Genomic DNA, 107,991 nt, shown 5'->3' with positions numbered 1-107,991 from the left:
GGAGGCCGCACGGTGCTGTACTTCGGCCGGCCGGTCGCCTGGCCCCGGCGCGTCGAGCTGGCCTGCGCCGGCCACTATCCCCACGTCCTGCGCTCCCACCTCGACCGCACGCCCGCGCTCGTGGCCGATGGCTGACGACGGCGCGCACCGCGAGGTGCTGTCGAAGCTGACCGGCGCCTGGCTCACCCAGGCGGTGGCCGCCATGGCCGAGCTGGGGCTCGCCGACCGGCTCGACGAGCGCCCGCTGACCTGCGGCGAGCTGGCCCGCGCGTGCGGCGTGCACGCGGGCGCGCTGTTCCGGCTGCTGCGCCTGCTGGAGAGCCACGACCTGGTCGAGCAGGGCACGGGCGGCGCGTACGCGCTCACGCCCACCGGCGCGCTGCTGTCCAGCCGCCACCCCGACTCGCTGGCCGACCTCGCCCTGTTCTACGCGGGCCCGTTCTACGCCTCGTGGGGCGCGCTGCCGTACGCGGTCAGGACCGGCAGGCAGGGCTTCGAGCACGTCTACGGCAAGCCGTTCTTCGACTACACCGCCGAGCACCCGGAGATGGGCGCCGGCTTCGACCGGGCCATGGCCTGCGGGTCGTCGTTCTTCACCCAGCTTCCGAAGGTCTACGACTTCACCCGGCACCGCCACGTCGTCGACGTCGGCGGCGGGCGCGGCGCGCTGCTCGCGGTCGTGCTGGCGCAGGCCGAGGAGGTGCGCGGCACGCTGTTCGACGGCCCAGGAGCCGTCGAGCGGGGCCGCGCGGCGCTCACCGAGGCGGGCCTGGCCGATCGGTGCGACTTCGCGGCCGGCGACTTCTTCGAGCAGGTGCCGTCCGGCGGCGACGTCTACCTGCTCTCGCGGATCCTGCACGACTGGGACGACGAGCCCTGCGCGCGGCTGCTGGCCAACTGCCGGGCCGCGATGCCCGCGGGCGGGCGGCTGCTCGTCCTGGAGCGGCTCGTCCCCGAGCGGCCGCACGACGCGCCGGGCGCGCTCGCCATCGCGTGGGACGTGCACATGCTGGTCAACAACGGCGCGGGCCGTGAGCGCACCTACCTCGAGTACGAGCGGCTGCTGGCCGGCGCCGGGTTCACGCTGGAGGACGTACGCGGGCTGCCCCTCGACGTCGACGTGCTCGTCGCCCGCGCCTGACCTGGCAGGCTGGGCGCCATGGAAGTGACGCTCGTCCAAGGCGACATCACCGAGCAGCGGGTCGACGCGATCGTCAACGCCGCCAACTCCTCCCTCATGGGCGGCGGCGGCGTGGACGGCGCCATCCACCGGCATGGCGGCCCCGAGATCCTCCAGGAGTGCAGGAAGCTCAGGGCCGGCCACTACGGCAAGGGCCTGCCGACCGGCATGGCCGTGGCGACCACGGCCGGGCGGCTGCCCGCGCGCTGGGTCATCCACACCGTCGGGCCCGTCCACTCACGCTCCGACGACCGCTCCGAGCTGCTCGCCTCCTGCCACGTCGAGTCGCTGCGGGTGGCCGACGAGCTTGGCGCCGCCACGGTGGCCTTCCCCGCGATCTCGACCGGCATCTACGGCTGGCCGGTCGACGACGCCGCCCGCATCGCGCTCGACGCCGTGCGCGGGGCCCGGACGTCGGTGCGCGAGGTGCGGTTCGTGCTGTTCGACGCGGTCGCGTACGCGGCCTTCGAGACCCTGCTCTAGGGCGCCCACGGGGGCGCGACCGCCCACGAGTGCGTGTTGCGCGACTCGAAGGATTGACTCGCTCCCCGGGCTGAAGCCCGAGCATTCTGCCCCCGCCAGACAGGTGGCGTCCAGCTTGAGCCCGTCGGCGCTCGCCCGCGAACCGACCGATGCTCGCATGGCCCATGAGCGTGGGTTGCGGTTCCTATGAGCGTGGATCGACCGCTTTCGAGCGCTCTAGCGGGGATCGACCGCCGACCACGGCAGCGTCAGCTCGCCGAGCCGCCACCGGGCGACGCTCCCGAGCGGCGGGTGCGCCGGCACGGGCCAGGTGCGCGACAGCTCCCCGATGGCCGCCAGCCACCGCTGCCGCCGCCCGTGCGCGCCGTAGGGCGCGCTGACCGCCCATGCCCGGTCGAAGTCGCTCAGAAAGGCGTGGATCCGCTCACCCGGCACGTTCCGGTGGATGAGCGTCTTGGGCAGCCGGTCGGCGAGGTCGGACGGCCGCTCGAAGGCGTCGAACCGGGCGGAGAAGGTGATGGTCTCCGGCCCCTCGGCCGACAGCCCCACCCAGACCGCCCGCCGCCCGTTCTCCGACGAGGTGCCCTCCACCAGCACGCCGCCGGGCGCGAGGCCCGCCCGCAGCACCTCCCAGTAGTGCCACGCCTCGTCCTCGCCGTACTGGCGCAGCACGTTGAAGGCGCGGACGAGGGCCGGCGGGCGCGGCACCGGCAGCTCGAAGCCGCCCAGCCGGAAGCTCAGCCCCTCCCGCTCGTACGGCCTGGCCAGCGCCACCCGCGCGGGATCGATCTCCAGCCCCACCACCTCGACCCCCGGCGCGACCTTGCGCAACCGGGTGAACAGCTCAAGCGTCGTGGCGTGCGAGGCGCCGTAGCCGAGATCCACCACCAGGGGCCGCTCGGCGGCGCGCAGCAGCCGGCCGTGCACGGCGGCGATCCAGCGGTCGCCGCGCCGCAGCCGGTTGTGGCCCGTCGTGCCCCTGGTGATGGTCCCGACCGGTTTAGCCACCGACGCGGTGCACCTTGTGCTGCGCCGCCTGGGCGCGCGGCCTGATGACCAGGCGGTCGATGTTGACGTGGGCCGGGCGGGTGACGCACCAGGCGATGGCGTCGGCGACGTCGTCGGAGGTCAGCGGGTCGGGCACACCCTGGTAGACGCGGGCCGCGGCCGACTCGTCGCCCCTGAACCTGGTGACCGCGAAGCCCTCGGTCTTGACCATGCCGGGCGCGATCTCGACGATCCGCACCGGCTGCCCGACCAGCTCCAGGCGCAGGGTCTCGGCCATCGAGCGCTGGGCGTGCTTGGCCGCGACATAGCCGCCGCCGCCCTCGTACGCGACGTGTCCCGCCGTCGAGGTGAGCATGACCAGCACGCCGTCGCCCGACGCGACGAGTTTGGGGATCAGCGCCTGGGACATGCGAAGGGAGCCGAGCACGTTCACGTCGTACATGCGCTGCCAGTCGTCCACCCGGCCCTCGGCCACCGGCTCCATGCCGTGCGCGCCGCCCGCGTTGTTGACCAGCACGTCGCACCGCTCCAGGCCGGCCACCAGCGCGTCAACAGAGTCCTGTGAGGTCACATCGAGCGTCACCGGCCTGATGGAGGGCACCTCGGCGGCCAGCTTGTCCAGCCGGTGGCGGCGTCGCGCGCCCGCCACCACGTCATAACCTTCGGCGGCGAGCCGCCGCGCGGTCGCCTCGCCGATCCCGCTGCTCGCACCCGTCACCACAGCCGTTTTCCGCATGGTCCCCATCCTGCCAGGAGCCCTGGGGACGACTTTGTACCCCCACAAATGACCAGTTGTCGGGAATGTCAGAAATGTTGGGACAGTTGTACTCGGTCTGGAGGTGGTGTCGAGTGAGGCGACGACGGGTCAACCGGGTCGCGACCATCAGCATGCACACGTCGCCGCTGGACCAGCCCGGCACGGGCGACGCCGGTGGCATGAACGTGTACATCGTCGAATGCGCCAAGCGACTGGCCCGGCTCGGGGTGGAGGTGGAGATCTTCACCCGCGCCACCGCCCGCGACCTGCCGCCCGTGGCGGAACTCGCTCCCGGCGTCCTCGTCAGGCACCTCACGGCCGGCCCGTACGAGGAGATGGACCGCGCAGAGCTGCCCGGCCAGCTCTGCGCCTTCCTGTCCGAGGTGCTGCGCACCGAGGCCATGTACGACCCGGGCCGCTACGACGTCATCCACTCCCACTACTGGCTGTCCGGCCAGGTCGGCTGGCTGGCCAAGGAACGCTGGGGCGTCCCGCTCGTCCACACCATGCACACCATGGCCAAGGTCAAGAACCTCCTGCTCGCCCGCGGCGACAAGCCGGAGCCCGCCGCCCGCGTGATCGGCGAGCAGCAGGTCGTGGACGTCGCCGACCGCCTGGTCGCCAACACCGCCGACGAGGCAGGCGAGCTGATCGACCTGTACGGCGCCGACCCCGCCCGCGTCGCCGTCGTGAACCCCGGCGTCAACCTCAACGTCTTCACCCCCGCCTCCCAGGGCGTCGCCAGGCACCGGCTCGGCCTGCCGCAGGACGCCCACGTGCTGCTGTTCGTCGGCCGCATCCAGCCACTCAAGGCCCCCGACGTGCTGCTGCGCGCCGCCTCCAGGATGCTCATCGACGAGCCCGCACTGCGCGAGCGCCTGGTGATCGCCTGCGTCGGCGGCCCGTCGGGCAACGGCCTGGCCAGGCCCTCGTTCCTCACCGAACTCGCCACCGAGCTGGGCATCGCCGACGTCGTCCGGCTCGTGCCGCCGGCGCCCCAGGAGGAGCTGGCCGACTGGTACCGGGCCGCCACGGTCACCGTCGTGCCGTCGTACAGCGAGTCGTTCGGCCTGGTCGCCCTTGAGTCGCAGGCGTGCGGCACCCCGGTGGCCGCCGCGGCCGTCGGCGGGCTGCGCACGGCCGTCCGCGACGGCGTCTCCGGCCTGCTCGTGGACGGCCACGACCCCGCCGACTGGGCCATCGCGCTGCGCCGCCTGCTGTCCGCGCCGCGCAGGCGCGAGCGGCTGTCGGCCGGCGCGCGCGAGCACGCCGCCGCCTTCGGCTGGCAGGCCACCGCCGCCCGCCTCATGGAGGTCTACGCCGGCGCCATCGCCCATCTGCACCAGGTGCCGGTCGCGCTGCCGGGGAACTGACCGTACTTTGTTCTGCCGCCTCATAAGGTGAAGGGCATGCGCGAAGTCGTCGAAGCAGCACTCAAAGCCGCGGACGTCACCTACGACGAGCCCCGCCCAGGAGCGTTCCTGGCCAGGCTCCCCGGCCAGCACAAGCTCGCCACCATGACCTGGCTCATCATCGGCGAGCGGGTGCTGCACGTCGAGGCGTTCTTCTGCCGGCAGCCCGACGAGAACCACGCCGAGTTCTACCGCTGGCTGCTCGGCAAGAACGGCTCCATGTACGGCGTGCACTTCTCCCTCGACCCCGTCGGCGACGTCTACCTCGTCGGCAGGGTCCCGCTGGCCGCCGTCACCGAGGACGAGGTGGACCGGCTGCTCGGGTGCGTGCTGACGTACTCGGACGACTGGTTCGACCGGGCACTCGAGCTCGGCTTCGCCTCCTCGATCAGGCGCGAGTGGGAGTGGCGGGCCAAGCGCGGCGAGTCCCTGGCCAACCTCCAGGCGTTCGCCCGCTTCGCCGACCCCGACCGGTAGAACCATAGGATTGCCGCATGGCGACTTTGGTGCTGCTTAGGCATGGCGAGAGTGACTGGAACGCGAAGGGCCTGTTCACCGGCTGGGTGGACGTCAGCCTGTCCGCCAAGGGCGAGGACGAGGCCCGCCGCGGCGGCAAGCTACTCCAGGAGGCCGGGCTGCGCCCGGACGTCGTCCACACCAGCCTTCTGACCAGGGCCATCCAGACGGCCCAGCTCGCGCTGGCGGAGGCCGACCTGCTCTGGCTGCCGGTCAAGCGCAGCTGGCGGCTCAACGAGCGCCACTACGGCGCCCTCCAGGGCAAGAACAAGGCCCAGACCCGCGAGGAGTTCGGCGACGAGCAGTTCATGCTGTGGCGCCGCTCCTACGACGTGCCCCCGCCCCCCATCGCGGACGACGACGAATACTCCCAGGCCGGCGACCCCCGCTACGCCCTGCTGCCGCCGGAGCTCATGCCCCGCACGGAGTGCCTGAAGGACGTCGTGGGCCGCATGCTGCCCTACTGGTACGACGAGATCGTCCCCGACCTCGCGGCCGGCCGCACGGTGCTGGTCGCCGCCCACGGCAACTCGCTGCGCGCGCTGGTCAAGCACCTCGACGGCATCGGCGACGACGATATCGCCGGGCTCAACATCCCGACCGGCATCCCGCTGCTCTACGAGCTCGACGCCGACTACCGCCCGACCGTGCGCGGCGGCCGCTACCTCGACCCCGACGCCGCGAAGGCCGCCATCGAGGCCGTCGCCAACCAGGGCCGCTGACATCAGGGGGTGCGAGAGCACCCCCCTTTTTTTTTCCGTCGTACGCGTCAGCCGGTCCGCGACCCGGTGACCAGGTAGACGACGGCCTGCGCCACCCGCACCGCGTGGTCGGCGTACCGCTCGTAATAGCGCCCCACCAGCGTGATGTCGATCGCCGGCTCCACCCCGTGCGCCCAGTCCTTGGCCAGGATCTTCGAGAACAGGCGGCGGTGCAGCCGGTCCATCGCGTCGTCGTCCTGCTCGAGCTCCAGGGCCGAGTCCACGTCGCGCGACGCCACGCAGCTGCCGGCCTTCGTGACGAGGTTCTCGGCGATCTGCCCCATTTCCAGAAATGTCGGGCGCAGCCCCGGCGGAATGGCCGAGTCGGGGTGCCGCAGCCGCGCCACCTTGGCCACGTGGACGGCGAGGTCGCCCATGCGTTCGAGGTCGGTGCCCATGCGCAGCGCCGTGATGACCATGCGAAGGTCCACCGCGACCGGCTGCTGCCTGGCCATCAGCTCGAAGATCGACGCCTCGAGGTCCGCGAAGGTGGCGTTCACCTCCTGGTCGCGGGAGATCACGCTCTCGGCGAGCTGCAGGTCGGCGTCAAGGAGGGCCGTGGTGGCACGGGAGATGGCCGACCTGGTCAGCCGGGTCATCTCCACCAGCTTGTCGGTCAGCGAATCGAGTTCTTCGTGGTACGCGTCGCGCATGCCGTCACCGTACGGCGGGGCCGATGAACGAACTCCGACCGCCAGATGAACTTTCCGGGAAAGAGGCGTTCATCCCCTGATGAGGGGGTCTGTCCCTGCGGAAACGCCACCTACCATCGGAGGCATGAGTGAGATGGCCATGAGCTTCGCGGCCCTGGCCGGGTTCGTGGTGGGCGCGCTGGCGGTCCTCTTCTACCGCAACCAGATCGAGGCCCCCAGCCGCACCACCACCGACGGCGTCGAGACCGGCGCGGCGCTGCCCCAGGGCGTCGCGTCCGTGCTGGCCGTGCTGCCCTCGTCCGCCGTCGTCCTCGACGCGCACGACCGGGTGCTGCGGGCCAGCTCGGCCGCACGCGCGTTCGGGCTGGTCAAGGGCGACCGGCTGATGGCCGCCGAGCTGCTCGCCCTGGCCCGCCAAGTGCGCCGCGACGGCGAGATCCGCGAGAGCGAGATCGACGTGGCGGGACACAAGTTCGGCCAGGAGACCACCAACTTCGCCGTACGCGTGGCGCCGCTCGGCTCCTACGGCCAGGTGCTCGTGCTCGCCGAGGACCAGACCGAGCGGCGCAGGGTCGAGGCCGTGCGCCGCGACTTCGTCGCCAACGTCAGCCACGAGCTGAAGACCCCGGTCGGCGCGCTCAGCCTGCTGGCCGAGACCATCCAGGACGCCGCCGACGACCCCGAGGCGGTCAGCCGCTTCGCCGGGCGCATGCAGCACGAGGCCGCCCGGCTCAACTACCTCATCCAGGACCTGATCACGCTCAGCCGGATCCAGGGCGCCGAGCCCATCCCCACGCCGGGCCAGGTCTCCATCGACGAGGCCGTCAACGACGCCATCGACCACTGCAACACCAGAGCCGTCGCCAAGGACATCACGCTGGTCTCCGGCGGCACCGAGGGCCTGCGCATCTGGGGCGACGCCGAGCTGCTCGCCACCGCCCTGCGCAACCTCATCGACAACGCCATCGTCTACAGCCCCGAGCACACCCGGGTCGTGGTCAGCGTGCGCCCGGCCGGCGACTCCGTCGAGATCAGCGTCAGCGACCAGGGCATCGGCATCCCCGAGGAGGCGCTGGAGCGCATCTTCGAGCGGTTCTTCCGCGTCGACGCCGCCCGCTCCCGCGTCACCGGCGGCACCGGGCTCGGCCTGGCCATCGTCAAACACGTCGCCGCGGCCCACGCCGGCGAGGTGTCCGTCTGGAGCAAGGAAGGGTCCGGCTCCACCTTCACCCTGCGCCTGCCCGCCTTCGGCGGCACGGCGCTGGCAGTACCACCCTCGATCCCCATGGAGGCAGCCTCGTGACCGCACGAAGCGAAACCACCGTCGGACGCGCCGGCCGCGTCATGAGGCCCGCAGGAGCACGCGCATGACCCGCGTCCTCGTCGTGGAGGACGAGGAGTCGTTCTCCGACGCCCTGTCCTACATGCTGCGCAAGGAGGGCTTCGAGGTGTCGGTCGCGGCGACCGGCCCCGAGGCGCTCGACACCTTCGACCGCAACGGCGCCGACCTGGTGCTGCTCGACCTGATGCTGCCCGGCCTGCCCGGCACCGAGGTCTGCCGTTCACTGCGGCAGCGCTCGAAGGTCCCGGTCATCATGCTGACCGCCAAGGACAGCGAGATCGACAAGGTCGTCGGCCTTGAGCTGGGCGCCGACGACTACGTCACCAAGCCGTTCTCCTCGCGCGAGCTGGTCGCCCGCATCCGCGCCGTGCTGCGCCGCCAGGGCGACCTCACCGAGGAGCTGGAGAGCGCCGTGCTGGCCGTCGGGCCCGTGCGCATGGACGTCGACCGCCACATCGTCGCCGTCCGCGGCGAGCCCGTGCAGCTGCCGCTGAAGGAGTTCGAGCTGCTGGAGGTGCTGCTGCGCAACGCCGGCCGGGTGCTCACCAGGGGCCAGCTCATCGACCGCGTATGGGGCGCCGACTACGTGGGCGACACCAAGACGCTCGACGTGCACGTCAAGCGGCTGCGGGCGAAGATCGAGTCCGACCCGTCCAACCCGCGCTGCATCCTCACCGTGCGCGGGCTCGGCTACAAGTTCGACGCCGTGGAGGAATGACAGACCCCGGTACCGATCGTGCGGGTACCGGGGTCTTCTCATGCCCTCCGGAGGCTCTAGTGCGCCTCCTCCTCAGCCTCTCCCGTCGGCGACGGCGTGGGCGTCGGGGTGGCCGCGGGGGTCGCGCCCGGAGCCGGGGGGTACGACGCGTATTCGCGGCTGCGCGTGACCACAGGGACGTTCATGGACACGACGCCGGCGTTGGCGAACTGGAGGTCCAGCTTGATGCTCTCGCCGCCCCTGAGGCTCTTGGGGATCGCCTCGAGGATCAGCTGAGGGGCCGGCTTGCCGGTGTTGACGAGCTGGTTGCTCGGAAGCTGAATGGGGGCGGTGATCTTGACCGTGCCCATCTCGCCGGCGTTGACGGCCTGGAGGGTGTCGGGGGTGCCCGAGGTGTTGAGGATGTTCAGGTAGATCGGGGCGGAGCCGCGCCAGGCGAGCTGGGCTCCCGAGTCGGGGCCGAGGATGAACGCCTGAGGGATGTGAATGCCGCTCTTAGCGCCGTACTGACCGTTCTCGATCAACACCTGGGCCTCGTTCGGCGCGTACGGCATGTTGGTGGTGGCGTCGAATCCTGCCCCGCAGCCCGCGAGCACGGGGGCTGCCAAGAACGCGGCGGCTACGACAATCCAGCGACGGCTGGTCACGGGCGGGTTCTCCTTGGTTCTGCGCAGGTGTCGCGCGTGCGTGATGTGCAGCGCCCACCATATCCACCCCAATGCAAGGTCATATCCGCACCCCCGCAGGTCATTCGCTATGTCCAGAAATGCGATTCATAGAGTTGAGCGGTTGTCAACCCCCAATATGCGGCTTTGACCTGCAGTTATGAGGATTTCACTGTTCCGAGAGGCTGTGGATGCGTGGTACCCTGGAGTACAGCGGAAGGGGTACTTGTCACATGACTTTCCAGGTCGGCGACACTGTCGTCTACCCCCACCATGGGGCTGCTCGGATCGAAGCAATCACGACGCGATCCATCAAGGGTGAGGAAAAGACCTACCTGGTGCTCAAGGTCGACAAGGGCGACCTTACCGTCCAGGTGCCAGCTGAAAACGCAGAACTCGTCGGTGTGCGCGACGTTGTCGGTCAGGAAGGCCTTGAGCGGGTTTTCGACGTCCTTCGCATGCCGCACACGGAAGAGCCGACCAACTGGTCTCGTCGCTACAAGGCCAACCTCGAGAAGCTCGCGTCCGGCGATGTGAACAAGGTTGCCGAGGTGGTTCGGGACCTGTGGCGGAGAGACCGCGAGCGTGGCCTGTCCGCCGGCGAGAAGCGCATGCTCGCCAAGGCGCGCCAGATCCTGGTCAGTGAGCTTGCCCTGGCCGAGAAGACCAATGAGGACAAGGCAGAGGCCCTTCTCGACGAGGTTCTCAACTCCTGAACACGAATCTTCCACGGGTGGGCGTCGGTGTCGACGTCCACCCGTTCGCATCACCGGGCTCAGGACGCGAGCTCAACCTCGCCGGTCTGCACTGGCCGGGTGAGCTCGGCGTCGAGGGCCACTCCGACGGCGACGTCGCCGCCCACGCGGCCTGCGACGCGCTGCTGTCCGCGGCCGGTCTCGGCGACCTCGGCAAACTGTTCGGCACCGCCGACCCGCGGTGGGCGGGCGCCTCTGGCACGGTGCTCCTCGAAGAGACCGCTCGCCAGGTGCGGGCGGCCGGCTTCGAGATCGGCAACGTGGCCGTCCAGGTGATCGGTAACCGGCCGAAGCTCGCGCCCCGGCGACTGGAGGCCGAGAAGGCGCTCAGCGCCGCTCTGGGGGCGCCTGTGAGCGTCTCCGCCACCACGACCGACGGCCTGGGGCTGACGGGGCGTGGCGAGGGTGTGGCGGCCGTGGCGACCGCTCTGGTGATCGCGCTCTGATCGGGCTTCGCGATCGTCGGTTCTCGTGGTCGCGACGCTCTTGTCGCGGCCGTCAGGCTCTTTCACAGCCGTGAGGGTTTTTCGCGGTCGTGAGGCTCTTTTCACGGTCGTGACGGTCTTTCGCGGTCGCGTGGCTCATTCGCGGCCGTGAGGCCGTTCGCGTGAACCGATCCCGTGTCCGGCGCGTCCTCTTTGTGGGATACGTGAGGGTGTCCCGGCGGGTCGTCGCCAGCCCGCCGAAAATGCGGAGGCGGCGGTTCGTCACTGGCGCGGTACGGACCGCCGTCTTCCCTCATGGGTAATTCGCCAGTTCAGGGGGTATGTGTCCCGCCAAGACATGTGAACGTCTTCGGGGGGAGCTCCACATGATCGGCGCGATCGTTAGCGCAGTAGTCATCGGCGCCATCGTCGGTGCGCTGGCCAGACTCCTGGTGCCGGGCAGGCAGAACATGTCCATCGGCCTGACCCTCATCGTCGGCATCGTGGCCGCCCTGATCGGCACCCTGATCGCCCAGGCGTTCGGCTGGGCCGACACCAGAGGCATCGACTGGATCGAACACATCCTGCAACTCGTCCTGGCCGTGGCCGGTGTGCTCCTCGTGACCCGGATGGGCATGGGGCGCGGCGGCCGAGGCGGCCGAACAACTACCTGACCTGCACTTTTGCAAAGCGGGCGCATAATTGCCGTAGATCGGGTAGCGACCATCCCGTGAGGGTGAACCGCTCAGCCTCACGGGGAGGTTTCATGTCATGACCATCGAATCCATCCTTGGCGCCATCGTGATCGGCGCCGTGATCGGCGCAATCGGTCGTCTGCTGCTTCCCGGCAGGCAGGCCATCGGGTGGATCCTCACCATCGTCGTCGGCATCGTCGCCGCCCTCCTGGGCACGCTGCTCGCGCAGGTGCTCGGCGTGGAGACCACGCCGGGCATCGACTGGATCGAGCTGGTGATGCAGGTGGTGCTCGCGGTCGTCGGTGTGGGCCTGGTGGCTGGACTACGCCGCGGTAGCGGCAGAAGCGTCTGATCCACGCCGTACGCAACTGGCGGGATAGAAGGGCCCGTCCGGGAACGTGTTCCCGGACGGGCCCTCTTTCGTGCTTCTTCGTCAGTCCTCGGGCGGGCGGGGGGTGCTGCGGAGGCGTTCGGCCGGGGCCGGGGAGTCGTCGACGATCACCCGGTGCGGGGCGGTGTCCTCCATCCCCTCACGCGTCTCCTCACGCAGCTCCTCACGCGTCTCCTTGCCGCGCCGCTCCTGCTCGTCGGCCAGCTCGGGGCCGTGGCGCGGGTCGGGGGCGTCGTCGTCGAAGACGGGGTGGGGCTGGGTGTCGGCGTCCTTGTCGGTGGACTCGGGCGAGGGACGCGGGTGGACGAGCACGTCGGCCGGCTTGACCCGGTCGCCCCAGCGGACGGGGCGGGTCAGCGGTTCCTCATCGGGCTCGCTCGCCGCCTCTTCCCGCACGTCTTCCTGTACGTCGTTCCGCGGCTCTTCCCGCGGCTCTTCGCGCGGCTCTTCCTGGGCCTTTTCTTCGGTCTTTTCCTGAGCTGTGGCCTCGGGCTCTGGCCGGGTCCGTAGGGGGCGGGTCACGGGCTCAGGCTCGGGTGCGGGGCGGCTCAGGGGCTTGTCGGCCGGCTGGGGCTCCGGCTCTTCCTCGTTCTGGACCGGCCACTCGGTCACGCGGCCCGACACAGGAGGCGTCTCGGGGGCGGCGGTGGGGCCCACGACCGGCGTGGGCTCGGACAGGGGCTCAGGCAGGGGCGCGGGCGTCTCCGTCGCGAGCGGGGGCGGCTCATCGGCCCTCGACCCCTGGAACGGCACCAGGTCCTGCTCCTCTGCCTCCCGGTACGCCGGCGCGCGATGCGCCTGCACGTGCTTGATCAGGAGTAACCACAGCCACAGCGCCAGGGCCAGCATCACCCAGGGCGCGAGCGCCACGCCGATGGCCGTCTGCCTGACGTCGAAGGTGACGCGCACCGCCGTGGCCACGTTCGCCGCCGCGGCCGCCGCGATCAGCAGGACCAGCACGAACGCCGCCTGCACGCGTACGAGCATCTTGGCCGAGCGCAGCAGCAGGACGCCGACCAGCGCGACCACCAGCAGCGCGTCGAACGCCGCCGGGTAGAGGAAGGCGAGGTCCTGCCTGGCCTCGCCGGTGACGGCCAGCGCGCGCAGGTCGTCGAAGGAGAGCGCGCACGCGGCACCGGTCAGGGCGGCGACGGCGAGCCCGGCCAGGGCGAGGCCCAGGCGGCGGAGCAAAGAGGGGGGAGTCACGTCCATGGCGTCTTCGAGACTACAGAAGAATGGGGATCACGACCGATCAAGGGAGGCCGCATGACCAAGTTGTCGGAAGATGTCCGCAAACTTTTGGACGCGCCGAATTATGCGACGGTGACCAGTCTCAACGCCGACGGCGGGCCGCAGTCGTCCGTGGTGTGGGTGCGTACGGACGGCGACGACGTGCTCTTCTCCACCGTGAAAGGCCGCGTCAAACCGCGCAACTTCGAGCGCGATCCGCGCGCGAGCCTGCTGGTCATCGATCCCGACAACCCCTACAGGTACGTCGAGGTGCGCGGCCGGGTCACGATGACGCCCGACCCGGAGGGCGCGCTGATCCAGGAGCTGTCGCAGAAGTACCAAGGACGCCCATGGGAGGACAAGCCGGGCACCGAACGGCTCATCGTCCGCATCTCGCCCGACAGGGTGCACCTGCGGGGCTGATTTATCGGCCTGACGACGCCGCCGAGGCGTTAGCCTTTCTTTCGTGAGCCTGCACATCTACGACACCAGCACGCGCGCCATCCGTGAATTCGTTCCGGTCGAAGCCGGCCGGGCGTCGATTTACCTGTGTGGGGCCACCGTGCAGGCTCCTCCGCATATCGGGCACATCCGCTCGGGCGTCAATTTCGACGTGCTCAGGCGTTGGATGGCGCGTTCCGGCTACGAGGTGACGTTCTGCCGCAACGTCACCGACATCGACGACAAGATCATCAGGGTGTCCGCCGAGGAGAGCGTGCCCTGGTTCGTCGTGGCCGAGCGCAACCAGCGGGCCTTCGCCTGGGCCTACGACACGCTCGGATGCCTGCCGCCGACCGTCGAGCCGCGCGCCACCGGCCACGTGCCGGAGATGATCACGCTGATGGAGCGGCTCATCGAGCGCGGCCACGCCTACGCCTCCGGCGGCGACGTCTACTTCGACGTACGCTCCTACGAGGAGCGCTACGGCTCGCTGTCCAACCAGAAGCTCGACAACATGCGGCCCGCGGCCGACACCGACGACGAGTCGTGCAAGCGCGACCCGCGCGACTTCGCGCTGTGGAAGGGCGCCAAGCCCGGCGAGCCCACCTGGCCCACCCCGTGGGGCCCCGGCCGGCCCGGCTGGCACCTCGAGTGCTCCGCGATGGCGACGAAATACCTCGGCCCGACGTTCGACATCCACGGCGGCGGCATCGACCTGATCTTCCCGCACCACGAGAACGAGATCGCCCAGTCCCAGGCCGCCGGCGACGGGTTCGCCCACTACTGGATGCACAACGGCATGCTGAAGATCGGCGCCGAGAAGATGAGCAAGTCGCTCGGCAACTCGCTGCTGATCCCCGACATGGTGCAGAAGGTGCGTCCCGTCGAGCTGCGCTACTACCTCGCGGCGCCCCACTACCGCTCCTCGATCGACTACTCCGAGGAGGCGCTGCTCGAGGCGGCGGCGGCGTACCAGCGGATCGAGGGGTTCGTGACGCGGGCCGCCGAGGTGATCCACGACGTCGACGCCCACGCGCCGCTGCCGCAGGCGTTCGCCGACGCGCTCGACGACGACCTCGGCACGCCGCAGGCGCTCGCCGTCGTGCACGAGGTGGTGCGCGAGGGCAACGTGGCGCTGGCCCGCGGCGACAAGGAGGCCGTGGCGCGGCTGCTCGCCGAGACCCAGAACATGCTCGACGTGCTCGGCCTCGACCCGCGCTCGCCGCAGTGGCGCGGCACGGGCTCCGATCTGTCGCCCGTCGTCGACGCGCTCGTCGCGGTGGCGCTCGAGCAGCGCAAGGCGGCGCGCGAGCGTAAGGACTACGCGGCCGCCGACGCGATCAGGGACCAGCTCGCGGCGGCCGGCATCACCGTCGAGGACACCCCGCACGGGCCCCGGTGGGAGCTGAGCCGCTGATCAGGCCGCGGTCTCGTCCAAGGCGGTCGCGATCCACGTGAACAGCGCGGGATCCTGCTCGTAGGTGGGGAGCGGGGTCCCGTTGATCCGGCCCACCAGCGCGACATACCTGCCATAGGTGGCGTCGTACTCCGGGTCCTCCGGCAAGTCCTGCACCATGAGGAAGGTCGCCGCCAGACGCTGCCTGGAGCCGCTGCCGGCGAGCTCCGCGAGGCGTACCACCAGCTCTTCGACGCGCGGATCGTGCGGCGGCAGGCCCTGGTGGTACGCCGTCACCAGGTCATCGCCGATCTTCGCCCCCTCCTCATGGATGAAGTCCCACGTCGCCGGGGCGGCCAGTTCGCTGCCGGGGAACGTACCGTAGACGTCCTGGAGATGGGCGCGGACCGCGGCCCTGAACTCCTCGTCCTGCAGCAGGTCGGCCAGCTCGATCCAGGCTTCGAGCTGCTCGGCGGACGGGTCGTCGGGCAGGCACGGGCGCAGCTCGCGCAGCCGGTCCACGATGCCGGACGGCAGGTCGAGCGACCCGCCCACCCCGGACCAGAAGTCGTCGATGAGGCGCTCGCGTTCGTCGTCCCGCATCGAGACGAGGCGGTGCATCAGGGCCGCCTGGGCGGCCGTGCCGCGCTGCCTGACGAGCGTACGCAGCACCGCCCGCCTGGCCCGCAGGTCGCGCTCCTGCCGCTCCACCAGCTCCAGGTGGGCGGCGAGGAGATCGTGCAGCGACGTCTCGCCCGCGAGCAACTGGCGGATGTCGAGCAGGCCCGCGTCGAGCTCCCTGAGCGTGCGGATCAGCTCCAGGCGGGCGATGGCGCGGACGTCGTACAGGCGGTAGCCCGCCTCGGTCAGCCGGGTGGGGGCGACGATGCCGGCGTCGGAGTAGTACCGGATGGCGCTGACGCTCAGGCCGGTGCGGCGCGCGACGTCCCCGATGGGGTAGAGGTCGTTGTCGTCCATGTCCGTCACTATGGAGTCTCAAGCGGATCGAGACTCAAGCCCTTTCCCGCCCTTTTTGGCTACGTCCTGAGAAGGGCGGCGGCCCGAGTACCCTTGAACGCATGGCAGCAGGCGGTAGGGCATCAGGCAGGCCCGCGAAGAAGAAGGGCCCGGCCAAGGGCACCGGTGGGCAGCGCCGCCGTTCGCTCGAAGGCAAGGGCGCGACGCCGCCTGCCGAGATGCGGCACTGGTACAAGGAGAAGGCGCGCGCCGAGCGCATCGCGCGGGAGGAGCGCGGGAGCGGTCGCCGTCCCGGCGCGGCTCGCCCGCAGCGGCGCTCAGAAGACGCGCCCGAATACATCGGCGGGCGCAACCCGGTCCTGGAGGCGCTGCAGGCCGGGGTGCCGTGCAACGCGCTCTACGTGGCGCAGCGCATCGACAACGACGACCGCGTACGCGACTCCATCAAGATCGCGGCCGAGCGCGGCATCGCCCTGCTCGAGGCCACCCGCGACAAGCTCGACCGCCTCACCGAGGGCGGCGTGCACCAGGGCATCGCGCTGCAGATCCCGGCCTACGACTACGCGCACCCGTCAGAGCTGATCGAGATCGCCCACGAGGCCGGCGAGGCGCCGCTGATCGTCGCCCTCGACTCCGTCACCGACCCGCGCAACCTCGGCGCCATCGCCCGCTCCGCCACCGCCTTCGGCGCCCACGGCCTGCTCGTGCCGTCCCGCCGCTCGGCCGGCGTCACGGGCGGCGCCTGGAAGACGTCCGCGGGCACCCTGGCCACCCTGCGCGTCGCCCGCGCCGCCAACCTGACCGCCGCGCTACGCGAATACCGCGACGCCGGCCTCTTCGTCGTCGGCCTCGACGGCACGGGCTCGACCGAACTCGCCGACGTCGACCTGCTCGGCGAGCCCCTGGTCATCGTCGTCGGCTCGGAGGGCAAGGGGCTGTCCCGGCTGGTCAGGGAGCAGTGCGACGTCCTCACCCGCATCCCGATGCGCGCCGCCGCCGAGTCGCTGAACGCGGGGGTGGCGGCGGGGGTGGCGCTGTACGAAGTCGCTCGTCACAGGCGTCCCTAGCGTCTACACTGGTAGGCCGTGCCGACGTAGCTCAATCGGCAGAGCATCTGTCTTGTAAACAGAAGGTCAGGGGTTCGATTCCCCTCGTCGGCTCTGCAAGATGAAGCCCCTGAACTGGTGTTTCCGGTTCAGGGGCTTCGTGTTTGTCAGGACCATGTGGCGATCTTGCTAACACCCTTGCTAACAGGAGGCCACCGCCTGGGCGAAGATGTCGGCGGCGGTGGCGGCCTGCTCGCGGATGACATGGGCGTACACGCGGAGGGTGATCGCCGGGTCGGCGTGGCCGAGGCGGGCCGCGACCACATGCACGGGGGTGCCGGCCATCAGGAGCGTCGTCGCGTGGATGTGGCGCAGGTCGTGGAGGCGGGCGTGGGGGAGCGGTGATCGTGGGTTCTGCTTGTTGTGGGCGGCGATGAGCTTGGGCATGAGGGAGCTTGGGGTGTCCGGGAAGACGGGCTCTCCCCAGCCTGTCGTGAAGACGTAGGCATGGCCGCCCTTCCAGGACTCGCCGAGCTTGAGCCGCTCCTCGTCCTGGCGGGCGCGGTGGGCTTTGAGGACCTTGACCGTTCCGGCGTCGAGGGAGACGACACGGGAACGGCCGCTCTTCGTGGTGCCTTCGACGCGCTGGCGGTCGAGGACTGCGGCCGTGCCCGTGATGTGGATCTGGGGCTTGTCGAGGTCCACGTCGGTCCAGCGGAGGTTGAGCAGTTCGCCTCTACGGGCTCCCGTGTAAGCGGCCAGGTGAAAGAAGGCGTACAGCCGGTGCTCCTGAGCTGTTGCTAGAAAGGCTCGGAGTTGGGCCGGGGTCCAGATCATGCCTGGTTCGGTTGCCTGGGTGCGTGGGAGCTTGGCGCGTTCGGCGGGGTTGTTGGGGAGCAGCTCGTCTACGAGCACGGCGTCCGTGAGTGCCTTGCGGAGGACCGTGTGGACGTGCTTGACGGTGTTCGCCGCGAGCGGGCCGCCCTTGCGCCCGCCGTGTGTCAGCAGGTCGCGGTAGAACTTCGTGATCGCCGCAGGCCGGAGGGCTTGCAGACGGACGTTGCCGATTCGAGGGCCGATGTAGAGACGGATCATGTCGCGGTAGCCCTTGAGCGTGTGTGGCTTGATCTCGACGGCGTGACCCTCGATCCACTCGGCCAGGTACTCGGCGACGGTGACAGTGTTCCTGTCGATGTACTCGCCGCGTCGAGCTTTGACCCTGGCCTCGTCGCGGGCTGCCTTCGCGTCGTCTTCCGTGGCGAAGCCGCCTACCCACTTCGGCTTGCTCTCGCCTGTTTCGGGGTCGCGGACCCTGATCACGTAGGACCAGGTGGTGCCGCGCTTCATGACACCGTCGCGCAGCTTGGGTGCCTTCGTCTTACGCGGCTGCTTGTCCGGCGCGCCGGCGAGGGCCTCGGTCATATGGCGACCTCCTTCCTGGTCAGGTGGGTGATGTAGTCGGTGAGGGCGGTGACGGGGATGCGGCGGGAGCCGTCGATGCGGATGGAGGAGACCGCGCCCGTGGCGAGTAGTTGGTAGAGCTTGCTGCGGGAGATGGCCAGGGCTTCGGCGGCTTCTGGGACCGTGAGGAGGAGCCGGGTCATGGGCGGCTCCCGTCGAGGTGTTGTGGCGTCGGCGATGGGGTGCCGGTGATGGCGGCGGCGAGGAGGGCGTCTCCTGCGGAGTGGCCCTTGCCGGCGTACTGCCATTCGCTGATGACGAGAACGGTGTCTTCGTCGAACAGGGGCAGGCGGCCGGTAGTGATGTCTTCGGCTCGTGCGTGGTGTTCGCGGTCGGCTCGGATGTCGCCGAGGGTGGTGGAGTAGTGGCGGCTCCTGGTGGAGAAGTGGCCGCGGAAGCCGAGCATGTGGGCCCAGTCTGCGAGGCGCAGGTCGGCGAGGTCCGGTTCTTTGCCGAGGTCTAGGCAGGTGGTGATGAGGCGGCGGGCGTGGGTGCGGAGGTTGTATGCCTCCAGGTTGTCCAATGGGTTGATGCGGCGGTCTAGGGTGCCGACGCATTCGGCGGCCTTGGTGGCGTACTTGGCGATGTAGCCGGCTACTGCTTGGTCCGTGAGGTCGCCGTTCATGGTGATGGGGCGGATGTCGAGTTGGTCGCCCCAGCGCAGGATGCGTTCTGGCTGGCCGGCGTAGGCCGGGGCTTTGGCCGTCACGGCTCCAGCTGCGTGCTGGATGGCTTGGGTGAGTGCGTCGGCGGTCGCCCAGGGTGGGGGTGGGGCTTCGGGGCCGCCGGGGCCGTCGAGGCGGATGACGGCGTGGAAGTGGACGACGCCGCGCCGTTGGTATTCGGCGACTTTGGCGAAGGAGAGGGTGAGGTGGTGGCGGAAGTCCTTGAGGAGGAGGCCGCCTTGTTTGGCGAGGTGGCGGCGTACGGAGTCGGCGAAGCGCTTCCACAGCAGTGGGGCCAGGGCGTTGAACAGGACGGTGCCGGTGTAGTCGTAGCAGTCGGGGCAGAGTGGTTCGCCGAGGCGGGGGTCCTCTTTGCTGTGGCGGGTGGTGCAGGACATAGTGCGGCCGTGTGGGCAGGTGGGTGCGTTGCGGCGGGCATGGCAGGGCTGGGTCTTGCCGTTCTTCTCGTGGCGGGTGTGGACCGTTCCGAAGCTGGGTGCGGTGAGGGTGATGAACAGGGTCGGGTGGCTTGTGACGGTGTCCGGGACGCCCTTGCCGCCGACGAGGCCGGCGCGGATGAGGTGGTAGGTGTCGGCGCGGTAGGTCTCGGCGCAGGTGGGGCAGCGGGAGGCGCGGCGGGTCTTGCATGGAACGCGTAGGACGCCGTCTGGCTCGTGTTTGGTGGTGTAGCGGTGCAGGAGTTGGCCAGTCGCCTTGTCGTAGTGGTCGATCTTGCCGCGTAGGTGGATGGGCTGGCGGCAGCCTCCGGTGGCGCGGATCTGGGTTGCCCAGCGGTCGTAGTCGGGGTGGTTGAGTCGGGCGATCATGCCTGCTTTGGCGTGCGCGGTGGCGTGAGTTGTGGGCAAGATGGTGTTCTCCTTTCGCTCGTTCGGGTGAAGGGATGGCCCTCGACCTGGCAGTCGTCTTGGCGGATGTGCGGCCAGGCCGGGGGCGCTGCGCTTTTCAGGCGCCGTGGTTGTCGATGCCGGTGCCGTCGCAGTCGAGGCAGCGGGCGTTGTCGGGGTCGATGCCGGTGCCGTTGCAGGTGCAACAGCGGTAGTGGATTACCTCCTCACTCATGTGGGTGGCTTTCTGCTGGTGGTGAGGTAGATGCGCCAGTGGTGGGGGCGGGCGCGGTCGGGGTAGGCGCGTGAGACGCCGATGACGGCGAAGTGCAGGCGTAGGCGGAACAGGGCGTCGACGATCTCGGCTCGGGTGCCGTCGATGCGGATGCGCATGATCGGTGCTCCTGGTCAGGCGGTGGGTACGGGGTCGGGCTGGATGCAGCCGTGGTAGCTGGTTTCGGCTTCGTGGCGGGCGCGGGCGGCGGCCAGGACGGCGACGGCGCGGTACTCGATCGGGCCGAACATGCGTGAGGTGGCGTAGTGGCCGCGCGAGGCGCCCTCCTGGTTGATGTCCGAGCCGAGGACGGGGGCGATCTGGTCGATCTCGGCGCTCTGGGCGGCGTCGCTGTCTTGGTTGGGGAAGTAGTAGACGGTGATGTAGGGCGGGACGGGCAGGTCAGGGTGGGCTTCGAAGAAGGCGGCCAGGTCGAGCAGGCCGTTGATGACAGCGGTGCGGTCGTCGTACTCCATGGGTTGGTTCTCCTTTCAGGCGGTTCGCAGGGTGCGCATCAGGTCGGTGGCGAGTTGGCTTGAGACGCCCAGGTGGGCGCGTAGGGCGTCGTCGGTGATGGGTTTGCCGTGCTTGGTCTCGTGGTCGTCGGCTACGCGGCGGGCGTAGTCCACGAGTGCGGGAGCCAGGGCCTTGGTCGGTTCGTCTTCGACTTGGGGTTGTTGCGGGACGAGTTCTGGGGCCTCTGCGGTGGTGGTGGGGTGAGCCGCGCGGCGTTCCAGCATGGAGATGGCGATGAGGAACGCGGCGGCCGGAGTGGCGGCGGTGATCCAGCCCCAGACGGTTGGGTCGGCTTGGGCGAGGTTGGCGGCCAGCGAGAGGGCGATGCCGCCGGTCAGGACGAGGACGGGCCAGGAGATCGGGCCGCGCCGGGTTCGGCTGGTCTTCTTGTCGCGTTGGCGTTCGCGGGCGGCCATGACGCAGGTCAGGTCGATGCAGACGGCGACGGCCCAGGACATCCAGCCGGTTTGGCCGTGCTGGCTGGCGGTGTCGCGGATGTGGGTGAACGATCCGGCACCCGCGATGGCGGCCAGGATGAGGACCGGGCCGGTGTCGAGCAGTCGGCAGGCGTAGCGTCGCATCGTTCCTCCCTTCGTGGTTCAGGCGTTGATGGGCTGAGGTAGGTGGGTGGTGATCTCGTCCCAGGCGGGTGTGAGGTGGGCGTGGGTACGGGCGGCGCGTTCGGCGGTTTGCTCGGTGACGTAGAAGGAGCGGGCGCGGTACCACTGGCCGTCCTGGCTGGCGACGATGGCGACGCCGGGTGTATCGGCGGCGATGGCGCGGGCGGAGATCAGGGCGGCGGGGTCGAGGTCGCCGAGGGTCATGGTGGCGGTCTCTGGGTCGTTGACGCGGTGGCAGATGCGGCCCGAGCACTGGGCGCGCAGGGCGGTGACTCCGGGGCCGAGGTCGGAGCCGATCCTTTGGCCGCAGCAGAACAGGTAGATGCCGAAGGCGCGGCCGAGCTGGGCGACCCGGAGCAGGGCGGTCGAGGTTTTGGCGATCTCGTCTTTCTCCGACTTGTCGGCCATCAGGTACAGCTCGGCCAGCTCGTCCACCAGGACCACGATCGGGACGGGGCGCAGGGCGGGCGGGACTTGCCAGATGTTGCGGGCGCCGGCCTGGCGGCACAGGCCCATGCGGTCGATCATCAGGGCGACGAGGTCGGTGAGCAGGCCGACCGATTCGGCGCGGGAGGTGGCCAGGGCCGACAGGCGGGGTGCGTACGGGGTGAACTCCACGCCGCCCTTGAGGTCGAAGCCGACCAGAGCCACCGGTTGCGGCGCGAGCCCGACGATCAAGGCGTTGGCAAGGTTCGACTTGCCGGACTGGGTCGCCCCCGCGTTGATCCAGTGCGGCACCGTACGGAAGTCGATGATCCAGGGCTTGCCGGTCTCCAGCCGTCCCACCACCACCTTGAGCAGGTCGGGCGAGGGCGGGAGGTCGTCCACTTTGACCAGCGGGTCGCGCATGGTGGCCATGAGGACGACGCGGCCGGGCCGGGGTGAGGAGACACGTATCGCGTGGACGCCCCAGGAGTGGGCGAGCCGTTCGGCGGCGTCGGCGTAGTCGCCGGGTGTCTGGCCTTCCAGGGTATGGAGGGTGACGCGCCAGCCGTGCCGGGTGGGCAGCGGGAGCCACATGAACGGTTTGGTGTCCACGGCGACGCGTTGCCACCGGCGGCGTACGCGGACGATGCCGGTGGAGGCGATCGCGCCGGGGACGGTGGTGAACCACCAGCGCTGCCGCTTCTTGGTCAGGCCGCAGCCGAGCGCCACTCGCCGCCATGAGGCTCGGACGGTCAGGGCGATCAGCGGGAAGCCGCACACGAGCCAGAAGGATGGGCGGTGGTAGCGGCGCCAGGCCCACAGTCCGGCCGCCGCAGCGGCCAGGACTGTGAGCACATAGAGCGCGTCACGCATCGGCGGCCTCCCGGACGGGGAGCAGGGCGTTCGCGCGGTAGGCGATGCCCCAGCGGCCGGCGATCTCCCAGACGTAGCCGAGCAGGCCGATGGCGTTGACTTGGTCGCCGACGCTGATGGGTGGTTCGCCGGTGATGCCGATCTTGACGAGTTCGATGCGGCCGAACTCGTCCTCGACCGAGACGGTGACCTCGTAGACGGTGTTGCCGTTCTTGTCGGTCTTGATCTCGCCGGTGTCGCGGTTGAGCACCCGGGGACGCGGGGCCTTGACGCAGGTGATGGCGAGCTTGCTGACATCGACAGGGATCGGGACCGAACGCATGGGCTGTGACCTCCTCTTTCGTCGTGAGCAACATAGTTAACCTAGTTAGCTCGGTTGTCAATGTTCCCTCGGTTGGCCAGGTCGAACATTCGTGGTGAGATAGATGGGCGATGGTCAGACACACCGGGCAGCCCGCCTACCTCCAGATCGCCGACGACCTGCGCGCGCAGATCCGCGGCGGGTCTCTCGCGCCTGGCACTCCGCTGCCGTCCACGGCCAAGCTGGCCGAGCAGTACGACGCGTCCCTGTCGGTGGTGAAACTCGCCGTGGGAGTGCTGCGTACCGAGGGCTTGGTGATCGGGCAGCAGGGCAAGGGCGTGTTCGTTCGCGATGCCGCGTCGGCTCCCCGGGACGAGGTCGCCGAGTTGCGCGCCACCGTCGAGGATTTGTCGAGGCGGCTGGCGAAGGTTGAGGAGCAGTTGGCTACGTCCACGACACGCCGTTCCGGACGTAGCAGCCGGTGACCTTGCGCGCCAGCGACGCCGAGGCTCCGGCCGGGGCCTGACGGAGGCTGAGCCGTTTGTCCTCGCGGCGGATGCCGACCAGGACGGTGACGTACCCGGCCACGAGCGCGACGCCGAGCAGTCCGGCGATGATCAGCGGGATCGTGGTCATGCCCACACCGCCCCCGCCTGCGCCGGGCCGCGCGGGGGACGGCGGGTCTCCGAGCGGCGGTTGCGGCGGTTCCTGGCCCGCTCCTTGCGCGCCCAGCGGTCCCGCGCCAGGCACTTGCGGCAGCGGGTCTGCCCGTGGGTGAGGGCGTTGCCGCACTCGCAGGCGGGCGTCTCGCCCGGGATGGTGATCTCGATGTTCATGGGTGCATCTCCTCCTTCGGTTGGTGCCGTTGTGGCGTTGTGCAACCGAGGATGCGACTCAGCGTTAGGACGAGATCACTACACGACGGGACATGTTCAAGACGTCCGGCCTACGATGGCCAGGTCCCGGGACGTCCCCTTGGAGCAGGTGAGATGGCGAACGAACGGCTACGCGCGGCGCTGTTGCAGAAGGGCGTGAGCGTCGCGGATCTGGCCGAGGCGATCGAGGTCGATCCCAAGACCGTCGAGCGGTGGATCACCAAGGGCCGCGAGCCGTACCGTAAGCACCGGTTTGCCACGGCTTCTTACCTGGGTGTGGACGAGACGTACCTGTGGCCGCAGGCCCTGTCCCGCGAACAAGTCGTGGCCGCGTCCGAGAGCGAAGTCCTCGCGGTCTATCCGCACCGGTGGGCCGTGCCCCGGGACGCGTGGGGACGTCTGTTCAGCGGGGCGTCCGAGGAGATCGGCGTGCTTGTCTACAGCGGGCTCTTTCTCGCCGATGATGCCGCGATGGTGCGCCAGCTCGGGGACAAGGCGCGGGCCGGCGTACGGGTGCGCATCCTGCTCGGAGACCCCGACTGCGCTGAGGTGGCCCAGCGGGGAGCGGACGAAGGAGTGGGGGACGGGCTGGCGGCGCAGATTCGTACCGCACTGGTGCTGTATCGGCCGTTGTTCGGGCTGAGCAACTTCGAGCTGCGACTGCATCGCACGATCCTGTACAACTCGATCTACCGCGCCGATGGCGACTTGCTGATCAACATGCACGTGTACGGCAACCGCGCCGCCAACGCCCCCGTCCTGCACCTGCGCAGGGTGGCCGGCGGGGAGATGGCCACCACGTACGGCGAGAGCTTCGAAAGAGTCTGGGACGGGGCCGTCCCCGTAGAGTCCTGATCATGGCCAAGCGCATCGACTACTACGACGACCCCGCAGCGCCCGCGCCGAACAGCCTGGTGCCGTCCGTGAACGTCATCGTCACCAACGCCGCCGGCGACCTGTTGATGATCCACCGCACGGACAATGACAACTGGGCCGTCCCCGGCGGCGCGATCGATCTGGGCGAGTCCATCCCTACGGCGGCCGTGCGAGAGACGGTCGAGGAGACCGGCATCACCTGCGAGATCACCGGCCTGGTCGGCACCTACAGCGACCCCCGGCATGTGATCCTCTACACCAGCAACGGTGAGGCCCGCCAAGAGTTCTCCATCGTCCTGACTGGCCGTCTCGTAGCGGGCGAGCCGACCCCGAGCGACGAGTCCCGTGAAGTCCGCTGGGTGCCCCAAAACGAGGTCCTGTCCCTGCCGATGGACCGGTCGATGCGGATGCGGATCGACCATTACCTAGCCGGCGTCGGCCTGCCGTACATCGGCTAGCGCCGCTTCCACCGACCGCACCGACGACACGATGCACGGCGTCGCATCCGTGATCGACCGGCTCACCACATGCTCCGGCCCGTACCGCGAGTGAATCTCCGCCAGCCGATCCAGCACGTCCAGGTGCCGGCCATCCGGCCCGGTCGTCATGTCGCAGTACGTCAACGCTCGCGCCAGATCCGTCCGCTCCTGCTCGAACTCCTTGACCATCACATCGAGCAGGTCCCGCTGCCGCGCCTCGTTGTCCGCACACGAGTGGTAGGCGACCAACCGGCACAGCTGTTCATCCGCCTTGGCCACGTCCCGCAGGTATCGGGCACCGTCGAGCTGATGCATGCCGGTGCTGACGAGGTCCGGGGCGTAGCCGATGTCATGCAGCAGACACGCCGCGATCAACGTATCGGTCTCCGCCCCGAGAACCCCGGCCAGCGACTCAGCCTGCTCCGCAACGCCCTGTGTGTGCGCCCACCGCCGAGGCAGCGTCGTCTCCAACAGGTCCTTGGCCAGGCCGTATGCCCATTCGCTATGTCCCACGCGGCCCACGATAGGCACCACATACGGCCCGAATCACCGCGAGAAGGTTAGACGTCCTGGGACGTCCTCCTGTCCCATATCAGGACGAACCGCCCCCGCCCATGCGCCGCCGCCACCAGCCCTTCCCTTTCCAGCACGGCAAGCGCTTGACGTACCGTGGTCCGCGACGCCGTGAACCGCCGCCGCAACACGGCCTCACTCGGCACCTGAGCACCTGGAGGAAGGTCACCGGCCTTGATCGCCTCTCGCAACCACGCCGCGATCACCTCATACCGGTAGGAGATCGGCGTGCCCTCCGCAGCCACTCTGCGCCCCTTGGACGGAACGGTAACCAGCAACCCCTCTTCCTGTAGGACCGCCAGCCCCCGCCGCACGGTGTTCCGCGCGACCCCGAACTCCCTGCACAGCTCCGCCTCAGAGGGCAGCGCCTGACCAGGGGCGAACTCACCCGACCGGATCCGCTCCCGCACCCGATCAGCGATCTGAACGTAAACCCGCCCCCCGGTCAGCCACCCCCTCGAAGTCATCGACTCAGCCGCGGTAAGCATCGAGCAGCTTGCTCAGCTCAACGCGCAGGTCCCCTTGCTCACCCTCCGCCCACCCCGCCTGAGCGGCCTCCTCGATCCGATCCACCGCAGTGGCCATCTGCAGGAACGACACCCGCTCGTCCTGCTGATCCCCCCAGTAGAACCAGCAGAACGGCAGATGCACGAACACCCGCCGCACCCGCCCCCGGCAGTCGGTCACATCCAGCGTCGGCCGCCCCTCCTGCGTGACGACGAACACCCGCGTGACGCCCCGCTCGCCGAGCTGCTCCGCCAGCGCGAGCAACAGCCGTTCCGCGTACGCCCGCTGCTGCTCCTCGATGCTCTGACTCTTACGCACCCTTGCCCTCCCTGATGTCCGATGCGGTTCCGTGCGTCGAGCTTGGCTCCGCACCCCGGGGCAGGAACACCGCAACTAGGGGACGTCTAGGGACGTCTGATGCTAACGTCGCAGCACAGGGTCGTACTGCGAGAGGAGCAGGCCGGTCATGAACAACAACCTCCGCTACGCACTGGCCGCAGCCCGCCTCACCACCACCGACGTAGCCGCCGCCCTGGCCGTAGACCCCAAAACCGTCAGCAGATGGCTCAACGGCCGCACCCCCTACCCCCGCCACCGCTGGGCCATCGCCGACCTCCTCAACATCGACGAGGCCGACCTATGGCCAGAAGCCACCCCCAGGCGCCAGCCACTCGCCAACGGCATCCACACCATCTACCCCCACCGCTGGGCCATCCCTCAGACCGTCTGGCGCACCCACTTCAACAGCGCCACCGAAGAGATCGACATCCTCGCCTACAGCGCCCTCTTCCTCGCCGAAGACCCAGCCATCCACCGCATCCTCACCCAGAGGGCGAACGCCGGCGTCCGAATCCGCCTCCTTCTCGGTGACCCCGAAGGCTGGGAGGTCGCCGCAAGGGGAGAAGACGAAGGCATCGGCGCCGAGGTCATGGCAGCCCGCGTGAGGAACACCTTGGCGCTGTACCGCCCCCTACTCCACGTGCAAGGAGTCGAACTCCGACTCCACCGCACCGTCCTCTACAACTCCCTCTACCGCGCAGACTCCCAACTCCTGATCAACACCCACGCCTACGGCACCCCAGCCGCCAACGCCCCCGTTCTGCACCTCAGCCGCGGGGAGGAGCAGGGACCAGCAAGCGCCTACCTCACCGGATTCAAGCGTATCTGGACCGCAGCCCAGCCCTACAAGCAGTAACGCAAGCCCCAGCAGCCACAACTACGGTCGGGCCAGAAAGCAACTTCTCTCCACGTCATCAAGGGCGGCCCGCTGCGCGGCCCGCCGGGCACCAGTCGGTCTGCGTGCCCGGCTGCGGCTCTTCGGCCGGTCCGGGCACGCACCGCCCGCGCCCGAGAAGCCAGCAGAAGTTGCTAGTTAAGGCCGTGACGATCGCCCACTTCGGTTCTCCTCATACGTGGTCAGGGCGATCGGCTGCCGCGGGACGACTTCGTCGTCCCTTGCCACCGGCTAGGAGCGCCGGCCGATGTGCCCCGATCGGCCAAGATCCTGCTGATGATCACTCATTAGGGCCAAGAGCTCGCTCATCGACCGGCTGATCTAGCTGCTGTTGGCGGCGCCGCTGTTCGTTCCGGAAGCCTTCGACGCGTTCAACTAGCAAAGAAAGAGCGCCGGGAGTGTCCAAGCCCTTGTAGTCGTGAACGCGCAACGTCATGGCATTCACCTCTTGCTCAATGACATCCGCCGTCTGCTGCAGGTAGAAGCTGCGCTCGCGAAACTTGAAATATCCCATGAATCCTGCAGCCATGCCTACAAGAAAGCTCAGACCCACGGTGATCCAACGGTGCCCAGGAAGCGCTGCCTCTAGTGCGGCGGCAGTCGTAGTACTCAGAGAGCCCACGATGATGAGTGATTGAAGGCGATTGTGGATTTTTCGGTACTTATCACTCTCGGCTTGATACTGGGCGATTATAGTAGGGATATCCGCTTTGTATAGCAACTGATGTACCGACGTCTCAACAACGTTCCCCGCCTCTAGCCAGCGGACTTCCTCTCTTACCTTGTCGACATCCTTTTCGAGCTCTACGCGAGTGGGGAGACCTGTTCTGCGCACCCACAGGCGCACTGCTGCCGCAGCAGCTAGTAGGGCTATCAGCGCTAGAAGACAGAGCCCGATCAGCTGTCTCGCAACAGCGCTGTCGCCACCGAGAATGACCGCGGACCCTGCCGTTAGGGCGATCGTGCTTGTGAGACCTAAGCAAAGCCAGTAGAACCTGTTCACGCGTCGACGGCGATCGAGTTTGGTCTCGAACTCATGTAGCGCGGTCCTACGAGACCTCGCGAACTGCCTTCTCGTGCCATCTTCCTCGGGCGTCATAACGCTTCCTCGCCAACTCCAGTGGCCCAGCCAGGACAGGGGCATCTCCAGAGAAGACGCCCGTGATCAGGCGATGCACTGTAACAACCATTACAAGCGGACAGCTTCCCTAAAGGCGCTAATGATCCCACAGACCTGACGGACGGAGAGCCCGTGCCCGAGAGCCCAAGGCCTCGCCCATCAAGCCTAGCGGGATGCACCATAGACACCTCACTACCAGGGAAGACATCAGCGACAGAGCCTGCATGAGGTTGCGTGCCAGATATTCTCTCGCGTTGACTTCAACGTAGAGCTACGCCGAACTATAGTCATCTCAGCACTCCTCAGCATGAAGATGGTACAGCCGCAGCAACCCTCCTAGGAGTCCCACAACATGAGCTACACGGCAGAGATTAGTCGCGCAAATCCAGCCTGTCTTGTATTCCTAGTAGACCAGTCCGCATCCATGGCAGAGCCACTGCAGGGAGGAACGCGCCAGAGTAAAGCTTACGCAGTAGCCGACGCAATCAACCGGCTTCTGACTGAACTGACTATCAAGTGCACAAAAGAGGATGGGGTCCGAGACTACTTCCATGTTGCTGTCATAGGTTATGGACAAGTAGTAGCTTCGATACTTACCGGTGCGCTCGCGCAACGAGACCTTGTTCCGATCTCATTGATAGCCGATAACCCTATACGCCTTGATCAGCGAACAAGGATGGCGCCGGATGGAGCAGGTGGGCTGATGGAGGTGCCACTCAGCGTTCCTATATGGATCGAACCGACGTCTGACGGCCCCACGCCAATGAGTCGCGCCTTGGCCTATGCGGAGAACCTAGTAGCAGTTTGGACAGAGAAGTACCCGGCAGGGTTTCCTCCAATCGTACTCAATCTATCCGACGGGGCATCTACAGACGGTGATCCAACTTCAGCAGGAGCGGCGATTACTGGCCACTCCACAGCGGATGGGACCGCGCTGCTGTTCAATCTTCACGTGTCAAGCTCGGGAGGCGAGCCTATATCGTACTCCGACACGGATAGAAACTTGCCAGACGAATTTTCGCGTTTGCTTTTTAGCATGTCTAGTGTCCTGCCAAGCCATATGCGCTCATTTGCAGCGGCTCATGGGTATAGAGTAAGTGACGCAAGTCGAGGATTCGTGTATAACGCAGATATCTCTGCTGTTGCTCGATTTCTAGACATAGGTACGCGCACGGCGGATCCCAAATGACATCTGAGAGGACTGGATGGGTTAGCGTCAGAGGTGCAAAGCTGACCAAGGGGGGCAACAGCGAAGTTGAATGTGAGGATCACTTCTCCATTCAACCACCATCAGAATCTTCCGCTGCGCACTATCGCGGTTCAGTTGCCATTGCCGTGTCGGATGGCGCCTCGGAAAGCTTTCATGCCGGCCGCTGGGCTCAGCTGGTTGCAAGCCGAGCAGCAAACACAGTGCTGAAGGCACCGCAGCTGCTCTCTAGTGAAAGTAGCTTCGAGAGGCTGCTGCTGACTCTCCAGGAGGAATGGCGCACTTGGGAAAGTGAATATCTGGACTGGCGACAGCGAGACGGGCGGCCAATACGGTGGTATGAGGAGCACAAACTAGCGGAGGGTGCATATGCAACGCTTCTAGCGATGTGGCTTGAGGAGCTTGATGAGGATGATATAAGGTCAGGCGCTCAAAATCCGTCTGCATATGTCGGCCGATGGCAGGCTGTCGCAATTGGGGACTCGTGCCTATTTCAGCTGCGTGACTCTTCCATCGTGACGCTCTTTCCGCTTACATCATCGTCCGAGTTCCACAGCTATCCAGTGCTAGTGGGAAGTCGGGAACACTCTCTCTGTTCCGGACTAAATGGGGCAGTGTTTATATCAAGCGGGTATAAGCATTGTGACGACTTTTTTCTTATGACGGATGCGATGGCAGCATGGCTTATGGATCGATCGGAGCGAGCCACTAGCCGTGAGTTCGCCGCAGCAGTGGAGGAGCTGAAAAACGTCATCGGCAGCGACGACAGGAATAAGTTTGAGGCTTGGGTGGCCGACCAGCGTCGAGTGGGCGGTCTTCGGAACGATGATGTAGCTGTAGTACATATTCATATCCAAGGATAGAAGTATGTCTCCTGACCCGAAGGATGGTGAGCCCCAACCCGCGGTAAGCATGCCCAGTGGCAGAGAATATGCCGAGGCTATGCAGAACCCTAGTCTCTGCTTTAACAGACCCAGTCTGCAGACTGCGTCTTTCGAGTCGACACCTATTGGAGTTCCTAAGCTTATATCCGGCAACAATGCGGTTGTCTTTTCGTTGACGAGGGCTGACGGTCACCGGGTAGCAGTGAAGTGCTTTACGCGGCATATCGAAGATCTCGATCGACGCTACGTCGGAATTGACGCTCATCTATCGACAATCTCTGAGAACCGTCTTTCGCAGCCGTGGAAAATGGGCTTTGAATACCTTCGAGATGGAATCCTAGTAAACGGGACGCGACGTCCGATCCTTATCATGGAGTGGGCCGACGGCATAGACCTAATCTCCTGGATAAATGCTAATGTCGAGAATATTGACGCCGTTACTGCCGTGGCTCGACGATTCGCTGACCTTGCTGACGACCTGCAGACAATGGGTATCGCCCATGGAGACCTTCAGCACGGAAATATCATCGTCGCTCCAGATCTAAGCCTTCGTTTAGTGGATTACGATGGCTTGTATGTACCTTCACTTGCTGGGTACGATGCTGTAGAAGTAGGACATCGGAATTATCAGTCTCCGCTACGACGGATTAGTCACTTTGGACCACACCTAGATCGTTTCTCAAACTGGCTCATTTACTCATCGCTTGTGTGTTTGACCGTGGACCCAAGGCTATGGGGCCAGTTGCATGAACCGGATGGGGAGTACCTTCTGTTGGCCAGCGAAGACCTCCGTGATCCGGCGAATTCTCCCAGGTTTCCCGCCTTATTGCAGCATCCTGATGAACGTATCAGGATCATCGCTCAGGCTGTTACAAGCTTGACTGGTATGCCCATCGAAGCCATCCCGTCGTTGGAACGATCTGCACTGCTGAAGCCGATGGCGCGCAGCCTGGATTTAAAGTTGGTCAGCTCCGGTGAGGCTGTACAGTCAAGCGGGAGCAGGCCTCAATGGCTCGATGGACATATGTCAAGTGATCGCGACAATGTCTTTTTGCATATCGCTAACTTCGATGGCAGGCGACGCCACGAGGTGCTGGCCACACTAGGCGCACTGCTTCTTCTGATATTGCTAGTGGTGTCGGCGTTCATCGATCTAAGTGTCATGCTTTTGGTGGCTGTGGCTACGATTCTGGTTGCCTTTCATATTCGTCGCTTGCATACGCGACGCCCAGAGCTCCTGAAGATCCGTATGGAGAGATTAAGCTTCAATAAGCTAATCGCTGCCAGTGGGGTCACGGAGGCTGATCTTGACGCTGTCGAGAGTGAGTTCAAGAAACAGGCTCTGTTTGATAAGAAGTTCCGCGAACGTGTGCGCGTAGATCACCACAAGTTGACAGATGAGCTTAATCATGAGCTGGCTCGGATTGAGAAGGAATTTCACGAAAAAAAGAATCTCATCGATCAAGATGCCACATCGTTGTCCGCTAGGCAAGCAGACGCTTTGGCTGAATCCTTCTGGCCGCTCCAGAAGGCATGGGTGCTGCAGCACCTTGCATTTTATCGCATCAAAGGAGCCTATATTCGCCATTTGAACAGTGCCAACGTCGATGCCTTGGCGAAGCGTAAGATTCGCACCGCCGCTGACTTTGTGGGCGTGCAAATCGTTGGCAGGAGCGACCCGAAAGTTTCCATTGTGAATCGCGCGGGCGACCTCGTGAGGATCAGAGGAATCGGACCGCAGAAGGCGAGGGCGCTTGAAGAATGGCGTCAGCAATGCGAATCCAGGGCGCGATCAATTTGTCCTATAGCTGTGCCAGAAGATCTGCATCGGGAGGTTGGTGAGCGTTTCCATGCTCAGTGGGAGGCGCTAAGGGAGCGGCGGGCAATTCTGGAGGACGAGCTGCAGGAGGCGCGGACTCGAGCTCGAGATGCCGTAGCAGCCAAGCGCGCATCGTTTTCAGGTGAGGTTCAGGTAGTGCTGGACGATTCGCAGCAGAAGCTAGCAGAGTTGGCCCGAAGAGAGACGGAACTGCGAGGGATGATTGCGGATCGCGTCACTGTGCAGAGATGGGCTGCTGCTCTCAATCGACGGGAGAAGAGCTTGGATCTTTGGCATTATGTGTATTTTTCACTCTTCGGAAGATGAGGCAAACGGCGTGTGGGCGTCGGCGTATGACCGGTGATCCAGTGGTTTTGGTGCGACGCTGTCGTCATGCCGATACCAGGCGCGCTTGTGCTCAGCGATCACTGAGTCCAAGACCAATCGTGTTCTCGCTAACGCGGCTGCTAACAGCACCTCTGTACCCAGGTGGACGCCCATGGATGTCGATCAAGCTGCGCAGGTCTCTGTGAGCAGGCCCGTGTACTGTGACGGACATCTGTGGATAGTTTCGAAGTTTCTTGTAAACAGAAGGTCAGGGGTTCGATTCCCCTCGTCGGCTCTGCTAGCGAAAGGCCCCTGAACAGGCGTTACGCCGTCAGGGGCCTTTCGCTTTATGACCTTCAACCGGTGTCTTCGGTGTCTTCGGGAGCCACCTTGGGAGCCACCCGGGGCTGTTTCCCCAGGAGAGCGCTGGAGATGGCTTCGGTCGCCGCGCGCCGGTCACCCTCCAGGAGGTGGCCGTAGACGTCCTTTGTGATCGCGATGCTGACGTGGCCGAGGACTTCGGACACGACGTGGAGGGGAGTGCCCTGGGTGAGCATGAGCGACGCGCCGGAGTGGCGAACCTCGTGCGGGTGCCAGTGGCCGAGGTCCGCCTTCTTGGCCAGGCGGGAGAACAGGTGAGAGAAGGTGTCCGGGTCGGACGGATTGCCGAAAGCAGTGGGGAACATCAGGCCGTGCTCCGTCCAGTCCTCGCCTGCCTTGAGACGCTCCTTGTTGTGGGCGGCCTTGTGGCGCTTGACTGCCTCGAGCAACTCGGGAGTCAGACAGAGGACGCGGCGTGAGCGCCTGGTCTTGAGCTCGCTGATCACGATGCGGGTGTTGGCGGCGGTGGAGCCCAGGTCACGGTTCTTGAGTCGCTTGACGGAGTGGGTGACGCGCAGGGTGCGGGCGTCCAGGTCGAAGGCGTTCCACATGAGCCCGAGAGCTTCGCCACGACGCAGACCGAACACGAGGGCTAGGAGGACGAGAACGCCCATGCGATGGTCGGCGACGGTGCCGAGGAGTCGCTTCCCCTCTTTCACCGTGAGCGTCCGGCCCTCCTCCACGGGTACGCGCCGTGGCATCGACAACGCCGCGACGTTCCGCATGACCAAGCCCTCCCGTTCTGCCTGGCCAAGGGCCTTCCGAAGCACGGCCCGCATGTTGCGGACGCTGTTCGCCTTGTAGCCGGCCTCGGGCTTTGCCTGCCAGAGTGCATCGACCTGCGCCACGGTGAGCTTGGTCAGTTTGTGACGGCCGAGCCCCGGCTTCAGGTGCAGCCGTACCGTGTCCTCGTAGTCGTCCAAGGTCCCATCGGAGATGTGACCCGGCAGGTGCAGCAGCCAGCGGTCGAGGAACGCACCGACCGGCAGCCGGGTCATCCGGGACGGGAGCGCCCTTGGCGAGGGTCTCCTTGAGCTTGCGGACCTTCTCGACGACTTCGGCCCGGGTCTTGCCGGAGACCTTCTTGCGGATGCGCTTGCCGTCCGGGCCGTAGCCGAGGGAGACCGCCCCGCGCCAGCGGCCGCCGTCCTTGTAGATCGAGTCCTCGTTCTGGCCGCGCTTCTTGGTGCTCATGCGGGCTCCTGTTCAAGCTGGGCGACGAAGTCGGTGAGTGCGGTCGCGGGAACGCGACGCAGGGTGCCGATGCGAACGGATCGAAGCGAGCCTGAGCGGATCAGCTCGTAGACCTTGGTCCGGCCGATGCCGAGGTAGTCGGCAGCCTCTTCGGGTCGAAGGAGGAGAGGGGCGATGCTCACTGTCATGCGGCCCTCCCAGGGTGCTCAGTTGCCGAAGATCTTGGCCGTCTGCTCGGGCCTGGAGCTCGGCCATGTGGGCGCGCCAGCGTTGGCGCTCGCGAACGGATCTCAGGAGCCGCATGGTCAGCGGTGGCACGTTGGCGTCTCCGGCCGGGACGGGGCGCCAGATGTAACGATGGGGGTCGGTAGGTTCGTCGGCCCTGCCGAGGGCTTCCAGGACCCAGGTGCGGCGGTCCTGCTTGTGTTCGGCGAGGGTCTTGTTGGACCACTTGCGGGAGACCAGGACGCGGCGTCCGGCGTAGCCGAGGTGTTCGGGCTTGTGGGCCTTGCCCCGGCACCGGCCAGGATCCATCCCGGCTTTGGCGTTCTTGGGGTGGATGCCGTACCGCAGCCAGTTCGGGCAGGTCGGCGAGCACGGTTCGTAGCGCAGGGCGTCGACGAAACGGGCCGCGTGGGCGCGTTGGGCCTGGCTGTCGAGTCCTTCGCCGAGGCTTTGGTGAGGTACTTGGACAGGTAGCGGATGCACTGGCCGGAGTCCTTCGTGCCAGCGAGCACGCCTTTGACGTCCACCTGGTCGCCGAAGCGGATCACATGCAAAGGTTCGGCTTCCTCGTCGGCGTCGAGCTGGTCGAGAGCTTCGTCCCAGGTGGGCAGGACCTCGCCTGTGTCGGGGTCGAGGTAGCCGGCCTCTTCTTCCCAGACGGGCAGGTGGTCGCCGTCGAAGACGACCTGATCGGCGGATGGCCACCACACCTGGTGGTAGGTGGCCGCCGCGATCTGCTTGATCTCCGCGCGTGGGAGCGTTCCGCGGATGGCCATGTGCAGGTGCGGGGCGAGCCGCTTCTGCGGCTCCACGGAGGCGAAGTACTGGACGTCGAAGCCGGCGACGCGGCGAAGGTTCTGCACGAACCGATCGACCAGCTTGGAGAAGTGCAGCGCGTCACGAGCGGCCCGCGCGTAGTCGTAGGTGTCGGGGTCGACGGGTGCGCCGTCTTTGACCTTGCCGTAGCTCGGAAGAGTGAGCGTGACGAACAGCGACGGCCGGTAGGTCTTGCCGTCCGGGGCCTGGAAGGTCCGGCCGAGCGTGGTGTGCGCCGTCTTCCGCTTGGGCAGGTCTGGCGCGTCCTGCCGCCGCCGGGTCGAGCGGGAGCGCTTGGATGCTGTCCGGCCGAGGACGTTGCCCCGCATGCCCGCCGCGTTGATCTCTTCGTCCAGGCCCTCGATGACTGCGTCCAAGTCGGTCGTGTCGCCGCCGTGGCGTTCGGCCTCGTTGCGTTGGGCCTGAATGTCGGCGCGGAACTCGACCAGCCAGCGCTGTTCGTCGGTCGGCTCGTCCGGAGCGATCGCCGGTTCCGCTTTCAGGTGCCAGCCCTCGCGGCACTGGGCCTTGCGGAGCTGCTTGTTGCGCTTGGCACACGGCGGACACTTGCTCTCCATGGGAGAGCCGCACGGGACATCGACGATCTCCCATTGGCCGGTGTGGGTGTCGAGCGGCTTGAGCGGGACGGGCCGGATGCAGACGCCGTGAAGCTTGGCGACCTCTGCCAAGTAGCTTCATTACGCAGCATGCTCACTTGGATAGTCAAGCAAACCAAGCATGTTGTGTTTCAGGAAGCTGGAACTCCAGCGGGAGATAGTAGGGGGTACCTGCGCAGGCACCGTCTCACCAGGTCAACCACGCCCGTACCGGTCTTCAGCTCTCCAGAACCCAGAGTCGAGCAGCATTGCGAATATCACCCAAAGCTAGGCATGTACTGCCCACCATCCAACCGCTGATAACCACCCGCGCTACCAGGCACAATGACCTTTCACAACAGTATTGGCAAGGCCATCGCTGTAAGGCTCAGCGGCTGTTACAAAGATACTATCTCAAGCTCCCAGACCCCCTGCTCTTCTCGGTGGATAAATCTGATCCCAAATAGCTGAGAGCCTACCTCTTTAGCGAGCTCTGCACCGCAAACACCCGGATTGCATTCCGGCAATTCCATAGGATTAGTACTCCATCCATGCGACTCAAATATAGAAAAAATCTCCTCCTTGGACATTGTATCTTCAATTTCAGCATCGAGCCATGCGCCGTTATCGGCCGAATCGCATCCGTTCATTTCATAGATAGACACTTCCCCCATCTTGTCGTCTCGAAGCGCCGGGCTGACGGCGGCCTGCATGGCAGCATTTTCTCGCTTGGCTGTATCCAGACATTTATCAGCGCTGACACCATTGCTAGTGCTGACGCATGATGTGCTCGCGAGGGCCAGGATTAGAGACGCAGCAGCGAATGGCACTCTAGATCGATTCCACATTATTGTTGTCATATTATCTCGATTGTTGATGCTTTTGGGTACTCACTCGTGATCTCATCATACTTTACTGCTCGAGCATCCATCAGTGAGCGCGCATATCAGCCAAACCCATGGCGGAGGATGGCGCCGACACCGAGTCGATCACCGTCAGCAAGTGGAGAGTCTTATGATTCGGCCGTCCTCGCGAAGGTCTGGCCGAGCAGGATGGGGCGGTCTCGTGGTCGAACATGCGCAGCAGGTCATAGGCGTGGACCTGGTTGGGGCCGGGACCGTCAGGATGGGAATACCTTGGTCTGTTCGATGAAGCGAAACGATCACTAAAGCGTCAGGATATCTCGCCCGCCCTTGTGTTTCTTTCAGTAGCCTTGCCCCTTCCCCGTGGGGATAGAGAGTGACGTCACTAGCCACTTCAAGGGAGAGAAGATGACTCGGCCACTGAGTCGATTCCATCTGCACACCTGAGGGTTGCAGACGTGCAACAACCTTCCAGCCCCTCGACTTCAGGGCCTGCGAAAAATCGTCCAACGCCTTGCGTCCATCGGGAGTCTGCCGGTCGAGTATAAAAGACTCCGTCATAACAATTACGTTTGACTCTGCGAATCCAGATCGACCTTGCGCCGCCACGTAGCCAAGGCCCGGCGCGATAACGGACGGACTCTTCGGCGCCGATGTTGTCGCGGAGCCGGACAACCTGTTAGTGATCTTCCGCTGGCGGCGGGATCCGAACGTCTACGCCGTCGAGGTCAGGTTCCCGACCGCACCCAGAAGTCCGTGGACTGGCCTACCGGTGACCTCGGCGGACGAATGGGCCGCGGAGGTCCTGTCCAGCCTCGCGGAGGAACTCGCGACCGGCTTGGTGAGCCGTAGCCGCCGGAAGATCCGCGACGGTTACGTCGTGCTGGACGCCCACGACGCCCCGGACGTCTCTCCCGCCGGGTTCCACCTCAGCCCGGTCCCCCTCATAGGTGTGCCGTCCCTCCGACGGCGGCTGCGCCGGCGTGGGACCCACGTCACCTGGGGAGCTCCAGAGGCACTGGTCCCCCTGCCCGCGTCCGAGACCGGGTCCTGGCTGGCCAAGGCGGGCATAGACGTGAGCGTTCCCCGCCGGCTGATCGCCGAGGACAGGCTCCTCTGCTGGTTGCAGGCGTACGTGGACAACGCTCGCGGGCACCCTTACGTCGGCCATGCGGTTGCGTCCTGGGAGGACACGCGGCACACCATCGCACGTCTCGACGCGGTCCATACCCAGCCCGGCGTCCCGACGGAGGTACGCGGCGCACTGGTGCGTCTCGCGGTCCGCATGGTGACCGAGGATGGCGCTCTGCGCGTGGTCACCGCGATCGACATTCCCGAACTCCACGAACTGGGCTTCCGGCCCGCGAACGAGGGTGGGCTCACATCCGACACCATCGACACCGAACCACCGCCGGACCCCGATGCCGGAGCCTGACCCCGCCCGGCCGCGTCGGGACATCACGAGTAGTCGGCGGAGTCGTCCACCCCGGCACGGCCCACTGAAAACCGAGGTCAAGCATGCATTCGGCGACCCGGGACACACCAGTTGGGGGCTGCCGGTGGTGATTGTGCGGTGCTGGGGACGTTCCGGGAGGATCCTGTGGATGGGCCCGGGGTGGTGGTGCTGAAGTTCGTGGCCGAGCAGCTCGAGGCAAGCGGTGCGGTAGCGCCCCGCCAGGACTGAAGGAGGAGCCGAGTAGGCACCGTGCGCGACCGCTTTCGCCCTGTCCAGCCTTCGATGAGCGTCAACGGCCCAGGCCGATCAGCGGCGGCTGTCGGTCGACTCCGGCTGCCGGGCAATCCTGACGCGTTCGGCGTCGAGGCCGTCCAACGCCGGCCAGCCGGATTCGAGAAGGTCGAAGATGGCGTTCAGCGCGGCCAAGGGGTCGGGTTCCGTGCCCGCGAGTTCGGGGATCTCCAGGACGTAGCGGGCTAGAGCGCGGACGGTCATGTCGGAGGGGTCGCGGCCGCTCTCGGCGGCGATCGCCTCGGCCAGGGCTCCCTCGCTGGCTATCCAGAGCTTGCGTGAGTACTCCCGCAGCGCCGGCGTGCTGACGATCAGGTCCCGCTTGCGCCGCAGTTCGGGCGGGAGATCGTTGGTGAAGGGTCCGCGGGCTGCCATGCAGCGGCGCAGCGCTTCCAGCACCGACTGGCCGGAGGGCCGGTCGCGGACCGCGGCGACCAGCCAGACGCGTCGTTCGGCGCCGTCGTCGAAGATCAGCGCTTCCTTGCCGTCCGGCACGTGCGCGAACAGGGTGGCGATGGAGACGTCCGCCTCGTCGGCGATCTGAGCGACGGTGACGCCGTCGTACCCGTGCTCGGAGAACAGCCGCAACGCCGCCTCCGACAACGCCCGGCGGGTCTGTGCCTTCTTGCGCTCGCGGCGCCCCATCGTCGTCGGCATGTCCCCATCGTACCGAATCTGGAACTCCTCTGAATCTATAGTGGCTATAGTTTCAGAGTCAGTCTAGTTTCGTTCCATTGGAGAGATGTCCATGACAATGTCCGCTACGGTCGGCCCGCCGGCCACCGCGTCCAGCCGGCGCATGTGGGCGATCTTGGGGTTGGTCCTGCTCGCCGACGCCCTCGACATGATCGACGCCACGGTCACCAACATCGCCGCGCCCACGATCACCGCCGAACTGCACGGTGGCGAGGGCCTGATCAAGTGGCTCGGATCGGCCTACATGCTCGCGATGGGCGTCCTGCTCGTGGTCGGCGGGCGACTGGGCGACAAGTACGGCCAGCGCAGGCTGTTTCTCATCGGCATAAGCGGCTTCACGATCGCCTCGGCCATGGCGGGACTCTCGCCCAACCCCACCCTGCTGATTCTCGCCCGCGGCGCACAGGGAGCGTTCGGCGCGCTCTTGATCCCGCAAGGTATGGCGATCATGACAAAGACGTTCTCGCGTGACATGCTCACCAGGGCGTTCGCGTTGTTCGGGCCCCTGCTGGGGGCCGCCTCGGTCGGCGGCCCGATCCTGGCCGGGTTCGTCATCGACGCCGACATCGCCGGGCTGTCGTGGCGCCCGATCTTCCTGGTCAACCTGGTGCTCGGCGGCCTCGGCCTGGTCCTGGCCGTTCGGCTGCTGCCGCACGACGACGGCGACGCGTCCACCGGCGTGGACGGGGTGGGCTCAGGGCTGCTCGCCGCCACCATGTTCGGCCTGCTCCTGGGGCTGGTCGAGGGGTCGAGCAACGGCTGGACCACCATCCCGATCCTCTCGATCATCGCCGGCCTGGCGTTCCTAGCAGCCTTTGCCCGCCGCCAGAGCACCGCCACCGACCCGCTGCTCAAGCCATCCCTGCTACGCAACCGCGGCTTCAGCTCCGGACTGCTAACCGGACTGATCGTCTTCGCCGCCACCACCGGGCTGGTCTACGTCCTGTCCCTGTTCATGCAGCAAGGGCTGCACGCCTCGGCGCGCGACGCCTCCCTGGGTCTCCTGCCGATGACCGTCGGCATCATCGTGGCCGCGGGGGCATGCATGGCGCTGATCAAGAAGCTGGGCCGCACTCTCATCTTCCTCGGCCTGGCCATCATCCTGATCGGCTGCGGCTGGCTGCTCGTCCTGGTCACAGGCTCCGGCACGGACCTGAGCCTCTGGACCCTAGCGCCAGCAGTCTTCCTCACCGGCCTGGGGATGGGCGCCTGCTACGGCACCATCTTCGACATCGCGATCGGCGACATCGATCCCGACGAGGCCGGCAGCGCCAGCGGCTCCCTGTCGGCGATCCAGCAACTCGCGGCCGGCATCGGCTCGGCCACCGTCACCTCGGTCTTCTTCCAGTCGACCGCCTCCGGCCTCGGCCACGCCATGACGACCAGCCTCATCGTCGTCGTGGCCCTCACCGCCATCACCGTCCCGGCCGTGATCCTCATGCCCAGGCGAGCACCGGAAGAGCTCCAGCACTGACGCAGGCACGACCACCCATCACCGAAAGGAGCCGAACATGTCCTCCCTCCACAGGCCAGGCCCCTGGGACGTGCGGCGCCTGCCGCGCGCCGAGGGCAAGAACTTCCTCGTCACCGGCGGCAACGCGGGCATCGGATACTTCGTCGCCGAACAACTGGCCGGCACCGGCGCCGCCGTTATCCTCGCCTGCCGTGACACCGTCAAGGCCGAAGCTGCGCGGGTCTCGATCCGCGCCCGCGTCCCTGGTGCCCGCGTACGTCACATCCGTTTGGATCTCGCCGACCTCTCCTCGCTCCAAGCCTCCGCGGACGCCCTGGAACTGGAGAGACTGGACGCGGTCGTCTGCAACGCCGGAGTGCTGCTCGACGAGCCGCCACGGCGCGAGACCAGGGACGGCAGCGAGCTGATGTTCGCCACTAACCATCTGGGACACTTCGCGCTGATCTGGTGGCTCGCACCCCTGCTGACGGCCACACCCGCGAGCCGCGTCGTCACCACCGGCAGCTTCACGGCAAAGTCCGAATGCCTGGACCTTGACGATCTCCAGAGCACGCGCGACTACCGGCCGAAGCGCACCTACGCACGATCCAAACTCGCCCAGATGCTCTTCGGCTTCGAACTCGACCGCCGCCTGCGCGCCGCCGGCAGCACGACGCTGAGCGTGATCGTCCACCCCGGCGGCGCACTCGACTCCCTCACCCCCTCACGCCCGCCGGTCCACGTCCGAACCAGTGGCGAACGACTGCGCGGCCTGCCCGCCGCCCTCCTCTTGCAGAGCAAGGAGGCCGGCGCCTGGCCCGCTGTCCGGGCCGTCCTCGACCCGTCCGTGCGCGGTGGCCAGCTTTGGGGACCCCGGGTGTTCGGGATCCGCGGCCTGCCCGCCCTCGAACCCGTCCGAGGTCACCTGGCCGACACCGTACTCGCGGCGCGCCTGTGGGCTGCCACCGCCAGTCTGACCGGCCTCGACCCAAGCTCGAACCTCAGGTGAGCCAACGGTCGATCTCGATCGTCTATGAGGCCACAGTGCCGTAGATCGTCGTAGGCCAGCGGCACCGTCGTTGGAAACTCCGTCAGTCCAGGACTGCCACTAGCCAAGCCCCGATCGACTTCGACCCCGCCGGAATCTCCTCAACGTCCAAGGACGCGGATCTCATGAACGCCAGGAACGGTCCGCCGAACCTCTGCCGATCTTCCGATCGGTTCTCAGAGGGCAGTCCGGGGGCAAGCCGTACGCGAGCGACTTATCCGATGAGCGGTGGGCCTTGATCGAGCCGGTGGTCACGGCGTGGAAAGCCGCGCACCCCTCGGTCAGCGGCCCTCAGGGCAGATACGAGATGCGGGAGATCGTTAACGCGATCCTGTTTCAGAGCCGGACCGGCTGCCAGTGGAGCTTGCTGCCCCATGGCCTGCCACCTCGCAGCGCCGTCATGTACTACTACACCGCCTGGCGTAAGGACGGCACCGACAAGGCCACGACCGGACGGGATGCGGCCAAGAAGGTGCCGGGTCGCACGCGAGGGCTGGCCGTGGACGTGCTGGGCCTAGTCATCGCGGTGGTGGTAAGCGGCAGCTTCGATCCACGACAACGCCATCGGTAACGCTCTGCTGGACCGGAGCGCCGCCGCTACTGCGCCCGGCGTTCGGCTCCCCTGAAAGCGCGTCGACGAAGGCCTCAGCTTCTGGCTGGCTCATGTCCTCGGTGCTTCGCGCAAGAAAGACAGCCTGCTTCCGGTGGCCGGCCTCGATCAGCTTGCGGATCCGGGTGGGCAGGTCATCCTCATCGAACACCGGGAAGCCCGGCAGCACCCCGCCGGCACGTAGGACCTTCGCGACTTCCAATGCGGTCGGCCCGGATACCTGGGACTCTTTGCGGATCAGGTCCACAGCGTCGTGAAACCGTCCCGCCTCGATCAGGTCGTGCGCCCGGACCTGCACATCGACAGGAGTCATGAGGTCCAGGCCGACGTAGATGCGCGATGCCTTGCGTTGTCCCATCCATCGGCTGATTCCGAGCCCGAGGATCACCAGCAGCAGGACAAGGAGAATCGACTCCAACGCGTCCAAGCCAAACATGCGGTGATCGTAGTGAGAGAGACCGACAGTTCCGGGTTCATCGCGGCATGCTGAAGGCCGGGTCATGGGGCTGATCGTCGGACTGCGCTGTGAGACGATCCGGGTGGGCGCCGTACGGGCGGTGCTCATGAGAGCCGAGGAGTCCGGCGTGTTGCTCGCGATGATCCTCTGGTACTCGATACCAGTCGTTGTTGTTGGTGTATCGCTCTTTGTGCGGTCCCGTAGCCTGCGGCGCAAGGTCGTCTACTTGTCGCTTGCTCTTGTCGCCTTGGTCCTTGCGCTCGTGGTCGCCTGGGCGATGGATCGAGAGGAGTGGGGAGTCTGGCTCTTCTTCCTCCTCCCCGCAGTGCTGGTTACGGGGGTTCGGTTGATCGTCGCAGGGGTGCTGGCGCGGGCTCCGGCGGGTCGGTAGGAAGTCCGGCAGCAGTGCAATGTGGGAGCCACCTTGGGAGCCACTCAGACGGACGACCTTGAACGTCGGTGAACGGAGACGGACGTACGACGAGGGTGCCGTCAGACGAGGTAGCGAACGCCCACGGACAATGGTGGAGATCGTTTGGGGACCTTGTGAACAGAAGGTCAGGGGTTTGATTCCCCTCGTCGGCTCTGCGTGATGAGGCCCCTGGACTGGTGTCCCGGTTCAGGGGCTTCGTGTTTGTCGTGGCAATATTTCGATCTTGCTAACAGGAGGCCACACCTGGGCGAAGGTGCCGGCGGCTGTGGCGGCCTGCTCGACCGGCGAGACCTGCTCAGGACGAAGTGCGGCGGTGTCGTCCGGCGGTGATGTTCGCCGCGATGAGGAGTCCGGCAGGGACGGCGGTGAGGAGGAAACCGCTCGGTCCGATCAGGCTGACGGCCAGCGCTCCCCAGGCGAGGATCACCCAGCCGACATAGCCGGGGACGTGTTGTCCCTGCCGTCCCGCCCGTGCCACCAGTAGCCCTAGCAGCACCAGCACTACGACGAATCCGCCGGGCAGCGCCCAGAACGTTGCCACCGAGTCGCTGTCCGCGGCACGGTTGCGGAGATCCCCGGCGAGCCAGCTGGACAAGGGAACGAGAGGGGCGAACACGGCGGTGTGCGCCACAGCGATGAAGATCATCGTTCGGCCGGCCCAGATGGTGAGCCGACTCGGGGGCGCGGACACTGCAGGTGGGCGGACCGCGGGTGCATTGCTCATGGTTGCCAGCTTCTCTGGCCACGGTCCGGTGTGATTCCCCCTGCGGTGGGATGTCGCTCCCTCGCTCCGGGGAGCGGCACAGGACCGCCGAAGGCGGAGCGACCACAGCTCAGTGCCTGAACGCCATGGGATCAGGGTTCGCCGATTCGCGGTAAGCGCCGGACCGGATGACGACCGCCCACTGTGGCGGAGCGCATGCACCGGCTCTTGCCCTCGGGTACGTCATTGAGGCGCGCGTACTCTGGCGAAGATTCTTTTCAGGGCCGAGATTGCACCGAGGTGGCCTGTCTCATGGATCTTGCGACTCTGACGGACAAGCGTCTGTTCGGAGTGGTGGCTGCCCAGTTCGGGCATGGAGCTGGCGCCCCTGAGGTCATCGAGGTGTGGCTTCGCTTGGAGGCAGTGGTCATTGGCATCGGAGTCGCTTCCGATTGGTCGTTTCAGATCGAGCCAGGCGAGCCAGGGCAAAGCTACGTGATGGAGGAGTGGGGCAGTCGCGTCGATGTGGTCTCCGCCCCGGACAGCGTCCCCTTCGTACGGCACATCGGCGAACGGCTCGTCCGCGTGGTCGAGCGATTCGGTGGGGGTGTGGACGGCACCGAGTTGATGGGAGCGGAGTTCGTGTTCGAGTCGGGGAGTGTGGCCGCAGATAGTTGGGGCGGCGACCTGCGGCTGGCAGGGTGAGGGTGCCACTTGTGTTTATGCGGCTCGCCCGCCCTACGGTCGGCGCTAAAGACGTTTCTCTCCTGCTGTACAGCAATATGTATGGCAACGCCGTCTCACCCCACCGCATGCCGAACGGCGGCCCGGGCTCGGTCCGCGCCCCCAAGAGGCGCTGCGGATGATTCGGGCTGCGGTGACCGCGCCGTCCTGCAAGCCTCGGTCGGCGAGCGTGTCTGCGGCGTGCCTGGGAGTGCCGGAGTTTGATTCATTCAATCGGGCTCTAGGGTGGCTTATCAAACTTCGGCTGTGCTGCCTATGCAGGGGCTTCAGCGGCTGGGCAGTTCGTACGTCCAGCCGGGTTGCCATGCAAAGGGGCGGTCCACCAAATCGATGAGGGGTACGCCGGTCAAAAGGTGTTGGAGGGCCCAGCGGTTGGCTGAATGGGCGATCACCAGCGCCTTTTTGCCGTCCCAGTTCTCGGCCAGGTCGATGAGGAAGTCTTTCGTCAATTCGACCACGTCCTGATAGCTCTGGCCGCCGGGCCACGGGTGGTCGATGTGCCGGGCGCGGTTTCCCTCCAACCGGCTTACCGGCATGCCGTCGAGTTCGCCGTAATGGCATTCGCGGAGGCGGGGGTCCTGGAGGAGAGGGATGTCCGAGCCCTCGAAGGCGATCTGGGCGGTCTGTACGGCGCGGCGCAGGTTGGAGCTGAAGACCACGTCGAGGCCGTCGTGGCGGCGGCGTTCGCCCAGTTCGGCGGCCAGGGTCTTGCCGCGCTCCGATAGCTCGCCGGGCAGCCAGCCGCTCGCGATGCCCGCCTCGTTGTGGGTGCTGATCGAGTGCGTCTCATAGATGAGGGTGACCGCCATCGATGCTCCCTGGACGTAGGCGTGGTGTTCAGACGGGCGGGCGGGTCCAGCCGATGTACCAGTCGAGGAACGGGATCGGGGTGGTCCAGCCGCAGTGGACGTACCCCCAACGGTGGTCGTGGATCCACGGGGCGGACGGCCACCAGTACGTCTCTCCCCACCTCTGGTCCGTCATCCACACCGTGCCGGCGAGGTCGCCGTTCAGCGCCAGGATGCTGACCAGCGAGGAGCCGTGGTCGCGGAGGAGCATCGTCCCGGGCGTCGGCCTGGGGGAGGTGAGGATCGGGGGAGCGAGGCGGGGGAGGCGGGCGGCGTCGGCCTCAGTGATGGGGAAGGGGTCCGAGGCGGAGACGGCGAGCCACGGCGCGCCCTCGCAGGCTTGTCGCTCCCGTAACGTCCACTCGGTGATCCACTCCAGGTCGATCACCAGGCCGGGGTGCGCGCCGAGGCCGAAGCGCAGCAGGAACGAGCGGAACTCACCGGGCAGCGACGCCTGGACGAGGTCCTCGAGCCCCCGCACCTCCTCCTCCGACAAGGGGGCGGCGCTCGACGGGTGCAGGTCCTCGGACAGCTCGTCCAGACTGGTGGTCGATCGCATGCCGTCCATTCTGCGACGTTGTGAGATGGCTGGTCAGGCGATGTCTCTTACTTCACGGCTAAACGGATAACACCGCCACCGGCGCCACGTTCGTCCCGGTCGAACCCGACGGGCCGCGGCGCATGGTCGAGCGGGTGCTCGACATGGATCCGCGTCTCGACGTCCTCGTGAACAACGCGGGCGGCGGCAGCGCGCCCCGGAGGTGCTCGAAGATCCCTCCGGCGCCGATCTGGCGGCGTACCTACGGCCCGGCCAGGACGCGTTCCTGGAGAGGCTGCCCCAGCAGCCCGGCATGGTGACCGACGCGTTGATCGACCCCGCGGGGATCGCCCGTGCGGTGCTGCTCCTGGCGTCTCCCACGATGCCCGGTGCGGTCGGCGCCAACTGGCTGGTGGGCGGGGGTGCGCTCAAGACTCCGTGAGCAGGTCCGCCCTGAGCTGGTCGAACCACTCCGCGCCGAGCCGCCGCCCGTCCGGGAGCTGGTCGTCGCGGTCCCAGCGCCACGTGATGATCATCGCCAGGACCAGGAGGCGGCACTGGCGCAGCACCTCCCGATCGGCCCCCGGGTAATGCCCATGGACGTCCACGGGGGCGTGGGCGAGGTCGAACTCCACGGGACCCCGGCAGCACGTCTCGAAGTCGATGAAGACCAGGCCGTTCTTCGTGGTGAGCACGTTGCCGGGGTGCGGTTCGCCGTGCAGGAGCTGGTCGGGGCGGCCGCGTTCGAGGATCGTGCGGGTCGTGCTCGCCAGCGTGCGGATGAGGAGCTCGCGGTCGGCGTCGGGGAGCTCGGGGGTGAGCTCGCGGTCGGCGAGGAGCCGACGGGCCTGCTCGGCCCGGTCGGTGAAGTGCTGGGCCGGTACGTCGAGCACGCGCAGGCCCGCGTGCAGCCGGTGAAGCGCCTCGGCGTAGGCGGCCGGTGAGGGCTCCTCGGCCACCGGCTCGTAGTAGGTCCACAACGTGACCACGTAGTCGTCGTGTTCATAGGCGCGCGGCTCCACTCTGGGGTCGAGCGCGGCCACGGGGGAGCCGGTCAGCCGCCGGGCGAGGTCGACTTCGAGGTCGGCCACCTGCTGGGTCACGGGGGCCACGCGGGCCAGCACGTCGCAGGGCAGCAGGCGCAGGATGAGCTTGTTCGAGTTCTGCAGGATGATCGCGTCGTCGCCGGCGGCCAGGCCGAGCGATGAGGCGATCGCTCTGGCCGCGGCGGTCGCCCGCCGTACCTCTGCTTCCTGCATCCGTGCCTTCTCTCTTCCGTACGGGCTGAGCACCGTACCAGCGGCGTTGATATTCGCTCGCGTGATTTTTCGCCCATGAAACAGTTGTTCGCATGATCAACCGGGGTCCCGCCTTGGCGGCTGCCCCCGCGCGGGACCCCGCAGCTAGCGGACGTAGGCGATGGGGCCGCCGGCGTTTGACGGGAGGCGGGTGCCGAGGAGGAGCTTGGCGAGGGTCTGGTCCTCCGGCGGGCCTGTCTCGATCATGTTCGTCGGTGCGTCCAGGTCGGTGAGGTAGCCGGCGAGTCTGGCGTCGAAGCGGTGACGGATGCGGGGGCCGAAGATGCGTCGGCTCTCCCAATCGTCCAGGCCCGTCAGTACGGCGACGACGAAGCCGCCGAGGGTGATCGGGAGGATGCCGGCTCGCGAGATGTTCTGCGGGTCGCCCGTCCACCAGCCGCGTAGGGCCTCTAACAGGTGCTCGGGTGGGAGGTCGGCGTGGAAGCCGATGTAGGGGCGGTCCTGGTCCTTGACCGGTTGTGCCACGCCGACGCGCAGGACGGGCATCGTGTCCTCGTCCTTCGGCAGGACCTCGTGGAGCGGGGCGGTGGGGCGGGTGCTCAGGCGTTCGGCCGCGTCCCGAGGGATGAGGCGGGTGCGGCCTTGCCGGCGGGAGGCGGGGAGGAGGCCGGCGGCGGTGATCTTCTTCAGGGCGTCGTGGGAGAGGCCGTAGTGGGTGGCGGCTTCGGTCAGGGTGATGAGGGACATGTCGGGCCTTCGGGGTCGCTGCTTGAGGGACGTGCGCAGTTGATCAAAAGCCGGTGACGGTTGTCCAGGGTGGCGGCCTGGGAGGCAGACTGGGGCGCGTACGGAAAAGTCATGAAAAATCCGGTGAAGAGGAATTGTCATGCCCCTGTCCACGGCTCGCATCACCACCTCCGACCCCGACCGTCACCTCGCCCGTATCGTCGAGCGGCTCAAGCCGGACGCTCAGATGACCGGTCCCGGGCGGGCGAAGGTGACGCTGGCGGGGGGCGGCTGTTCGGTGCTGGCGGCGGGGGATGAGGTGCTGGTGATCGCGGCCGCGGCGGACGCCGGTGGGTTGGCGAGCGTTCAGGAGGAGGTCGGGCGGCAGCTTCTCGCGGCGAGAGACGTACAGGCGGGTGACGTACAGGCGGGTGACGTGCGGGCGAGAGACGTGCAGGCGGGTGACGTACACGCGGGTGACGTGCGGGCGGGAGATGGTGAGCGGGTGGTGTGGGCGGAGGCCGTCTCCGGGGAGCAGGTCGAGCTGGTTTCGCCCGTCGTTGAGGATTATCTGCTTGCCCACTGCACCCCGGCCGACGAGGTGCTGCGTGAGCTGGCGGCCACCACGCGGGCGGTGACCGGGCGGTCGGCGGGGATGCAGGTGTCGGCCGATGAGGGCGCGCTGCTCGGCATGCTGGCCCGGATGGTGGGGGCGCGGCGGGCGATCGAGGTCGGCGTGTTCACGGGGTACTCGTCGCTGTGCATCGCCCGCGCGCTCCCGGCCGACGGAAAGCTGATCGCCTGTGACGTGAGCACCGAGTGGACGGACATCGCCAAGCCGTTCTGGGAGCGGGCGGGCGTGGCCGATCGCATCGAGCTCAGGATCGGGCCCGCCGTGGACACGTTGCGCGCGCTGCCCGACGAGCCCGCCTTCGACTTCGCCTTCGTGGACGCCGACAAACCCGGCTACCCGGCCTACTACGAGGAGATCGTCCCGAGGCTGCGGCCGGGCGGGCTGCTGGTGCTGGACAACGTGTTCCTCGGCGGCCGGGTGCTGGATCCGGCGTTCCAGGGGGCGGCGCAGGTGGCGATGCGCCAGGTCAACGATGCGCTCGCCCGTGACGAGCGGCTCGACTCCGTGATGTTGCCGGTGCGGGACGGCGTCACCCTGGCCCGCAAACGCTGACCCGGCGGCGGGTGAGGGCGCGGGCCGCCTCCATCGTGAGCCGCTCGAAGCTCGGCATGAACTCGTGGTGACGTGAGCCGCCCGCGGCGTGCAGGGAATCGCTAGCCCCGTACGGCACACAGCAGCCGGTTGTTGCCCCGCTGCCACAACGTGCCGACCTCGGTGAACCCGGCTTCGCGCAGCGCTCCCACGTGCTGCGACAGCAGGCGGGACTCCGAGCCGTGGTGGTCGGCGCCGGCGGTGGTGCGCTCGCGGTTGAGCTCGGCGAGGTCGGGGTCGGCGGCGATGGCGTCCCACCAGCTGCGCCAGTCCTCGGGGCGGTCGGCACCGAACGTGCGCTCGGTCTCGAGGTCGTGCACCGCGTGCTCAAGGCGGGAGAGCGCGGGCGTAGCGTCGTCGGTGTCGAGGTGGTCGCCGTTGAGCAGCAGCCCGCCGGGCCGCAGCACGGTCGCCAGCTCCGCGTAGACGCCCTTGAGGTCGGACTCGGAGATCCAGTGCAGCGCGGTGGTGCTGACCGCCGCGTCGGCGGGGCCGTCGAGGCCGAGCAGGCCGGTCCACCCGCTCGTCCGCAGATCCGCGGAAACGAACGTGAGCTGCGGGTACGCGGCCCGCCCCAGCCCGATGAGCAGCGGGTCGGCGTCCACGGAGATCACCCTGGCCCGGGGCAGCCGTTCGAGCAGCCGGACGGACAGGGAGCCGGGGCCGCAGCCGAGGTCGATGACCACGGGGTCGGGCCGGCCGAGCGCCTGCACGGCGTCGATCAGCGCGGTGAAGCGCTCCTCGCGGTCGGGCAGGTAGCCCTCCTGCTGGCGATCCCAGCGCGCGAGCCAACGGAGTGCGGCATCGTGAGTCAGCACGAACGTTCTCCCTGTAACTGTCGTCTATGCTTTGGACAGTCACAACGTACGGCACGAAGGTGTAACCGGTCAATTGGATTACAACAGTCACACAGATGCGGTGGTCAGGGTGGCGGTGACCCTCGTCAACGCGCTGACCCCGGGCGAGCAGCGCGGCCGCCCCTTCCCGGTGCCGCGCGACCTGGGCGCCGCCGCCACCGGCGCCCTGCGTGCGTTGCGTCCCTCCTACCGCGAGGTCACCCAGGCGGAGGGCGCCCAACTGGCCGAGGTCGCGCGGCGCCTGCGTACCGTCTTCACCGCCGTCGCGGACGGCGACCTCGACCGCGCGGCCGAACAGGTGAACGTGCTGCTCGCCGAGACCGACGCGAGGCCCCGCCTCGAACGGCACGACGGCGAGCCCTGGCACCTCCACTTCCACGGCCTCGGCGGCACCATGGCCGGCGACTGGGCGGCCGGCTGCGCGACGGGCCTCGCGGTGGTGCTGGGCAGCGAGTTCAGCGACCGGCTCGGCGTCTGTACGGCCCCGCACTGCGACCGCGTCTACGTGGACGTCTCCCGCAACGGCACCCGCCGCTTCTGCTCGACCGCCTGCCAGAATCGGGTGAAGACGGCCGCCTTCCGAGCCCGTACGAGAGGCTGACATGCGAGTTCGCCAAGCCGTCACAGAAGACGCCGAGCGCGTCGCCGAGATCCACGTACGGTCCTGGCAGCGGGCCTACCACGGGCTGCTGCCACAGCCGCTGCTCGACGGGTTACGGCCGGCGCAACGCGTCCCGCAGTGGCAGCGGCTCATCCAGCAGGCCGACTGGCCGCGCCGGGCCACGCTGGTCGCGGAGGACGAAGGGGACGTGGTCGGCTTCACCGGTCTCTGCCCCACCCGGGACGACGACGATGACCCCGAGCAGGTGGGGGAGGTGGCCGCGATCTACGCCCTGCCGGCCGTCTGGGGGCGCGGGATAGGACGCGGGCTGATGGCGGAGTCGATGCGAACGCTCAGGGAGGCGGGCTTCTCGTCCGCCGGCCTGTGGGTGCTGGAGGGGAACGCCCGGGCGATCCGGTTCTACGAGCGGATGGGGTGGCAGCAGGACGGCGCCGTCAAGGACGCGGTCATCGGCGGCCTCGAGGTTCGTGAGCTGCGGTATCGGTGCGTGTTCAGGTGAGCTGCCTGATGGGGGTGCCGTCGAGGAAGGCGTCGATGTCCTCGACGGCCTCCCTGAAGTAGGTGCCGTAGTTGAGCTCGGTCACATAGCCCAGGTGCGGGGTCGCCAGCACGTTCGGCAGCGTACGGAACTCGTGCCCCTCCGGCAGCGGCTCCACGTCGTACACGTCGAGCCCGGCCCCGGCGATGCGCCCTTCGCGCAGGGCGGCGGCCAGCGCGTCCTGGTCGACGATCGCCGCCCGCGAGGTGTTGATGAGGTGGGCGGTCGGCTTCATCAGGTCCAGCTCGCGCGCCCCGAGCAGCCCCCTGGTGCGGTCGGAGAGCACGAGGTGGAGGGAGACGACGTCGGAGGCGGCCAGCAGCGCGTCGAGGTCGGGCGCCAGGCGGGCGCCGCACTCGGCGGCGCGCTCCTTGGTGAGGTTGCGGCTCCAGGCCACGACGTCCATGCCGAACGCCTGCCCGACGGCGGCCACCCGCGACCCGATGCGGCCGAGCCCGAGCAGCCCGAGCGTGCGGCCGTGCAGGTCGGCGCCGACGGTCTGCTGCCAGGGGCCGCCGGTGCGCAGGGCGGTGGCCTCGGGCAGCAGATGGCGGGCGAGGCCGAGGATCAGCGCCCAGGTCAGCTCGACGGTGGGGGTGGAGCCGGCGCCGGTGCCGCAGACGGTGACGCCGTTGTCGCGGGCGGCGGCGAGGTCGATGGAGGCGTTGCGCATGCCGGTGGTGACGAGCAGGCGCAGGTTGGGCAGCCGGGCGAACACGTCAGCGGGGAACGGCGTGCGCTCGCGCATCGCGACGATGATCTCGCAGTCGTGGACGGCGGTGACGAGGTCGTCGAGGCCGGTGAAGTGGTCGCGGTAGCTCCTGGCCGACACCCGTGACCAGTCGGCCAGCCCGAGTGCGACGTCCTGGTAGTCGTCGAGTACGGCACAGCGCAGCATGACCAGAAATGTTACGCCCCCTGCTCCAGCTCCCCGGGGGGCGGCCCCGGGGAGCTGGAGCCCGTTCTAGTCGGCGGCCAGCCGCTCCGCCTCTTCGTGCAGCGCCAGGATCAGGAGCAGCTCAAGCTGGAGCCGCTGTAAGTCGGGCGCCGCGAGACCGTCCAAGGCGTGCATTTCGGGCCTCCTTGACTATGAGACGCCCCAAACGCCACAACGGTTCACCCCGATTCATCGATTTCTCGCTGGTTTCTCCCGCCCGCTCCTGAAACATGAGTGGGTGGCGGTGGCGAGCGGGTGCCTGCGCGTAAATCTCAGGCCACGCCCGACAATCCAGACATGCGGTCGCGTTCGACCTGAACGCGCAGGATGTCCTGGCGTTCCTCGTTGATTCTGCGGCAGAGCACCAGGTATGCCTTCAGCACCTGGCGGTATCGGGCGTGCGCCTGTTCGAGCTGGTCCTCCAGGAGGAGGGCGCGCTCGGTGTCGCCGTGCTGCCGCGCCTCGGCCACCAGGGCGCGTGCCTCGTCCACGATTTCCTCCGCGCGCACCCGCGTACGCCGCAGCAGGACGGCGCATTCGTACAGTTCCGTCAGCCGTGCCGAGGAAACGATGAACTCCGCCGTGTGGACGGCCGAGCCGTTCGCGGTGTCGCCGCGCAGATCCGATCCCATTACCCGCCACCTCCGAGTCAAGGTTGCCTAACTGTAGACGCGCGACGCACGGTCGCGGATCACCCGCGGCCCGCGGTGGTGGCGGAATGCACCCGGCGGGGGAGGGATTCTTCTCCCGGGAGGGAAAACCACACCCCTGAAACTCATTCGGTGCTGCATGAATGAACTATTTGGCCAGTGTGCGCGGGCTTATTGGCCGAATGCCGTGATTCTCCGTTCTTAGCAAAAGCAGGGGATGGAGAACACGCGATCGGCCCGCGCGGACGCCCGCACTCGTCACATACTGAAGCGGGATGACGACGCGACGTGAACTCTTGGAGTGGTGGCGATGCCGGGGACAGGCAGCGATGACGACGCCCTCGACGTCAGCGTCGTCATCCCCGTGCACAACTGCCGGCCCTACCTCGACCGCTGCCTGACCTCCGCGCTCGTCCAGCGGGTGAAGAAGGAGATCGTGGTGGTGGACGACGGCTCCACCGACGGCAGCGGCGAACTGCTCGACCTCTACGCCTCCTACCACCCCGGCGTCGTCAAGGTGATCCACATCGAGGGCAGCGGCGGCGCGGGCCGCCCGCGCAACGTCGGCATCGAGCACGCCGCGGGCCGCTACGTCTTCTTCTGCGACGCCGACGACTACCTCGGCCCCGAGGCGCTGGAACGCATGGTCTCGGTGGCCGACGCCAACGGCTCCGACATCGTGCTCGGCCGCATCGTCGGCCACGGCAGGCGGGCGCCGGTGTCGATGTTCCAGCAGAACGCCGACCGGGTGAGCCTCGGCGACAGCCCGGTCTACAACAGCCTGAGCTGCTTCAAGCTGTTCAGGAGAGAGCTGCTCGAACGCCACCGCATCAGGTTCGGCGAGGGCATGCTCGTGGGCGAGGACATCCTCTTCAGCGTGCACGCCTACTGCCACGCGGGGCCGATCTCCATCGTGGCCGACTACGACTGCTACCACCTGGTCTCGCGGCCCGACGGCAGCAGCATCATGCAGCAGTCGGGCAGCAGGGACCCGCTCGCCTGGCTGGCGATGATCAAAGAGCCGATCCGGCTCATGGCCAGGCACGTCGAGCCGGGCCCGCTGCGCGACCACCTGCTGCGCCGGCACTTCAGGCTCGACGTGTTCACCCAGCTCGGGACCGTGTTCCTGGAGAGCGACGACGTACGGCGCAAGGAGATCGCGCGCGAGGTCGCCGCGCTGTGCGACGAGTGGTACACCCCCGGCGTCCACGAGCGGCTCAACACCATCGATCGGCAGCGCGCCGACGCGCTCGGCGACATCGACCGCCTCGTACGCCTGGCCCGCATCGAGAGCGCCACCGTGCGCCGCAGGCTGACCGGGCTGCGCTGGGAGGGCGACCGCCTGGTGGTGACCGGCGCGGCCAGGCTGGACGGCATCACCAGGGACGACGGCCTGACCGTGGTGCTGCGCGCCCGCCACGACCCCGGCACCGAGCTGGTGCTGCCGGTCGAGCGCAAGGGCGGCGAGTTCACCGTACGGCTCGACGTGGGCGCGCTCGGCTCGGGCGTCTGGGACCTGCGGGTGGCGGTCGAGATCGAGGGCGTGATCCGGCTGGGGCGGCTCGGCGCCGACCGCGAGAGCGACCTCGCCAGGCCGCGGCCCCGGCTGGTCGGCGGCGTCGTGGTGCTGCCCTACTTCACCAGGGACAACGGCAACCTGAGCATCGACGTGGGCGGCCACGTGGTGGCGGTGCCCGGCGCGGCCACGCTCATCAGGACGCGCTGGGCGCTCGGCCACCGGCTGCTGATCGACGGCGAGGTCACGGTGGCGGGCACCGCGCCGCAGGCGGCGGCCATCAGGCGGATCGTGTGGCGGGAGCGGCGCAGCGGGTGCGAGCGGGCCGAGCGGGTGGTGCCGCTGCCCGGTGGCGGGTTCGCGGCCCGTCCTGCGGTGGGGCGGCTGGCGCCGGGGACCTGGGACGCGTACCTGGAGCTCGATCTGGGCGGGCCGCCCGCACGGTTCAGGATCGAGACGGGCGCCACCGCCGTGGCGGCTCCGCGCCGGTGGTGGGGCGCGGCGCTGATGCGGAGTGTGCGGCCGTACGCGACGTCGGGGAAGGGGCGGCTGAGCGCGGTCGTCAAGCGTCTGACTGCGGAAACTCTCGTGAAGAGACTCCTGCGCTAATTGCCATCTATGTGCAGGTGCAAGACGATGTCCTAAAGTAGGAACGTTTGTCCGACCTGCTCAGTGGAGGCAGCCGTGCACGTACCCGATGGCTTCTTCAACGCGGTGACGTCCGTGTCCGCCGGCGTCGTGGCCGCCGCCGGGGTCGCGGTGTGCCTGCGTGGCGCGCGGCGCGAGCTCGACGACCGGACCGCGCCCATGGCCGGGCTGGTCGCGGCGTTCATCTTCGCCGTGCAGATGCTCAACTTCCCGGTCGCCGCGGGCACCAGTGGTCACCTGATGGGCGGCGCGCTGGCGGCGATACTCGTGGGGCCGTACACAGGGGTGTTGTGCATGGCCGTGGTGCTGCTGGTGCAGGGGGTGTTCTTCGCCGACGGCGGGCTGACGGCGCTCGGCGTCAACGTCACCATCATGGGCCTGGTCACCGTGCTCGTCGGCTGGGGCGTCTTCCGGCTGGTCGCGGGGCTGACCAGGGGCAAGGTGGTGGTGGCGGCGTTCCTGGGCGCGCTGATCTCGGTGCCGGCCGCGGCGCTCGTCTTCACGCTGCTGTTCGCGATCGGCGGGACCGCGCCGATCGAGGTCGGCGCGGTCGCCGCCGCGATGGGCGGCGTGCACGTGCTGATCGGCGTCGGCGAGGCGGTGATCACGGCCCTGACCGTCGGCGCCGTGCTGGCCGTCCGGCCCGACCTCGTGTACGGCGCCCGCGGCCTGTCCAAGCCGCTGGTCCTGCGTGGCGCGGAGGGCGAGACCACGGCGGGCGAGACCACGGCGGGCGAGCCGCAGCCGGTGGCCGCCGGGCGCGGCGCGTTCAAGCCGTTCCTGCTCGGCGGCGTCGGCGTGACGCTGGTGCTGGCCGGGGTGGTCTCGTTCTTCGCCTCGGGTGACCCGGACGGGCTTGAGGCGGTGGCCGAGAACAAGGGCTTCGGCGACCAGGCCGCCGACCACCTGTTCGGGACGTGGGCGCTGGCCGACTACGGTGACGTCGGCGGGATTCCCGTCGGCGTGGCCGGGATCATCGGCGTGGGCCTGGTGCTGCTGATCGCCGGCGCCGTCGGCTACGCGGCGCGCGGCCGCGGCAAGTCCTCCGACCAGATCAAGGTGTGAGACGTGAGCGCGGGGCACCACCACCAGCTCTACCTGCCGGGCGGCTCGGTCGTGCACCGGCTGCCGCCGCAGTGCAAGCTGCTGGCGGTCTTCGCCTTCGCCCTCGTGGTGGTGGCCACCCCGCGTGAGCATTTCTGGGCCTTCGCCGCGTACGCCGTGCTGCTCGCCGGTGTGGCGGCGGTGGCCGGGGTGCCGGCGCCGTACGTGTTGCGGCGGATGGCGATCGAGGTGCCTTTCGTGCTGTTCGCCTTCCTCATCCCGGTGATCGGGCTGGGGGAGCGCACCACGGTGGTGGGGCTCTCGCTGAGCGTGCCCGGCCTGTGGGCGGCCTGGAACATCCTGGCCAAGGCCACGCTCGGAGTGGTCGCGTCGATCCTGCTGGCGGCCACGACGGAGCCGCGGACGATCCTCCTGGGGGCGCAGCGGCTGCGGCTGCCCGGCCTGCTGGTGCAGATCGCCATGTTCATGCTCAGATACCTCGACGTGATCATGGACGAGATGCGGCGGATGCGGGTGGCCAGGGAGTCGCGGGGGTTCGAGGCGCGGAACTTCCGGCAGATCCCGGTGCTCGCGCGGACGGCCGGCGCGCTGTTCATCCGCTCGTACGAGCGGGGCGAGCGGGTGCATCTGGCCATGCTGAGCAGGGGCTATGCGGGCAGTATGCCGATAATTCAAGACATGACGGCATCCGTACGCCAATGGGGCATCGCGCTGGCCCTGCCCGCCACCGCCCTCGCAGTGTTGGGACTCACCTGGTGAACTCTCTCGAAGTCCGGCAGCTCGCCTACGCCTACCCCGACGGCACGCAGGCGCTGTTCGGCGTGGACCTGACGATCGCCCGCGGCGAGCGGGTGGCCCTGCTCGGCCCCAACGGCGCCGGCAAGACCACGCTCGTCATGCACCTCAACGGCATACTCACCGCCGGGCACGGCACGGTCACCGTGGCGGGCACCCCGGTGCGCAAGGACACGCTCAAGGAGGTCAGGCAGCGCGTCGGCCTGGTCTTCCAGGACCCCGACGACCAGCTCTTCATGCCGACCGTACGCGACGACGTGGCCTTCGGCCCGGCCAACGCGGGCCTGCGCGGCGAGGAGCTGGACCGGGTGGTCAAGGACGCGCTGGAGCGGGTCGGCATGCTGGAGTTCGCCGACCGGCCGCCGCACCACCTGTCGTTCGGCCAGCGCCGCAGGGTGGCGGTGGCCACGGTGCTGGCGATGGCGCCGGAGATCCTGGTGCTCGACGAGCCCTCCTCCAACCTCGACCCGGCCGCGCGCAGGGAGCTGGCGGAGATCCTGCGCTCCCTCGACGTGACGGTGCTCATGGTCACCCACGACCTGCCGTACGCGCTGGAGCTGTGCGAGCGCTCGCTCATCCTCTCGGGCGGCGTGATCGCCGCCGACGGGCCCACGCGCAAGCTGCTGGCCGACACGGACCTGCTGGCCGGGCACCGTCTGGAGCTTCCGTACGGGTTCGCGATCCCCGCCTTCTGAGCTTCAGGTTGGAGCACCGGTTGGAGCAACCGTCCCTAGATGGGTAAAAACCCTGGGCATGGTTCTTGACGGGGCGTTTGGTACGCGTTTCTGCCCGCCTTGTCCCCCCGTACCCGACTTTTCGTGGTTTGTGCATGCCCGCTATCCGGGGATGTCGAAGTACAGTGGCTCATCGAGGAGGGGCCCAATGAAGCTGCGGCTTGCGCGACACGCCCTGGGTGACGCCGTGGTGGTGGCCGTCGAGGGAGAGCTTGACCTGTTCACCGCACCGTTCCTGCGTGACGAGGTGCGCGACGCCATCAAACAGGACGGCGCGCGGCTCGTGCTCGATCTGCAGCAGCTGTCGTTCATGGACTCCAGCGGCCTGTCCGTGCTCATCGAGGCCTGGCGGCTGGCCACGGGCGAGGGCGGCGGAGTGTCCCTGGCCGCGCCCCAGGCGCCGGTGGCCCGCATCCTGCGCACCACCGGCCTCGACCGCCGCATCAAGGTCTATTCCGACGTCGACACGGCCGTGGGCGAGATTTAGCCGCCCCCGAGTAGAACTTCATTCGGTCTGCGGTTAAGGTCCACGTTATGGACGTGAACGGATCTGCAGCAATCATTTCCGGCGGCGCCAGCGGCCTCGGTGAGGCCACCGCCCGCGAGCTGGCCCGCGCCGGCGCCACCGTGGTCGTCGCCGACCTCAACGAGGAGCGCGGCAAGGCCGTCGCCGACGAGATCGGCGGGGTCTTCGCCAGGACGGACGTCTCCGACGACGAGCAGGTGCAGGCGGCCGTCGACGCCGCCGTGGCCACCGGCAAGCCGCTGCGCGTGGTCGTCAACAGCGCCGGCATCGGCTGGGCCGAGCGCACGGTCAACCGCGACGGCAACCCGCACAACCCGGCCTCCTACCGCAAGGTCATCGAGGTCAACCTGATCGGCACGTTCAACCTCATGCGCATCGGCGCCGCGGCGATCGCCAAGACCGAGCCGGCCGACGCCGACGGGCAGCGCGGTGTGGTGATCAACACCGCGTCCGTGGCGGCGCTCGAAGGCCAGACCGGGCAGCTCGCGTACTCGGCCTCCAAGGGCGGCATCGTGGGCATGACCGTGCCGGCCGCACGCGACCTCGCCGCCATCGGCGTACGGGTGAACACGATCTGCCCCGGCATCATCGACACCCCGATCTACGGCTTCTCGCCCAACGCCGACGAGTTCAAGGCCAAGCTGGTCGCGCCGGTCGTCTTCCCCAAGCGCATGGGCCGCGCCGACGAGTTCGCGCACCTGGTCAGGTCGCTCATCGAGAACGACTACATGAACGCCGAGGTCGTCCGCTTCGACGGCGGCATCCGCTTCCAGCCCAAGTGAGGTCTCGTGTCTGACGAAGTGCTCGTCGAAGAGTCCGGCAATGTTGCCATTCTCACCATCAACCGCCCCAAGTCGCGGAACGCGATCAACGGGGCGGTCGCGCGAGGCATGGCCGAGGCGCTGGACGCGCTGGACGCACGTCCCGACATCTCCGCGTACGTCCTGACAGGGGCCAGCGGCACGTTCTCCGCCGGCATGGACCTCAAGGGCTTCCTGACCGGCGACATGCCCGTCGTCGAGGGCCGCGGGTTCGGCGGCATCACGGAGGCACCGCCGAAGAAGCCGCTGGTGGCCGCCGTCGAGGGCTACGCGCTGGCGGGCGGGTTCGAGCTGGCGCTGTCCTGTGACGTCATCGTGGCCTCGTCGGAGGCCAAGTTCGGGCTGCCCGAGCCCAAGCGGGGGCTCGTGGCGGGCGCGGGCGGCATCATGCGGCTGCCGCGGCGCATCCCGTACCACGTGGCCATGGAGATCGCGCTGACCGGCGACCACTACCCGGCGGCCCGCCTGTACGAGCTGGGCCTGGTCAACCGCATCACCGAGCCGGGCGCCGCGCTCGAAGGCGCGCTCGAGCTGGCCAGGAAGATCGCCGCGAACGCCCCGCTCGCGCTCATGGCGACCAAGAAGGTCGTCATCGAGTCGCAGGACTGGTCGCTGGACGAGATGTTCAAGAAGCAGTCGGCCATAGTCAACCCGGTCTTCGGGTCGAAGGACGCGATGGAGGGCGCGGCGGCCTTCGCCGAGAAGCGCGCGCCCCAGTGGAAGGGCGAATGACCACAGCCCCTCTCGCTTCCCCATGAAACGGGAGGGGCTCGCCTTAGCGCAGACATAGCTCGGCCTGGTTACGGTAAAGAAAGAGGAGACGACTCACCGGGAGAGCGCATGAGCGACTATTCGGGTTCCGCTTTCGAGTCCGCCAAGCGCGGCGCCGGGGCCCTGCTGTCCGGTGCCCTGAGCGCGCTCATCGTCATGGTGGCCATGCTGGCGGTCATGTGGTTCGTCGAGGGCGTCGACTTCTTCCTTCTGGACGGCAGCCTCGACTACGAGTACGGCATCATCGGCTGGGAGCCGGAAGGGCTGACCGGCATCATCTTCGCGCCGTTCCTGCACATCGGGTTCGGCCACCTGATCGCCAACTCGCTGCCGCTGCTCGTGCTGGGCTTCTTCGCGGGTCTGCGCGACATCCGCAAGTTCCTCTGGGCCACCGTGCTGATCATCTTCATCGGCGGCATCGGCACGTGGCTCACCAGCCCCGACATCGCCACCGTCGGGGCCAGCGGCCTGGTGTTCGGCTACTTCGGCTTCATCCTGGCCCGCGGCCTGTTCGACCGCAGGCTGCTCGACATCGTGATCGCCATCGGCGTCGGCGTGGCCTACTGGGGGATCCTCGCGGGCCTGCTGCCCAACCAGCCGGGCATCTCCTGGCAGGGGCACCTGTTCGGGCTCATCGGCGGCGTGGTGGCCGGCTGGGTGCTGCGGCGCAAGCGTGAGCTGCCGCCCGCCACGACGTACCCGTACCTGAGCTAGAGGTGCGAGGCCGTGTGCTCGGCGGGTGAGGACGACAGCAGACGGTCGATGTAGGCGAGGCCGACGGCCGAGACCACGAACGCCAGGTGGATGATCGTCTGCCACATGATCTTGTCGTTGGGGATCTCGCCGGCCCTGATGAACGTCTGCAGCAGGTGCACCGACGAGATGCCGATGATGGCGGTGGCCAGCTTGACCTTCAGCACGTTCGCGTTGACGTGGGAGAGCCACTCCGGCTCGTCGGGGTGGCCGTTGAGGTTGATGCGCGAGACGAACGTCTCGTAGCCGCCGATGATCACCATGATGAGCAGGTTCGAGATCATCACCACGTCGATCAGCGCCAGCACGGTGAGCATGACGACGGCCTCAGGGGAGGTGCCGTCGGCGGGCGGTGCGCCGTGCAGGAAGACGCCGTCGATGAGGTGCCACAGCTCCAGCGCGAACTGCCAGACGTAGACGGCCTGGGCCACGATGAGGCCGACATAGAGCGGGACCTGAAGCCAGCGGCTGGCGAACATGAGGTAGCCGAGGCTCTTCGGCCGTGCGGGTCCCGGGCCGAAGGTGGGGGTGGCGGTCAAGAACGTTCCTCGTCGTGAGTCGGGCATGAGAAGGCCAGCACCGGATCGCCGGTGCTGGCCGATGGGGTCGGTGCGGAGCGCCGCTAGAGGCGCTCGACCACGTAGTCGACGCAGGTCGTGAGCGCCTCGATGTCGGCCGGGTCGATGGCCGGGAACATCGCGATGCGCAGCTGGTTGCGGCCCAGCTTGCGGTAGGGCTCGGTGTCGACGATGCCGTTGGCGCGCAGCACCTTGGCCACCGCCGCGGCGTCGACGTCGTCGCTGAAGTCGATGGTGCCGACCACCTGCGAGCGGAACTCCGGCGCGGCGAACGGCGTGGCGAAGGACGCCTTCTCGGCCCAGGTGTAGAGGCGCGAGGCGGAGTCGGCGGTGCGGGCGGTGGTCCAGGCCAGGCCGCCGTTGCCGTTCATCCAGTCGAGCTGGTCGGCCAGCAGGAACAGCGTGGCGACCGCCGGGGTGTTGTAGGTCTGGTCCTTCGCGGAGTTGTCGATCGCGACCGGCAGGCTGAAGAACTCGGGCACGTAGCGGCCGCTCGCGGCGATCTCCTCGACCCTGGCCAGGGCGCGCGGCGACATGATCGCGATCCACAGGCCGCCGTCGGAGGCGAAGCTCTTCTGGGGCGCGAAGTAGTAGACGTCGGTCTCGTTGAGGTCGACGGGCAGCCCGCCGGCGCCGGAGGTGGCGTCGACCAGCACCAGCGCGTCGTCGCCGCCGACCCGCTTGATCGGCATGGCGACGCCGGTCGAGGTCTCGTTGTGGGTGAGCGCGTAGGCGTCGACGCCGTCCTCGGCGACCGCCTCGGGGTGGGTGCCGACCTCCGCCTTGATCACGCTCGGCTCGCCCAGCCAGGGCGCCTTCTTGGTGACCGCGGCGAACTTCGAGGAGAACTCGCCGAACGACAGGTGCTGGGACCTGTCGCGGACGAGCCCAAAGGCCGCGATGTCCCAGAACGCGGTGGTGCCGCCGTTGCCCAGCACGACCTGGTAGCCCTCCGGCAGGGAGAACAGGTCGGCGAGGCCCGAGCGCACGCGGCCGACCAGGTTCTTGACCGGCTTCTGGCGGTGGGAGGTGCCCATGAGGCTCGCGCCGGAGGCGGCGAGCGCGGCCAGTTGCTCCGTGCGAACCTTCGAGGGCCCGCAGCCGAAGCGGCCGTCGGCGGGCTTGATGTCAGCGGGAATCACGATGTCAGCCACGTAACGGAGCCTACCGACCTGCGTGGACTGGCTCGTACCGGGTCCGGATTCTGAGACCACCGGCGCGTCGCGCGTCCCGGAGAACCAGAACGGCTACCGCAGGGCCGTGAGGGCCGCGCGGTAGCCGTGGCGGGGGTTCGTACGTGTCAGTACTTGCCGGCGACCTCGTCGGCGCCCGGGACCTCGTTCAGGGGGCGAGAGGCCGGGCCGGTGTAGTTGGCGCTGGGGCGGACCAGCCTGCCCGTGCGCTTCTGCTCCAGGATGTGCGCGGCCCAGCCGGCCGTGCGGGCGCAGGTGAACATCGAGGTGAACATGTGGGACGGCACCTCGGCGAAGTCGAGGACCACGGCGGCCCAGTACTCCACGTTGGTGGCCAGCACCCGGTCGGGCTTGCGGGCGTGCAGCTCCTCCAGCGCGGCCTGCTCAAGGGCGGCGGCGACCTCGTAGCGAGGCGCGTCGAGCTCCTTGGCGGTGCGCCGCAGGACGCGGGCACGCGGGTCCTCCGCGCGGTAGACGCGGTGGCCGAAGCCCATGAGACGGTTGCCCTTGTCGAGCTCGCTCTGGACGTACTTCTTGGCGTCGCCGAGCTGCTCGACGCCCTCGATCATGTGCAGGACGCGAGCCGGTGCGCCGCCGTGCAGCGGGCCCGACATGGCGCCCACCGCGCCGGACAGCGCGGCCGCCACGTCGGCCCCGGTGGAGGCGATGACGCGGGCGGTGAACGTCGAGGCGTTCATGCCGTGCTCGGCGGCGGAGGTCCAGTAGGCGTCGATGGCCTTGACGTGCTTGGGGTCGGGCTCACCGCGCCAGCGGATCATGAAGCGTTCGACGATGGTCTTGGCCTCGTCGACCCGGCTCTGCGGCACCATCGGCAGGCCGAGGCCGCGCGCGGACTGCGCGACGAAGGACAGGGCCATCACCGAGGCGCGCGCGAGCTGGTCGCGGGCCTCCTCGTCGCTGATGTCGAGCAGCGGCTTGAAGCCGTAGGCCGGAGCCAGCATGGCCAGCGCGCTCTGCACGTCGACGCGGATGTCTCCGGAGTGGACAGGGATGGGGTAGGGCTCCGCCGGGGGCAGGCCCGGCTGGAACGCGTTGTCGACCAGCAGGCCCCAAACGTGCCCGAACGGGACACGGCCGACCAGCTCTTCGATGTCGACGCCCCGGTATCGAAGGGCGCCCCCTTCTTTGTCCGGTTCCGCGATCTCGGTCTCGAAAGCTACGACGCCTTCGAGCCCGGGTTTGAAGTCGGACATTCTCGGCCGCCTCCCTTTCTTGCCATGTTTCGGCAACGCGATGCTGTGCCTTGTCGCGGCCGCCACAGGGGTCTCACAGTCGTTCTCCCCTCGTGCGGGTCCGCTATGTTGATGTCGAGATACCGGCGGGTCAATTTAACCCCCTCCCAGGTCATGGTCGGTCTCGGGACCCGCCGTTCGGGCAAACCCGCTGGTCGAAGGCTGGACCGGACTTTGGGGCCGGACACTGGGGGCGACCCGCTGGCATGCGGCCCCACCATGTGATCCGCCGCATGAGCGCGCAAGAATACCGTCTCGTGGATGCCACCCCGCGCCCGCCCATGCTGGCGGGGCTTCGCCGTACGTACGAGGGCGAGCCGCTGCTCGAGTCGGACCTCGCGGCCGACCCGGTCGATCAGTTCACCACCTGGTTCCAGGAGGCGCTCGACGCCGGCCTGCCCGAACCCAACGCGATGGTCCTCGCCACCGCCTCCGCGGGCGGCCGGCCGAGCGCCAGGACGGTCCTGCTCAAGGGCTACGACGAACGCGGATTCGTCTTCTACACCAACTACGAGTCCCGCAAGGGCCGCGACCTGGCGGAGAACCCGCGCGCGTCCCTGCTCTTCCCCTGGCACCCCGTACGCCGCCAGGTCCGCGTCGAGGGCACCGTGACGCGGCTGTCGCACGAGGAGTCGGCCGAATACTTCTCCTCCCGCCCGTACGGCTCGCGCATCGGCGCGTGGGCCTCGCGGCAGTCGGCCGTGGTGCGGTCGAGGGAGGAGCTGGACGCCCGCTACGAGGAGCTGGCGGCGCGCTGGCCGGAGGATCCGCCGGTGCCCGACTTCTGGGGCGGTTTCCGTGTCCACCCGATCGAGGTGGAGTTCTGGCAGGGACAGCTCGACCGGATGCACGACAGGCTCCGGTACCGGCGGACCAGACCCGGGTGGGTAATAGAACGACTTGCCCCTTAATGTCTTCCGCGTGGCATTCGGGGACCTGGTCAAACGTCATTTCGTCGACACCCGCCCGCTGGGCGTACCGGCCTACCGGCGGATCTGGCTCGGCCAGGCGGTCTCCAACATCGGCGTCCACGTCACCGTCATCGCGGTGGGCCAGCAGGTCTTCGAGCTGACGCGGTCCTCGTTCCACGTGGGCCTGATCGGCATGGCCAACCTGATCCCGCTGATCGTCTTCGGCCTGTGGGGCGGGGCCATCGCCGACGCGGTCGACCGGCGCAGGCTGCTCATCGCCGGCTCGCTGGTGGCCTGGGCGGCCACGCTGTTCATCTTCGTCCAGGCCCTGCTCGGCATGGACAACGTGTGGCTCATCCTGCTCGCCGTCGCGGTCAACTCCACCGGCTTCGCCATCACCGGGCCCACCAGGGGCGCGATCATCCCGCGCATCCTGGACGCCGAGCTGGTGCCGTCCGCGAACGCGCTCAACTCGCTGATCTACAGCCTGAGCGCGGTCATCGGGCCGATGATCGGGGCCGTCGCGATGACCACAGGCGGGTTCGCGACGGCGTACGCGCTGGACGCCGTGCTCTTCACCGCCAGCCTCTACGCGGCGCTCAGGCTGCCCGCGCTGCCCCCGCTGGGCGTGGTGACCAGGCCCGGGCTCCGATCCGTGATCGACGGGCTCAGCTTCATCGCCAGGAGCCCGGTGCTGCTGATGTCGTTCGTGGTGGACATCATCGCGATGGTCCTCGCCATGCCCAGGGCGCTGTTCCCGGAGCTGACCGCCGAGCGCTTCGGCGGCTCCGAGCTGGCGCTCGGCTGGATGACCTCGGCCATGGGCATCGGCTCCGTGGCGGGCGCGCTGTTCTCCGGCTGGGTCGGGCGGGTCAAGCGGCAGGGAGTGGCGCTGTCGATCATCATCGCCGTCTGGGGGCTCGCGGTGGCGGGCGCCGGGCTCGTGCACGACCTGTGGCTGGTGGTGCTGCTCATGGCCGTCGGCGGCGTCGCCGACGTCATCTCCTCGGTCTGGCGGCAGTCCATCCTGCAGTTGTACGCGCCCGACGAGATGCGAGGGCGGCTGCAGGGCGTCTTCATGGTCGTCGTGTCCGGCGGCCCGCGCCTGGGCGAGCTGCGGGCCGGCGCCACCGCGACCGCGTTCGGGCTGACCGGGGCCTGGGTGGGCGGCGGGCTCGCGTGCACGGTCACCGTCCTGATCGTCGGCCTGTCGGTGGCCGGCTTCCGCAATTACCGCGCCCGCTGAGATCACCGCGCCGCCTGGGCGGGCGTGAGAGCGCCGTCAGAGGGCTCCCGGGGCCGATCGAGGGCCGGGGGTCAGGCGGCGTGCGCGGCGGCCTTCAGGTCCGCCAGGAAGTCCGCGTACGCCGCGTCGCGATCCGGCGCCCGCAGCACCGCCGACGGATGCACCGTGGCGACCGCCACCGCCTCCCCGAGCGGCACCGCCTCGCCCCGGTGCCTGGTCACCCGGAACGAGGGCCCGAGCAGCGCCCTGGCCGCCGTCGCCCCCAGCACGACCACCACCTCGGGCCGCACCACGGCCAGCTCGGCGTCCAGCCACGGATGGCAGGCGTCGATCTCGGCCGCCGTCGGCTTCTGGTGGATGCGCCGCTTGCCTCTGGGCGTGAAGGAGAAGTGCTTGACCGCGTTCGTCAGATAGACCTCGTCCCGCGCGATCCCGGCCTCCTCAAGCCCTCGGTCCAGGACCCGGCCGGCGGGCCCCACGAAGGGGTGTCCGCGCCGGTCCTCCTGATCGCCCGGCTGCTCGCCGACCAGCATGAATCTCGCCCGTTCAGGCCCCTCGCCGAACACCGTCCGCGTGGCGTCGCGATAGAGGTCGCAGCCCCTACAACCGGCCGCCGCCGTACGCAGGGAGGCGAGGTCGAGCCGGTCGGGAACGAACGAGGCCGCCCCGTTGTTGCCGTCCTTAACCATCGTCGGTCGTTCTCCCCATAGGGTTCCTGTGATTCCTGTGCCCGAGGTTGACGGGCTCAGTCCCCGCCACGACCGGCGTACCATGCAGTTGGGAGGAGCCTTGACCGCACACGGCCTGATCGATACCACGGAGATGTATCTCCGCACGATTTACGAGCTCGAAGAAGAGGGCATCGTCCCCCTTCGGGCCCGCATCGCGGAGCGTCTCCAGCAGAGCGGCCCCACCGTCAGCCAGACCGTCGCCCGCATGGAGCGCGACGGCCTGGTCCGCGTCGAAGGTGACCGTCACCTGTCGATGACCGACCTGGGCCGCACGCTCGCCACCCGCGTCATGCGCAAGCACCGGCTCGCCGAGTGCCTGCTCACCCAGGTCATCGGCCTGCCCTGGGAAGAGGTGCACATCGAGGCGTGCCGGTGGGAGCACGTCATGTCGGAGTCCGTCGAGTCGCGGCTGGTGACGCTGCTCGACAACCCGACCGTCTGCCCGCACGGCAACCCGATCCCGGGCCTCGCCGAGCTCGGCGCGCGCGAGCCCGTCGAGAGCGGCGCCGACCTGCTCACGACGATGTGCGAGCTGGCCGGCACACGCGACACTCCGGTCGTCGTGCGCCGAATTAGCGAACAAGTGCAAAGCGATCCCGCTGTGATGCTTAAACTCAAGCAAGTTGGGATACAACCCGGACGCGAGGTGACGCTCGCGGCGAGCGACGACGGTGTACGGGTGACAGGTGACGGTGACGCTAACGAGACTCCTGCGGAACTCCCCCGCGATATCGCCGCGCACGTATTTGTCTCCAAGCGCTGACGCGCGCGCGGCTACTTGGTTGAATCCCTCTAGGGAGGCCCTCCACTCTCCCCTGGCCAAGACTGTTGCAGGAGCGCCCGTGGTCCGTCTTGCAGACACGCCACCCCGAGGAGTGGTCTCCGGATGAAGCGTTGGGGGGATCTGTCACAAGAAGCGGCCGATCACCTGGCTGCCGGGTCGGTGCTCGACCAGGCCGAGATGGCGGTGGTCGTCACCGACCGTTTCAGCAATCTCCTCTACTGGAACCCGTTCGCCGAGAAGCTGTTCGGCGGGCCGGCCAAGTCGTCGCGTGATTCGTCCGGCCTGTCCCTCGGGATCATGGAGAAGGACCACCCGCTCGCCATCGAGCTGGCCAAGCACGTGCTCAAGGGCGGCGTATGGGAGGGCACGTTCGACGTCCGGCGCGGCGACGGCACGATCGTCTACGTCCGGGCCCAGGCGGTGCCGCTGCGCCACCCCTCGGGGTCGGTGACCGGCATCGTCATGACCGCCAGAGAGGCGCTGCGCAGCAACGAGCGGGAGAAGGACCGCTTCGGGCTGCTCGAGCGCATCGGCGAGCGGCTCGCGGGCTCCCTCTACGTCGAGGAGACGCTCAAGCGGGTCGCCGAGATGCTCGTGCCGCAGTTCGCCGACCACTGCTTCATCGAGCTGATGGAGGGTGACCGGCTCGTCCGCCGGGTCTCTCAGCACGTACAGGGGTGGGCGCCGCCGTCGGGAACATGGAAGCCGGTGGGCGCGGAGATCCGCTACCCCTCCGGCCACTACGCCGACACCGCGCTCCGCCGCCAGGAGACGATCCTGGTCGAAGACTTCGCCGGCAGCCGCTACCCGGCCCCCCACGAGGGCAGCGCCCGGCTGTGCGGCGAGATCGGCATGACCTCCGCCATCGTGGCGCCGCTGCTGGTGCGGGGCGAGACGCTGGGCCTGATGTACCTCGGCCTGTCCAACCTCACCGACCGCCGCAGCCCCCACTACGACGCCTTCGACCGTGACTTCGTGGGCGCCATCGCCACCAGGGTCGCGCTCGCCATCGACAACGCGCTGCTGTTCGAAGAGGAGCGCCACACGGCGGAGTCGTTCCAGAAATACCTGCTGCCGCGCGCGCTGCCGCAGCTCGACGGCCTGCAGATCGCCGTGCGCTACTACCCGGCCGCCCCCCTCGCCTCCCACGGCCAGGGCATCCAGACCCAGGTCGGCGGCGACTGGTACGACGTCATCCCGCTGTCCGCGGGCCGCGTCGGCATCGTGATCGGCGACGTCGAGGGCAGGGGCGCCAAGGCGGCGGCCATCATGGGCCAGCTCAGGGCCGCGCTGCGGGCCTTCGCGCAAGACGACAAGTCGCCGGCCGACATCCTCGCCAGGCTCGACGAGTGGACCCGCATCATCGCCACCCCCGAGCAGGACGACAAGGGCGGCGAGGTCAGCATCCCGCCGATCGTCACCTGCCAATACCTGGTCTACGACGCCTGGTCCCGCCAGCTGTCGTTCGCCAACGCCGGGCACGCGCCGCCGCTGCTGCTGGTCGACGGCGAGTGCCGGGAGCTGGAGATCGAGGAGGTCGGCCAGCCCCTCGGCGTACGCGCCAAGGGCCTGCACGCCGACCTCGTCTACAAGGAGGAGACGGTCTCCCTCCCGCCCGGCGCCGCGCTGCTGCTCTACACCGACGGCCTGGTCGATCGCCGTCCCGGCCGCGACGGCAGCATGCCGAGCGAGGAGGAGACGCTCGGCACGCTGTGCGCGGAGCTGACCAAGGTGTCCGGCGCCGAGGTCGAGCGCATCGCCGACGCCGCCACGGTCGCGGTGCCCGGCGAGATCGACGACGACATGGCGATCCTCGTGGTCCGCTCCAGCGACGTCGACCTCGACGTCGAGGCCCGCACCTTCCCGGCCCAGCCGATCATGGTGGGCGAGGCGCGGCGGATGGCCGCCGAGGCGTTCGCCGACTGGAACGTCCCCGAGGAGCGGGCCGAGCTGGCCTGCCTGCTGGTCTCCGAGGTCGTCACCAACGTGGTGCTGCACGCCGCCGCCGCGGGGGTGCCGCGCAGGGAGCTGGTCGTCGAGGGGCCGCCGCTGCCGTTCGAGGAGTCCTGGGACATGCCGGGCCTCGAAGAGGAGGCCGTCGGCGACAAGGAGTTCACGCTGCGGCTGCGCAGGGGTGAGGAGTCGGTCTGGGTCGAGGTGTTCGACCAGGACCTGCGGCTGCCCCGCATCCGCAGCGCGGGGGAGAACGACGAGGGCGGGCGCGGCCTTTACCTGGTCGACCAGCTCGCCAGGCGTTGGGGATCGCGTCCCACCAGGGAAGGCAAAGCCGTCTGGTTCGAGATTCCCACGCGCGGCAGGTGAGTGTTCTACTGGCGCAGTGACTCCTCCGCTTCCTGAAGGGAGCGGCTTCTCGCTAAGCCGCTTCCCCAGCCTGGCGAAGGGCAGGCCCTGCCCTGAGAATGGTGCCGGCCGCGTTCACGTCGGCGTGCGCGGCATGCCCGCACGCCGTGCAGGCGAACGCGGTGAGGCGGTTGTCCTTCGCGCGATGCCCGCATCGGGCGCACGTGCGGGAGGTGCCGGCGGGGTGCACCGCGATCAGCTCTCGACCGGCGTTGGCCACGTGCACGCCGTCGCTGGTGGTGACCGGCGAGGCGACACCCAGGTCGATGCCGGCCGTCGTGCCGGTGGCGGGCAGCGGCGCGGCGGGCACGTCGTCGCACGACACGACCACATACCAGCGCGAGCCTTCCCGCTTCACGCTGATCGTCTTGACCCGGCCGACCACCGGGCGGTGCTGGTGGACGCGGACGTGCCCGACATGGGAGGAGAACGACCACCGGCCCTGCCCGCCGGTGTCGTCGGCGCGGATGTGCTTCAACTCGGCCGACTGGTCACCGTAACGGACGCTCACTCCGGCCTTGGCATAGGCCGTACGCCGGTGCTCCAGCGCGGCGTTGTACAGCGTGCGATGGTCCTCCAGACACGCCGCCAGCACCCCCACCTGCGTGAGCGTGGGGCGCAGCGGGAACCTGTACGACCTACGTACGGCCACCACCCTTGGACGGCCGCTCGTCCTGCGTCTCGATGGAGCGCCGCACCGTCCCGGCCGGCACCACGCCGCCGTGTTATCCATCTAACGCGCGATGAACGGAGATCTCTGATGCGCGGACCTGACAGGTCACCGCACGCTCCGGCCTTGACGGCCCTCCCGATTCCCCCGTCGCCTCAAGGCGACGGTCCCCTCGGGAGAGTCTGATGGACCTGGCCTTCGAACGACGGGGTTCCGGCGAGCCGCTGATCCTCATCCACGGCATCGGTCACCATTGGCAGGGCTGGCTGCCGGTGCTCGACCGGCTGGCCGCCGCCCGTACGGTGATCGCGCTCGATTTGCCCGGGTTCGGGGCCTCGCCCGGTCTGCCCGACGGCATCCCCTACACCGCCGAGTCGCTGGCGGACGCGGTGGAGTCGTGCTGCGCGCTGCTCGGCGTGCGCGAGCCACACGTCGCGGGCAACTCGCTGGGCGGCTACATCGCCCTTGAGCTGGCCTCGCGTGGCGTCGTCCGGACGGCCACCGCGCTGTCTCCCGCCGGGTTCTGGTCCCGCCCTGAGCTGCTCTACTGCCAGGCGGTGCTGCGAGGGCTGCGGGCCACGGCCAGGTCGTTGCCGCCCGAGCAGCTCGCGAAGACGGCCGAGAACCCCCGTCTGCGTACGGTCTCCGCCGGCGTCCTGGTCGCCCGCCCCTCCAGGCTCGACCCCGCCGCCCTGATCGCCGCCACCGAGGCGCTGGCCGGCTCGACCGGTTTCGACGAGACGCTGGAGTCGTTCGGCGGGCTGATGCCGCCCGCGCCGCCCAAGACGCCCGTCACGATCGCGTGGGGCGAGCACGACCGGCTGCTGCTGCGCCGCCAGGCCGTACGCGCGGCGCGCTGGTCGGGCCAGCGGGTCAAGCTGCTCAAGGGCTGCGGTCACCTGCCCATGAGCGACGACCCCGAGCTGGTGGCCAGGGTCATCCTGCAGGGTTAGTGCGCGGGGTCCATCGCGTTGCCGATGTACATCGCGGTGAGCATGGCGAACAGGTACGCCTGCAGGAACTGGATGAAGATCTCCAGCGCGGTCATCACGATCGTCATCAGCACCGCGGCGACGCCGATGGGCGCGCCCAGCAAGGTCGGCTGCTCGAACAGGAACCAGAAGCCGACCGCCGAGAAGAACGCCAGCACCATGTGGCCGGCGAACATGTTCGCGAACAGTCGCACGGCGTGGGTGAAGAACGAGGTGACGAAGATGTAGACGAGCTCGAGCGGGGCATAGAGGACGATCGCCAGGAAGCGCGGCAGGCCGGGCGGGAACAACGAGTTCTTGAAGAAGCCGACGAAGCCCTGGTGCTTGAAGCCCATGTAGAGCTTGATCACGTAGGCGATGATCGCCAGCACCGCCGGGAAGGCGATGTGCGAGGTCACCGAGAAGTGCACGCCCGGCACGACACCCATGACGTTCCAGACCAGGATGAGCGCGAACATGCTCAGCAACAGCGGCATCCAGCGGTCGGAGTCCTTGCCGAGGAACGGGCGGGCGATCTGCTCGCGGACGAAGGAGTAGGCGTACTCGCCGGCGTTCTGCAGGCCCCTCGGGACGAGCTGCGGCCGGGCGAAGGCGCCCCAGGCCAGCGCGCACACCACCAGGGCGCTCAGCACGGCGAGCAGGACCGGTTTCGTGAGCCAGAAGGGCGCGCCCGCCCATAAGGGCGGGAACTCGAACACATCGGGGCCGGGGGCGTGGAACTCGGGGGCGAGCGACATCGGCTGCTCCTCGGCGTCAGGACGATACCCGCTACGGTTCTACCATTCGCCTTGGCCGGCCCCCAAGAGGTCCTCTCAAACCTTCGTCTGGCCCCACAGCAGCAGCATGACCAGGACGAACCCGATCATCACGCCGGCGTAGCCGACCGGGCCGAGCCTGATCGCCCGGCGCACGCGGTTGAGGCCCCAGGCGAACAGCAACGCCAGGAAGATCAGGAGGATCAGGCCGCTGTCCATAGTGCCCAGTATGCGGCGGAATTTCGTTTGTCGCGCTTGACGCGTCAGAATCCGAAGGATCGGCCGATGATCTCCTTCATGATCTCGGTGGTGCCGCCGTAGATCGTCTGGACGCGGCTGTCCAGCCACGCCTTCGCGACCGGGTACTCCGTCATGTAGCCGTAGCCGCCGTGCAGCTGCAGGCAGCGGTCGATGACCTTGGTCTGCAGCTCGGTGGTCCACCACTTGGCCTTGGCGGCGTCCACTGCGGTCAGCCGGCCGGCGTTCAGCGCGACGACGCACTTGTCCACGTAGTGGCGGGCGATCTCCGTCTCGGTGGCCAGCTCGGCGAGGACGAAGCGGGTGTTCTGGAACGAGCCGATGCTGCGGCCGAACGCCTGGCGGGTCCTGCAGTACTCGATCGTCTCCTCCAGCACCGCCTCCGCCGCGGCCACCGCCGCCACCGCGATCGACAGGCGCTCCTGCGGCAGGTTGTTCATGAGCTGGAAGAAGCCCTCGCCGTCCTTGGGGCCGAGGCGGTTCGCGACGGGCACCCGTACGTTGTCGAAGAACAGCTCGGCCGTGTCCTGCGCCTTCATGCCGACCTTGTCCAGGTTCCTGCCGCGCCCGAAGCCCTCCATGCCCCGCTCCACCACGACCAGCGTGATGCCGCGCGCGCCCGCCTCCGGGTCGGTCTTGGCCACCACGACGACGAGGTCGGCGTTGATGCCGTTCGTGATGAACGTCTTCTGCCCGTTGAGCACGTAGTGGTCGCCGTCGCGGGCGGCCGTGGTCCTGATGCCCTGGAGGTCGCTGCCTGCTCCCGGCTCGCTCATGGCGATCGCGGTGATCAGCTCGCCGCTGACGAAGCCGGGCAGCCAGCGCTGCTTCTGCTCGTCGTCGGTCAGGTCGACGACGTACGGGGCCATGACGTCGTTGTGCAGCGAGAAGCCGAGGCCGCTCGCGCCGTGCCGCATGATCTCCTCGACGATGACCGCGTTGAAGCGGAAGTCCCTGACGCCCGCGCCGCCGTGCTCCTCCGGCACCGAGAAACCGAACATGCCCAGCTCTCCGGCCTTCTTCCAGACCTCGCGCGGGACGATGCCGTCCTTCTCCCACTGGGCGTGGTGCGGCACGACCTCGCGGGCCATGAACTCGCGCACGGTCTCGCGGAAGAGCAGGTGCTCCTCGTCGAAGAGGTCTCGCTCCATCGAACGCCTCCAGGGGCAGAATTGCATTCTGTTACCGCCACGTATACCCGGTTTTGCGGGGCTGGTGGAGGGGCTGGACACGGGTTCATCACAAGTGCCGGGAGAAGCGGGAATCCGTATGTGTTGCGGGTGTTTCCCACCTTAAGATCTACCCTCGGTCTATTTGTGGGTGATCGGAGTCTCCGTGAGTCGGTGGCGCAAGGTATTGATCGCCGGATCGGTGAGCTTAGCGGCAACGGCCGCATTCGTAGCGACGTCGTCGATTCCCGGCCAGGCCGCGTCCTCGCTGGTGATGAAGTACCGCTGTACGGGCGGCATCGCCGGCGCCGGCGTCGATCTCGAAGCTCGTATGACGCCGCAGGTCGAGTCGGGCACGATGAACGTGCGCTGGGACATGAAGTACACGAGCGTGCAGCGGTTCGGCTCGCCCGGCTTTTTCCCCGAGGGGTCGTCGCTCGACCTTGAGGGCACCGTGGACATCAGCGGCGCCTGGACCGGCCAGCTCCGGCCGAGGGGCGGGCAGTCGCAGGGCGAGCTGGTGCCCGGCGACTACCTCGATCTGCCCGAAGGACTCTCCGACAGCGCCTCGATCACCCGCACAGGAACCATCCGCTTCAAGCCCGGCAAACTGACCGTCCGCTTCACCCCTGCCGAGGGCGAGGTCAAGGTCAACAACAACGAGCCGGAGATCGAGTACAGCGGAACCTGGGAGCGCCTTCACCCTGCTCCCACTTATGACGACTTCCTCAGCGACATCGAGAAGACAACGGAGAAAAACGCCGTCGCGAAGCTGGACTTCGTCGGCACGAAGGTGGCCTACATCGGTCGCCGCGAGCAGAATCTGAGCCCGATCAGGGTGCTCATCGACGGTCAGCAGGTTTCGGGCGGGCTGGTGGAGCCAGGCAAGGACCGCAGCGGCAAGGACATGACCGGCACCGACACCCAAGAGGTGCTCTGGACCTCGTCGCAGCTCGAATACGGTCCGCACACCGTCGAGGTCATCAATACCGAGGACGCAACGGCCTACTTCGATGCCTTCCAGGTGTTCACGGGTGACATCCCGGAGCCGCCGAAGCACGAGCAGGCCGAGTGCGAGCTCCAGCACGACCCCGGTGCCATCGACGTCGACATCTCCGGCCCCACCGAGGACCCCACCGATGACCCGACCGACGAGCCCACCGAAGACCCGACCGACCCGGGGGAGGACCCTGGTGAGGACCCGGGTGAGGATCCCAACAACCCGAACAACCCCAACGACCCTGGTCCGGGTGGCAACGACGTCGGGACGATCGGGGGCGAGAACGTGATCGTGGTGCCCCAGACGTCGAGCAGCACCACGACCAGCCCCAAGCCAACAGGACCGACCGCCACCAAGTACTACCGGGCCCAGGTCGCCAAGACCCCCAGCGGCGGCGTCGAAACCGGGGTGGCGCCGGACGAGAACCGGCCGCCGTACGGGCTGATGGCCACCGGAATGGTCGTGGCGATGGGAAGCGCGGGCGGCGGGTTGCTGATGCGACGGCGGCGGGCCGCGCACGCGGGAGGTGCGTAAGCGATGACCGAGCAGAAGACCCCGATGCAGCGGGCCCTGCCCGGCCTGCTCATCGCCGGCTCGCTCGGCGGTGTCGGCCTGGTGATGGTGAGCCTGCTGTCGCTGGCGCCGCCCGTGGACGACGGCTCCGAGCCGCGCGCGGTGGCGCAGGCGGAGCCGACGACGGTGGAGATCGCGAACGCGGGCGCGTTCGTGCTCCCGCCGACCGTCGGCCCCGGCGGCAAGAACGTGCCCCTGACCCCGGCCCGCCTGGACGCGCCGCCCCCGCTGGCGGCCGTGCCGGTCGTGCCGGCGATCCCGAAGCCCAAGGTCAAGACCGCAAAGGCGCGGCCGACCCGCATCAAGATCCCCAAGATCAAGGTGAACGCCCCCATCGGCGCGGTCACGGTCAGCAAGAAGGGCGTCCTTGGCACGCCGCCGCTCAGCAGGCCCAACAGGACAGGCTGGTACAAGCACTCACCGGTCCCCGGCGAGACGGGCCCCGCGATCATCAACGGCCACGTCACCACCCGCAGCGGCCCCGCCGTCTTCGACCGCCTCCGGGAACTGGCCAAGGGCGACCACATCTACGTCTACCGGTCGGACGGGAAGGTCACCCGCTTCACGGTCAGCGGGATCGAACAGGCCAGCAAGAACGCGTTCCCGACCAAGCGCGTGTACGGCAACACCAGCAACGCCCAGATCAGGCTCATCACCTGCGGTGGGGTCTACAACAAGACCACCCACCACTACACGGACAACATCGTCGTGTACGCGACGCTGTCCAAGAAGAAGGGCTGAGTGTGGGAAAGTTGGGGTGGATTTGCCGGTTTACGGGAAGTTGACAGAGACAGTTCGTAGGATCTCTACCTGACCGTGACCATCGGCTGGAATTCTGGCACGACTGTTGACACCGCTGTGAAACGGAGAAGGACCCGTGCTTATGTCCCAGGTGGGGCGCCGCCTCGCCCAGAAGACGTCCGCATTGGGGCTCGCGGGCACGCTCGCGCTCTTCGTCGGCTCGGTTTTCGCGCTGTCATCACCCGCACAGGCCGCAGCGGACAAGACGATGGATGTCCTCTATGACTGCACGGGTGGCGTTTTCGCAGGTCAAAACAAGAAAGTCACGATCTCGGCGCCAGAGACCGTAGCGCCGAGCCAGCAAGCCACGATCAAGTGGACTTTCACCGCCTTCACCGCCAGCCCGGCGCTGACCGCGAGCACTCCAGTCACGGTCAAAGGCAATCTGACCATCGGTGGCGGCGGCTCGCCTGCTGCGCTGGAGAAGACGCAGTCCGGCACGGCCCCGGTTGGTAACACCTACACCCCGTCGCAGATGACCGCCACGGTGACGGCCCCGGCCTCAGGTGGGCCCATCACGGTGTCCCCGGGGACGGCGGGGACCACCAAGGGCCTGACACTCACCGCAACGATCAGCGGTCAGGAGAACACCACCGAGTGCACCTACAAGTCCGCGACGCCGACGACCAGCCTCTCCATCGCCGTCCAGGCGGGCGGTGGCGGTGGCACGGACACTGACGTCGTCGAGTACACCTGTGATGTGCCCAGCACCTCGACCGACACCAGCTACGAGGCCATCAAGCCCGAGATCAAGGTCGTTCTGACGCCGCCCACCTCCGCCACCGCCAACGCGGACGCCTCCGTCACCTGGGCCGGCACCATCCAGACGACCGGTGACCAGCTGAAGCTGCCGACGGGCTTCCCCACGACGGGCGCGAAGATGTTCGCGACGATCAAGGGGAGCGGCGCGGGCGTGCCGGCGACGGCGACCGGTGAGGCCGCGATCACGGCCCCGGCCGCGGGCAGCCCTCTCACGACCCTCCCCAGCGTGACGGTCAAGATCAAGCCCACCACCACGGGCGAGGTCACGCTGACGGCCGGCGACCTCGCGTTCGGCACTTCGGCCACGGCCCCTGCGCTCAAGTGCACGGCCCCGACGACGGGACTCAAGCAGTTCAAGTTCACCGTCGGCAACGCCACGTCGAGCCCCAGCCCCACGACGACGACGCCTCGTCCGACCACGACGCACACCGCGACCGTGACGGTCACGCCGAGCACCTCGCGCTCGTCCAGCACCCCCACCAGGAAGTCCCAGACGCCCAAGGCGGGCGCGGACACCGGTGCGGGTGGTATGGCGGGGCCTGACGGCCGGCTGTTCATTCTGACGGGCACGGCGCTGGTGGCGGCGGCGGCCGTGGGCGGGCTGGTCATGCGCCGGCGTTCGATCAGGAGCTGATCCGCGGTGTCCGGCTACTACCCGTATGGCGGCGCCCCCCAGGCTCCGGTGCCCCCGCCCGAGCACAAGGGGAGCACGGCGCTGCGGACGGTGCTGATCGTGGCGGCCATCGCCGGGGTGGCGACGGTCGTGGCGGGCCTGCTGATCGTGCTGCGCTCCCCGGCCGAGTACGGCCTGCAGAGCAGCAGCCGCGACAGCCTGGGCCTGCAGGCGCAGCCGAAGAACACCGGCCAGCCCGAGCAGGCGTACTTCCAGGCGCCGGCGAACGTCCCGCCCCCGCTGCCGCAGATCAAGGCGGCGCCTCCGATGCTGCCCTCGACGCCGGTGCAGATCATCATCAAGCGGCTCGGGGTGAAGGCGCCGATCAAGTCGGTGGGCCTGCGCAGGGACGGCACGATCGAGGTCCCGCCGCCGAACAACAGGAACCTGGCGGGCTGGTACCGCAACATGTCCACGCCGGGCGAGTCGGGCCCGGCGGTGCTGCTGGGGCACGTGGACACGCGTACGGGCCCGGCGGTGTTCGCCCGGCTCAAGGAGATCAAGAACGGCGATACGATCGAGGTCAAGCGCCAGGACAAGACGACCGCGGTGTTCACGGTCGGTGGGGTGGAGCAGGCGAGCAAGAAGACGTTCCCGACCCAGCGCGTCTACGGCGCTCGGGACGACGCGCAGCTCCACCTGATCACCTGCAGTGGCACCTACGATCGCACGACCGGGCACTACACCGACAACCTCATCGTCTATGCGACGATGACTGGCTCCTATCGAAGCTGAGCGCGGAGGCGGGCATGGGCTGGATGGCGAAGCGGAGACTGCGAACTGGCCCGACGGCGGCCGTTCCCGCGAAACCGGCTCAGGCGGAGCTGTTGCGGCTGGTCCAGCTGGCAGATCCGGGGGCGCGGCTCGACGGTGACGACGTCGTGGCGGCCGACGTGCGGGTGTTCGCGCCGGTCGAGGCGGAGCCCGAGCTGACCGGCGGGGTGCTGGAGAAGGCGTGGGCGGTCCGGGTGGCCGCGGAGGGGCCGCTGCCGCTCGACTTCTTCGACCGTTTCCTCGCCGAGGGCCTGGCGTTCCGGCTGGGCGGGCTCGCGGTGTGCCGGGGCGTGGTGAGCGATCCGGCCGACGACGACGAGGGCGGCCCCGCGGTGATCCTGCCGGTACGCCCGTCGCCCGAGGAGCTGGCGCCCCTGCTCGCGCCCGAGGAGGAGGGCCCGGCGTTCACGGCGGGCGACATCAGGGCCGTGCTGGTGCCCCAGGCGGGGCAGCCCCCGGCTGTGCAGGAGCTGCTGCCGTTCGCCACCGAGCTGACGGCGATCGAGTTGCGCGGCGCCGAGCCGGTCAAGCTGGGCGCGCTGGCGCTTGAGCTGTCCGAGGCGCTCAACGGCATCGCGGTCGACCGGTGGCGGTTCAGGATCGACGCGGCGGAGGATCTCGTGGCACCGGAGCGACCTGCGGCCGAATGACGTTCTGTTGTACGCTGCCCCTAGTAACCGAATAATGCTCGGTTCCCAGGAGGCACTGTGGCAGAGGCGTACATCGTCGGGGCGGTTCGCACCCCGGTCGGCAAGAAGAAGGGTGGCCTGTCCACCGTCCACCCCACTGACCTGGCCGCGCACACCCTCAAGGCGCTGATCGACCGCACCGGCGTCGACCCCGAGGCGGTCGAGGACGTCATCATGGGGTGCGTCATGCAGTTCGGCCCCCAGAGCATGGACATCGCGCGAAATGCCTGGTTGTCGGCGGGGCTGCCCGAGACCACCGCCGGCGTCACCATTGACCGGCAGTGCGGCTCCTCGCAGCAGTCCATCCACTTCGCCGCGCAGGGCGTGCTGTCCGGCACGCAGGACCTCGTGGTGGCGGCCGGCGTCGAGTCGATGAGCATCGTGCCCATGGGCTCCTCGATCAAGGCGGCGCTCGATGCGGGCATGCCGTTCCCGTTCGGCGACAAGTGGGTCGAGCGTTACGGCAAGCAGGAGATCTCGCAGTTCCGCGGCGCCGAGCTGATGTGCGAGAAGTGGGGCTTCAGCCGAGAGGTGCTGGAGCAGTACGCGTTCGAGTCGCACCAGCGGGCGGCCAAGGCCATCGCCAACGGCTACTTCAAGGACCAGATCGAGCCCGTCAACGGCGTCGAGGACGACGAGGGTCCGAGGCCCGACACGACGCTGGAGAAGATGGCCGGACTGAAGACGCTGAAGGAGGGCGGCCAGATCACCGCGGCCACGTCCTCGCAGATCTCCGACGGCTCCGGCGCCGTGCTCATCGCCTCCGAGCAGGCCGTACGCGACCACGGCCTGACCCCGAGGGCCCGCATCCACCAGCTCGCGCTCATGGGCGACGACCCGGTCTACATGCTGACCGCGCCGATCCCCGCCACGCAGCGGGCGCTGAAGAGGGCCGGCATGTCGATGGGCGACATCGACGTGGTGGAGATCAACGAGGCGTTCGCCCCGGTGCCGCTGGCCTGGATGAAGGAGCTGGACGCCGACCCCGACAGGGTCAACCCCAACGGCGGCGCCATCGCGCTCGGCCACCCGCTGGGCGGCACGGGCGCGATCCTGATGACCAAGCTGCTGCACGAGCTCGAGCGCACCGGCGGCCGTTACGGCCTGCAGACGATGTGCGAGGGCGGCGGCCAGGCCAACGTCACCATCATCGAACGGCTCTAGAAAAGGGCGCGAGCGCCGCCTCCGGGCGTAACGAGGGAGGCGGCGCCCGCCTAACTACCATCCCGGTAGTTGTCTTCATCGCCCCTTGGGCGGGATGCGGCGCGGCGGCATGATCGGCCGCTGCGGCATCTTGGGCATCGGCCGCACCACGGGCAGGTGCGGGCGGTGGTTTCTGTCGGCACGAGCACGCATGAAAGGCTCCTTTACGTAATTCGGCAACGCGGCTCGACGATGCATTGAGCCGACGGGCGAACATGACTGCCGCGTCACTGGGTGGACGGTGGGACAGGTCGCTCTATCGCGAATTACAGGTAAAGGCGCATGTCCATGAGGCTACGGGCGTGCTGGAAGCGCGTGCAACCGATTTATCCGGCACATGGCATCCGGTCAGACCGCCGACTTGCGTAGCCCGGCGGAGATGACGAGGTCGAGGGCCTCGCGCGACTCGCGCAGGGCCTCCATCGCGCGGTCGATCCTGTCGCGCTCCGTCCGCAACTGGCCGAGCACGTCGGGGCAGGTGGGCGCCAGGCGCTCGCCGTCAGTCTCCAGGCAGGGCAGCACGGCGGCGATCGCGGACGTGCCCAGCCCGGAGGCCAGCAGGCTGCGGATGCGGCGCACGGTGTCGACGTGGGTCTCGGTGTACTTCCGGTAGCCGCTCGCCGAGCGCTCGGGCCGCAGCAGGCCCTGCTCCTCGTAGTAGCGCAGCAGCCGCTCGTGCACGCCGGTGCGTCTGGCCAGCTCGCCGATCCGCATGTGACCTCCCTCACCACGCCTTGACTCTCACATACATGTGAGACTTTAGCGTGCCCGCATGAAGAGGAGCCTGTTGGTGCCGGCCGTGCTCATGGTGAGCGTTTTCGTGGTCGGCACGTCGGAATATCTGATCGCCGGGCTGCTGCCGCAGGTGGCCGCCGACCTGCACGTCTCGGTGTCCACCGCCGGGCAGGCGGTGACGGCGTACGCGCTGGGCGTCGTGGTCGGCGGGCCGCTGGTGACGATCGCGACCGTGCGGGTGCCGCGCAAGGGGCTGGCGCTGGGGTTGCTGGTGTTGTTCGCGGCGGGGAACGCCGTCTGCGCGGTGGCGGGGTCGTACGAGGTGCTCATCGCCGGACGGGTGATCGCCTCGCTCAGCCACGCGGCCTTCCTGACCCTGGCGCTGATGGCGGCGACCCGGGTGGTCGCGCCGCATCGCGCCGGTACGGCCATCGCCGCCGTCGGGTCCGGGTTCTCCGTGGCCACGCTGCTCGGGGTGCCGCTCGGCGTGCTGCTGGGGGAGGACGCGGGCTGGCGGACGCCGTTCGCGGTGCTGGTGGTCCTGGCGCTCGCCGCCGCCGGGGCACTGGCCGCCGTCCTGCCCCGCCAGGAGGCGGCGGCCACGCGCGTACGGGACGAGATCGCCACCGTGCTGGGCCGGCGCGTGCTGATCGTGATCGCCACCACGGCGGTCGGGCTGGCCGCCACCTCGACCGTTTTCACCTACCTGGTGCCCGCCTTGACCGGCATCACCGGCTTCGGCCCCACCGCGATCTCGGCGCTGCTGCTTCTCCACGGCGCCGGCGGCCTGGCCGGCGGGCTGGCGGCCGGGCGGCTGGCGGACCGCTCGCTCGCCTTCACCGTGCGCGGCACGTTCGCCGGCCTGGCCGTGATGCTGGCCGCCTTCCCCTTCGCGGTGCCGTGGGCGGGACCCGCCGTTCTGGCGGTGCTGGTGCTGGGCGTGCTGGCCTCGGCCACCACGCCCGTGCTGCAGAGCCTGGTGCTCCGGCATGCCGGGCAGGCGCCCACGCTCGCGGTGTCGGTGAACGTATGCGCCTTCAACATCGGCATCGCCGCCGGCTCGGCGCTGGGCGGCGGGCTCGTGGCGGCGGGCGGCCTGCGCTGGCTCGGCCTGGCCGCCGCCGCTCTGAGTCTCGCGGCCCTCGCCATCAGCTACGCCGCCATCCCCCGCGAACCCGCGCCCGCGCCCGCGTGAACGCCTGGTCCGCGGTCTACCCCCGCCCGCCTGGTTCGAGGTCCGCCCTCGCCCCCCGGCCGGGCGAAGCCGGCTAGTTCTCGAAGCGGCCGAGTTGCCACTGGGCGAACGAGCTGACCTCCTCGTCGCGTGCCCTGGCGGCGTGGCGCAGCAGCGCCGGGTCCTCCTCGGCCATGCGCGTGGCGGTCGCCGCGGCGAACAGCCGGGCCACCGGGTCGTCGCCGGCCAGCCCGGACACCACCTCGCCCGGATCGGGCTCCCCGGTGTCGGCGGCGACCAGCGCCGCCGTGTGCCGCCCCAGCTCGGGATCGGCGAGCCGGGAGAGCCCGAGCATGAGCTGCTCGGTCGAGGCCATCGCCAGGAAGTGCAGGACCTTCCACCGGATGGCGGTGTCGGGGTCGCGGCTCAGGGTGATGGCCTGGGCGAGGACGGCCGCGTCCTCCTGCTCCTCCGCGGCGAGCAGCACGAACTCGACGGCGAAGAAGCGCACCTGCCGCCGCGGATGGGCGAGCAGCGCAGGAGCCTCGTCGAGCAGGGACGCGGCCCGCTCGCCCAGCTCCGACAGCAGCCAGGACCCGGTCTGCACGGCGTCGTCGTCACCGCTGCGCAGCAGGGCGCGCAGGTTGTCGACCGGGTAGCCGTCGAACAGCTCGTTGAGCAGGTCGTTGGCCAGCCGCCCCCTGACCTCGTCGTCGGCGGGCCGGGCGAGGATGCGCGCCATCAGGTCGTCGCCCGTCTGTGTGTGCATCTCGAGCTACTTCCCCTCGTTGGCCTTGCGTTCGAGCTCTTCCAGGAGCTTCTGCTCGTCCCTCAGCCGCGCCTGGTGCCCGGCGTCCTTGCCTAGCTTGGCCTCGTTCATCTTCCGCGTCAGGATGCTGTCCTTGACCTGCGCCGCAGCCTCGGCGGCCTGTTTCGGCGACATCTTGCTCACGTCGTTGCTCGACGGCAACCTGCCGTGCATGCGCTGCGCGTTGTTGTCGAAGCTGGCCGGAGAGTTCCGGCTCCAGCCGCCGCCCCCTCCATCGCTCTTCTTCTTCCTGCGGATCTGCAGGATGCCCGGGTTGCGGTCGAAGCTCTTGGGATCGACGGGCACCCGGCCGCCGGGCAGCCGGCCCGCGCCCGCGAGCGCCGGGCTGCCGGGAGGGCCCGGGGGGCGGAGGCGGCTCAGGACGTCGCGCAGCGGAGCGGTGGCCCGCCTGGTCAGCGCCGGTGCCATGTGGCGGCCGGTGCCCTCGGCTGCCTCGCGCAGGACCTTGGTGCCTGCCCGCCTGATCGCGAGCAGGGTGGCGGTCGCGGTGAGCCCGGCCGCCGGCCCGCCGGCCAGCAGGGCGTAGAGCAGCCGTACGGTGCCGACGGCCGCGACCGTGCCGACCGCGACCTTGGTGCCGGTCACCACGTACCCGAGGCCGTCGAGCGCCGCGGGCGCGATCCGCGTCGCGGCCGTGGCCTGCGCCAGGTGGCCGTTGGCGTTGTCGCTGGCGTTCCACGCGCTCTGCAGCGCGACGGCGGAGTCGCCCCGGTGGAGGCCGGCGGCCCCGCGTACGGTGGCGTCGGCGTCCGCGCCCTCCTGGGCCGTGTACGCCTGCACGATGCGCGCCGCGTCGGCGTCGGCGTGGATCTCGTCCTCGTCGATGTTGGGGAACCAGAGACCGGCCAGTTCCAGCGTCGCGTCGAGTTGCGGGGGGAGCGTTATCGCCATGCCGCCGGATCCTGCATCGCGCTGGCCTGCTCACCTGCCGTGACGTTCTGCGGGACGAGACGCATGCCCGCGCTCACCCCGCCGATGTGTCCGCCGATGCCGGGCACGGCCTCCAGCATGGCCAGCCGGCACTCGATCCAGGCCGTCTCGATCTCCGCGAAGAGACCGTCGTCCCCCCATCTGCCCCCTCGCTCGCGCAGCCGCTCGACCGCCGCCGCGTAGTCGTCCCCGTGTGTCTGCAGGCGCCTGGCCTGCTCTGTGTACGCCTCTTTGGCGATTTCAACCCCGTACTGCATGAATGGGACTGTAATCAACCTTTGTGGCTTATGTGATTATTTTCCAGTAGGCCCCCGAGGCGCCGCCGAAGCTCCGCCACGTCCACCGCGATCCCGGGCACGGCCTGCCGGAGGTGCTCGCGCAGCAGCTCATCGGCCTGCCGCCGGGCATGCTCCTGCGCGGCTCCCACGGCGGCGAAGATCGCATCGCGCAGCCCGTCGGTCCCTTCACGCAGCGCCTGCGGCCCGAGCGTGATCTCCGCCACCCGCCCTTCGGCGTCCACGACGGCGCCGACGCCCTTCGCCTGACCCGTGCCGACGACCTCCGCCAGCAGCCGGTCCACGTCGGAGAGTGCGGCCTCGGCATGGAACGCCTGCTCGGTGGCACGCTCCACGTCCTGAGGCCGGATGTCGCGCGGATCGATCGCGTAGCCGGACATCACCGGTCTCCCGCGAGCAGATCGCGCATCGCCGCGTCCACGCGCCGCCGGACGAACGTCTCGTCCAGCGGCTCGGGCAGCGCCTCGACGTAGGTGCCGACCTCGTCCACGATCTCCCGCGACCGCCGCGCGGCGTCGTCCTGCGCGGCCCGGACCGCCTTGGTCAGCTCGCGGCCGATGACCGCGGGCGGCAGGCGGAGCAGGCGCGGGTTGAGGTCGATGCCGCTCAGCGCGCCCCCCGCGCCGGCCGTCACCTTGATGAACCCGTCGGCGGCCACGCCGGTGCCCGCGACCTGGCCGATGAGCTGTTTAGCGGTACGGAGGTGACGCATCGCGTCCTCCGTCTGCCGCATGATCTGGTCGAAATAGAGCCTGTCCTGGTCAGGCGACGGCCATGACACCCCGGAGACCCCCTTCACCGGTGACTGACAAAGAGTTCAGGATCCTACCTCCGCTTTCTTCACGGCGCGGGCAGCGGCTCCGGCACCACCTTCTGCACCTGCTGGAACACCACCGACGTACGGAAGCCGACGATCTCCTTGCGCTTGCTGAGCCGGTCGAGCAGGAACGCGTGCAGGTGGTCGAGGTCCTGCACCGCCACGTGCAGCAGGAAGTCGTCGCCTCCCGCCAGCACGAACACGCTCAGCACCTCCGGCATCTCGGCCGCCGAGGTCTGGAAGGCGTTGATCACCGCCCGGCTGAGCGGCCGCACCTGGACCGAGACCATGGCCTGGACGCCGCGGTTGAGCGCGGCGGGGTCGATGTCGGCGTGGTAGCCGCGGATCACGCCGCGGCGGGTCAGCGAGCGGACGCGTTCGAGACAGGTGGAGGGGGCGATGCCGAGCTGCCTGGCCAGTTCGCGGTTCGACTGCCGCGCATCCGTTTGGAGCAGCCGTACGATCGCCGAATCAAGTTCGTCCATGACTCCACACTGCCAGCCATTCCGGCCGAACGTTCGGAGGGGCGTGCTCACCGCCGAATGGCTGAACTACTTTCCGGCATATGAGTGGACGAATGGGAGCCGTACAAGGGACGGCGCTGCTCGTGGGCGCGGTGCTGGGACCCGGCATGCTGGTGCTGCCGCACCTCGCCGCCGCGGCGGCGGGGCCCGCCTCCGTGCTGGCCTGGGCGGGCATGCTCGCGCTGAGCGTGCCCGTCGCGCTGACGTTCGCCGCGCTCGGCGCCCGCTACCCCGGTGGCGGCGGGGTGGCGGCGGTGGTCGGGCTGGCGTTCGGCCGGTCCGCCTCGGCCGTGGCCGGCTGGTGGTTCTACGGCGCCGTGCCGATCGGCACCGTCGCGGGCGCCCTGGTCGGCGGCCAGTACGTCGAAGCCTGCCTGGGCGTGGACGCGACTCTCGCCGCCTGCCTGATCCTGGCCGCCGCGTTCGCCGCCAACGCCGCCGGCCTGCGCGCCTCGGGCGGGCTGCAGATCTGCATGGTCGTCCTGCTCGTCGCGGTGCTGGTCACGGCCGTGGTGAGCGCCGCACCGCACGCCGACCCGGCCAACTTCACCCCCTTCGCCCCGTACGGCGCCGCCGGCGTGGCGGGCGCGGCCGGGGTGCTGATGTTCGCGTTCGTCGGCTGGGAGGCCGCGAGCCACCTGTCGGCCGAGTTCGCGGGCGGCGGGCGGGGCCTGCTCAGGGCCACGGTCGTGACGCTCGTGGTGATCGCCCTGCTCTACGCCGGCGTCTCCGTTACCTCGGTCGCCGTGCTCGGCGCCGACATGCCGGGCGTGCCGCTGACCGCCATGCTGGAGAGCGGACTCGGCCCCGCGTCCAGGCCGGTCACCGGCGTGCTGGCGGTGCTGCTGTCGTTCGGGGCGGTCAACACCTACATCGCGGGAGCGGCCAGGCTGGGCGCGGCGCTGGCGGCGGACGGGGCGCTGCCGGTCTGGTTCGCCAGGGGAGGGGCGCCGGGCGAGACGCCGTACCGGAGCCTTGGCCTGGTGCTCGTGCTGAGCGTGCCCGTGCTGGTCTGGGCGGTGGATCTCGACCCGCTCATGCGCGCGACCTCGGCATGCCTGGCGGCGGTGACGGCGGCGGGGGTGGCGGCGGCGGTGCGCATGCTGCCGCGCGGCCGGCTCAGGACCACGGCCGTGGTGGGCACGGGGATGTCGCTGGCGGGGCTGGCCTTCTGCGGCGCGTACCTGCTGGTGCCCGCCGTACTGGCGGTGCTCGCGCTCGCCGTACGGCGGCTGAATGCTCGCCGTTCCCTCAAAATCGGGCTATAACGGCGACAGGGCGCCGTCTCGGCGGGCAGTACCCATGAGCACAAGACGGCGCGACGTCCGGAGGTGCCATGACCGAGCACGCTGAGTACAGGGAGTCCCGGGAGGTCGGCGAGCAGGCACGCGAGAAGGAGTGGACGCACCCCAGCTTCGCCAGGCAGCTCTTCCTCGGCGACTACCGGCTGGATTTGGTGCACCCGGCCCCGACGCCGCCCGACGAGGCGGCCAAGCGGGGCGAGGACTTCGTCAGGGCGCTGCGCCGCTTCCTCGACGCGCACGTCGACCCGGTGCTCATCGAGCGCACCGCGCAGGTGCCCGACGACGTGGTCAAGGGCCTCGCGCGGCTCGGCGCGTTCGGCATGACGATCAAGGAGGAGTACGGCGGGCTCGGCCTGCCGTACCTGTACTACTGCCGCGCCCTCATGCTCGTCGGCTCCTACTGCCCCGCGCTGGCCACGCTGCTGTCGGCGCACCAGTCGATCGGCGTGCCGCAGCCGCTCAAGCTGTTCGGCACCGAGGAGCAGAAGCGCGAGTTCCTGCCGAGGTGCGCGGCCGGCGAGATCTCCGCGTTCCTGCTGACCGAGCCCGACGTCGGCTCCGACCCGGCCCGGCTGGCCACCACCGCCGTCCGCGACGGCGACGAGTACGTGCTCGACGGCGTCAAGCTGTGGACGACCAACGGCGTCATCGCCGACCTGCTGGTGGTCATGGCCAGGACCGGCAAGAAGATCAGCGCGTTCGTCGTCGAGGCCGACACGCCTGGCATCACGGTCAAGCGACGCAACGAGTTCATGGGGCTGCGCGGCATCGAGAACGGCGTCACCGTCTTCTCCCAGGTCAGAGTGCCCGCCAGGAATCGCGTCGGCAAGGAGGGCGAAGGGCTCAAGATCGCGCTCACCACGCTCAACACCGGCCGCCTGTCCCTGCCGGCCACCTGCGCGGGCAATGCCAAGTGGGCCGTGAAGATCGCCCGGGAGTGGGGCACCGCGCGCGTGCAGTGGGGCCGCGAGGTCGGGCGGCACGAGGCCGTCGCCACCAAGGTCGCCTTCATCGCGGCCACCGCGTACGCGCTGGAGGCCGTCTGCGAGCTGACCGGCCGGCTGGCCGACGACCGGCGCAACGACATCAGGATCGAGGCGGCGCTGGCCAAGCTGTACGCCTCGGAGCTGTCGTACCGGGTGCTCGACGAGCTGGTCCAGATGCGCGGCGGGCGCGGCTACGAGACGGCCGCGTCGCTGGCCGCGCGGGGCGAGCGCGGCGTGCCCGCCGAGCAGATGCTGCGCGACTCCCGTATCAACCGCATCTTCGAGGGCTCGTCCGAGATCATGCGCCTGGCCATCACCCGCGAGGCCGTGGACGCGCACCTGACCGCCGCGGGCGAGCTGGTCAACCCGGACGCGAGCCGCCAGGAACGCGCCCAGGCGCTGCGCAGGGCCGGCCGCTTCTACGCCACCTGGCTGCCCACGCTGGTCGCGGGGACGGGCAACCTGCCCACCTCGTACGCCGCATTCGGCCCGCTCGCCGGCCACCTCCGCTTCGTGGAGCGGACCAGCAGGAAACTGGCCAGGTCCACCTTCTACGGCATGTCCCGCTGGCAGGGCGGCCTGGAGCACAAGCAGTCGTTCCTGGGCCGGATCGTCGACATCGGCGCCGAGCTGTACGCCATGACCGCCGCCTGCCTCAAGGCCGAGGAGGATTCACGCGACCTGGGGCGGCGGCCGTACGAGCTGGCCGACACCTTCTGCCAGCAGGCCAGGCGCCGGGTGGACGCGCTGTTCGCCAGGCTCTGGGACAACAGCGACACCCAGGACGTCCGCCTGGCCGGATACGTGCTCGACGGCCGCTACACGTTCCTGGAGGAGGGCATCCTCGACCCGTCGATCGAGGGCCCGTGGATCGGCGCGCCGGAGGGTGGGGAGAGCGTACGGCGGAAGATCCTCTGACATCCGGTCTAGACCGGTTGTGATCGCTCCTTTCGTGAGGTGTTGCGAAAACGAGACGGACCGGTATAGACCGGCCGCTTAGCTCAGGCTTACGCTGACGCAAACGCGGGCAAGCCGGAACTCGCGTGTCACATCCCCCTGGGCTGGGTCGGCCGAACTGGTACGGACCAGCTCGACCCGTCCGACGAGAAGGCGGTATCTCCAGTGAACATCAAGCTTGTGGGCGGCGCCGCTCTCGGCCTTGCCACGATGCTGGTCCTGTCCAGTTGCGGCGGCGGTGACGCAGGCGGCGGAGGCGGCGACACCCAGGCGAGCGACGGCCAGGTCACGCTGAAGATGGTCGCCGCCGACTACGGCGACGGCCCCGGCAAGCCGAACTCGGGTGAGAACTTCTGGAAGGGCGTCGTGGACGAGTTCCAGGCGGCCAACCCCAACATCAAGGTCGACGTCCAGGTCATCAACTGGAACGACATCGACAAGCAGGTCGCCACCATGGTCCAGAACGGCCAGGTGCCCGACATCCTGCAGACCGGCGACTACTCGGGCTTCGTCAAGGACGGCCTGCTCTACAAGGTGGACGAGATCCTGTCGCCGAACGTCTCCGGCGACATGCTGCAGAAGTTCGCCGACTTCGGCAAGGTCGACGGCACCGCGTACGGCATCCCGTTCGTCTCCTCGGCCCGCGCCCTGTTCTACAACAAGGACCTGTTCGAGAAGGCGGACATCGCCGAGCCGCCGAAGACCTGGGACGAGCTCAAGGCCGCCGCCGAGAAGCTCAAGGCGGCCGGCGTGACGCAGCCGTTCGGCCTGCCGCTCGGCCAGGAGGAGGCCCAGGCCGAGTCGTTCCTGTGGATGCTCGGCAACGGCGGCAGCTACAAGGACGCCTCCGGCAAGTGGGCGATCGACTCCCCGCAGAACGTCGAGACCTTCACCTACCTCAAAGGCCTGGTCGACGCCGGCCTGACCACCCCCAACCCCGGCACCAAGGACCGCAAGACGGTCTGGGAGGACTTCGGCGCCGGCAAGGTCGGCATGGTCAACGGCGGCCCCATGTCCATCCCGATCTTCGACGCGGCCGGGCTGAAGAACTACGGCGTCGTGCCCATCCCCGGCAAGACCGGCCCGCTCGACACCACGCTCGGCGTCATGGACTGGATCATGGCGTTCAACAAGAACGGCCACGCCGCCGAGATCAAGAAGTTCTTCGACTTCTTCTACACCGGCAACGCCGCCCAGAAGATCTCCGACACCTACAAGCTGCTGCCCGTCACCAACGGCGGCATCCAGAAGCTGTCGAGCGACGAGAAGCTCAAGCCGTTCCTCGACGCGCTGCCCAACGCCAGCTTCTACCCCTTCCAGGACCCCAAGTGGGCCGAGGTGAACCCCGCCATCAAGCAGACCATCGGCGGCGCCGTCAAGGACGACCCCGCCAAGGTCCTCGGCGAGCTCCAGAAGACCGCTGAAGCGGCGGCCGGCTGATCCAGCAGGACCCGGGTACGGCCGGCGCTCGCCGGCCGTACCGTCCTGGAAAGGTGTCTGATGAGAAGGTTGCGCGCCCTCGAACCCCTCGCCTGGGTCGGGCCCGCCATCGTGCTGATCGCCGTGGTCGTGCTCTGGCCCGTGATCGAGATGATCAGGTCGTCGTTCCTCGAGATCAGCCGCCTGGGCGTGGTGCGCGGCGGCAACGGGTTCGCGAACTACGACAAGCTCTTCGCCGAGAAGGACTTCGCGGACATCATGCTCCGCAGTGTGATCTGGGTGGTCGCGGTCGTCGCGCTCACCGTGCTGGTCTCGCTCGCCCTGGCCCAGCTGTTCAACCAGCGCTTCCCGCTGCGCAAGGTCGCCCGCTGGGCGCTCATCGCGCCGTGGGCCGCCTCGGTGCTGATGACCGCGATCATCTTCAAGTGGATGCTCGACCCCGAGGTCGGCGTCATCAACCAGATCCGGCTGAAACTCGGGTTGATCGACGCGATGGGCGGGGCCGCGGCCGACCAGCTCGGTGACGCCTCCACCGCCATGCCGTGGCTGATCTTCGTCGCGGTGTTCGTGTCGGTGCCGTTCACGATGTACGCGCTGCTCGCCGGGCTCGCGACGATCCCGGCCGACGTGTACGAGGCCGCCAAGATGGACGGAGCCGGACGGCTGCGGACGTACTGGTCGATCACGCTGCCGCTGCTGCGCCCCGCGCTCACCGTGGCCGCGCTGATCAACGTCATGAACGTCTTCAACAGCTTCCCGATCATCTGGGCCATGACCCACGGGCAGCCCGGCTACTCCACAGCCACCTCGACGATCTTCATGTACATCCTCAAGGGCTCCGACATCGGCGAGTCCGCCGCCATGTCCGTGGTCAACTTCGGCATGGTCATCGTGCTCACCGTGATCTTCCTGAAGGTGTCGCGGTGGAACAAGGAGGTGGCGTGATGGCCGTCAAGACCATGCCCGCGCCGGTCGAGCAGCGTCCCCAGGCCCGCACAGGCCGCGGCGCGAGCGCCATGCCGCGGCTCAAGACCGTCCTCATCGCCGCCACCGCGTACGTCGTCGCCTTCCTCTTCCTGTTCCCGTACGTGGTCATGCTGCTGACCTCGCTGCGCTCACAGGAGTCGCTGCGCGACGTGACGTTCTGGCCCGAGGAATGGGTGTGGAGCAACCTCGCCGACTTCTGGGGCAGCGGCCTGGCCGGCAACCTGTGGGTGACGATCAAGGTGGCGGCCGGCTCGACGCTGCTCGTGCTGCTGGTCGCGCTGCCCGCCGCGTACTACTCGGCCCGCCACCGCTTCCGCGGCCGGACCGCGTTCCTGATCCTCGTGCTGATCACCCAGATGTTCCAGCCCACCGCCATGGTGGTCGGCATCTACCGCGAGTTCTTCCAGTTCGGGCTGGTCGACTCGATCTGGGCGCTGATTCTCGTCAACGGCGGGTTCAACCTCGCCTTCGCGGTGTGGATCCTGAACGCGTACTTCTCCTCGATCCCGCGCGAGCTGGAGGAGGCCGCCTTCATCGACGGCAACGGCCGCTTCGGCGCGCTGTTCAGAATCACGCTGCCGCTGGCCATGCCCGGTGTCATCACCGCGCTGATCTTCACGTTCATCGCCGCGTGGAACGAATTCGTGGTCGCGCTCACCCTGACCACGACCCCCGAGAACCAGCCGCTTCCCGTGGCGCTCAACTCGTTCATCGGGCAGTACCAGGTGGACTGGCAGAACCTGTTCGCCGGCTCGGTGATCGCCACCATCCCGGTGATCATCCTGTTCGCCCTGATCGAGCGGAAGGTGGTCGGCGGCCTGACCGCCGGCTCCATCAAGTAAGCCCGTCAGGCCGCCCCAGGGCACCCCAGGGGGCGGCCTGACGTGTTTCAGCTCTTCGGTACGGGCACCCGCGCGACGCAGAACACCGTCTGGCCGAACGGCGGCCGGACGAACCGCTCGATCAGCCGCGTCAGCGGCACCACCGTGCGGTCGTAGATCTTCACCAGCCGCGGGTCGGGATAGCCGACGCCGCCCCGCCGCACCGCAGCCCACCAGGCGATGCCGCCCAGGAAGTTGATCGGCTTGAGCACCTCGACGTCGAGCCCCGCCCTCGCGACCGTGGCGCCGAGCGTCTTCGGGGTGTAGCGCTGCACGTGGCCGACCTTGCGGTCGAAGTCGCCGTAGAGCTGCGGGTAGCCGGGCACCCAGATGATGATGCGCCCGCCCGGCAGCGTGACGCGCGCCAGCGAGCGCAGCGCCTCGGCGTCCTCCTCGATGTGCTCCAGGACGTTCATCATGACGACCGTGTCGACCTTGTCCTCAAGCGGGATGTCGGTCGGCAGGCCGAACTGCAGGACGCTGATCTCGTCGCGGTCGACGAACCGCTTCTCCAGCTGCTCGACGCAGTAGGGGTCGAAGTCGCTGACCACGAGCCGGTCGAGGCGCGGCAGGAACTGCTCGGCGAAGTGCCCCAGGCCCGAGCCGATCTCCAGCATCGAACGCCCGACGTGCGGGGCGACCATGTCGAACTCGTACTGCCGGTAGTTCTTGGCCTCGTCCCCACCCAGGTGGTTCTCCAGGGCCTCGTCACCGGCCGCCGGTTGCACTACACGGTCATACCCAGAAGACATAATCCCGTTCCTTCGAGGGGCACATGGATTGCCAGAGTCTAATGCCCACGCCGGTCACCAGGATGACACGATCAGCGAAAGTCCCTTCCCAGACGGCTGATGATGCGGTGGAATCCGAGTCGGCATGGACGACGACGAGGCGATCGCCCGTTCGCTCAAGGGAGACCTGGCCGCCTATGAGGCGCTGGTCGCCCGCTACAGCACGCTCGCCCACCGCACCGCCGCCATGCTCGGCGCCGGCGACGAGGCCGAGGACGTCGTGCAGGAGGCGTTCGTCAAGGCGTTCCGCCACCTCGCCTCGTTCCGCCGCGACGCGCCGTTCAAGCCCTGGCTGCTGCGCATCGTCACCAACGAGACCCACAACCTGACCCGCTCGCGCGGCCGCAGGACCGACCTGGCGCTCCGGCTGTCCGCCACCGCCCCCACCCGCGCGCCCGACGACCCCGAAGGCGCCGCCGTCGCCACCGACCGCCGCTCCCGGCTGCTCGCCGCCGTCCGCGCCCTGCCAGAACGGGAACGTCAGGCCGTCGTCTGCCGGTACTTCTTACAGCTGAGCGAGGCCGAGACCGCGCAGGTGCTCGACTGGCCCGTCGGCACCGTCAAGTCCAGCACCCACCGGGGGCTGGCCCGGCTGAGGGAGGAGGTGGGCGATGAGCTCGCGTGAGCCTGACGAGGACTACGAGGACTACGAGGAGTACGAGGCGATCGAGGCTGAGCTGCGCGCGCTCGGCGACCTCCTCGACACCCCTGCCCCGCCTCCGGCCGACGTCGCCGCCGCCGTCCGCACCCGCCTCACGTCGACACCCGCGCCAGAGACACCTGCGCCAGAGACACCCGTAGGGGAGACACCCTCCGACGCGTCTGAGCCGGGCGGTACTCGGGAGGCGCGGGAAAGGCTCGACCAGCCGCATGTGCCGCAGCGGCGGCGCAGGCGGGTGGCGCGGTGGAAGGTCGTGACCGCCGTGGTCGTCGCCGTCGCCGCGCTCGTCGCGGCCACCCCGCAGGGCCGGGCCGCGGTGGTGCGGATCCTCAGGTTCGCCGGGATCGAGCTGCGCGTCGGCGACACCACGCCGCCGCCCGTCACCACGACGGCGCCCCTGCCGGGCGAGCGCACGGTCGCGCCCACCGAGGTGCCGCGCATGGCCAGGACCCCGGCCGCGCTCGGCCCTCCGCAGCGCACCACGGTCTCCGACGGCGGGCGGGTCGTGTCGATGTTCTGGCCGGACGGCATCAGACTCGACCAGTTCGACGGCACCCTGGACCCGTACCTGTTCAAGAAGCTCGGCCCGCCCTACCCCGACTTCACCGAGGTCGGCGGCCGTACGGCGTGGTGGATCAAGGGCGACCACCCGCTCGGCCACATCAGGCGCCAGGACGGCACCGAGGTGCCCCTGCGCCAGGCCGGGCCCACCCTGATCTGGCAGCACGGCACGCTCAACCTCAGGCTCGAAGGGCTGAAGAGCAAGGAGGAGGCGGTCAGGGTCGCCGAATCACTCGGGTGAGCCGGCCAGCCAGTCGTCCACGCCCTTGAGCAGCTCCTTGCGCACGGACTCGGGGGCGGATGAGGACCGTACGGACTGGCGGGCCAGCTCGGCCACCTCCGCGTCGGAGAACCCGTAGACCTCCCTGGCCAGCTCGTACTGGCGCAGCAGCCGCGTACCGAACAGCAGGGGGTCGTCGGCGCCCAGCGCGATCGGCACCCCCGCGTCGAACAACCGGCGCAGCGGCACGTCGGCCGGCTGCTCGGCGACCCCCAGGCCCACGTTCGAGGTGGGGCAGATCTCGCAGCAGATCTGCCGGTCGGCCAGCCGCTGCATCAGCCAGTCGTCCTCGGCCGCGCGCACGCCGTGGCCCACCCGGTCGGCGCCCAGGTCGTCCACGCACTGCGCGACGCTGCGCGGCCCCATCAGCTCGCCGCCGTGCGGCACCGACAGCAGCCCGCCCCGCTTGGCGATGCGGAACGCCCGCTCGAACTCCCGCGCCTGCCCGCGCCGCTCGTCGTTGGACAGGCCGAAGCCGACGACGTTCCTGTCCGCGTATTGGGTGGCCAGGCGGGCCAGCGTGTTGGCGTCGAGCGGGTGGCGGGTGCGGTTGGCCGCCACGACCACCGCCATGCCGATGCCGGCGTGCGCCGACGCCTGCTCCACCGCGTCCAGCATCAGCTCGAGCGTGGCCGTCAGGCCGCCGAAGCGCTGCGCGTAACCCGACGGGTCCACCTGGATCTCCAGCCACCGCGACCCGGCCGCCACCTCGTCCTCGGCGGTCTCGCGCAGCAGGCGGTAGACGTACTCGGGCTTGGTCAGCACGGACCTGGCGATGTCGTAGAGCCGCTGGAACCTGAACCAGCCCCGCTCGTCGGTGGCCCGCAGCTTGGGCGGCCAGTCCTGCTCCAGCGCGTCGGGCAGATGCAGCCCTTGCTCCCTGGCCAGCTCGATCAGCGTGGAATGTCGCATCGAACCGGTGAAATGCAGGTGAAGATGGGCCTTGGGAAGCGCGTGCAGAGGCCGTGGCATTGACATATCTTGCCACCGGTGCGGGTGTGGGGGAGGAAAGAGGCCCGGTCAGGGGTCCGATGGGGGGCGCGGTTGGGGACTCGATCGAAAGCCGGGGCGGAAGCGCGGCCGGGCGCTCGGCTGTGGGGGACTCGATCGGAAGCTCGGGTGGGAGCTCGGGTGGGAGCGCGGCCGGAAGCTCGGCCGGAAGCTCGGCTGCGGGCTCGGCTGCGGGCTCGGCCGGTGGATCGACGTGGTGCCGCCCTCGACGTCCGGGGGCTCGGCGCGCCCCCGTCGTGGCACGGCCTGGGGCCGGGCGGCCGCGGGACGCTCGCCGCGGTGTCCTTCACGGCGACCGCCCTGATCATCTACGCGATCTTCTCCTCGGGCTTCGGCCGCCTTCCGCGCGCCGCGATCCGCGCCGCCGAACCCCTGCCCGCCCCGGTGCCGGTGCCGGTAGTGCCGGTGCAGCCGCCCGCCGCGGGCTCGGTCTCGGTGCCGAGGCCGGCGGAGACGGTCGCGGTCGTCGCCGACGGGTTCTGGCTCACGTACCTGCCGGGCGGCCTCGTACGGACCGGTGGCGACGGCACCGGCGCGAGGTTCGCGTCCGCGGCGGGCGGATTCGTCGAAGCCCAGGTGACACGCGGTACGGTGGCAGCGGACCTGGCCCGCTTCCTGAGCCGGATCAAGGTGCGCGACGCCCGCGCCACCACCGTGCGCGGCAGGCCCGCCGTGGCAGGCAGGCATCCGGCGGGCGGCCGGCTGATCGCCTGGCTCGAACGCCCCGGCACGGGGATGTCGATCCGGGTCAGTGACGCGCTCGGCGGCGAGCTCCTCGCTCTTGCCGCCTCCGTCAGGGCTCCTGTAGGAGACTATGAGCCTTTTCCCCGGTAATCACTCACGTCAAGGGGGGTCGATGCGGCGGCCGGCGGCGGTGCTCCTCATGTTCGCGCTCACGGCGTGCGGCGGCGGCACGACGCACCCGGTGGCCACCCCGCCGGCCTCCCCGTCCGCCACCTCGCCCGCGCCCGAGCCGCTCGTCACCCACGCGGACGGCACCGTGCTCTCCTGCGACGGCCCCGGCGTGCGGCTGCCGTCCGCGCTGTCCGGGCTCAGCCCGGCGGGCTCGTTCAACCGTCTGGAGTCGCTGCGCCGCCCGCTTGAAGTGCGCGGCCGCATCTGGAGCGACAACGACGAACGCCTCTACGTCGGCGTGGTCTGCGGCCCGCGCACGGCCGAGCACTTCGTCACGCTCGTCGGCAAGGCCACGCTCACCCTGTACGGCGGCAAGCCCGCGCTGCGCTGGACCACGCGTACGGGCGTGCGCTGCTTCATGTGGCTGGAGCGGCCGGGCACCGCCGTCTACATCGGCGCCACGCCCGGCCTCAGCAGCGAGATCAAGCCGATCGCCGCCGACATCACGGCCGGCTGACCCGCGTGCGGCTCAGCGGGCCTCGGACAGCAGCTTGGCGAGCCGGCTGACGCCCTCGACGAGGTCGGAGTCGCCCAGCGCGTACGACAGCCGGAAGTAGCCCGGCGTGCCGAACGCCTCACCCGGCACCACCGCCACCTCGGCCTCCTCCAGGATCAGCTCGGCCAGTTCGCTCGACGACCGCGGCCGCCGCCCGCGCAGCTCCTTGCCGACCAGCTCCTTGACCGAGGGATATGCGTAGAACGCACCCTTAGGTTCCGGGCACAACACGCCCGGGATCTCGTTGAGCATCCTGACCATCGTCTGCCGCCGCCGGTCGAAGGCCGCGCGCATCTCCGCCACCGCCGACAGATCACCGGAAACCGCCGCGAGCGCCGCCATCTGCGCCACGTTGGAGACGTTCGAGGTCGCGTGGGACTGCAGGTTGGTGGCCGCCTTGACGACGTCGGACGGCCCGATCAGCCAGCCGACCCGCCAGCCCGTCATCGCGTACGTCTTGGCCACGCCGTTGAGGATCACGACCCGGTCGCCCAGCTCGGGTACGGCCGTGGCGATGCCGGTGAACTCGGCGTCGCCGTACACGAGGTGCTCGTAGATCTCGTCCGTGACCACCCACAGCCCGTGCTCGGCCGCCCACCGGCCGATCGCCACCGTCTGCTCGCGCGAGTAGACCGCGCCCGTCGGGTTGGACGGCGAGACGAACAGCAGCACCTTCGTCCGCTCGGTGCGCGCCGCCTCCAGCTGCTCCACGCTCGCGAGATAACCGGTCGACTCGTCGGTCACGACGTCGACCTGCACGCCGCCCGCCAGCTTGATCGCCTCGGGGTAGGTCGTCCAGTAAGGAGCGACGACCAGCACCTCGTCACCCGGGTCGAGCAGCGTCGCGAACGCCTCGTACACCGCCTGCTTGCCGCCGTTGGTCACCAGGACCTGCGCCGGCTCGACGGCGTAGCCGGAGTCGCGGCGGGTCTTCTCGGCGATCGCCTTCTTCAGCTCGGGCAGGCCGCCGGCCGGCGTGTACTTGTGGAAGCGCGGCTCGCGGGCCGCCCGCACGGCGGCCTCGACGATGTAATCGGGCGTCGGGAAGTCGGGCTCGCCCGCGCCGAAACCGATGACGGGACGCCCGGCCGCCTTCATCGCCTTCGCCTTGGCGTCTACGGCGAGCGTGGCGGACTCGGAAATCGCGGAAATTCTCGCGGAGATGCGGGGTCGCGTGGACATGCGTCCATGCTCCCACGCGGTGCCCACGCGGGCGTGACCTGGGCGATCAGGTTTTGGTTCGACGTGACGGGCAATGACCCGTATGCTTTCGCGTGGTCCTTCCGCCGCATGTCGGCGAGCGGTTCGGTCCAGGCAGTGAGTCGATCAGGGTAGTCTGGTCTACGACATAGGGCACTGGCGCAATTGGTAGCGCACCGGTCTCCAAAACCGGCGGTTGGGGGTTCGAGTCCCTCGTGCCCTGCGAGTGCGGTCCGCGCAATAATTGGCGTGTAAGCGCGCCGCAAAACTGCGTTGGATACGACTGATCAGGTGAGGACTGTGGCGATCGACACGCGCGGCGAGACCGCAGACAAGCCTAGTGGCGAGAAGAAGACACGCACTTCTCCTGCCCTCTTCTATCGGCAGGTCGTCAACGAGCTTCGTAAGGTCATCTGGCCGACACGCAAGGATCTCATCACCTATACCACGGTCGTTCTGATATTCGTTCTGATCATGGTCGCGATCGTGTACGGGCTCGACAGTGCCCTGGGATGGGCGGTCCTCCGCGTCTTCGGCGGATCCTGACCGAAGACTTCGAGGGGTGATCGCCTGACGGAGTCGCCATTCGATACCACGAAAGAGGAAGAGTCACCGTGTCCGAGTCTTCAGTTCCGGCGGACGAGTCCCGCGACGAGTGGGGCGACGAGCTGGAAGAGGCCACCGAGGAGTCCGCTGCGGCGGCTTCCGAGGAGGCCGAGGTCGAGGAGAGCGACGAGGCGGGCGAAGAAGAGGCCGCCGCCGTCGAGGACGGTTCGGTTCTTCCCGACGTCGACCCCGTCGAGGAGTTCAAGGACTCCCTGCGCGGCCTGCCCGGCGAGTGGTACGTCATCCACTCCTACGCCGGTTACGAGAACCGGGTGAAGTCCAACATCGAGAGCCGCAACGTGTCGCTCAACATGGAGGACTACATCTACCAGGTCGAGGTGCCCACGCACACCGTCCAGGAGTTCAAGAGCGGCAAGAAGGTCCCGGTCAAGGAGCGCGTGCTGCCCGGCTACGTCCTGGTGCGCATGGAGCTGACCGACGAGTCCTGGGCCGCCGTCCGCAACACCCCGGGCGTCACCGGCTTCGTCGGCCTGTCCAACAAGCCGAGCCCGCTCAGCCTCGACGAGGTCGCCAAGCTGCTGGCGCCCGAGCCGACCGAAGAGGCCAAGAAGGCCACCACCAAGGCCGCCGCGGGTCCCACGGTCGAGTTCGAGATCGGCGAGTCCGTCACCGTCATGGACGGCCCGTTCGCCACGCTGCCCGCCTCGGTGAGCGAGATCAGCCCCGAGTCGCAGAAGCTCAAGGTGCTCGTGTCGATCTTCGGCCGCGAGACTCCGGTGGAGCTCTCGTTCAACCAGGTCTCGAAGATCTGAGACGATCACATACACTTAGTCGTTCGGTCGGCCGCCTCTCGCGAAGGGCGGCCGCCGACATGTCAGGGGCGCAACCGCGGCTCTGACCGCATCGCAATCAGGACCCGGAGAAGGACACATGCCTCCGAAGAAGAAAATCGCCGCACTGGTGAAGGTCCAGCTCCCCGCTGGCCAGGCCACCCCGGCGCCGCCGGTGGGTACCGCCCTCGGTCCCCACGGCGTCAACATCATGGACTTCGTCAAGCAGTACAACGCTGCCACGGAGTCGCAGCGGGGCAACATCATCCCCGTTGAGATCACCATCTTCGAGGACCGCAGCTTCAGCTTCATCACGAAGACGCCGCCGGCCCCCGAGCTGATCAAGAAGGCGCTCGGCCTCGACAAGGGCAGCGCCGTCCCGCACCGCGACAAGGTGGGCAAGCTCAGCCGCGAGCAGCTGCGCAGCATCGCCGAGACGAAGATGCCCGACCTCAACGCCAACGACATCGAGGCGGCCGAGAAGATCATCGCCGGCACCGCCCGGTCGATGGGCATCACGATCGCCGAGTAAGACCCTTCCCGCAAGAAGTCGTGGGAGGGCCGTCCTGACCGTCGGCCCGCACACCACTAGGAGTACAGAATGCAGCGCAGCAAGGCGCACAAGGACGCGGCAGCCAGAATCGACCGCGACAAGCTCTACACGCCCGTCGAGGCCGCGAAGCTGGCCAAGGAGACGTCGACCACCAAGTTCGACGCCACCGTCGAGGTCGCTCTCCGGCTGGGCGTCGACCCTCGCAAGGCCGACCAGATCGTGCGCGGCACGGTCAACCTCCCGCACGGCACCGGTAAGACCGCCCGGGTCCTGGTCTTCGCGACCGGTGACCGTGCCGAGGCGGCCCGCGAGGCGGGTGCCGACATCGTCGGCGCCGACGAACTGATCGACGAGATCTCCAAGGGCAACCGGCTCAACGAGTTCGACGCCGTGGTCGCCACGCCCGACCTCATGGGCAAGGTCGGCCGTCTCGGCCGCGTCCTCGGCCCGCGCGGTCTCATGCCCAACCCCAAGACCGGCACCGTGACGCCCGACGTCGCCAAGGCCGTGACGGAGATCAAGGGCGGCAAGATCGAGTTCCGCACCGACCGGCAGGCCAACCTGCACTTCATCATCGGCAAGACGTCGTTCGGCGAGCGCCAGCTCATCGAGAACTACGCCGCCGCTCTCGACGAGGTGCTGCGTCTCAAGCCGTCGGCGGCCAAGGGCCGTTACCTGAAGAAGGTCACCTTCTCCACCACGATGGGCCCGGGCGTCCCGGTCGACCCCAACCTCACCCGCGGCCTCACGGCCGACCTGGAGAGCTGACCCTCAGCGCTTCACAACGGCGCCCCCACCCGAACTCGTCTCGGGTGGGGGCGCCGTCATTTCCACACGGGGCCTCTGACACGAGAACGCTGCGGTTCCCACGCCGAGCCGCCGACACGGAGCCGCCGTGGTTCTCGCGCCAGCGCCTCTAGCTCGGGGACACCGCGGTCCCACGCCAGAGCCGTTGACACGGAGCCGCCGTGGTTCTCGCGCCAGCGCCTCTAGCTCGGGGACACCGCGGTCCCACGCCAGAGCCGTTGACACGGGGACGCTGTGGCTCCGCCCCCGCCTTTCCTGCGCAGGGGCGTTGCGGTGCCCCGGCTGGGCCGGCCGATGGTGTTCGCGCTCGTCCTCTCGCGCAGCTGGTGTGCCCGCCCTCAGCCCTCGGAGCCGTCCTCGGTGGGAGGAGGGGCGTTGGGTCGGGCTCGTTGCCCGGACACTCCTCAGCCGTGGTGAGAGGCGCGCTGGCGGTGTCGCCGGCGGTCTCCACCCTCCCGCTTCCCCCGCATCGCTCGGCGGGCGTCAGCGGCGTGCTTGGGGTGTCTCTGCGGGGGAAGGGAGCCAGATGAGCTGGGGGTTTTTATGGTGTGTGGGAAGTGTGCAGGGCGTGTGAGGGATAACCCTGGGTTTTCCCCTATTTGTCGGGGGAAGCCGCCACAGCAGGAAAAGTAAACGTAGGGTCAAGGACATGCTGATGCGCACGATAAGTATGACCGCGGCCGGAGCCGCACTAGTCGTGGCCGCGGTCGCCGGTTGTGGATCGAACGCCCAGCCCATCCAGGTCAACCTGGCCGCGTCCGAGGTGCTCACCCAGGCCGCGCAGAAGACCGCAGAGGTCACGAGCTACACGGTCGACGCCGTGGTGAACCTGACGCACCCCCAGCAGGGCAGCGGCAAGGTGCAGGGCCGCATGCTCTACCAGAGCAAGCCGCAGCTCGCGGCGGACCTCACCCTCGACACGGTGGACATGGGGCAGCGCAGCGTGCCCGGCGGTGTCCGCGCCGTGCTGCAGGGCGACACCGTCTACGTCAAGGTCGAGGCGCTCAAGGAGCTCCTGGGCGCGACCAAGCCGTGGATCAAGGTTCCGCTCAAGGACGCCGACGGCGGCTCTGGCGAGGTGAACGAGGTGCTCACCCAGGTCCAGCAGTTCGACCTCGGCAACATGACCAAGCTGATCACGGCCTCGCAGGACGTCAAGGCCGCCGGCAACGAGACCGTCAACGGCGAGGACACCACCCACTACAGCGGCACCTTCCCGGTGGAGGCCGCCGTGCAGCAGCTGCCGGCCGACAAGCAGGAGCAGGCCCGTGACGGCCTGGCCGAGCTGAAGGACATCAAGTTCGACATGTGGGTGGCGGCCGACGGCCTGCCCCGCAAGATCGCCCTGAACGGCTCCAAGGACGGCGCCACGCTCGACGCCACCCTGTTCTTCAAGGGCTTCAACGAGCCGGTCAGCATCCAGGCCCCGCCCGCCGACCAGGTCGGCGAGCTGCCGAAGAACACCACCAACTGAGAACGATTTGGAAACTCGGCGGCCAGCACGTACGCTGGTCGTTGCCGAAGACCGCCGGTCGTCGTCAGGTGCTCTAAATCTGGCGACCGAAGGATCCACGTCATGTGGACGGCCCGCGCAGGTGTGGTGCGAGTTTCCCACATGGTCATTCCGTGTGCGTGAGCCCCGTGCGCCCTGCGCCCGGGGCTGTTCTCATGTCGGGGGCCTTCGCCGGTGGCACATCTGGAAGGAGGCCCATGGCGAGGGCGGATAAGGCGACAGCGGTTGCCGAGCTCAAGAGCGAGTTCGAAGGCAGCGCCGCCGCCGTTCTGACCGAGTACCGCGGTCTCACCGTCGCTCAGCTCAAGGAGCTGCGCACTGCTCTCGGTGAGAATGCGAAGTTCGCCGTGGCGAAGAACACCCTGACCAAGATCGCGGCCAACGAGGCCGGCGTCGCGGGCCTCGACAGCCTGCTCACCGGTCCGACCGCGATCGCGTTCGTCAACGGCGACGTTGTCGAGGCGGCCAAGGGTCTGCGTGACTTCGCCAAGGCCAATCCCCTCCTGGTGATCAAGGGTGGCGTCCTCGAGGGCAAGGCGCTCGACGCCGCCGAGATCACCAAGCTTGCCGACCTCGAGTCCCGCGAGGTTCTCCTCGCGAAGCTGGCCGGTGCCATGAAGGCCAAGCAGAGCGCCGCGGCCGCGATGTTCGCCGCTCTGCCCACGCAGATGGCTCAGCTGGCCGAGGCCCTGCGCGCCAAGCGCGACGAGGCGGGCGAGTAGCACGGGGGTTGCCGCAGCACACCGCGGTCCCGTTCCCAGTTTTCTAGCAAGTCCTAACGTAAGGAAACCATCATGGCGAAGCTCAGCACCGACGAGCTGCTCGACGCTTTCAAGGAGATGACCCTCCTCGAGCTGTCCGAGTTCGTGAAGGTCTTCGAGGAGACCTTCGACGTCAAGGCCGCCGCCCCGGTCGCGGTCACCGCCGCTCCGGCTGCCGGCGCTGCCGGCGGCGAGGCCCCCGCGGCCGAGGAGCAGGACGAGTTCGACGTCATCCTCGAGGCTGCCGGCGACAAGAAGATCCAGGTCATCAAGGAGATCCGCGCCCTGACGTCCCTGGGCCTCAAGGAGGCCAAGGACCTGGTCGACGGCGCTCCGAAGCCGGTCTTCGACGGCAAGGTCAACAAGGAGCAGGCGGAGAAGGCCAAGGCTGCCCTCGAGGGCGCCGGCGCCACCGTGACCGTGAAGTAACTTCCCCTTCGCTTCACGCACAGCTCAACGAGAAGAGGCGGACACACCCTGGTGCCGGGTGTGCCGCCTCTTTTCGCGTTTCCTGAGCCGGTCAGGCCGCGTCGCGGATCCTGGCGATGGCGCTGGTGTCCATGTAGTCCCTGGTGTGGACGATGCCGCCGTCCCTGACACGCAGCACGAGGAGGCCGGGGACGGTCAGGTGGCGGCCGGCGACCGTGCCGTGGACGGTCTGCTCCACGACGACCACCTCCGGGTCCTCGGTGCGGTGCACGGCGACCCGGCGTACCTCGTCGATCTCGAACGGTGTGGCGTCCCACATCGCGTGGTAGCCCCGGCGGACCTCCTCCCTGCCCTGGAACGGCGGCGCCGCGCCGAAGGGGAACTCGTGCAGGCCGTCCTCGGCGTACAGGTCGGCCAGCTCGTCGGGGGACTTGTGCAGCATGGCCGCGTGGTAGGCGGTGACGATCTCTTCGACGGACATGGGACGATCACCTATTCGCTCAACGGTCGTTGACTCAACGAGCGTAGAGCGAAAGTTGAGGTTCGGTCAACGCATGTAGAGTCGGGGCGTGGCTGAGGAGACGGCGCTTCCGCGCGCCGAGCGGCGGCGCAGGACGGAGGCGCGGATTCTCGACGCCGCGCGGTCCCTTTTCGCCGACATGGGGTACGAACGCGCCACCATCAGGGCCGTGGCCAAGTCGGCGGGAGTGGATCCCGCGCTGGTGATGCAGTACTTCGGCAGCAAGCAGGAGCTGTTCCAGCGGGCCGTTGAGGTGACGCCGGCCCCAGGCGGCGGGTCCGGTGGGGGGCAGGTGCGAGGGCCGGATCCTGGCGGTGCTCAGGCGGCCGTCGAGGAGGCCGTGGAGGAGGCCGTGGAGGGGCTGCTGGAGACGTTGCCCATGAAGCTGGGCGAGCTGTCGCAGAGCCGGCTGGCGATGCTGCGTTCGATGCTCACCCACCCCGAGGCCGCGGTCTCGGCGCGCCGGGCGCTGGGGGAGCAGATCGACCGGGTCGCGGAGACCCTGCCGGGCGAGGACGCGCGGCTGCGTGCGGCGCTGATGACGCTGGTCCTGCTGGGTGTCACGGTCGGCCACCAGCTCCTGGAGCTGGACGAGCTGCGCGACGTGCCCGAGGACGAGATCGCCCGGCTGCTGCGCCCGAGCCTGCGCGCGCTCACCGGGCAGGACCCGCGATAACCGCCCGGTAACAAGCTGCTGGAACAGGTTCTCGTCAGGCGGCCCGCCGTTACCGTGAAGGCGGTGGCGCGGGTGCGTCACGTCCCGAGCACATCCTGCGACCGGAAGGTGACCAGGTGGGCGTCGAAGTCGTGGTGGACGGGCTGACGAAGTCGTTCGGACGGCAGGTCATCTGGGAGGACGTCTCGCTCACGCTGCCCGCGGGCGAGATCTCTGTCCTGCTCGGCCCCTCGGGCACCGGCAAGTCGGTCTTCCTCAAGACGCTGGTCGGCCTGCTGCGCCCCGACCGCGGCCACATCTGGATCGACGGCCACGACCTGGCCACCTATAAGGAGAACACGCTCTACGAGCTGCGCCGGCTCTTCGGCGTGCTCTTCCAGGACGGCGCCCTGTTCGGCTCGCTCAACCTCTACGACAACATCGCCTTCCCGCTGCGCGAGCACACGCGGAAGAGCGAGACGCAGATCCGCCAGATCGTCATGGAGAAGATCGACCTCGTCGGCCTGCTGGGCGCCGAGTCGAAGCTGCCGGGGGAGATCTCCGGCGGCATGCGCAAGCGGGCGGGCCTGGCCAGGGCGCTGGTGCTGGAGCCGGAGATCATCCTGTTCGACGAGCCGGACTCGGGGCTCGACCCCGTCCGTACGGCGTTCCTCAACCAGCTCATCGTGGACATCAATGCCGACATCGAGGCGACGTTCCTGATCGTCACGCACGACATCAACACCGCCCGTACGGTGCCCGACGACATCGGGCTGCTGTTCCGGCGGGAGCTGGTGATGTTCGGGCCGCGGGAGATGCTGCTGTCCAGCGACGAGCCTGTGGTGCGGCAGTTCATGAACGCCAGGAGGCACGGGCCCATCGGGATGTCCGAGGAGAAGGACGTCTCGGAGCTGGAGGCCGAGGCGCGGATGGGGCACGATCCCGGTGTCCTGCCACCGATCCCGCCGCAGCTCATGCCGTCCGGCGGGGGCATCCGCCGTACGCAGCGGCCGCCCGGCGAGTGGCTGGCGGCCAACGGGGTGACCCCGCCCGAGGGGTCGTTCGTGGACGAGCAGGGCCGCGACTGGCTGCGGGAGTACCCCCGCCTGCTTAAGGCACACCTCCACGGCGTCACCTGACCCGCCGGCGCACCTTCGCGGCATCACCTGCCCCGAGCGCACCGAGCGGCGCCGGCGACCCTGCACGGCGTCACCTGGCCCCCAGGTTCCCCCGCGGTCCTCGCAACCCTCCAGGCCCTCAATGCGCTTCCAGGGCGCTCTCAGGGCCCTCTGGAGGCATTTGCGGGGCTTAGGCATGAATGGTGGGGCAAGTGCGCTCTGTGCCCGTTTCCTGCCCGAGAGCGGGCCTCCCTGCCGTCCCAGACCGCCTCTGTCGATTAGGGGGCTTAGGCGGCGGGTGTCGCGTTATGATCCGGCAGCGGCCGGCCGGGAGGGGAGTGAGCACAGGTGGCAGGACTCGGTGCTCGGCCCGCCCGCATCCTCATAGCGGCGCTCAGCGGGGTCCTGGCGGTCCTGGTGGGCACGGGCGTGTGGATCGCCGCCCAGGCGCGTGACGAGCAGGGCAGGTCGGGCGACAGGCAGGCGGCGCTGGCGGCGGCGGGCGAGCACGCGAAGAACCTGATGTCGCTCGACCACAAGAGCGTCGACGCCGACGTACGCCGCATACTCGACACCTCGACGGGGGCGGCGAAGAAGGAGTACGAGGCCAACCTCGGCAAGCTCAGGAACACCACGCTCGAGAACAAGGTCGTCCAGCACGGCGTGCTCCGTGCGACCGGCCTGGTCTCGATGACCGCCACCACGGCGCGGGTGCTGGTCGTCGCGGATGTGGAGATCCGCTGGGAGGGGTCGCGCAGCGCGCCTCAGGAGCGCTATTACCGCTGGCAGATGGACCTGACCAAGAGCGGCGGGCAGTGGCTGGTGTCGAAGGTGGTGCAGGTGCCGTGAGGATCTTCGCGATCGTGCTGCTGAGCCTGCTCGTGACGGTGGGCGCGGTGCTCGTGCCGACCATGTGGTTCAACCTGCGCGACCTGCGCGAGACCGAGACGGCGGCCAGGGCGGCGGTGGCCGAGGCCAAGAGGCTCGCGCCCGATCTGCTCTCGTACGACTACCGCACGATCGAGGAGGACCTGGCGCGGGCCGGCACGTTCACGACGGGCGAGCTTACCGAGCACTACAAGGAGCTGACCAGGACTCTCGTGTCGCGGGCGAAGGAGCAGAAGATCGTCCAGAGCGTGGCCGTGGCGGCGGCCGGGATCGAGCGCGCCAAGCCCGACAGGGTAGAGGTTCTGCTCTTCGTGAACACTGGTACGGTCAAGGAGATCCCCGGTAAAGAAGGACTCCAGCAAGAGTTCACCCAGAACCGGGCAAGGTTCGTCATGGTCCGGCAAGATTCGCGCTGGCTGGTGGCGGGCCTGTCCACGCTGCTGGGCACCGCGTGAGGCCCTGGAGATCACGGGCGCGCCGCTACCGTCAATTGTTACCAAAATTCAGGTTTGGTGCAGCCTATGCCAGGGGTACCTAGGTCATCGCAACACCGGTTGTCGGCATGGGTTGGCACCCCGGTGTGACGGAGCGTTAACCGCCCCCGTTCGCGGGTATCGTCTTGGGCCTGGCGGTAGGCGATCAGTCACACAGGGGAGAAAACCCAGCGTCCGGGCCCTGAGTCGGCTAAAAGTCGGGCTTGTGGGCTTGACGTATCCGCCTGAACGGGCGATGCTGCGACCAACGTGGAGCATGCAGCGAGGGCGAAGTGGACAGGCGTGTGCCGTTCGGCTACACTGCCCCTTTGCGCTGCCCTTTGACGACCCGCGATGCTTGCTCACGTTGCGAGGTTGTCTGGCGTGCGTGTAGTCAGTCCGCCGCGAGCCCTCGGAAGGACATCTGTTGGCAGCCTCGCGCAACGCCTCCGCCGTACCCGCTGGTCCCCGTCGCGTCTCTTTTGCGCGCATCCAGGAGCCTCTCGAAGTTCCTGACCTTCTCGCTCTGCAGACCGAGTCTTTCGACTGGCTGCTCGGAAACGAGAAGTGGAAGGCCCGGGTAGAGGCGGCTCGCCAGGCCGGGCGCAGGGACGTCCCGACCCAGTCGGGTCTCGAAGAGATCTTCGAAGAGATCAGTCCTATCGAGGACTTCTCGGGGACCATGTCCTTGTCGTTCCGGGATCACCGGTTCGAGCCGCCGAAGTACTCCGTAGATGAGTGCAAAGAGAAGGACATGACCTTCTCCGCCCCGATGTTCGTGACGGCGGAGTTCATCAATAACACCACCGGTGAGATCAAGAGCCAGACGGTGTTCATGGGCGACTTCCCGCTCATGACGCCCAAGGGCACTTTCATCATCAACGGCACCGAACGAGTCGTGGTCTCGCAGCTGGTCCGCTCGCCCGGCGTCTACTTCGAACGCAGTGTCGACAAGACATCCGACAAGGATCTCTACGGCTGCAAGGTCATCCCGTCGCGGGGTGCCTGGCTCGAGTTCGAGATCGACAAGCGCGACAGCGTCGGTGTGCGCATCGACCGTAAGCGCAAGCAGGCCGTCACCGTGCTTCTCAAGGCACTGGGATGGACCAACGACCAGATTCTCGAGCGCTTCGGCCAGTACGAGTCGATGCGGGCCACCCTGGAGAAGGACCACACGGCCGGCCAGGACGACGCCCT

122 protein-coding genes, 2 tRNA genes and 2 pseudogenes (1 of these 126 only partly in view) are annotated in these 107,991 nt (G+C 68.5%); 73 read left to right on the top strand and 53 right to left on the bottom strand.

The window, feature by feature from the left end; genetic code table 11:
* The 3 genes in view from ACFFR3_RS23190 to ACFFR3_RS23180 are tightly spaced (at most 18 nt apart) and all read left to right on the top strand, a layout consistent with a single transcriptional unit that may run on beyond the window.
* A protein-coding gene (locus tag ACFFR3_RS23190; RefSeq protein WP_364378016.1) for a hypothetical protein crosses the window boundary here: on the top strand, positions 1–135 show its 3' portion. 516 nt of this gene lie to the left of the window's left edge; 135 of the gene's 651 nt are visible here — the last part of the coding sequence; the start codon falls outside the window, past its left edge; its stop codon occupies positions 133–135.
* Positions 128–1,141 (top strand): methyltransferase, encoded by a 1,014-nt coding sequence (locus ACFFR3_RS23185; protein ID WP_345395310.1) that lies wholly within the window; start codon positions 128–130, stop codon positions 1,139–1,141. Before ACFFR3_RS23190 ends, ACFFR3_RS23185 begins: the two co-directional genes overlap by 8 nt.
* Before the next feature lie 18 nt (positions 1,142–1,159).
* Positions 1,160–1,663, top strand: coding sequence for an O-acetyl-ADP-ribose deacetylase (locus ACFFR3_RS23180; RefSeq protein WP_345395313.1), 504 nt, complete (start codon positions 1,160–1,162; stop codon positions 1,661–1,663).
* Positions 1,664–1,879: 216 nt separating this feature from the next.
* On the opposite strand, the gene ACFFR3_RS23175 is transcribed toward ACFFR3_RS23180, so the two are convergent.
* On the bottom strand, positions 1,880–2,671 hold the full coding sequence (locus tag ACFFR3_RS23175; RefSeq protein WP_345395316.1) for a class I SAM-dependent methyltransferase: 792 nt from the start codon (positions 2,669–2,671) through the stop codon (positions 1,880–1,882).
* Complete coding sequence (locus ACFFR3_RS23170; protein ID WP_379483833.1) at positions 2,664–3,407, bottom strand: SDR family NAD(P)-dependent oxidoreductase; 744 nt, start codon at positions 3,405–3,407, stop codon at positions 2,664–2,666. Before ACFFR3_RS23170 ends, ACFFR3_RS23175 begins: the two co-directional genes overlap by 8 nt.
* A 113-nt stretch (positions 3,408–3,520) precedes the next feature.
* On the opposite strand from ACFFR3_RS23170, the gene mshA reads away from it, so the two are divergent.
* Genes mshA through ACFFR3_RS23155 form a run of 3 tightly spaced genes read left to right on the top strand, consistent with a single transcriptional unit; the run spans position 3,521 to position 6,078 of the window.
* Entirely contained in the window at positions 3,521–4,801 is a 1,281-nt protein-coding gene (mshA, locus tag ACFFR3_RS23165) for a D-inositol-3-phosphate glycosyltransferase (RefSeq protein WP_364378021.1), read from the top strand.
* Positions 4,802–4,837: 36 nt separating this feature from the next.
* Positions 4,838–5,317, top strand: coding sequence for a type III secretion system chaperone family protein (locus ACFFR3_RS23160; RefSeq protein ID WP_345395322.1), 480 nt, complete (start codon positions 4,838–4,840; stop codon positions 5,315–5,317).
* 17 nt (positions 5,318–5,334) lie between these two features.
* Complete coding sequence (locus tag ACFFR3_RS23155; RefSeq protein WP_364378025.1) at positions 5,335–6,078, top strand: phosphoglyceromutase; 744 nt, start codon at positions 5,335–5,337, stop codon at positions 6,076–6,078.
* 47 nt (positions 6,079–6,125) lie between these two features.
* Here the strand turns inward: ACFFR3_RS23155 and phoU are convergent, their stop codons facing one another.
* Positions 6,126–6,770 carry a phosphate signaling complex protein PhoU gene (gene phoU, locus ACFFR3_RS23150; RefSeq protein ID WP_345395325.1) on the bottom strand — a complete coding sequence of 215 codons (645 nt, stop codon included), beginning with the start codon at positions 6,768–6,770 and terminating at the stop codon, positions 6,126–6,128.
* 133 nt (positions 6,771–6,903) lie between these two features.
* Here phoU and ACFFR3_RS23145 point away from each other — a divergent pair, with 133 nt between their 5' ends.
* Together ACFFR3_RS23145 and ACFFR3_RS23140 are read left to right on the top strand one after the other, a co-directional pair.
* Complete coding sequence (locus ACFFR3_RS23145; protein ID WP_364378251.1) at positions 6,904–8,073, top strand: sensor histidine kinase; 1,170 nt, start codon at positions 6,904–6,906, stop codon at positions 8,071–8,073.
* A gap of 64 nt (positions 8,074–8,137) precedes the next feature.
* Positions 8,138–8,830: a response regulator gene (locus ACFFR3_RS23140; RefSeq protein WP_345395328.1), complete on the top strand. Its 693-nt coding sequence runs from the start codon at positions 8,138–8,140 to the stop codon at positions 8,828–8,830.
* A gap of 56 nt (positions 8,831–8,886) precedes the next feature.
* Here ACFFR3_RS23140 and ACFFR3_RS23135 read toward each other — a convergent pair whose 3' ends face one another.
* Positions 8,887–9,477, bottom strand: coding sequence for a copper chaperone PCu(A)C (locus ACFFR3_RS23135; protein ID WP_364378028.1), 591 nt, complete (start codon positions 9,475–9,477; stop codon positions 8,887–8,889).
* A 251-nt stretch (positions 9,478–9,728) separates the two neighbouring features.
* On the opposite strand from ACFFR3_RS23135, the gene ACFFR3_RS23130 reads away from it, so the two are divergent.
* The 4 genes from ACFFR3_RS23130 to ACFFR3_RS23115 all read left to right on the top strand — a co-directional run bounded on the left by ACFFR3_RS23130 (position 9,729) and on the right by ACFFR3_RS23115 (position 11,722).
* Positions 9,729–10,211, top strand: a complete 483-nt coding sequence (locus tag ACFFR3_RS23130) for a CarD family transcriptional regulator (protein WP_020544658.1) — start codon at positions 9,729–9,731, stop codon at positions 10,209–10,211.
* A gap of 17 nt (positions 10,212–10,228) precedes the next feature.
* Positions 10,229–10,696, top strand: coding sequence for a 2-C-methyl-D-erythritol 2,4-cyclodiphosphate synthase (gene ispF / locus ACFFR3_RS23125; RefSeq protein ID WP_345395331.1), 468 nt, complete (start codon positions 10,229–10,231; stop codon positions 10,694–10,696).
* Between the two features lie 365 nt (positions 10,697–11,061).
* Positions 11,062–11,349: a GlsB/YeaQ/YmgE family stress response membrane protein gene (locus ACFFR3_RS23120; RefSeq protein ID WP_345395334.1), complete on the top strand. Its 288-nt coding sequence runs from the start codon at positions 11,062–11,064 to the stop codon at positions 11,347–11,349.
* Between the two features lie 97 nt (positions 11,350–11,446).
* Positions 11,447–11,722 (top strand): GlsB/YeaQ/YmgE family stress response membrane protein, encoded by a 276-nt coding sequence (locus tag ACFFR3_RS23115; protein WP_345395337.1) that lies wholly within the window; start codon positions 11,447–11,449, stop codon positions 11,720–11,722.
* An 81-nt stretch (positions 11,723–11,803) separates the two neighbouring features.
* Here the strand turns inward: ACFFR3_RS23115 and ACFFR3_RS23110 are convergent, their stop codons facing one another.
* The gene (locus ACFFR3_RS23110; RefSeq protein ID WP_379483832.1) at positions 11,804–12,973 is read right to left on the bottom strand and encodes a DUF2637 domain-containing protein; all 1,170 of its coding nucleotides are present in this window, start codon (positions 12,971–12,973) and stop codon (positions 11,804–11,806) included.
* Between the two features lie 54 nt (positions 12,974–13,027).
* Here ACFFR3_RS23110 and ACFFR3_RS23105 point away from each other — a divergent pair, with 54 nt between their 5' ends.
* Positions 13,028–13,414 (top strand): PPOX class F420-dependent oxidoreductase, encoded by a 387-nt coding sequence (locus ACFFR3_RS23105; protein WP_345395346.1) that lies wholly within the window; start codon positions 13,028–13,030, stop codon positions 13,412–13,414.
* A gap of 43 nt (positions 13,415–13,457) precedes the next feature.
* Positions 13,458–14,849 carry a cysteine--tRNA ligase gene (cysS, locus tag ACFFR3_RS23100; protein WP_345395349.1) on the top strand — a complete coding sequence of 464 codons (1,392 nt, stop codon included), beginning with the start codon at positions 13,458–13,460 and terminating at the stop codon, positions 14,847–14,849.
* On the opposite strand, the gene ACFFR3_RS23095 is transcribed toward cysS, so the two are convergent.
* A complete protein-coding gene (locus ACFFR3_RS23095) occupies positions 14,850–15,806 on the bottom strand; it encodes a MerR family transcriptional regulator (RefSeq protein WP_364378035.1) in 957 nt (318 codons plus the stop codon).
* A gap of 101 nt (positions 15,807–15,907) precedes the next feature.
* On the opposite strand from ACFFR3_RS23095, the gene rlmB reads away from it, so the two are divergent.
* Positions 15,908–16,873, top strand: coding sequence for a 23S rRNA (guanosine(2251)-2'-O)-methyltransferase RlmB (rlmB, locus tag ACFFR3_RS23090; RefSeq protein ID WP_345395355.1), 966 nt, complete (start codon positions 15,908–15,910; stop codon positions 16,871–16,873).
* A 20-nt stretch (positions 16,874–16,893) separates the two neighbouring features.
* Positions 16,894–16,966, top strand: a tRNA-Thr gene (locus ACFFR3_RS23085).
* A gap of 87 nt (positions 16,967–17,053) precedes the next feature.
* Here ACFFR3_RS23085 and ACFFR3_RS23080 read toward each other — a convergent pair.
* From ACFFR3_RS23080 to ACFFR3_RS23045, 8 genes are all read right to left on the bottom strand, one after another.
* On the bottom strand, positions 17,054–18,274 hold the full coding sequence (locus ACFFR3_RS23080; protein ID WP_379483831.1) for a site-specific integrase: 1,221 nt from the start codon (positions 18,272–18,274) through the stop codon (positions 17,054–17,056).
* Entirely contained in the window at positions 18,271–18,456 is a 186-nt protein-coding gene (locus ACFFR3_RS23075; protein WP_345395361.1) for a helix-turn-helix domain-containing protein, read from the bottom strand. The genes ACFFR3_RS23080 and ACFFR3_RS23075 overlap by 4 nt, the downstream gene beginning before the upstream one ends.
* Positions 18,453–19,805, bottom strand: coding sequence for a replication initiator (locus ACFFR3_RS23070; RefSeq protein ID WP_379483862.1), 1,353 nt, complete (start codon positions 19,803–19,805; stop codon positions 18,453–18,455). Before ACFFR3_RS23070 ends, ACFFR3_RS23075 begins: the two co-directional genes overlap by 4 nt.
* A 249-nt stretch (positions 19,806–20,054) precedes the next feature.
* Complete coding sequence (locus ACFFR3_RS23065) at positions 20,055–20,216, bottom strand: hypothetical protein (protein ID WP_379483830.1); 162 nt, start codon at positions 20,214–20,216, stop codon at positions 20,055–20,057.
* A 15-nt stretch (positions 20,217–20,231) separates the two neighbouring features.
* Positions 20,232–20,573: a hypothetical protein gene (locus tag ACFFR3_RS23060; RefSeq protein WP_345395367.1), complete on the bottom strand. Its 342-nt coding sequence runs from the start codon at positions 20,571–20,573 to the stop codon at positions 20,232–20,234.
* A gap of 15 nt (positions 20,574–20,588) precedes the next feature.
* Positions 20,589–21,194: a DUF2637 domain-containing protein gene (locus ACFFR3_RS23055; protein WP_345395370.1), complete on the bottom strand. Its 606-nt coding sequence runs from the start codon at positions 21,192–21,194 to the stop codon at positions 20,589–20,591.
* 18 nt (positions 21,195–21,212) lie between these two features.
* Positions 21,213–22,532: an FtsK/SpoIIIE domain-containing protein gene (locus ACFFR3_RS23050; RefSeq protein WP_345395373.1), complete on the bottom strand. Its 1,320-nt coding sequence runs from the start codon at positions 22,530–22,532 to the stop codon at positions 21,213–21,215.
* Positions 22,525–22,854 (bottom strand): SCO3933 family regulatory protein, encoded by a 330-nt coding sequence (locus ACFFR3_RS23045; RefSeq protein WP_345395376.1) that lies wholly within the window; start codon positions 22,852–22,854, stop codon positions 22,525–22,527. Before ACFFR3_RS23045 ends, ACFFR3_RS23050 begins: the two co-directional genes overlap by 8 nt.
* 110 nt (positions 22,855–22,964) lie before the next feature.
* Here ACFFR3_RS23045 and ACFFR3_RS23040 point away from each other — a divergent pair, with 110 nt between their 5' ends.
* On the top strand, positions 22,965–23,318 hold the full coding sequence (locus ACFFR3_RS23040) for a winged helix-turn-helix domain-containing protein (RefSeq protein ID WP_345395379.1): 354 nt from the start codon (positions 22,965–22,967) through the stop codon (positions 23,316–23,318).
* Here ACFFR3_RS23040 and ACFFR3_RS23035 read toward each other — a convergent pair.
* The gene (locus tag ACFFR3_RS23035) at positions 23,278–23,469 is read right to left on the bottom strand and encodes a hypothetical protein (protein WP_345395382.1); all 192 of its coding nucleotides are present in this window, start codon (positions 23,467–23,469) and stop codon (positions 23,278–23,280) included. The two genes, ACFFR3_RS23040 and ACFFR3_RS23035, sit on opposite strands and share 41 nt — an antisense overlap.
* On the bottom strand, positions 23,466–23,669 hold the full coding sequence (locus ACFFR3_RS23030; protein WP_345395385.1) for a hypothetical protein: 204 nt from the start codon (positions 23,667–23,669) through the stop codon (positions 23,466–23,468). Before ACFFR3_RS23030 ends, ACFFR3_RS23035 begins: the two co-directional genes overlap by 4 nt.
* A gap of 153 nt (positions 23,670–23,822) precedes the next feature.
* On the opposite strand from ACFFR3_RS23030, the gene ACFFR3_RS23025 reads away from it, so the two are divergent.
* Both ACFFR3_RS23025 and ACFFR3_RS23020 read left to right on the top strand, forming a co-directional pair.
* Complete coding sequence (locus ACFFR3_RS23025) at positions 23,823–24,563, top strand: XRE family transcriptional regulator (RefSeq protein WP_379483829.1); 741 nt, start codon at positions 23,823–23,825, stop codon at positions 24,561–24,563.
* Positions 24,564–24,565: 2 nt separating this feature from the next.
* Positions 24,566–25,042: an NUDIX hydrolase gene (locus tag ACFFR3_RS23020; RefSeq protein ID WP_379483828.1), complete on the top strand. Its 477-nt coding sequence runs from the start codon at positions 24,566–24,568 to the stop codon at positions 25,040–25,042.
* Here ACFFR3_RS23020 and ACFFR3_RS23015 read toward each other — a convergent pair.
* The 3 genes from ACFFR3_RS23015 to ACFFR3_RS23005 are packed head-to-tail and all read right to left on the bottom strand — an operon-like array spanning position 25,010 to position 26,461.
* Positions 25,010–25,576 (bottom strand): HD domain-containing protein, encoded by a 567-nt coding sequence (locus ACFFR3_RS23015; RefSeq protein WP_379483827.1) that lies wholly within the window; start codon positions 25,574–25,576, stop codon positions 25,010–25,012. The genes ACFFR3_RS23020 and ACFFR3_RS23015 overlap by 33 nt on opposite strands.
* Positions 25,577–25,623: 47 nt before the next feature.
* A complete protein-coding gene (locus ACFFR3_RS23010; protein WP_379483826.1) occupies positions 25,624–26,124 on the bottom strand; it encodes a GntR family transcriptional regulator in 501 nt (166 codons plus the stop codon).
* Positions 26,108–26,461 carry a hypothetical protein gene (locus ACFFR3_RS23005; RefSeq protein ID WP_379483825.1) on the bottom strand — a complete coding sequence of 118 codons (354 nt, stop codon included), beginning with the start codon at positions 26,459–26,461 and terminating at the stop codon, positions 26,108–26,110. Before ACFFR3_RS23005 ends, ACFFR3_RS23010 begins: the two co-directional genes overlap by 17 nt.
* Before the next feature lie 148 nt (positions 26,462–26,609).
* Between ACFFR3_RS23005 and ACFFR3_RS23000 the strand changes: the two genes are divergently transcribed.
* Positions 26,610–27,338 carry an XRE family transcriptional regulator gene (locus ACFFR3_RS23000; RefSeq protein ID WP_379483824.1) on the top strand — a complete coding sequence of 243 codons (729 nt, stop codon included), beginning with the start codon at positions 26,610–26,612 and terminating at the stop codon, positions 27,336–27,338.
* 319 nt (positions 27,339–27,657) lie between these two features.
* Here the strand turns inward: ACFFR3_RS23000 and ACFFR3_RS22995 are convergent, their stop codons facing one another.
* Entirely contained in the window at positions 27,658–28,380 is a 723-nt protein-coding gene (locus ACFFR3_RS22995) for a DUF4231 domain-containing protein (protein WP_379483823.1), read from the bottom strand.
* A 2,191-nt stretch (positions 28,381–30,571) separates the two neighbouring features.
* Here ACFFR3_RS22995 and ACFFR3_RS22990 point away from each other — a divergent pair.
* Positions 30,572–32,734: an AarF/UbiB family protein gene (locus ACFFR3_RS22990; RefSeq protein WP_512699779.1), complete on the top strand. Its 2,163-nt coding sequence runs from the start codon at positions 30,572–30,574 to the stop codon at positions 32,732–32,734.
* A gap of 356 nt (positions 32,735–33,090) precedes the next feature.
* On the opposite strand, the gene ACFFR3_RS22985 is transcribed toward ACFFR3_RS22990, so the two are convergent.
* From ACFFR3_RS22985 to ACFFR3_RS22970, 4 genes and pseudogenes are all read right to left on the bottom strand, one after another.
* Positions 33,091–34,113 carry a tyrosine-type recombinase/integrase gene (locus ACFFR3_RS22985; RefSeq protein WP_379483821.1) on the bottom strand — a complete coding sequence of 341 codons (1,023 nt, stop codon included), beginning with the start codon at positions 34,111–34,113 and terminating at the stop codon, positions 33,091–33,093.
* A 192-nt stretch (positions 34,114–34,305) separates the two neighbouring features.
* The gene (locus tag ACFFR3_RS22980) at positions 34,306–34,497 is read right to left on the bottom strand and encodes a helix-turn-helix domain-containing protein (protein WP_345395415.1); all 192 of its coding nucleotides are present in this window, start codon (positions 34,495–34,497) and stop codon (positions 34,306–34,308) included.
* A gap of 154 nt (positions 34,498–34,651) precedes the next feature.
* Positions 34,652–36,039 (bottom strand): annotated as a pseudogene (locus tag ACFFR3_RS22975) (replication initiator); the annotation flags it as partial.
* A 305-nt stretch (positions 36,040–36,344) separates the two neighbouring features.
* The gene (locus ACFFR3_RS22970; RefSeq protein WP_379483820.1) at positions 36,345–36,659 is read right to left on the bottom strand and encodes a hypothetical protein; all 315 of its coding nucleotides are present in this window, start codon (positions 36,657–36,659) and stop codon (positions 36,345–36,347) included.
* A gap of 832 nt (positions 36,660–37,491) precedes the next feature.
* Between ACFFR3_RS22970 and ACFFR3_RS22965 the strand changes: the two genes are divergently transcribed.
* Positions 37,492–38,244, top strand: coding sequence for a hypothetical protein (locus ACFFR3_RS22965; protein ID WP_379483819.1), 753 nt, complete (start codon positions 37,492–37,494; stop codon positions 38,242–38,244).
* A 327-nt stretch (positions 38,245–38,571) separates the two neighbouring features.
* Here the strand turns inward: ACFFR3_RS22965 and ACFFR3_RS22960 are convergent, their stop codons facing one another.
* Complete coding sequence (locus ACFFR3_RS22960) at positions 38,572–39,213, bottom strand: TetR/AcrR family transcriptional regulator (protein WP_364378125.1); 642 nt, start codon at positions 39,211–39,213, stop codon at positions 38,572–38,574.
* A gap of 91 nt (positions 39,214–39,304) precedes the next feature.
* Here ACFFR3_RS22960 and ACFFR3_RS22955 point away from each other — a divergent pair, with 91 nt between their 5' ends.
* The 3 genes from ACFFR3_RS22955 (at position 39,305) to ACFFR3_RS22945 (ending at position 42,324) form a co-directional block, all read left to right on the top strand.
* Positions 39,305–40,726 (top strand): MFS transporter, encoded by a 1,422-nt coding sequence (locus tag ACFFR3_RS22955; protein ID WP_379483818.1) that lies wholly within the window; start codon positions 39,305–39,307, stop codon positions 40,724–40,726.
* Between the two features lie 37 nt (positions 40,727–40,763).
* Positions 40,764–41,714 (top strand): SDR family NAD(P)-dependent oxidoreductase, encoded by a 951-nt coding sequence (locus ACFFR3_RS22950; protein ID WP_379483817.1) that lies wholly within the window; start codon positions 40,764–40,766, stop codon positions 41,712–41,714.
* A 193-nt stretch (positions 41,715–41,907) separates the two neighbouring features.
* Entirely contained in the window at positions 41,908–42,324 is a 417-nt protein-coding gene (locus ACFFR3_RS22945) for a transposase (protein WP_379483861.1), read from the top strand.
* Here the strand turns inward: ACFFR3_RS22945 and ACFFR3_RS22940 are convergent.
* Positions 42,272–42,799, bottom strand: a complete 528-nt coding sequence (locus tag ACFFR3_RS22940) for a hypothetical protein (protein WP_379483816.1) — start codon at positions 42,797–42,799, stop codon at positions 42,272–42,274. The two genes, ACFFR3_RS22945 and ACFFR3_RS22940, sit on opposite strands and share 53 nt — an antisense overlap.
* Positions 42,800–42,863: 64 nt before the next feature.
* On the opposite strand from ACFFR3_RS22940, the gene ACFFR3_RS22935 reads away from it, so the two are divergent.
* The gene (locus ACFFR3_RS22935) at positions 42,864–43,211 is read left to right on the top strand and encodes a hypothetical protein (protein WP_345395436.1); all 348 of its coding nucleotides are present in this window, start codon (positions 42,864–42,866) and stop codon (positions 43,209–43,211) included.
* A 337-nt stretch (positions 43,212–43,548) separates the two neighbouring features.
* On the opposite strand, the gene ACFFR3_RS22930 is transcribed toward ACFFR3_RS22935, so the two are convergent.
* Complete coding sequence (locus ACFFR3_RS22930; protein ID WP_379483860.1) at positions 43,549–43,944, bottom strand: DUF6463 family protein; 396 nt, start codon at positions 43,942–43,944, stop codon at positions 43,549–43,551.
* 324 nt (positions 43,945–44,268) lie between these two features.
* Here ACFFR3_RS22930 and ACFFR3_RS22925 point away from each other — a divergent pair, with 324 nt between their 5' ends.
* Positions 44,269–44,661, top strand: coding sequence for a hypothetical protein (locus ACFFR3_RS22925; protein WP_379483815.1), 393 nt, complete (start codon positions 44,269–44,271; stop codon positions 44,659–44,661).
* 305 nt (positions 44,662–44,966) lie between these two features.
* Here the strand turns inward: ACFFR3_RS22925 and ACFFR3_RS22920 are convergent, their stop codons facing one another.
* Both ACFFR3_RS22920 and ACFFR3_RS22915 read right to left on the bottom strand, forming a co-directional pair.
* Positions 44,967–45,509: a histidine phosphatase family protein gene (locus ACFFR3_RS22920; protein WP_379483814.1), complete on the bottom strand. Its 543-nt coding sequence runs from the start codon at positions 45,507–45,509 to the stop codon at positions 44,967–44,969.
* A 28-nt stretch (positions 45,510–45,537) separates the two neighbouring features.
* Positions 45,538–46,107: an SMI1/KNR4 family protein gene (locus ACFFR3_RS22915; protein ID WP_379483813.1), complete on the bottom strand. Its 570-nt coding sequence runs from the start codon at positions 46,105–46,107 to the stop codon at positions 45,538–45,540.
* 202 nt (positions 46,108–46,309) lie between these two features.
* On the opposite strand from ACFFR3_RS22915, the gene ACFFR3_RS22910 reads away from it, so the two are divergent.
* Positions 46,310–46,528, top strand: coding sequence for a hypothetical protein (locus tag ACFFR3_RS22910; RefSeq protein WP_345395448.1), 219 nt, complete (start codon positions 46,310–46,312; stop codon positions 46,526–46,528).
* Here ACFFR3_RS22910 and ACFFR3_RS22905 read toward each other — a convergent pair.
* Both ACFFR3_RS22905 and ACFFR3_RS22900 read right to left on the bottom strand, forming a co-directional pair.
* A complete protein-coding gene (locus ACFFR3_RS22905; RefSeq protein ID WP_379483812.1) occupies positions 46,515–47,345 on the bottom strand; it encodes a phosphotransferase in 831 nt (276 codons plus the stop codon). The two genes, ACFFR3_RS22910 and ACFFR3_RS22905, sit on opposite strands and share 14 nt — an antisense overlap.
* A gap of 144 nt (positions 47,346–47,489) precedes the next feature.
* On the bottom strand, positions 47,490–48,092 hold the full coding sequence (locus ACFFR3_RS22900) for a hypothetical protein (protein WP_379483811.1): 603 nt from the start codon (positions 48,090–48,092) through the stop codon (positions 47,490–47,492).
* Positions 48,093–48,231: 139 nt separating this feature from the next.
* Here ACFFR3_RS22900 and ACFFR3_RS22895 point away from each other — a divergent pair, with 139 nt between their 5' ends.
* On the top strand, positions 48,232–49,257 hold the full coding sequence (locus ACFFR3_RS22895; protein ID WP_379483810.1) for an O-methyltransferase: 1,026 nt from the start codon (positions 48,232–48,234) through the stop codon (positions 49,255–49,257).
* 101 nt (positions 49,258–49,358) lie between these two features.
* Here the strand turns inward: ACFFR3_RS22895 and ACFFR3_RS22890 are convergent, their stop codons facing one another.
* Positions 49,359–50,114: a class I SAM-dependent methyltransferase gene (locus ACFFR3_RS22890; protein WP_379483809.1), complete on the bottom strand. Its 756-nt coding sequence runs from the start codon at positions 50,112–50,114 to the stop codon at positions 49,359–49,361.
* Positions 50,115–50,223: 109 nt separating this feature from the next.
* Between ACFFR3_RS22890 and ACFFR3_RS22885 the strand changes: the two genes are divergently transcribed.
* Entirely contained in the window at positions 50,224–50,754 is a 531-nt protein-coding gene (locus tag ACFFR3_RS22885) for a CGNR zinc finger domain-containing protein (RefSeq protein ID WP_345395466.1), read from the top strand.
* A 1-nt stretch (position 50,755) separates the two neighbouring features.
* A complete protein-coding gene (locus ACFFR3_RS22880; protein WP_379483808.1) occupies positions 50,756–51,274 on the top strand; it encodes a GNAT family N-acetyltransferase in 519 nt (172 codons plus the stop codon).
* Here the strand turns inward: ACFFR3_RS22880 and ACFFR3_RS22875 are convergent.
* Positions 51,267–52,211: a D-2-hydroxyacid dehydrogenase family protein gene (locus ACFFR3_RS22875; RefSeq protein ID WP_345395473.1), complete on the bottom strand. Its 945-nt coding sequence runs from the start codon at positions 52,209–52,211 to the stop codon at positions 51,267–51,269. The genes ACFFR3_RS22880 and ACFFR3_RS22875 overlap by 8 nt on opposite strands.
* Positions 52,212–52,522: 311 nt before the next feature.
* The gene (locus tag ACFFR3_RS22870) at positions 52,523–52,882 is read right to left on the bottom strand and encodes a hypothetical protein (RefSeq protein WP_345395476.1); all 360 of its coding nucleotides are present in this window, start codon (positions 52,880–52,882) and stop codon (positions 52,523–52,525) included.
* Positions 52,883–53,210: 328 nt separating this feature from the next.
* Here ACFFR3_RS22870 and ACFFR3_RS22865 point away from each other — a divergent pair, with 328 nt between their 5' ends.
* The 8 genes from ACFFR3_RS22865 (at position 53,211) to ACFFR3_RS22830 (ending at position 60,490) form a co-directional block, all read left to right on the top strand.
* On the top strand, positions 53,211–55,025 hold the full coding sequence (locus tag ACFFR3_RS22865; RefSeq protein WP_379483807.1) for a glycosyltransferase family 2 protein: 1,815 nt from the start codon (positions 53,211–53,213) through the stop codon (positions 55,023–55,025).
* Positions 55,026–55,100: 75 nt separating this feature from the next.
* Positions 55,101–56,129: an energy-coupling factor ABC transporter permease gene (locus ACFFR3_RS22860; RefSeq protein WP_345395485.1), complete on the top strand. Its 1,029-nt coding sequence runs from the start codon at positions 55,101–55,103 to the stop codon at positions 56,127–56,129.
* A gap of 3 nt (positions 56,130–56,132) precedes the next feature.
* A complete protein-coding gene (cbiQ, locus tag ACFFR3_RS22855) occupies positions 56,133–56,888 on the top strand; it encodes a cobalt ECF transporter T component CbiQ (RefSeq protein ID WP_345395488.1) in 756 nt (251 codons plus the stop codon).
* A complete protein-coding gene (locus ACFFR3_RS22850; RefSeq protein ID WP_379483859.1) occupies positions 56,882–57,619 on the top strand; it encodes an energy-coupling factor ABC transporter ATP-binding protein in 738 nt (245 codons plus the stop codon). Before cbiQ ends, ACFFR3_RS22850 begins: the two co-directional genes overlap by 7 nt.
* A 187-nt stretch (positions 57,620–57,806) precedes the next feature.
* Complete coding sequence (locus ACFFR3_RS22845; RefSeq protein ID WP_043624827.1) at positions 57,807–58,145, top strand: STAS domain-containing protein; 339 nt, start codon at positions 57,807–57,809, stop codon at positions 58,143–58,145.
* 47 nt (positions 58,146–58,192) lie between these two features.
* Positions 58,193–58,966 carry an SDR family NAD(P)-dependent oxidoreductase gene (locus tag ACFFR3_RS22840; protein WP_345395495.1) on the top strand — a complete coding sequence of 258 codons (774 nt, stop codon included), beginning with the start codon at positions 58,193–58,195 and terminating at the stop codon, positions 58,964–58,966.
* A gap of 6 nt (positions 58,967–58,972) precedes the next feature.
* Positions 58,973–59,737 carry a crotonase/enoyl-CoA hydratase family protein gene (locus ACFFR3_RS22835; RefSeq protein WP_379483806.1) on the top strand — a complete coding sequence of 255 codons (765 nt, stop codon included), beginning with the start codon at positions 58,973–58,975 and terminating at the stop codon, positions 59,735–59,737.
* Between the two features lie 108 nt (positions 59,738–59,845).
* The gene (locus ACFFR3_RS22830) at positions 59,846–60,490 is read left to right on the top strand and encodes a rhomboid family intramembrane serine protease (RefSeq protein ID WP_379483805.1); all 645 of its coding nucleotides are present in this window, start codon (positions 59,846–59,848) and stop codon (positions 60,488–60,490) included.
* Here the strand turns inward: ACFFR3_RS22830 and ACFFR3_RS22825 are convergent.
* The 3 genes from ACFFR3_RS22825 to ACFFR3_RS22815 all read right to left on the bottom strand — a co-directional run bounded on the left by ACFFR3_RS22825 (position 60,487) and on the right by ACFFR3_RS22815 (position 63,514).
* Complete coding sequence (locus ACFFR3_RS22825) at positions 60,487–61,068, bottom strand: TIGR00645 family protein (protein WP_379483804.1); 582 nt, start codon at positions 61,066–61,068, stop codon at positions 60,487–60,489. The genes ACFFR3_RS22830 and ACFFR3_RS22825 overlap by 4 nt on opposite strands.
* Before the next feature lie 83 nt (positions 61,069–61,151).
* Complete coding sequence (gene serC, locus ACFFR3_RS22820; protein ID WP_345395501.1) at positions 61,152–62,261, bottom strand: phosphoserine transaminase; 1,110 nt, start codon at positions 62,259–62,261, stop codon at positions 61,152–61,154.
* A gap of 146 nt (positions 62,262–62,407) precedes the next feature.
* Positions 62,408–63,514, bottom strand: a complete 1,107-nt coding sequence (locus ACFFR3_RS22815) for a citrate synthase 2 (RefSeq protein ID WP_379483803.1) — start codon at positions 63,512–63,514, stop codon at positions 62,408–62,410.
* 272 nt (positions 63,515–63,786) lie between these two features.
* Here ACFFR3_RS22815 and pdxH point away from each other — a divergent pair, with 272 nt between their 5' ends.
* Together pdxH and ACFFR3_RS22805 are read left to right on the top strand one after the other, a co-directional pair.
* On the top strand, positions 63,787–64,464 hold the full coding sequence (pdxH, locus tag ACFFR3_RS22810; RefSeq protein ID WP_345395504.1) for a pyridoxamine 5'-phosphate oxidase: 678 nt from the start codon (positions 63,787–63,789) through the stop codon (positions 64,462–64,464).
* Between the two features lie 10 nt (positions 64,465–64,474).
* Positions 64,475–65,710: an MFS transporter gene (locus ACFFR3_RS22805; protein WP_364378182.1), complete on the top strand. Its 1,236-nt coding sequence runs from the start codon at positions 64,475–64,477 to the stop codon at positions 65,708–65,710.
* A 71-nt stretch (positions 65,711–65,781) separates the two neighbouring features.
* Here the strand turns inward: ACFFR3_RS22805 and ACFFR3_RS22800 are convergent, their stop codons facing one another.
* Complete coding sequence (locus tag ACFFR3_RS22800; RefSeq protein ID WP_364378184.1) at positions 65,782–66,399, bottom strand: UdgX family uracil-DNA binding protein; 618 nt, start codon at positions 66,397–66,399, stop codon at positions 65,782–65,784.
* Between the two features lie 100 nt (positions 66,400–66,499).
* Between ACFFR3_RS22800 and ACFFR3_RS22795 the strand changes: the two genes are divergently transcribed.
* Both ACFFR3_RS22795 and ACFFR3_RS22790 read left to right on the top strand, forming a co-directional pair.
* Positions 66,500–67,204, top strand: coding sequence for an iron-dependent transcriptional repressor DtxR (locus ACFFR3_RS22795; protein WP_364378185.1), 705 nt, complete (start codon positions 66,500–66,502; stop codon positions 67,202–67,204).
* 123 nt (positions 67,205–67,327) lie between these two features.
* Positions 67,328–69,547, top strand: a complete 2,220-nt coding sequence (locus ACFFR3_RS22790; protein ID WP_379483802.1) for an ATP-binding SpoIIE family protein phosphatase — start codon at positions 67,328–67,330, stop codon at positions 69,545–69,547.
* Positions 69,548–69,599: 52 nt separating this feature from the next.
* Here ACFFR3_RS22790 and ACFFR3_RS22785 read toward each other — a convergent pair whose 3' ends face one another.
* Positions 69,600–70,238, bottom strand: a complete 639-nt coding sequence (locus ACFFR3_RS22785; protein ID WP_379483801.1) for an RNA-guided endonuclease InsQ/TnpB family protein — start codon at positions 70,236–70,238, stop codon at positions 69,600–69,602.
* Between the two features lie 203 nt (positions 70,239–70,441).
* On the opposite strand from ACFFR3_RS22785, the gene ACFFR3_RS22780 reads away from it, so the two are divergent.
* A complete protein-coding gene (locus ACFFR3_RS22780; protein ID WP_345395510.1) occupies positions 70,442–71,209 on the top strand; it encodes an alpha/beta fold hydrolase in 768 nt (255 codons plus the stop codon).
* On the opposite strand, the gene atpB is transcribed toward ACFFR3_RS22780, so the two are convergent.
* From atpB to ACFFR3_RS22765, 3 genes are all read right to left on the bottom strand, one after another.
* Positions 71,206–71,985, bottom strand: coding sequence for a F0F1 ATP synthase subunit A (atpB, locus tag ACFFR3_RS22775; protein WP_364378191.1), 780 nt, complete (start codon positions 71,983–71,985; stop codon positions 71,206–71,208). The genes ACFFR3_RS22780 and atpB overlap by 4 nt on opposite strands.
* A gap of 75 nt (positions 71,986–72,060) precedes the next feature.
* Positions 72,061–72,222, bottom strand: coding sequence for a hypothetical protein (locus tag ACFFR3_RS22770; protein ID WP_345395516.1), 162 nt, complete (start codon positions 72,220–72,222; stop codon positions 72,061–72,063).
* 44 nt (positions 72,223–72,266) lie between these two features.
* Positions 72,267–73,412 (bottom strand): acyl-CoA dehydrogenase family protein, encoded by a 1,146-nt coding sequence (locus tag ACFFR3_RS22765; RefSeq protein ID WP_345395519.1) that lies wholly within the window; start codon positions 73,410–73,412, stop codon positions 72,267–72,269.
* A gap of 163 nt (positions 73,413–73,575) precedes the next feature.
* Between ACFFR3_RS22765 and ACFFR3_RS22760 the strand changes: the two genes are divergently transcribed.
* The 6 genes from ACFFR3_RS22760 (at position 73,576) to ACFFR3_RS22735 (ending at position 79,866) form a co-directional block, all read left to right on the top strand.
* A complete protein-coding gene (locus tag ACFFR3_RS22760) occupies positions 73,576–74,964 on the top strand; it encodes a hypothetical protein (protein WP_379483800.1) in 1,389 nt (462 codons plus the stop codon).
* A 3-nt stretch (positions 74,965–74,967) separates the two neighbouring features.
* Positions 74,968–75,744, top strand: a complete 777-nt coding sequence (locus ACFFR3_RS22755; RefSeq protein ID WP_364378197.1) for a class F sortase — start codon at positions 74,968–74,970, stop codon at positions 75,742–75,744.
* Positions 75,745–75,886: 142 nt separating this feature from the next.
* Positions 75,887–77,200: a hypothetical protein gene (locus ACFFR3_RS22750; protein ID WP_379483799.1), complete on the top strand. Its 1,314-nt coding sequence runs from the start codon at positions 75,887–75,889 to the stop codon at positions 77,198–77,200.
* Positions 77,201–77,206: 6 nt separating this feature from the next.
* Positions 77,207–77,974 (top strand): class F sortase, encoded by a 768-nt coding sequence (locus tag ACFFR3_RS22745; protein ID WP_379483798.1) that lies wholly within the window; start codon positions 77,207–77,209, stop codon positions 77,972–77,974.
* Positions 77,975–77,997: 23 nt separating this feature from the next.
* Positions 77,998–78,663, top strand: a complete 666-nt coding sequence (locus ACFFR3_RS22740) for a hypothetical protein (protein ID WP_345395537.1) — start codon at positions 77,998–78,000, stop codon at positions 78,661–78,663.
* A gap of 57 nt (positions 78,664–78,720) precedes the next feature.
* Entirely contained in the window at positions 78,721–79,866 is a 1,146-nt protein-coding gene (locus tag ACFFR3_RS22735) for an acetyl-CoA C-acetyltransferase (RefSeq protein ID WP_345395540.1), read from the top strand.
* Between the two features lie 387 nt (positions 79,867–80,253).
* Here the strand turns inward: ACFFR3_RS22735 and ACFFR3_RS22730 are convergent, their stop codons facing one another.
* On the bottom strand, positions 80,254–80,619 hold the full coding sequence (locus tag ACFFR3_RS22730; protein WP_345395543.1) for a MerR family transcriptional regulator: 366 nt from the start codon (positions 80,617–80,619) through the stop codon (positions 80,254–80,256).
* A gap of 58 nt (positions 80,620–80,677) precedes the next feature.
* Between ACFFR3_RS22730 and ACFFR3_RS22725 the strand changes: the two genes are divergently transcribed.
* A complete protein-coding gene (locus ACFFR3_RS22725; RefSeq protein WP_364378206.1) occupies positions 80,678–81,835 on the top strand; it encodes an MFS transporter in 1,158 nt (385 codons plus the stop codon).
* A 73-nt stretch (positions 81,836–81,908) separates the two neighbouring features.
* Here ACFFR3_RS22725 and ACFFR3_RS22720 read toward each other — a convergent pair whose 3' ends face one another.
* The 6 genes from ACFFR3_RS22720 to ACFFR3_RS22695 are packed head-to-tail and all read right to left on the bottom strand — an operon-like array spanning position 81,909 to position 85,171.
* Positions 81,909–82,583 (bottom strand): hypothetical protein, encoded by a 675-nt coding sequence (locus ACFFR3_RS22720; protein WP_345395549.1) that lies wholly within the window; start codon positions 82,581–82,583, stop codon positions 81,909–81,911.
* 6 nt (positions 82,584–82,589) lie between these two features.
* Positions 82,590–83,534, bottom strand: a complete 945-nt coding sequence (locus ACFFR3_RS22715; protein ID WP_379483797.1) for a hypothetical protein — start codon at positions 83,532–83,534, stop codon at positions 82,590–82,592.
* Entirely contained in the window at positions 83,525–83,830 is a 306-nt protein-coding gene (locus ACFFR3_RS22710) for a hypothetical protein (RefSeq protein WP_364378210.1), read from the bottom strand. Before ACFFR3_RS22710 ends, ACFFR3_RS22715 begins: the two co-directional genes overlap by 10 nt.
* A 14-nt stretch (positions 83,831–83,844) precedes the next feature.
* Complete coding sequence (locus ACFFR3_RS22705; RefSeq protein ID WP_379483796.1) at positions 83,845–84,249, bottom strand: YbaB/EbfC family nucleoid-associated protein; 405 nt, start codon at positions 84,247–84,249, stop codon at positions 83,845–83,847.
* Entirely contained in the window at positions 84,249–84,650 is a 402-nt protein-coding gene (locus ACFFR3_RS22700) for a YbaB/EbfC family nucleoid-associated protein (RefSeq protein WP_345395560.1), read from the bottom strand. Before ACFFR3_RS22700 ends, ACFFR3_RS22705 begins: the two co-directional genes overlap by 1 nt.
* 59 nt (positions 84,651–84,709) lie before the next feature.
* The gene (locus tag ACFFR3_RS22695; RefSeq protein WP_345395563.1) at positions 84,710–85,171 is read right to left on the bottom strand and encodes an Lrp/AsnC family transcriptional regulator; all 462 of its coding nucleotides are present in this window, start codon (positions 85,169–85,171) and stop codon (positions 84,710–84,712) included.
* Positions 85,172–85,251: 80 nt separating this feature from the next.
* Between ACFFR3_RS22695 and ACFFR3_RS22690 the strand changes: the two genes are divergently transcribed.
* The 5 genes from ACFFR3_RS22690 (at position 85,252) to ACFFR3_RS22670 (ending at position 91,726) form a co-directional block, all read left to right on the top strand.
* Positions 85,252–86,478, top strand: a complete 1,227-nt coding sequence (locus ACFFR3_RS22690) for an APC family permease (protein WP_379483795.1) — start codon at positions 85,252–85,254, stop codon at positions 86,476–86,478.
* A 68-nt stretch (positions 86,479–86,546) separates the two neighbouring features.
* The gene (locus ACFFR3_RS22685) at positions 86,547–88,418 is read left to right on the top strand and encodes an acyl-CoA dehydrogenase family protein (RefSeq protein WP_345395569.1); all 1,872 of its coding nucleotides are present in this window, start codon (positions 86,547–86,549) and stop codon (positions 88,416–88,418) included.
* Between the two features lie 204 nt (positions 88,419–88,622).
* Complete coding sequence (locus ACFFR3_RS22680) at positions 88,623–89,897, top strand: extracellular solute-binding protein (RefSeq protein WP_345395572.1); 1,275 nt, start codon at positions 88,623–88,625, stop codon at positions 89,895–89,897.
* A 60-nt stretch (positions 89,898–89,957) separates the two neighbouring features.
* Positions 89,958–90,842, top strand: a complete 885-nt coding sequence (locus ACFFR3_RS22675; protein WP_345395575.1) for a carbohydrate ABC transporter permease — start codon at positions 89,958–89,960, stop codon at positions 90,840–90,842.
* On the top strand, positions 90,842–91,726 hold the full coding sequence (locus ACFFR3_RS22670) for a carbohydrate ABC transporter permease (protein WP_345395579.1): 885 nt from the start codon (positions 90,842–90,844) through the stop codon (positions 91,724–91,726). Before ACFFR3_RS22675 ends, ACFFR3_RS22670 begins: the two co-directional genes overlap by 1 nt.
* A gap of 47 nt (positions 91,727–91,773) precedes the next feature.
* On the opposite strand, the gene ACFFR3_RS22665 is transcribed toward ACFFR3_RS22670, so the two are convergent.
* Positions 91,774–92,517: a class I SAM-dependent methyltransferase gene (locus ACFFR3_RS22665; RefSeq protein WP_364378221.1), complete on the bottom strand. Its 744-nt coding sequence runs from the start codon at positions 92,515–92,517 to the stop codon at positions 91,774–91,776.
* Positions 92,518–92,641: 124 nt separating this feature from the next.
* Between ACFFR3_RS22665 and ACFFR3_RS22660 the strand changes: the two genes are divergently transcribed.
* Both ACFFR3_RS22660 and ACFFR3_RS22655 read left to right on the top strand, forming a co-directional pair.
* Entirely contained in the window at positions 92,642–93,181 is a 540-nt protein-coding gene (locus ACFFR3_RS22660) for an RNA polymerase sigma factor (protein WP_364378223.1), read from the top strand.
* Complete coding sequence (locus ACFFR3_RS22655) at positions 93,168–94,019, top strand: hypothetical protein (protein ID WP_379483794.1); 852 nt, start codon at positions 93,168–93,170, stop codon at positions 94,017–94,019. The genes ACFFR3_RS22660 and ACFFR3_RS22655 overlap by 14 nt, the downstream gene beginning before the upstream one ends.
* Here ACFFR3_RS22655 and ACFFR3_RS22650 read toward each other — a convergent pair.
* Positions 94,008–95,030 (bottom strand): adenosine deaminase, encoded by a 1,023-nt coding sequence (locus ACFFR3_RS22650; RefSeq protein ID WP_364378227.1) that lies wholly within the window; start codon positions 95,028–95,030, stop codon positions 94,008–94,010. The two genes, ACFFR3_RS22655 and ACFFR3_RS22650, sit on opposite strands and share 12 nt — an antisense overlap.
* Before the next feature lie 222 nt (positions 95,031–95,252).
* Here ACFFR3_RS22650 and ACFFR3_RS22645 point away from each other — a divergent pair, with 222 nt between their 5' ends.
* Together ACFFR3_RS22645 and ACFFR3_RS22640 are read left to right on the top strand one after the other, a co-directional pair.
* Positions 95,253–95,903, top strand: a complete 651-nt coding sequence (locus ACFFR3_RS22645) for a hypothetical protein (protein ID WP_364378229.1) — start codon at positions 95,253–95,255, stop codon at positions 95,901–95,903.
* Positions 95,904–95,925: 22 nt separating this feature from the next.
* On the top strand, positions 95,926–96,441 hold the full coding sequence (locus tag ACFFR3_RS22640) for a hypothetical protein (RefSeq protein ID WP_345395591.1): 516 nt from the start codon (positions 95,926–95,928) through the stop codon (positions 96,439–96,441).
* Between the two features lie 12 nt (positions 96,442–96,453).
* Here the strand turns inward: ACFFR3_RS22640 and ACFFR3_RS22635 are convergent, their stop codons facing one another.
* Positions 96,454–97,662 (bottom strand): pyridoxal phosphate-dependent aminotransferase, encoded by a 1,209-nt coding sequence (locus ACFFR3_RS22635; RefSeq protein WP_345395594.1) that lies wholly within the window; start codon positions 97,660–97,662, stop codon positions 96,454–96,456.
* Between the two features lie 168 nt (positions 97,663–97,830).
* Here ACFFR3_RS22635 and ACFFR3_RS22630 point away from each other — a divergent pair.
* The 8 genes from ACFFR3_RS22630 (at position 97,831) to rplL (ending at position 103,140) form a co-directional block, all read left to right on the top strand.
* A tRNA-Trp gene (locus tag ACFFR3_RS22630) sits at positions 97,831–97,903 on the top strand.
* A gap of 77 nt (positions 97,904–97,980) precedes the next feature.
* Positions 97,981–98,226 (top strand): preprotein translocase subunit SecE, encoded by a 246-nt coding sequence (secE, locus tag ACFFR3_RS22625; RefSeq protein WP_187415017.1) that lies wholly within the window; start codon positions 97,981–97,983, stop codon positions 98,224–98,226.
* 68 nt (positions 98,227–98,294) lie between these two features.
* Entirely contained in the window at positions 98,295–99,059 is a 765-nt protein-coding gene (gene nusG / locus ACFFR3_RS22620) for a transcription termination/antitermination protein NusG (protein ID WP_345395598.1), read from the top strand.
* A 118-nt stretch (positions 99,060–99,177) separates the two neighbouring features.
* A complete protein-coding gene (rplK, locus tag ACFFR3_RS22615) occupies positions 99,178–99,609 on the top strand; it encodes a 50S ribosomal protein L11 (RefSeq protein WP_355429713.1) in 432 nt (143 codons plus the stop codon).
* Between the two features lie 69 nt (positions 99,610–99,678).
* Complete coding sequence (gene rplA, locus ACFFR3_RS22610) at positions 99,679–100,398, top strand: 50S ribosomal protein L1 (RefSeq protein ID WP_345395601.1); 720 nt, start codon at positions 99,679–99,681, stop codon at positions 100,396–100,398.
* A 694-nt stretch (positions 100,399–101,092) separates the two neighbouring features.
* Positions 101,093–101,911, top strand: a complete 819-nt coding sequence (locus tag ACFFR3_RS22605) for an SCO4651 family lipoprotein (RefSeq protein ID WP_345395604.1) — start codon at positions 101,093–101,095, stop codon at positions 101,909–101,911.
* A gap of 236 nt (positions 101,912–102,147) precedes the next feature.
* Positions 102,148–102,672 (top strand): 50S ribosomal protein L10, encoded by a 525-nt coding sequence (gene rplJ / locus ACFFR3_RS22600; protein WP_345395607.1) that lies wholly within the window; start codon positions 102,148–102,150, stop codon positions 102,670–102,672.
* Positions 102,673–102,744: 72 nt separating this feature from the next.
* Positions 102,745–103,140, top strand: coding sequence for a 50S ribosomal protein L7/L12 (rplL, locus tag ACFFR3_RS22595; RefSeq protein ID WP_345395610.1), 396 nt, complete (start codon positions 102,745–102,747; stop codon positions 103,138–103,140).
* Positions 103,141–103,231: 91 nt separating this feature from the next.
* On the opposite strand, the gene ACFFR3_RS22590 is transcribed toward rplL, so the two are convergent.
* Positions 103,232–103,621: a nuclear transport factor 2 family protein gene (locus ACFFR3_RS22590; protein WP_345395613.1), complete on the bottom strand. Its 390-nt coding sequence runs from the start codon at positions 103,619–103,621 to the stop codon at positions 103,232–103,234.
* Between the two features lie 88 nt (positions 103,622–103,709).
* Between ACFFR3_RS22590 and ACFFR3_RS22585 the strand changes: the two genes are divergently transcribed.
* From ACFFR3_RS22585 to ACFFR3_RS22565, 5 genes and pseudogenes are all read left to right on the top strand, one after another.
* Positions 103,710–104,336, top strand: a complete 627-nt coding sequence (locus ACFFR3_RS22585) for a TetR/AcrR family transcriptional regulator (RefSeq protein ID WP_364378238.1) — start codon at positions 103,710–103,712, stop codon at positions 104,334–104,336.
* A gap of 116 nt (positions 104,337–104,452) precedes the next feature.
* The gene (locus tag ACFFR3_RS22580; RefSeq protein WP_379483793.1) at positions 104,453–105,454 is read left to right on the top strand and encodes an ABC transporter ATP-binding protein; all 1,002 of its coding nucleotides are present in this window, start codon (positions 104,453–104,455) and stop codon (positions 105,452–105,454) included.
* A 327-nt stretch (positions 105,455–105,781) separates the two neighbouring features.
* Entirely contained in the window at positions 105,782–106,282 is a 501-nt protein-coding gene (locus ACFFR3_RS22575; protein ID WP_364378242.1) for an Rv1363c family protein, read from the top strand.
* Positions 106,279–106,776, top strand: coding sequence for an Rv1363c family protein (locus ACFFR3_RS22570; RefSeq protein WP_345395625.1), 498 nt, complete (start codon positions 106,279–106,281; stop codon positions 106,774–106,776). The genes ACFFR3_RS22575 and ACFFR3_RS22570 overlap by 4 nt, the downstream gene beginning before the upstream one ends.
* Before the next feature lie 445 nt (positions 106,777–107,221).
* A pseudogene (locus ACFFR3_RS22565) lies at positions 107,222–107,991 on the top strand (DNA-directed RNA polymerase subunit beta); the annotation flags it as partial.

It is taken from the genome of Nonomuraea salmonea (genome assembly GCF_042428605.1).
Taxonomy (GTDB): Bacteria; Actinomycetota; Actinomycetes; order Streptosporangiales; family Streptosporangiaceae; genus Nonomuraea; species Nonomuraea salmonea.
The sequence above is the reverse complement of the archived record's forward strand: the minus strand, read 5'-3'. Positions and strand labels throughout refer to the sequence as shown.

Bases quoted from the DNA above. Each gene is read 5' to 3' on its own strand.
- rplK (WP_355429713.1), top strand. From the start codon at position 99,178: ATGCCTCCGAAGAAGAAAATCGCCGCACTGGTGAAGGTCCAGCTCCCC.
- ACFFR3_RS22720 (WP_345395549.1), bottom strand. From the start codon at position 82,583: ATGCACACACAGACGGGCGACGACCTGATGGCGCGCATCCTCGCCCGG.
- ACFFR3_RS23105 (WP_345395346.1), top strand. From the start codon at position 13,028: ATGACCAAGTTGTCGGAAGATGTCCGCAAACTTTTGGACGCGCCGAAT.
- ACFFR3_RS23030 (WP_345395385.1), bottom strand. From the start codon at position 23,669: ATGAACATCGAGATCACCATCCCGGGCGAGACGCCCGCCTGCGAGTGC.
- rlmB (WP_345395355.1), top strand. From the start codon at position 15,908: ATGGCAGCAGGCGGTAGGGCATCAGGCAGGCCCGCGAAGAAGAAGGGC.
- ACFFR3_RS22870 (WP_345395476.1), bottom strand. From the start codon at position 52,882: ATGGGATCGGATCTGCGCGGCGACACCGCGAACGGCTCGGCCGTCCAC.
- ACFFR3_RS22660 (WP_364378223.1), top strand. From the start codon at position 92,642: ATGGACGACGACGAGGCGATCGCCCGTTCGCTCAAGGGAGACCTGGCC.
- ACFFR3_RS22690 (WP_379483795.1), top strand. From the start codon at position 85,252: ATGAGTGGACGAATGGGAGCCGTACAAGGGACGGCGCTGCTCGTGGGC.
- ACFFR3_RS23185 (WP_345395310.1), top strand. From the start codon at position 128: ATGGCTGACGACGGCGCGCACCGCGAGGTGCTGTCGAAGCTGACCGGC.
- ACFFR3_RS22935 (WP_345395436.1), top strand. From the start codon at position 42,864: ATGGGGCTGATCGTCGGACTGCGCTGTGAGACGATCCGGGTGGGCGCC.
- ACFFR3_RS23000 (WP_379483824.1), top strand. From the start codon at position 26,610: ATGAACAACAACCTCCGCTACGCACTGGCCGCAGCCCGCCTCACCACC.
- ACFFR3_RS22830 (WP_379483805.1), top strand. From the start codon at position 59,846: ATGAGCGACTATTCGGGTTCCGCTTTCGAGTCCGCCAAGCGCGGCGCC.
- ACFFR3_RS22605 (WP_345395604.1), top strand. From the start codon at position 101,093: ATGCGCACGATAAGTATGACCGCGGCCGGAGCCGCACTAGTCGTGGCC.
- ACFFR3_RS22750 (WP_379483799.1), top strand. From the start codon at position 75,887: ATGTCCCAGGTGGGGCGCCGCCTCGCCCAGAAGACGTCCGCATTGGGG.
- ACFFR3_RS22900 (WP_379483811.1), bottom strand. From the start codon at position 48,092: ATGTCCCTCATCACCCTGACCGAAGCCGCCACCCACTACGGCCTCTCC.
- ACFFR3_RS23070 (WP_379483862.1), bottom strand. From the start codon at position 19,805: ATGATCGCCCGACTCAACCACCCCGACTACGACCGCTGGGCAACCCAG.
- ACFFR3_RS22705 (WP_379483796.1), bottom strand. From the start codon at position 84,249: ATGTCCGGCTACGCGATCGATCCGCGCGACATCCGGCCTCAGGACGTG.
- ACFFR3_RS22665 (WP_364378221.1), bottom strand. From the start codon at position 92,517: ATGTCTTCTGGGTATGACCGTGTAGTGCAACCGGCGGCCGGTGACGAG.
- ACFFR3_RS22970 (WP_379483820.1), bottom strand. From the start codon at position 36,659: ATGCAGGCCGCCGTCAGCCCGGCGCTTCGAGACGACAAGATGGGGGAA.
- ACFFR3_RS23110 (WP_379483832.1), bottom strand. From the start codon at position 12,973: ATGGACGTGACTCCCCCCTCTTTGCTCCGCCGCCTGGGCCTCGCCCTG.
- ACFFR3_RS22730 (WP_345395543.1), bottom strand. From the start codon at position 80,619: ATGCGGATCGGCGAGCTGGCCAGACGCACCGGCGTGCACGAGCGGCTG.
- ACFFR3_RS22790 (WP_379483802.1), top strand. From the start codon at position 67,328: ATGAAGCGTTGGGGGGATCTGTCACAAGAAGCGGCCGATCACCTGGCT.
- ACFFR3_RS22920 (WP_379483814.1), bottom strand. From the start codon at position 45,509: ATGGCGGTCACCCTCATCTATGAGACGCACTCGATCAGCACCCACAAC.
- rplL (WP_345395610.1), top strand. From the start codon at position 102,745: ATGGCGAAGCTCAGCACCGACGAGCTGCTCGACGCTTTCAAGGAGATG.
- ACFFR3_RS23045 (WP_345395376.1), bottom strand. From the start codon at position 22,854: ATGCGTTCGGTCCCGATCCCTGTCGATGTCAGCAAGCTCGCCATCACC.
- ACFFR3_RS23180 (WP_345395313.1), top strand. From the start codon at position 1,160: ATGGAAGTGACGCTCGTCCAAGGCGACATCACCGAGCAGCGGGTCGAC.
- ACFFR3_RS22590 (WP_345395613.1), bottom strand. From the start codon at position 103,621: ATGTCCGTCGAAGAGATCGTCACCGCCTACCACGCGGCCATGCTGCAC.
- ACFFR3_RS22725 (WP_364378206.1), top strand. From the start codon at position 80,678: ATGAAGAGGAGCCTGTTGGTGCCGGCCGTGCTCATGGTGAGCGTTTTC.
- ACFFR3_RS22895 (WP_379483810.1), top strand. From the start codon at position 48,232: ATGCCCCTGTCCACGGCTCGCATCACCACCTCCGACCCCGACCGTCAC.
- ACFFR3_RS23065 (WP_379483830.1), bottom strand. From the start codon at position 20,216: ATGCGCATCCGCATCGACGGCACCCGAGCCGAGATCGTCGACGCCCTG.
- ACFFR3_RS22800 (WP_364378184.1), bottom strand. From the start codon at position 66,399: ATGGTTAAGGACGGCAACAACGGGGCGGCCTCGTTCGTTCCCGACCGG.
- ACFFR3_RS22780 (WP_345395510.1), top strand. From the start codon at position 70,442: ATGGACCTGGCCTTCGAACGACGGGGTTCCGGCGAGCCGCTGATCCTC.
- ACFFR3_RS23130 (WP_020544658.1), top strand. From the start codon at position 9,729: ATGACTTTCCAGGTCGGCGACACTGTCGTCTACCCCCACCATGGGGCT.
- ACFFR3_RS23055 (WP_345395370.1), bottom strand. From the start codon at position 21,194: ATGCGACGCTACGCCTGCCGACTGCTCGACACCGGCCCGGTCCTCATC.
- ACFFR3_RS22985 (WP_379483821.1), bottom strand. From the start codon at position 34,113: ATGACCCGGCTGCCGGTCGGTGCGTTCCTCGACCGCTGGCTGCTGCAC.
- ACFFR3_RS23050 (WP_345395373.1), bottom strand. From the start codon at position 22,532: ATGCGTGACGCGCTCTATGTGCTCACAGTCCTGGCCGCTGCGGCGGCC.
- ACFFR3_RS23155 (WP_364378025.1), top strand. From the start codon at position 5,335: ATGGCGACTTTGGTGCTGCTTAGGCATGGCGAGAGTGACTGGAACGCG.
- ACFFR3_RS23075 (WP_345395361.1), bottom strand. From the start codon at position 18,456: ATGACCCGGCTCCTCCTCACGGTCCCAGAAGCCGCCGAAGCCCTGGCC.
- ACFFR3_RS23095 (WP_364378035.1), bottom strand. From the start codon at position 15,806: ATGGACGACAACGACCTCTACCCCATCGGGGACGTCGCGCGCCGCACC.
- ACFFR3_RS22840 (WP_345395495.1), top strand. From the start codon at position 58,193: ATGGACGTGAACGGATCTGCAGCAATCATTTCCGGCGGCGCCAGCGGC.
- ACFFR3_RS23145 (WP_364378251.1), top strand. From the start codon at position 6,904: ATGGCCATGAGCTTCGCGGCCCTGGCCGGGTTCGTGGTGGGCGCGCTG.
- ACFFR3_RS22635 (WP_345395594.1), bottom strand. From the start codon at position 97,662: ATGTCCACGCGACCCCGCATCTCCGCGAGAATTTCCGCGATTTCCGAG.
- ACFFR3_RS23025 (WP_379483829.1), top strand. From the start codon at position 23,823: ATGGCGAACGAACGGCTACGCGCGGCGCTGTTGCAGAAGGGCGTGAGC.
- ACFFR3_RS22650 (WP_364378227.1), bottom strand. From the start codon at position 95,030: ATGCCACGGCCTCTGCACGCGCTTCCCAAGGCCCATCTTCACCTGCAT.
- ACFFR3_RS23040 (WP_345395379.1), top strand. From the start codon at position 22,965: ATGGTCAGACACACCGGGCAGCCCGCCTACCTCCAGATCGCCGACGAC.
- ACFFR3_RS22655 (WP_379483794.1), top strand. From the start codon at position 93,168: ATGAGCTCGCGTGAGCCTGACGAGGACTACGAGGACTACGAGGAGTAC.
- ACFFR3_RS22640 (WP_345395591.1), top strand. From the start codon at position 95,926: ATGCGGCGGCCGGCGGCGGTGCTCCTCATGTTCGCGCTCACGGCGTGC.
- ACFFR3_RS22955 (WP_379483818.1), top strand. From the start codon at position 39,305: ATGACAATGTCCGCTACGGTCGGCCCGCCGGCCACCGCGTCCAGCCGG.
- ACFFR3_RS23115 (WP_345395337.1), top strand. From the start codon at position 11,447: ATGACCATCGAATCCATCCTTGGCGCCATCGTGATCGGCGCCGTGATC.
- ACFFR3_RS22845 (WP_043624827.1), top strand. From the start codon at position 57,807: ATGAAGCTGCGGCTTGCGCGACACGCCCTGGGTGACGCCGTGGTGGTG.
- ACFFR3_RS23140 (WP_345395328.1), top strand. From the start codon at position 8,138: ATGACCCGCGTCCTCGTCGTGGAGGACGAGGAGTCGTTCTCCGACGCC.
- ACFFR3_RS22770 (WP_345395516.1), bottom strand. From the start codon at position 72,222: ATGGACAGCGGCCTGATCCTCCTGATCTTCCTGGCGTTGCTGTTCGCC.
- ACFFR3_RS22960 (WP_364378125.1), bottom strand. From the start codon at position 39,213: ATGCCGACGACGATGGGGCGCCGCGAGCGCAAGAAGGCACAGACCCGC.
- ACFFR3_RS22980 (WP_345395415.1), bottom strand. From the start codon at position 34,497: ATGACAGTGAGCATCGCCCCTCTCCTCCTTCGACCCGAAGAGGCTGCC.
- ACFFR3_RS22865 (WP_379483807.1), top strand. From the start codon at position 53,211: ATGCCGGGGACAGGCAGCGATGACGACGCCCTCGACGTCAGCGTCGTC.
- ACFFR3_RS23010 (WP_379483826.1), bottom strand. From the start codon at position 26,124: ATGCTTACCGCGGCTGAGTCGATGACTTCGAGGGGGTGGCTGACCGGG.
- ACFFR3_RS22670 (WP_345395579.1), top strand. From the start codon at position 90,842: ATGGCCGTCAAGACCATGCCCGCGCCGGTCGAGCAGCGTCCCCAGGCC.
- atpB (WP_364378191.1), bottom strand. From the start codon at position 71,985: ATGTCGCTCGCCCCCGAGTTCCACGCCCCCGGCCCCGATGTGTTCGAG.
- ACFFR3_RS22765 (WP_345395519.1), bottom strand. From the start codon at position 73,412: ATGGAGCGAGACCTCTTCGACGAGGAGCACCTGCTCTTCCGCGAGACC.
- rplJ (WP_345395607.1), top strand. From the start codon at position 102,148: ATGGCGAGGGCGGATAAGGCGACAGCGGTTGCCGAGCTCAAGAGCGAG.
- ACFFR3_RS23120 (WP_345395334.1), top strand. From the start codon at position 11,062: ATGATCGGCGCGATCGTTAGCGCAGTAGTCATCGGCGCCATCGTCGGT.
- ACFFR3_RS23020 (WP_379483828.1), top strand. From the start codon at position 24,566: ATGGCCAAGCGCATCGACTACTACGACGACCCCGCAGCGCCCGCGCCG.
- ACFFR3_RS22695 (WP_345395563.1), bottom strand. From the start codon at position 85,171: ATGGACGAACTTGATTCGGCGATCGTACGGCTGCTCCAAACGGATGCG.
- ACFFR3_RS22740 (WP_345395537.1), top strand. From the start codon at position 77,998: ATGGCGAAGCGGAGACTGCGAACTGGCCCGACGGCGGCCGTTCCCGCG.
- ACFFR3_RS22710 (WP_364378210.1), bottom strand. From the start codon at position 83,830: ATGCAGTACGGGGTTGAAATCGCCAAAGAGGCGTACACAGAGCAGGCC.
- ACFFR3_RS23080 (WP_379483831.1), bottom strand. From the start codon at position 18,274: ATGACCGAGGCCCTCGCCGGCGCGCCGGACAAGCAGCCGCGTAAGACG.
- ACFFR3_RS22875 (WP_345395473.1), bottom strand. From the start codon at position 52,211: ATGCTGCGCTGTGCCGTACTCGACGACTACCAGGACGTCGCACTCGGG.
- ACFFR3_RS23060 (WP_345395367.1), bottom strand. From the start codon at position 20,573: ATGGAGTACGACGACCGCACCGCTGTCATCAACGGCCTGCTCGACCTG.
- ACFFR3_RS22940 (WP_379483816.1), bottom strand. From the start codon at position 42,799: ATGTTTGGCTTGGACGCGTTGGAGTCGATTCTCCTTGTCCTGCTGCTG.
- ACFFR3_RS22815 (WP_379483803.1), bottom strand. From the start codon at position 63,514: ATGTCCGACTTCAAACCCGGGCTCGAAGGCGTCGTAGCTTTCGAGACC.
- ACFFR3_RS22715 (WP_379483797.1), bottom strand. From the start codon at position 83,534: ATGGCGATAACGCTCCCCCCGCAACTCGACGCGACGCTGGAACTGGCC.
- phoU (WP_345395325.1), bottom strand. From the start codon at position 6,770: ATGCGCGACGCGTACCACGAAGAACTCGATTCGCTGACCGACAAGCTG.
- ACFFR3_RS23170 (WP_379483833.1), bottom strand. From the start codon at position 3,407: ATGCGGAAAACGGCTGTGGTGACGGGTGCGAGCAGCGGGATCGGCGAG.
- ACFFR3_RS22880 (WP_379483808.1), top strand. From the start codon at position 50,756: ATGCGAGTTCGCCAAGCCGTCACAGAAGACGCCGAGCGCGTCGCCGAG.
- ACFFR3_RS22990 (WP_512699779.1), top strand. From the start codon at position 30,572: ATGTCTCCTGACCCGAAGGATGGTGAGCCCCAACCCGCGGTAAGCATG.
- ACFFR3_RS22905 (WP_379483812.1), bottom strand. From the start codon at position 47,345: ATGCAGGAAGCAGAGGTACGGCGGGCGACCGCCGCGGCCAGAGCGATC.
- ACFFR3_RS23160 (WP_345395322.1), top strand. From the start codon at position 4,838: ATGCGCGAAGTCGTCGAAGCAGCACTCAAAGCCGCGGACGTCACCTAC.
- ACFFR3_RS22950 (WP_379483817.1), top strand. From the start codon at position 40,764: ATGTCCTCCCTCCACAGGCCAGGCCCCTGGGACGTGCGGCGCCTGCCG.
- ACFFR3_RS22755 (WP_364378197.1), top strand. From the start codon at position 74,968: ATGACCGAGCAGAAGACCCCGATGCAGCGGGCCCTGCCCGGCCTGCTC.
- ACFFR3_RS23035 (WP_345395382.1), bottom strand. From the start codon at position 23,469: ATGACCACGATCCCGCTGATCATCGCCGGACTGCTCGGCGTCGCGCTC.
- rplA (WP_345395601.1), top strand. From the start codon at position 99,679: ATGCAGCGCAGCAAGGCGCACAAGGACGCGGCAGCCAGAATCGACCGC.
- pdxH (WP_345395504.1), top strand. From the start codon at position 63,787: ATGAGCGCGCAAGAATACCGTCTCGTGGATGCCACCCCGCGCCCGCCC.
- ACFFR3_RS22925 (WP_379483815.1), top strand. From the start codon at position 44,269: ATGGATCTTGCGACTCTGACGGACAAGCGTCTGTTCGGAGTGGTGGCT.
- ACFFR3_RS22685 (WP_345395569.1), top strand. From the start codon at position 86,547: ATGACCGAGCACGCTGAGTACAGGGAGTCCCGGGAGGTCGGCGAGCAG.
- ACFFR3_RS22915 (WP_379483813.1), bottom strand. From the start codon at position 46,107: ATGCGATCGACCACCAGTCTGGACGAGCTGTCCGAGGACCTGCACCCG.
- ACFFR3_RS22675 (WP_345395575.1), top strand. From the start codon at position 89,958: ATGAGAAGGTTGCGCGCCCTCGAACCCCTCGCCTGGGTCGGGCCCGCC.